At 56.6% G+C, this 95,683-nt stretch carries 84 protein-coding genes, 1 other RNA gene and 2 pseudogenes; 34 read left to right on the forward strand and 53 right to left on the reverse strand.

Annotated elements, in window-relative coordinates; genetic code table 11:
- Positions 1-162: 162 nt before the first annotated feature.
- Positions 163-1,326: a glycosyltransferase family 4 protein gene (locus ABD796_RS03105; protein WP_344902662.1), complete on the reverse strand. Its 1,164-nt coding sequence runs from the start codon at positions 1,324-1,326 to the stop codon at positions 163-165.
- Positions 1,327-1,461: 135 nt separating this feature from the next.
- On the opposite strand from ABD796_RS03105, the gene ABD796_RS03110 reads away from it, so the two are divergent.
- Together ABD796_RS03110 and ABD796_RS03115 are read left to right on the forward strand one after the other, a co-directional pair.
- Positions 1,462-2,652 (forward strand): GGDEF domain-containing protein, encoded by a 1,191-nt coding sequence (locus ABD796_RS03110; protein WP_344902665.1) that lies wholly within the window; start codon positions 1,462-1,464, stop codon positions 2,650-2,652.
- Positions 2,653-2,667: 15 nt separating this feature from the next.
- Complete coding sequence (locus tag ABD796_RS03115; RefSeq protein ID WP_344902668.1) at positions 2,668-4,107, forward strand: RsmB/NOP family class I SAM-dependent RNA methyltransferase; 1,440 nt, start codon at positions 2,668-2,670, stop codon at positions 4,105-4,107.
- A 141-nt stretch (positions 4,108-4,248) separates the two neighbouring features.
- Here ABD796_RS03115 and ABD796_RS03120 read toward each other — a convergent pair whose 3' ends face one another.
- Positions 4,249-5,325 (reverse strand): hypothetical protein, encoded by a 1,077-nt coding sequence (locus ABD796_RS03120; protein ID WP_344902671.1) that lies wholly within the window; start codon positions 5,323-5,325, stop codon positions 4,249-4,251.
- Positions 5,326-5,544: 219 nt separating this feature from the next.
- Between ABD796_RS03120 and ABD796_RS03125 the strand changes: the two genes are divergently transcribed.
- Together ABD796_RS03125 and ABD796_RS03130 are read left to right on the forward strand one after the other, a co-directional pair.
- Complete coding sequence (locus ABD796_RS03125) at positions 5,545-5,634, forward strand: YjcZ family sporulation protein (protein WP_344902674.1); 90 nt, start codon at positions 5,545-5,547, stop codon at positions 5,632-5,634.
- Positions 5,635-5,698: 64 nt separating this feature from the next.
- Complete coding sequence (locus ABD796_RS03130; RefSeq protein ID WP_344902676.1) at positions 5,699-5,791, forward strand: YjcZ family sporulation protein; 93 nt, start codon at positions 5,699-5,701, stop codon at positions 5,789-5,791.
- Positions 5,792-5,876: 85 nt separating this feature from the next.
- On the opposite strand, the gene ABD796_RS03135 is transcribed toward ABD796_RS03130, so the two are convergent.
- From ABD796_RS03135 to ABD796_RS03145, 3 genes are all read right to left on the reverse strand, one after another.
- A complete protein-coding gene (locus tag ABD796_RS03135) occupies positions 5,877-6,683 on the reverse strand; it encodes a Cof-type HAD-IIB family hydrolase (protein ID WP_344902679.1) in 807 nt (268 codons plus the stop codon).
- A 74-nt stretch (positions 6,684-6,757) separates the two neighbouring features.
- Entirely contained in the window at positions 6,758-7,504 is a 747-nt protein-coding gene (locus ABD796_RS03140; protein WP_344902682.1) for a pseudouridine synthase, read from the reverse strand.
- A 1-nt stretch (position 7,505) separates the two neighbouring features.
- Complete coding sequence (locus tag ABD796_RS03145; protein WP_425566840.1) at positions 7,506-9,098, reverse strand: RsmB/NOP family class I SAM-dependent RNA methyltransferase; 1,593 nt, start codon at positions 9,096-9,098, stop codon at positions 7,506-7,508.
- Positions 9,099-9,231: 133 nt separating this feature from the next.
- On the opposite strand from ABD796_RS03145, the gene ABD796_RS03150 reads away from it, so the two are divergent.
- The gene (locus ABD796_RS03150) at positions 9,232-9,774 is read left to right on the forward strand and encodes a thioredoxin family protein (RefSeq protein WP_344902688.1); all 543 of its coding nucleotides are present in this window, start codon (positions 9,232-9,234) and stop codon (positions 9,772-9,774) included.
- A gap of 122 nt (positions 9,775-9,896) precedes the next feature.
- On the opposite strand, the gene ABD796_RS03155 is transcribed toward ABD796_RS03150, so the two are convergent.
- The 3 genes from ABD796_RS03155 to ABD796_RS03165 all read right to left on the reverse strand — a co-directional run bounded on the left by ABD796_RS03155 (position 9,897) and on the right by ABD796_RS03165 (position 12,335).
- Positions 9,897-10,325 (reverse strand): DUF309 domain-containing protein, encoded by a 429-nt coding sequence (locus ABD796_RS03155; protein WP_344902691.1) that lies wholly within the window; start codon positions 10,323-10,325, stop codon positions 9,897-9,899.
- 82 nt (positions 10,326-10,407) lie between these two features.
- A complete protein-coding gene (gene yjbM, locus ABD796_RS03160; protein ID WP_344902694.1) occupies positions 10,408-11,211 on the reverse strand; it encodes a GTP diphosphokinase in 804 nt (267 codons plus the stop codon).
- A 23-nt stretch (positions 11,212-11,234) separates the two neighbouring features.
- A complete protein-coding gene (locus tag ABD796_RS03165) occupies positions 11,235-12,335 on the reverse strand; it encodes a quinone-dependent dihydroorotate dehydrogenase (RefSeq protein WP_344902697.1) in 1,101 nt (366 codons plus the stop codon).
- Between the two features lie 143 nt (positions 12,336-12,478).
- On the opposite strand from ABD796_RS03165, the gene ABD796_RS03170 reads away from it, so the two are divergent.
- Positions 12,479-12,613 carry a hypothetical protein gene (locus ABD796_RS03170; protein WP_344902700.1) on the forward strand — a complete coding sequence of 45 codons (135 nt, stop codon included), beginning with the start codon at positions 12,479-12,481 and terminating at the stop codon, positions 12,611-12,613.
- A 27-nt stretch (positions 12,614-12,640) separates the two neighbouring features.
- On the opposite strand, the gene ABD796_RS03175 is transcribed toward ABD796_RS03170, so the two are convergent.
- From ABD796_RS03175 to ABD796_RS03205, 7 genes are all read right to left on the reverse strand, one after another.
- On the reverse strand, positions 12,641-14,122 hold the full coding sequence (locus tag ABD796_RS03175; protein WP_344902703.1) for a L,D-transpeptidase: 1,482 nt from the start codon (positions 14,120-14,122) through the stop codon (positions 12,641-12,643).
- A gap of 218 nt (positions 14,123-14,340) precedes the next feature.
- Positions 14,341-15,954, reverse strand: coding sequence for an NHL domain-containing protein (locus ABD796_RS03180; RefSeq protein WP_344902706.1), 1,614 nt, complete (start codon positions 15,952-15,954; stop codon positions 14,341-14,343).
- A gap of 38 nt (positions 15,955-15,992) precedes the next feature.
- Complete coding sequence (locus ABD796_RS03185) at positions 15,993-17,450, reverse strand: hypothetical protein (protein WP_344902709.1); 1,458 nt, start codon at positions 17,448-17,450, stop codon at positions 15,993-15,995.
- The gene (locus tag ABD796_RS03190) at positions 17,447-20,785 is read right to left on the reverse strand and encodes a FecR domain-containing protein (RefSeq protein ID WP_344902712.1); all 3,339 of its coding nucleotides are present in this window, start codon (positions 20,783-20,785) and stop codon (positions 17,447-17,449) included. Before ABD796_RS03190 ends, ABD796_RS03185 begins: the two co-directional genes overlap by 4 nt.
- A gap of 47 nt (positions 20,786-20,832) precedes the next feature.
- Positions 20,833-22,680 carry a CHASE2 domain-containing protein gene (locus ABD796_RS03195; protein WP_344904190.1) on the reverse strand — a complete coding sequence of 616 codons (1,848 nt, stop codon included), beginning with the start codon at positions 22,678-22,680 and terminating at the stop codon, positions 20,833-20,835.
- 172 nt (positions 22,681-22,852) lie between these two features.
- On the reverse strand, positions 22,853-23,086 hold the full coding sequence (locus tag ABD796_RS03200; RefSeq protein WP_344902714.1) for a ferredoxin: 234 nt from the start codon (positions 23,084-23,086) through the stop codon (positions 22,853-22,855).
- Positions 23,087-23,266: 180 nt separating this feature from the next.
- Positions 23,267-24,565, reverse strand: coding sequence for a DNA polymerase IV (locus tag ABD796_RS03205; protein ID WP_344902716.1), 1,299 nt, complete (start codon positions 24,563-24,565; stop codon positions 23,267-23,269).
- 139 nt (positions 24,566-24,704) lie between these two features.
- Here ABD796_RS03205 and cimA point away from each other — a divergent pair, with 139 nt between their 5' ends.
- On the forward strand, positions 24,705-26,321 hold the full coding sequence (gene cimA, locus ABD796_RS03210; RefSeq protein WP_344902719.1) for a citramalate synthase: 1,617 nt from the start codon (positions 24,705-24,707) through the stop codon (positions 26,319-26,321).
- A 98-nt stretch (positions 26,322-26,419) separates the two neighbouring features.
- On the opposite strand, the gene ABD796_RS03215 is transcribed toward cimA, so the two are convergent.
- Positions 26,420-26,956: a TlpA disulfide reductase family protein gene (locus tag ABD796_RS03215; RefSeq protein ID WP_344902722.1), complete on the reverse strand. Its 537-nt coding sequence runs from the start codon at positions 26,954-26,956 to the stop codon at positions 26,420-26,422.
- A 202-nt stretch (positions 26,957-27,158) separates the two neighbouring features.
- On the opposite strand from ABD796_RS03215, the gene ABD796_RS03220 reads away from it, so the two are divergent.
- Complete coding sequence (locus ABD796_RS03220) at positions 27,159-28,466, forward strand: MFS transporter (RefSeq protein WP_344902725.1); 1,308 nt, start codon at positions 27,159-27,161, stop codon at positions 28,464-28,466.
- Between the two features lie 81 nt (positions 28,467-28,547).
- Here ABD796_RS03220 and ABD796_RS03225 read toward each other — a convergent pair whose 3' ends face one another.
- The 3 genes from ABD796_RS03225 to ABD796_RS03235 are packed head-to-tail and all read right to left on the reverse strand — an operon-like array spanning position 28,548 to position 31,790.
- On the reverse strand, positions 28,548-29,267 hold the full coding sequence (locus tag ABD796_RS03225) for an exonuclease domain-containing protein (RefSeq protein WP_344902728.1): 720 nt from the start codon (positions 29,265-29,267) through the stop codon (positions 28,548-28,550).
- Positions 29,264-30,361 (reverse strand): DUF294 nucleotidyltransferase-like domain-containing protein, encoded by a 1,098-nt coding sequence (locus tag ABD796_RS03230; RefSeq protein WP_344902731.1) that lies wholly within the window; start codon positions 30,359-30,361, stop codon positions 29,264-29,266. Before ABD796_RS03230 ends, ABD796_RS03225 begins: the two co-directional genes overlap by 4 nt.
- Positions 30,362-30,398: 37 nt before the next feature.
- The gene (locus ABD796_RS03235; RefSeq protein ID WP_344902734.1) at positions 30,399-31,790 is read right to left on the reverse strand and encodes an ammonium transporter; all 1,392 of its coding nucleotides are present in this window, start codon (positions 31,788-31,790) and stop codon (positions 30,399-30,401) included.
- Positions 31,791-32,465: 675 nt separating this feature from the next.
- Between ABD796_RS03235 and ABD796_RS03240 the strand changes: the two genes are divergently transcribed.
- Both ABD796_RS03240 and ABD796_RS03245 read left to right on the forward strand, forming a co-directional pair.
- Positions 32,466-32,897: a MerR family transcriptional regulator gene (locus tag ABD796_RS03240; RefSeq protein WP_344902737.1), complete on the forward strand. Its 432-nt coding sequence runs from the start codon at positions 32,466-32,468 to the stop codon at positions 32,895-32,897.
- Between the two features lie 18 nt (positions 32,898-32,915).
- A complete protein-coding gene (locus ABD796_RS03245) occupies positions 32,916-33,599 on the forward strand; it encodes a zinc metallopeptidase (protein ID WP_344902741.1) in 684 nt (227 codons plus the stop codon).
- Positions 33,600-33,697: 98 nt separating this feature from the next.
- Here ABD796_RS03245 and gltC read toward each other — a convergent pair whose 3' ends face one another.
- Both gltC and ABD796_RS03255 read right to left on the reverse strand, forming a co-directional pair.
- Positions 33,698-34,588, reverse strand: a complete 891-nt coding sequence (gene gltC / locus ABD796_RS03250; protein WP_344902744.1) for a glutamate biosynthesis transcriptional regulator GltC — start codon at positions 34,586-34,588, stop codon at positions 33,698-33,700.
- 26 nt (positions 34,589-34,614) lie between these two features.
- Entirely contained in the window at positions 34,615-35,223 is a 609-nt protein-coding gene (locus ABD796_RS03255) for a rhomboid family intramembrane serine protease (protein WP_344902747.1), read from the reverse strand.
- 154 nt (positions 35,224-35,377) lie between these two features.
- Between ABD796_RS03255 and ABD796_RS03260 the strand changes: the two genes are divergently transcribed.
- The 3 genes from ABD796_RS03260 to tpx all read left to right on the forward strand — a co-directional run bounded on the left by ABD796_RS03260 (position 35,378) and on the right by tpx (position 36,742).
- Positions 35,378-35,596: a YozQ family protein gene (locus ABD796_RS03260; protein ID WP_344902750.1), complete on the forward strand. Its 219-nt coding sequence runs from the start codon at positions 35,378-35,380 to the stop codon at positions 35,594-35,596.
- An 88-nt stretch (positions 35,597-35,684) separates the two neighbouring features.
- Positions 35,685-36,098, forward strand: a complete 414-nt coding sequence (locus ABD796_RS03265) for a WGxxGxxG family protein (protein WP_344902753.1) — start codon at positions 35,685-35,687, stop codon at positions 36,096-36,098.
- A 146-nt stretch (positions 36,099-36,244) separates the two neighbouring features.
- Complete coding sequence (tpx, locus tag ABD796_RS03270; RefSeq protein ID WP_344902756.1) at positions 36,245-36,742, forward strand: thiol peroxidase; 498 nt, start codon at positions 36,245-36,247, stop codon at positions 36,740-36,742.
- 77 nt (positions 36,743-36,819) lie between these two features.
- Here tpx and ABD796_RS03275 read toward each other — a convergent pair whose 3' ends face one another.
- The 5 genes from ABD796_RS03275 to ABD796_RS03295 form a co-directional block, all read right to left on the reverse strand.
- The gene (locus ABD796_RS03275; protein WP_344902759.1) at positions 36,820-37,212 is read right to left on the reverse strand and encodes a DUF1499 domain-containing protein; all 393 of its coding nucleotides are present in this window, start codon (positions 37,210-37,212) and stop codon (positions 36,820-36,822) included.
- A 161-nt stretch (positions 37,213-37,373) separates the two neighbouring features.
- Positions 37,374-38,312: a 1-phosphofructokinase gene (gene pfkB, locus ABD796_RS03280; protein WP_344902762.1), complete on the reverse strand. Its 939-nt coding sequence runs from the start codon at positions 38,310-38,312 to the stop codon at positions 37,374-37,376.
- 79 nt (positions 38,313-38,391) lie between these two features.
- Positions 38,392-39,258, reverse strand: coding sequence for a class II fructose-1,6-bisphosphate aldolase (gene fba, locus ABD796_RS03285; RefSeq protein ID WP_344902765.1), 867 nt, complete (start codon positions 39,256-39,258; stop codon positions 38,392-38,394).
- A 121-nt stretch (positions 39,259-39,379) separates the two neighbouring features.
- The gene (locus tag ABD796_RS03290; protein WP_344902768.1) at positions 39,380-40,153 is read right to left on the reverse strand and encodes a DeoR/GlpR family DNA-binding transcription regulator; all 774 of its coding nucleotides are present in this window, start codon (positions 40,151-40,153) and stop codon (positions 39,380-39,382) included.
- Between the two features lie 156 nt (positions 40,154-40,309).
- Positions 40,310-40,870 (reverse strand): GbsR/MarR family transcriptional regulator, encoded by a 561-nt coding sequence (locus ABD796_RS03295; RefSeq protein ID WP_344904193.1) that lies wholly within the window; start codon positions 40,868-40,870, stop codon positions 40,310-40,312.
- Positions 40,871-41,162: 292 nt separating this feature from the next.
- Here ABD796_RS03295 and ABD796_RS03300 point away from each other — a divergent pair, with 292 nt between their 5' ends.
- The 3 genes from ABD796_RS03300 to ABD796_RS03310 are packed head-to-tail and all read left to right on the forward strand — an operon-like array spanning position 41,163 to position 44,102.
- Positions 41,163-42,380 carry a quaternary amine ABC transporter ATP-binding protein gene (locus ABD796_RS03300; protein WP_344902771.1) on the forward strand — a complete coding sequence of 406 codons (1,218 nt, stop codon included), beginning with the start codon at positions 41,163-41,165 and terminating at the stop codon, positions 42,378-42,380.
- Positions 42,358-43,185, forward strand: coding sequence for an ABC transporter permease (locus tag ABD796_RS03305; RefSeq protein ID WP_344902774.1), 828 nt, complete (start codon positions 42,358-42,360; stop codon positions 43,183-43,185). Before ABD796_RS03300 ends, ABD796_RS03305 begins: the two co-directional genes overlap by 23 nt.
- Positions 43,186-43,199: 14 nt before the next feature.
- On the forward strand, positions 43,200-44,102 hold the full coding sequence (locus ABD796_RS03310; RefSeq protein WP_344902777.1) for a glycine betaine ABC transporter substrate-binding protein: 903 nt from the start codon (positions 43,200-43,202) through the stop codon (positions 44,100-44,102).
- An 80-nt stretch (positions 44,103-44,182) separates the two neighbouring features.
- Here ABD796_RS03310 and glpX read toward each other — a convergent pair whose 3' ends face one another.
- From glpX to ABD796_RS03340, 6 genes are all read right to left on the reverse strand, one after another.
- A complete protein-coding gene (gene glpX, locus ABD796_RS03315; protein ID WP_344902780.1) occupies positions 44,183-45,163 on the reverse strand; it encodes a class II fructose-bisphosphatase in 981 nt (326 codons plus the stop codon).
- 119 nt (positions 45,164-45,282) lie between these two features.
- Entirely contained in the window at positions 45,283-45,990 is a 708-nt protein-coding gene (sleB, locus tag ABD796_RS03320) for a spore cortex-lytic enzyme (protein ID WP_344904196.1), read from the reverse strand.
- 95 nt (positions 45,991-46,085) lie between these two features.
- On the reverse strand, positions 46,086-47,036 hold the full coding sequence (locus ABD796_RS03325; protein ID WP_344902787.1) for a sugar phosphate isomerase family: 951 nt from the start codon (positions 47,034-47,036) through the stop codon (positions 46,086-46,088).
- Positions 47,037-47,166: 130 nt separating this feature from the next.
- The gene (locus ABD796_RS03330) at positions 47,167-47,877 is read right to left on the reverse strand and encodes a PIG-L deacetylase family protein (protein ID WP_344902790.1); all 711 of its coding nucleotides are present in this window, start codon (positions 47,875-47,877) and stop codon (positions 47,167-47,169) included.
- A gap of 29 nt (positions 47,878-47,906) precedes the next feature.
- On the reverse strand, positions 47,907-48,908 hold the full coding sequence (locus ABD796_RS03335) for a Gfo/Idh/MocA family protein (protein WP_344902793.1): 1,002 nt from the start codon (positions 48,906-48,908) through the stop codon (positions 47,907-47,909).
- Entirely contained in the window at positions 48,905-49,762 is an 858-nt protein-coding gene (locus ABD796_RS03340) for a sugar phosphate isomerase/epimerase family protein (RefSeq protein WP_344902796.1), read from the reverse strand. Before ABD796_RS03340 ends, ABD796_RS03335 begins: the two co-directional genes overlap by 4 nt.
- Before the next feature lie 193 nt (positions 49,763-49,955).
- On the opposite strand from ABD796_RS03340, the gene ABD796_RS03345 reads away from it, so the two are divergent.
- Entirely contained in the window at positions 49,956-50,843 is an 888-nt protein-coding gene (locus tag ABD796_RS03345; protein WP_344902799.1) for a helix-turn-helix domain-containing protein, read from the forward strand.
- 101 nt (positions 50,844-50,944) lie between these two features.
- Here the strand turns inward: ABD796_RS03345 and ssrS are convergent.
- From ssrS to cshA, 3 genes are all read right to left on the reverse strand, one after another.
- Positions 50,945-51,127, reverse strand: a non-coding RNA gene (ssrS, locus tag ABD796_RS03350) — 6S RNA.
- A 106-nt stretch (positions 51,128-51,233) separates the two neighbouring features.
- Positions 51,234-52,091 (reverse strand): YesL family protein, encoded by an 858-nt coding sequence (locus tag ABD796_RS03355; protein WP_344902802.1) that lies wholly within the window; start codon positions 52,089-52,091, stop codon positions 51,234-51,236.
- 242 nt (positions 52,092-52,333) lie between these two features.
- Positions 52,334-53,914, reverse strand: a complete 1,581-nt coding sequence (gene cshA, locus ABD796_RS03360; protein ID WP_344902805.1) for a degradosome RNA helicase CshA — start codon at positions 53,912-53,914, stop codon at positions 52,334-52,336.
- A gap of 582 nt (positions 53,915-54,496) precedes the next feature.
- On the opposite strand from cshA, the gene ABD796_RS03365 reads away from it, so the two are divergent.
- The 5 genes from ABD796_RS03365 to ABD796_RS03385 all read left to right on the forward strand — a co-directional run bounded on the left by ABD796_RS03365 (position 54,497) and on the right by ABD796_RS03385 (position 57,944).
- Positions 54,497-55,039, forward strand: coding sequence for a DUF4178 domain-containing protein (locus ABD796_RS03365; RefSeq protein WP_344902808.1), 543 nt, complete (start codon positions 54,497-54,499; stop codon positions 55,037-55,039).
- A gap of 34 nt (positions 55,040-55,073) precedes the next feature.
- The gene (locus ABD796_RS03370; protein ID WP_344902811.1) at positions 55,074-55,919 is read left to right on the forward strand and encodes a DUF4247 domain-containing protein; all 846 of its coding nucleotides are present in this window, start codon (positions 55,074-55,076) and stop codon (positions 55,917-55,919) included.
- A gap of 104 nt (positions 55,920-56,023) precedes the next feature.
- The gene (locus ABD796_RS03375; RefSeq protein WP_344902813.1) at positions 56,024-56,857 is read left to right on the forward strand and encodes a YitT family protein; all 834 of its coding nucleotides are present in this window, start codon (positions 56,024-56,026) and stop codon (positions 56,855-56,857) included.
- 178 nt (positions 56,858-57,035) lie between these two features.
- Positions 57,036-57,224, forward strand: a complete 189-nt coding sequence (locus tag ABD796_RS03380) for a hypothetical protein (RefSeq protein ID WP_379118053.1) — start codon at positions 57,036-57,038, stop codon at positions 57,222-57,224.
- Between the two features lie 132 nt (positions 57,225-57,356).
- Positions 57,357-57,944, forward strand: coding sequence for a hypothetical protein (locus tag ABD796_RS03385; protein ID WP_344902819.1), 588 nt, complete (start codon positions 57,357-57,359; stop codon positions 57,942-57,944).
- Positions 57,945-58,012: 68 nt separating this feature from the next.
- Here ABD796_RS03385 and ABD796_RS03390 read toward each other — a convergent pair whose 3' ends face one another.
- On the reverse strand, positions 58,013-58,549 hold the full coding sequence (locus ABD796_RS03390) for an NADPH-dependent FMN reductase (protein ID WP_344902822.1): 537 nt from the start codon (positions 58,547-58,549) through the stop codon (positions 58,013-58,015).
- Positions 58,550-58,752: 203 nt separating this feature from the next.
- On the opposite strand from ABD796_RS03390, the gene ABD796_RS03395 reads away from it, so the two are divergent.
- From ABD796_RS03395 to ABD796_RS03405, 3 genes are all read left to right on the forward strand, one after another.
- Positions 58,753-59,277, forward strand: coding sequence for a hypothetical protein (locus ABD796_RS03395; protein WP_344902825.1), 525 nt, complete (start codon positions 58,753-58,755; stop codon positions 59,275-59,277).
- Complete coding sequence (locus ABD796_RS03400; protein WP_344902828.1) at positions 59,181-60,830, forward strand: hypothetical protein; 1,650 nt, start codon at positions 59,181-59,183, stop codon at positions 60,828-60,830. The genes ABD796_RS03395 and ABD796_RS03400 overlap by 97 nt, the downstream gene beginning before the upstream one ends.
- Before the next feature lie 118 nt (positions 60,831-60,948).
- A complete protein-coding gene (locus ABD796_RS03405; RefSeq protein WP_344902831.1) occupies positions 60,949-61,380 on the forward strand; it encodes a peroxiredoxin in 432 nt (143 codons plus the stop codon).
- A 68-nt stretch (positions 61,381-61,448) separates the two neighbouring features.
- Here ABD796_RS03405 and ABD796_RS03410 read toward each other — a convergent pair whose 3' ends face one another.
- From ABD796_RS03410 to ABD796_RS03425, 4 genes are all read right to left on the reverse strand, one after another.
- Positions 61,449-62,438 (reverse strand): aldose 1-epimerase, encoded by a 990-nt coding sequence (locus tag ABD796_RS03410; RefSeq protein WP_344902834.1) that lies wholly within the window; start codon positions 62,436-62,438, stop codon positions 61,449-61,451.
- A 166-nt stretch (positions 62,439-62,604) separates the two neighbouring features.
- The gene (gene pfkA / locus ABD796_RS03415) at positions 62,605-63,570 is read right to left on the reverse strand and encodes a 6-phosphofructokinase (RefSeq protein WP_344902837.1); all 966 of its coding nucleotides are present in this window, start codon (positions 63,568-63,570) and stop codon (positions 62,605-62,607) included.
- 50 nt (positions 63,571-63,620) lie between these two features.
- On the reverse strand, positions 63,621-64,676 hold the full coding sequence (locus ABD796_RS03420; protein ID WP_344904199.1) for a tetraprenyl-beta-curcumene synthase family protein: 1,056 nt from the start codon (positions 64,674-64,676) through the stop codon (positions 63,621-63,623).
- A 146-nt stretch (positions 64,677-64,822) separates the two neighbouring features.
- The gene (locus ABD796_RS03425) at positions 64,823-65,137 is read right to left on the reverse strand and encodes a hypothetical protein (RefSeq protein ID WP_344902840.1); all 315 of its coding nucleotides are present in this window, start codon (positions 65,135-65,137) and stop codon (positions 64,823-64,825) included.
- A gap of 234 nt (positions 65,138-65,371) precedes the next feature.
- Between ABD796_RS03425 and ABD796_RS03430 the strand changes: the two genes are divergently transcribed.
- Both ABD796_RS03430 and ABD796_RS03435 read left to right on the forward strand, forming a co-directional pair.
- On the forward strand, positions 65,372-66,697 hold the full coding sequence (locus ABD796_RS03430) for an MATE family efflux transporter (RefSeq protein ID WP_344902843.1): 1,326 nt from the start codon (positions 65,372-65,374) through the stop codon (positions 66,695-66,697).
- 16 nt (positions 66,698-66,713) lie between these two features.
- Entirely contained in the window at positions 66,714-68,021 is a 1,308-nt protein-coding gene (locus ABD796_RS03435; protein ID WP_344902846.1) for an MFS transporter, read from the forward strand.
- 31 nt (positions 68,022-68,052) lie between these two features.
- Here the strand turns inward: ABD796_RS03435 and ABD796_RS03440 are convergent, their stop codons facing one another.
- Entirely contained in the window at positions 68,053-69,405 is a 1,353-nt protein-coding gene (locus ABD796_RS03440) for an aminotransferase-like domain-containing protein (protein ID WP_344902849.1), read from the reverse strand.
- Between the two features lie 128 nt (positions 69,406-69,533).
- On the opposite strand from ABD796_RS03440, the gene ABD796_RS03445 reads away from it, so the two are divergent.
- Together ABD796_RS03445 and ABD796_RS03450 are read left to right on the forward strand one after the other, a co-directional pair.
- A complete protein-coding gene (locus ABD796_RS03445) occupies positions 69,534-70,490 on the forward strand; it encodes a DMT family transporter (protein WP_344902852.1) in 957 nt (318 codons plus the stop codon).
- 162 nt (positions 70,491-70,652) lie between these two features.
- Positions 70,653-71,504: a helix-turn-helix domain-containing protein gene (locus ABD796_RS03450; protein ID WP_344902856.1), complete on the forward strand. Its 852-nt coding sequence runs from the start codon at positions 70,653-70,655 to the stop codon at positions 71,502-71,504.
- A gap of 131 nt (positions 71,505-71,635) precedes the next feature.
- On the opposite strand, the gene ABD796_RS03455 is transcribed toward ABD796_RS03450, so the two are convergent.
- From ABD796_RS03455 to ABD796_RS03500, 11 genes and pseudogenes are all read right to left on the reverse strand, one after another.
- A complete protein-coding gene (locus ABD796_RS03455) occupies positions 71,636-73,120 on the reverse strand; it encodes a CehA/McbA family metallohydrolase (protein WP_344902859.1) in 1,485 nt (494 codons plus the stop codon).
- A 270-nt stretch (positions 73,121-73,390) separates the two neighbouring features.
- The gene (locus tag ABD796_RS03460; RefSeq protein ID WP_344902862.1) at positions 73,391-74,152 is read right to left on the reverse strand and encodes a DeoR/GlpR family DNA-binding transcription regulator; all 762 of its coding nucleotides are present in this window, start codon (positions 74,150-74,152) and stop codon (positions 73,391-73,393) included.
- A gap of 162 nt (positions 74,153-74,314) precedes the next feature.
- Positions 74,315-75,250, reverse strand: coding sequence for an HPr(Ser) kinase/phosphatase (gene hprK, locus ABD796_RS03465; RefSeq protein ID WP_344902865.1), 936 nt, complete (start codon positions 75,248-75,250; stop codon positions 74,315-74,317).
- Between the two features lie 333 nt (positions 75,251-75,583).
- Positions 75,584-76,318 carry a 2,3-diphosphoglycerate-dependent phosphoglycerate mutase gene (gpmA, locus tag ABD796_RS03470; protein WP_344902868.1) on the reverse strand — a complete coding sequence of 245 codons (735 nt, stop codon included), beginning with the start codon at positions 76,316-76,318 and terminating at the stop codon, positions 75,584-75,586.
- Positions 76,319-76,421: 103 nt separating this feature from the next.
- Positions 76,422-77,027 carry a YdcF family protein gene (locus ABD796_RS03475; RefSeq protein ID WP_344902871.1) on the reverse strand — a complete coding sequence of 202 codons (606 nt, stop codon included), beginning with the start codon at positions 77,025-77,027 and terminating at the stop codon, positions 76,422-76,424.
- Between the two features lie 238 nt (positions 77,028-77,265).
- Positions 77,266-77,844 (reverse strand): annotated as a pseudogene (locus ABD796_RS35595) (chitinase N-terminal domain-containing protein); the annotation flags it as partial.
- Between the two features lie 240 nt (positions 77,845-78,084).
- Positions 78,085-83,001, reverse strand: a pseudogene (locus ABD796_RS03480) (CBM96 family carbohydrate-binding protein); the annotation flags it as partial.
- 141 nt (positions 83,002-83,142) lie between these two features.
- Entirely contained in the window at positions 83,143-84,729 is a 1,587-nt protein-coding gene (locus tag ABD796_RS03485; RefSeq protein ID WP_344902878.1) for an extracellular solute-binding protein, read from the reverse strand.
- A 59-nt stretch (positions 84,730-84,788) separates the two neighbouring features.
- A complete protein-coding gene (locus tag ABD796_RS03490; protein WP_344902881.1) occupies positions 84,789-85,721 on the reverse strand; it encodes a carbohydrate ABC transporter permease in 933 nt (310 codons plus the stop codon).
- A gap of 3 nt (positions 85,722-85,724) precedes the next feature.
- Positions 85,725-86,693 (reverse strand): ABC transporter permease, encoded by a 969-nt coding sequence (locus ABD796_RS03495; protein ID WP_344902884.1) that lies wholly within the window; start codon positions 86,691-86,693, stop codon positions 85,725-85,727.
- A 179-nt stretch (positions 86,694-86,872) separates the two neighbouring features.
- Positions 86,873-89,179: a helix-turn-helix domain-containing protein gene (locus ABD796_RS03500; RefSeq protein ID WP_344902887.1), complete on the reverse strand. Its 2,307-nt coding sequence runs from the start codon at positions 89,177-89,179 to the stop codon at positions 86,873-86,875.
- A 391-nt stretch (positions 89,180-89,570) separates the two neighbouring features.
- Between ABD796_RS03500 and serS the strand changes: the two genes are divergently transcribed.
- Entirely contained in the window at positions 89,571-90,854 is a 1,284-nt protein-coding gene (serS, locus tag ABD796_RS03505; RefSeq protein ID WP_344902890.1) for a serine--tRNA ligase, read from the forward strand.
- Positions 90,855-90,927: 73 nt separating this feature from the next.
- On the opposite strand, the gene ABD796_RS03510 is transcribed toward serS, so the two are convergent.
- Complete coding sequence (locus ABD796_RS03510; RefSeq protein ID WP_344902893.1) at positions 90,928-91,083, reverse strand: hypothetical protein; 156 nt, start codon at positions 91,081-91,083, stop codon at positions 90,928-90,930.
- Positions 91,084-91,253: 170 nt separating this feature from the next.
- On the opposite strand from ABD796_RS03510, the gene ABD796_RS03515 reads away from it, so the two are divergent.
- From ABD796_RS03515 to ABD796_RS03530, 4 genes are read left to right on the forward strand one after another with little or no spacing between them, the layout of a single operon-like run.
- Positions 91,254-92,033 (forward strand): amidohydrolase family protein, encoded by a 780-nt coding sequence (locus tag ABD796_RS03515; RefSeq protein WP_344902896.1) that lies wholly within the window; start codon positions 91,254-91,256, stop codon positions 92,031-92,033.
- On the forward strand, positions 92,030-93,361 hold the full coding sequence (locus ABD796_RS03520; RefSeq protein ID WP_344902898.1) for an ABC transporter substrate-binding protein: 1,332 nt from the start codon (positions 92,030-92,032) through the stop codon (positions 93,359-93,361). Before ABD796_RS03515 ends, ABD796_RS03520 begins: the two co-directional genes overlap by 4 nt.
- Before the next feature lie 57 nt (positions 93,362-93,418).
- Positions 93,419-94,648, forward strand: a complete 1,230-nt coding sequence (locus ABD796_RS03525) for an aspartate aminotransferase family protein (protein WP_344902901.1) — start codon at positions 93,419-93,421, stop codon at positions 94,646-94,648.
- A gap of 20 nt (positions 94,649-94,668) precedes the next feature.
- Positions 94,669-95,568 (forward strand): amidohydrolase family protein, encoded by a 900-nt coding sequence (locus ABD796_RS03530; protein WP_344902904.1) that lies wholly within the window; start codon positions 94,669-94,671, stop codon positions 95,566-95,568.
- Positions 95,569-95,683 lie beyond the last annotated feature (115 nt).

Consider the following 95,683-nt stretch of genomic DNA (forward strand, 5'->3'; position numbering starts at 1 on the left):
GCGCGGATGTACCGTGCACGGGACTTCTTTGTCCTAAGCCTCTTTTCCTTGCGGCAAAGCAGTTCGCGATTCCGCTCCGAACCGATGCGCGGTTTGCGCGGAAAGCCTTCGCTTGCGCCGAAACAAAAGGCAACGACTAGCGGGAGCCGTTTTGGCGGATGCTTATCCGAACGGGGATTCGTCTTCCTCACGGGACAGCTTGGGAACGATCAGGGTGCTGTACAGCTGCTGAAGCTGTCCGATAACGCGCTGGAGCGAATAAGTGCTTTTGGCCTTCAACCAAGCGGAACGGGCCATCTGGTACCGGTAGGACGGGTCGGACATCATCTTTTCCAGCGCTTCGGCAAGCGCCTCCGCATCATCCACCGGCACGAGCAGGCCGTTCGAGCCGTCGTCGATCTGCTCGGCGATCCCTCCCACATTCGTGCCGACGAGCGCCAGACAGCATAGCGCCGCCTCGGCGAAGACCGAGCCGAACGCTTCGGCCCGCGACGGAAGGACGAACACGTCGAAGAACGGCATAAACTCCTCCGGATGAAGCATGTACCCGTAGAAAATCGTTTCCTCGTAAATGTTCAACTCCACCGCCAGCCGCTCTAGCTCCTCGCGGATCGGCCCGTCGCCGATCAGATGAAGCACGAACGGCTGGCCGCGCTTCTTCAGCTCCGAGCAGGCGCGCAGCAGCACGTCGATGCCCTTCGCCGGAACGAGGCGGCATACCGAGATCAGCTGAGGCACTGCGCTGTCGTGGGATACCGGCTTGAATCTCCGCTCGTCGAAGCCGTTCGGAATGACCTTGATCGCCTGACCGTTGCGCATAAACCCGGCCAAATATTGCTTGAACGATTCCGAGGCGGTGGCGATGCCGTCCAGCTTATGCTCCAGTTCGCCGTATAGCGAAGTCAGGAACGTCTCCTCCGGTCCGCCCGGGGCGATTTTGCCGTTGAGCGTCAATTCCTTTTCATAGCTGGAGTGCAGGGTAATCAGCACCGGCGTGTCCGGAAACAGCTGCTTCATGACGAGTCCCGCTATCGGGTGATGGGCGTGAATCAGATCGTACGATTTGCGCATGCGCATGCGCGTCCACCAGACGTAGTCCTTGTACGTCTGGATATATTTGTCGACTATCGGATTTCCGCCGTACTGCCGCCAATCGAAGGTGTCGAACTCGACGTCCTCCGTCCCTTTGGAGCGGACCCGCTTGGGCAGCGAGAATAGATCCATCCCCCAGCCTTTATCCAGAAACGATTCCTGAATGTACGGGACCATAGACGAGACCCCCCCGGGCTGCTCGGGCGGAAAAAACAAAGCTTGTAAAATATTCATGGTGTTGTCTCCCATTTTGCAGAGTATGGTAAGATGCTATAATAAAGTCGGATCGGCTCTGGCGCATCGCCGCAAGCCAAACGAATGGCTAAGGGCCGTCGCATTCGTACAATCGCCCTCTAAGGCAGCAAGCCGGTGCGGACGACAACCGTGGAGGACAATTTGAACGTATCGGAGCTTTTCATCGGCGCTTACGCCCGATTGTATGCTTATACCGGCATTCTTGTCGTGCTGGCGATGATTCTGGTCATGTCGGTCCGCCTGTTTGCGAGCCGAAAGCGCAAAGCGTATTTATCGCTGACCGTGTCCATCGTCGTCTTCATCGCGCATTACGCCGCGATGATCGGCTTATCCCTTTCCGGCGCGACGAGCGGCTGGGGCGATTTGGCGGCGCAGACGCTGCTGATCGTCGCCTTCATTACGATCAATCGCGCGATCTATCAACTGTATAATTCCACAAAAAAACGCCATCACCTTTATTTTTATTTGTCGCTGCTGACTGCCGCGGCGCTCGCCGCGTTCCGGCTTAATGTGCGCTTCTTGTTCGACGGGCCTCCGGAACTGCTGGACACGCTTGGCCGGATCGGCGGAGATTTGTATTTGCTGCTGCTGGTGTTCGTGTTCTTCATCGCCATCCCGAACCAGATCGGCTCGAGGCACGCTTACATGTCCGGACTGGCTATCTTCTTCATGTCCCATCTGGCCCATCTGATCAACCACTATATGCTGGAGGAGCCTGCCGTCGCTCTGACGCTGACCGAGTTGTACGCGCCCTTGTTCTATTACTTTATTCTGTTCGTGCTGTTATTTGAACGGATCGTAGAATTAATGCAGGCCAGCTACCGGACGGCGATTACGGACGGGCTGACCGGGCTGTACAACCGGCGCTTCCTGCTGAGCAAGACCGAGCAGTACATACGCTACGGCTACACCGTATCCGTCCTGTTCAGCGATATCGACAACTTCAAGAAGCTGAACGATACGAAAGGACATCAGGCGGGAGACGAAGCTTTGAAGGACGTAGCCCGCATCATGATGGAAGAAGCCGAGGAGATCGGCCTGGCCGGCCGCTTCGGCGGCGAAGAGATGGTCGTGCTCGTCACGGACTCGTCGCTCAATATGGCCAAGTTCTGCGAAAAGGTGCGCGCCCGGATCGAGGCGGAGGCCGGCGTCACCGTCAGCATCGGCTTCAGCAAGTCCGGCGCCAACGTCACCGCGGAGCAGTTGATCGCCCAGGCGGATCAGGCGATGTACAAAGCGAAAACGACCGGCAAGAACAAGGTCGTCAAATATACCGCCGGCAAAGGCGCCGCAGTCAAAACGTAAAGAAGGAGTACGACAATGAATTCGCTACCGCCACTCTTTATCGAGCATATTCGCAGCCAATTGGGGGAGGAACAGGCGACGCCGTTTTTGGCCAGCTATCATGAACCGCGGACGACCGGACTGCGGCTGAATCCGCTTAAGCTCGGCGAGAGCGATGCTGCGGGGGGCTTCAGCGGAACCGTTGCGGACATGCTGCGCCGCCTGTTCCGACTCGAGCCGATCCCGTGGTGCCCGGAAGGCTATTATTACGACGAAGCAAGCCGGCCTGGCAAGCATCCGTTCCATCAGGCCGGACTGTATTACATCCAGGAGCCTTCGGCGATGTCGGCCGTCCAACTGCTCGATCCCCGTCCGGGGGATATCGTGCTGGATCTGGCTGCGGCGCCGGGCGGCAAGTCGACCCAGATCGCTGGACGGCTTAACGGACAAGGGCTCCTCGTAGCCAACGAGATTCACCCCGCGCGCGCCAAAATATTGGCCGAAAACGTGGAGCGGCTGGGCATCGCCAACGCCATCGTCGTCAGCTCCGACCCGGACTCGCTGTCCCGCAGACTGCCCTCCGCCTTCGATAAAATCATGCTGGACGCGCCATGCTCCGGCGAAGGCATGTTCCGCAAAGATCCCGACGCAAGGGAGGAATGGTCCCCGGACCATGTCCGTATGTGCGCAGCGCGCCAGCTGGACATTCTCGAGGCGGCCGCCCCGATGTTAAAGCCCGGCGGTACGCTCGTCTATTCCACTTGCACGTTCAACCGGTCGGAGAACGAGGATGTGCTGGAAGCTTTTACGGCGGCGCATCCCGAATTTACGGTGCTCCGCACGGAGCGGCTGTGGCCTCATCTTGTACGGGGAGAAGGCCATTTCGTGGCCTTGCTCGGCAAAAGCGGAGAGCCGGGCGACGTCCTGGCCTCCGAAGCAGGCCATACGCGCAAAAAAGAGCGCAGAGCCAGAGGGGGCCAGCCCGCCGATAAAGCGGCACGCGAGGCGATGGCGACGGTCAACGCGATGCTGGCGGAGACGGTGCCCGGCTTTACGCCCGAAGCAGGAGAACCGCTATTGTTCGGCGACCGGTTGTACTGGCTCCCCTCGCCCCCCGGGAGCCCGCTCCCGGCCGGCCTGCTCGACGGGTTGAAGACGCTGCGGCCCGGCTTGCACGTAGCCGAGCTGAAGAAAGGCCGGGCCGAGCCGGCACATTCGCTCGCTATGGCCTTACGTCCGGAGCAATGCCGGAACGCCGTATCGTTTGCCGCCGATGCGCCGGAAGTGAGCGCCTTTCTGCGAGGCGAGACGGTCCCGGCAAGCCGCGAGCTGAGCGGCTGGACGCTTGTGGCCGTCGAAGGCTTCCCCTTGGGCTGGGGCAAAGCCAGCGAAGGACAGATCAAAAACCATTACCCGAAAGGACTCCGCACGTCCGGCCCCTCCGTCTCCGTGGTAATAAGCCGTACGGTTGGATAGTACAAAGTCAGACCTTAGTTAGCTCTGACTTTGTACTTGATGGCAGGATTGCGCAAAAAGACGGGACTCCCCGCTGAATCGCGGCAGGAGCGTCCGTCTTATTTTCGTCCAAACGTTATTTCGTATTAACGATATTTCATATTAATGGAAATACTCGGTTTCATACCAGATTTCATCGATCAGCTCGTTGTTCACGAGCATCGTCAAATTCAGCGACTCGCAATCCTCGTCCTTGTCCAGCTCCCGCATCAGCAGCGAGCCGATATATTCGCGATCGGCTGAGCTTTCCGGGTCGCGGAAGTCGATGAATCCGGTCAGCTCGCGCTGGCTCACAACGACGGTCGCCTGCGCAATCGGCAGCCCGCCATGCGACTGTTCGTACAGGTCGTACGTCAGCGTATCCCCGTCGTTGCGAACCAGCACCACCGAATAATCGCGCTCGCGGCTGAATAGCGGCACTACGTCAGCTTCGTCAGCTTCCTCATCCTCGTCCTCGTCCAGCAAATCCTCATGCGCCAGTTGGATCGTCTCCAGCAGTTCCCCGTCAAGCTTCATCTCGATGCGGAACAGGTCCACCTCATCCGGGTCAAAATCGGCGACGAGCAGCTCTGCCGCATATTCGCTTTCCTCCTCGTCCGGCTCGTAGCGCCAGTCGATTTCGGCATAAACGCTGGCCCCGCTAATCCGCACATACGCTTCTCCCAACCAATTTTGCTCGCCGTCGTACAAATGATATTCGATCCGGTTGCGGCTCTCTCCGACCACGACAAGATCGATGTCCGGCTCCTCGTCCGGGTCCGCGTACATCTCGATCGTATCGCTCTGCTCCGGGTCTATATCTTCCAGATGTCCGTCGTCGTCGCCGTCGCCGTCGGCTTGCAGGTCGTAAAGCTCCGTTTCATCGGCGAACGAATCGGTATCCCCTCGATGATATCCGGCTGCCAGGATGCGCTCATAGCTGCTGCAGGTCACGATAACTTCGCAGTCGTCCGCCCCAAGCGCATCCGTCAGATGCTCCACGTAAGCGCGGGCCGCTCGAACGACCTCGTTCTTCGAGCGCGCTTCCAGCGACTTGCTTTCCAATTGAATGGACCCGGAGAGTCGTCCGCCCTCCCGGTACACGAGCGTCATGACACCAACGAAACGCCCGTCGAATAGCAGCTCCGTCACTTCTCCGCCGGCCGTCTTCAGATCGGGCCTAACCGTTAACCCTGACATGGACATCCTCTCCTTTCTGGACTTCCCAGCGCATTCTCCACTATTATCCGGCCAGAGCCCATTTTCTATGCGTCCGGGCAAATGTCCAAACGGATTTGCGATCATCACAATATGATGGAGTATGCCGAATGCAGAAAAACCAACTTTCTCGTTAGAGAAACAACGACGGCACTAGAACTGCCGCATTCGGGAAATACCTTCAAATGGGGAGGAATCGCAATGTCCGGTATTGGAGGCTTCACGTCGACTGGCGTCATTCTCGTGCTGTTCATCCTGTTGGTCATCATATCCCGCGGATTCCTGTATTAATGGCGGGAACGAGACGGATCCCTTTTTGAAAAAGACCATATTGTACGAATAAGGAGGAGTTCGCATGTCTGGTGTTGTTGGGGGCTTTACTTCTACGGCTGTTATCTTGGTACTGTTCATCCTGCTCGTTATCGTATCCCGCTCGTTCCTGTACTAATACGAGACGTTGCGGCTGAACGAAAGGGGATCGGCGCATGGAGCGCCGATCCCCTTTTTTGTTGAAGTCTTTCAATTGCGGCTTGTTACCGAGCAAGTCCGTTCAAACAATAGCGGACAAGCGCCTGACGGACGCCTTCCTCGTTGTTGGAAGCCGTAACCGCGTCCGCCTCGGCTTTGACCCCTTCCGGCGAATTGTCCATCGCAATGCCGAGACCGGCGAACCGGATCATCTCCACATCGTTGAAATAGTTGCCGATCGCCATCACCTCGCTGCGCTCGATCCCGAGCGATTCTGCCAGACTGCGCAGCGCGCTCCCTTTCGTCGCCTGCGGATGCATCACATCGATAAACAAATCGCCGCTGCGCAGCACGGACAGCGGCAGCGACATGCCCAGCCAATCCGCCTCCACGCGGTCCATAACGTCCTTGTCGCCGAACACCGTGAATTTGACCGGCGCCCGGCCGAGCTCGAGAATATTGCCGATACGCTGCGGAGTGAGCATAAATTTGCCGTACATCGCCGCCTCCCGTTCGCCCAGCTCGGTTTCCACATACAATTCAAACGGCGTACACATATCCAGATGCACCCGACGTTCACGGCAATAAGCCACAAGCGGTCGGAGCTGCTCCGTTTCGAACGGATATTCGTGCACGACCTGCCGGTCCGTGGAGCGGATCGTGGCGGCCCCGTTATGCGTAATCAGCGTTCCTTCCAGGCCAAGCTGCTCCATCAGCGGCAGCGAATTGACGGGAGAGCGCCCGGTACACAGCACGATCGTCGCGCCTGCCTCATGCACCGCCCTGACGGTTTCGACCGTATCAGCGGTCAGCTCGTATCGGTCATTCAACAGCGTGCCGTCTACATCCAGCGCGATCAGCCGGTAAGTCATTTCGTTTCTCCTCCGTTTCCTTCTGCAAAAAGCCAAGTGTGAGTCTTTTTTTTATAGCTATAGCCGGATTTGCTCTATTGGTCCGTATGCCCGCGAAGCTGCTCCAGCTCCTCTACCGTCAGCTCGCGGTATTGACCTGCGGCCAAATGCTCGTCCAGCAGGAGCGAGCCCATCGCGATGCGCTTCAAATAGACGACCTTTTTGCCCACCGCCTGAAACATCCGCTTCACTTGATGGAATTTGCCTTCCATGATCGTCAGCTCGATTTTCGACACGACGCCGGCCTCCGGGCTGCCTTCCCTCAGCACGAGCAGCTCCGCCGGCATCGTCACGTAACCGTCGTCCAGCGTAACGCCCCGGCGGAACGCGTCCTTGTCCTCTTCCCCGACACGGCCCTCTACTTCGGCGTAGTACGTCTTCGGGACATGCTTGCGCGGCGATAGCAAGTTATGCGCGAGCTTTCCGTCGTTCGTCAGCAGCAGCAAACCCTCCGTATCCTTGTCGAGCCGGCCGACCGGAAAAGCGTCAAAATGGCGGTACTCGTCAGAAAGCAGGTCCACCACCGTACGATCGCGGGAGTCCTCTGTCGCGGAGATGACGCCTTGCGGCTTATTCAGCATCACATAAACAAATTCGCGAAACACGACCCGCTCTTCGCCGACTTCGATGACGTCCAGCTCCGGGTCGACCTGCAAACCAAAATCCTTGATCGTCGCTCCGCCTACTTTAACCGCGCCCTGCTTGACCAGTCGGCGGATTTCGCTGCGGGAACCGAAGCCCATATTGGACAATATTTTATCGACTCGCTGTTTTTTGCCCATGTTAAGACCATCTCCATCCCGGCGGATATTCGTTTTTGAGCATACCGTCCTGCCACTTGCCCCAGCCGAGCGGATAGCCCTCCAGACAGACGAGGCAGTAGCCTTTGGCAGCTGCCTCTTCCCGGCTCCGGTTCAACTTCTCCTCGGCAAGCTGAAGCGTCTCGCCCTTTACATACCGGACGGCCTCCGCGTCGTCCCGTCCGAACGAGATCGAGCGGACGGCGTCCGCATGGCGTTTCAATCCCATCGCCAAGGCGTGCGAGGGCTCGAACCGGTCCTTGTGTACCGTGCCGACGAACCAGCCCGGGCGGGCTGCCTTCAGTCCGTCCAAAGCCGGCGCCCCTTCGGCGGTCAAGTAGACGTAATCCCGCTGCTGCCGGACGACTCCGCTCAGAGCGACGTTCAGGTGATCCCGCACGAACGTCCGGAACAGCGTCTCGCCGTCCGCTGCCTGTTGCCCTCTTCCGCCCTCGTCCGGGCGCTTGCCGTCCCGTTTGCCGCTTGCGGCAAGCCGCTCCGGACGGCCGGATTTGTCCGAGCCCTTGCGGGAACGCATCGCACCGGACTGTCCGCCCGGCCCGACGCCCGTCCATGCGGACGAGTCCGGCCGCTTGGCACTCTCGTCAGCTTCGTCCGGCATGCCGTTCTCCGGCTCTTGAGCGCTGCCCGCCCGTTCCAGCACGGCAACATAATGACCTTCGCCTTGCAGCCGATGCGGCCACAGCCGCACCGTACCGGCCACAGCGGCGCAGACGCTGTCGGGATCGGCACAGCCGATCCAATCCGGCCGGCCCGACGCGAAGCCGTGCCGCAGCGGAACCGAAACGACGCGGAAATCCGGTCTATCCTGCAAAAAAGCGGCGATTGTCCGCTCGTTCTCCTCCGGGGAAAACGTGCAGGTGGAGTATACGATTCGGCCGCCGGGCTTCAGCATATCGGCAGCACGGGCCAAGATGTCGCGCTGCATCGCGGCATAGCGCAGCGGCGCTTGCTCGTCCCAGCTTTTGACCATGCTCTCGTCCTTGCGGAACATCCCTTCCCCGGAGCAAGGAGCGTCCACGAGAATTTTATCGAAAAACTGCGGCAAGGCTGGCGCGAGCCGTTCCGGCGTCTCGTTCAGGACAATGGCGTTGGTCACCCCGTACAGCTCGATATTTTTGACGAGCGCCTTGACCCGGTCCGGCTGGTTGTCGTTGGCAACGAGAAGCCCCTGTCCTTGCAGCGCGGAAGCGATCTGCGTCGATTTGCCCCCGGGGGCGGCGCACAGGTCGAGCACCTTGTCGCCGGGACGCACGTCGAGCAGCTCCACCGGCGCCATGGCGCTCGGCTCCTGCACATAATAAAGGCCGGCATGGTACAGCGGATGCTTGCCGGGACGCTCGGCCTCGGGAATGTAGAAGCCTTGCGGCGCCCAAGCGACGGGGGATAGCGGGAAGGGCGAGAGCTCGCGGAACCGTGATGCGGATAGTTTCAAACCGTTTACGCGGATAGCCTGCTGGCGGGGATGCTCGTACGATCGGAGAAACGGCGAAAATTCGTCCTGAAGCAGCGATTCCATGTGTTGCACAAAAGGGGCAGGCAATTTGGCCATTATACGTCGTACTCCGCTCTGTCTGGTCTCGTTCAAAAAATGATCACGTTTTGCCCCCGGTCCTTGGAGGAAACCGTGGCGGCAAGTCGAATACATACTATTGGCTTTGCATTCTTATACGTACCGAGGTGAAAACATGAAGAAGCTGCTGCTTTATTTAGGCATTATCGTGGGGCTATTCGTCCTTCTTTTCATTGTAAATCATCAAAGCGAAAAGGCCAAGGAAGAAACCCGCGTCAGCAAAATCGATCCGACGGCGAACGATAAAGCGAAGCAGCTTTACGGAGTCGAAGCGTCGAAACTTCGCCCGGAAACGCTGGCCCAGCTGAACGACGCGAATTACCAAAACATTATTAAAACCGCGGATCTGAAAAACGATCTGAAGGACAAAAAGGATATGTTCGTCTACTATTTCCAGACGACATGCCCTCACTGCATCGCCACGACCCCGGTCCTGAACCCGATTGCCAAAACGGCGGGAATCGACTTGAAGCAATTCAATCTGTGGGAATACGAGGCTGGCTGGAACGAATTCAATATTAAAGCGACGCCTACGATCATTTATTATAAGGGCGGCAAGGAAGTCCTTCGAATGGAGGGCGGCCTCAGCCACGACGGGCAGAACGGCTATTCGCCCGACGACTTCAAGAAATTTTTCGAAGAGGCGAAGAGCAAGTAACACCTTGAAGGCATGAAAAGCACCGCAAAGCGGCGCTGACCGGGTTCGGTTGGCGCCGCTTTTTGGCGTTCGTGCCTATAGGGACAGGGAAAAGCCGCTGCCGGCCTCCCGAAGACGACAATTCAGGAAAGCTCCCCCTCTTCCCGCCGAATCGGCGGAAAATGCTTGAGTTCCTCGACCATGGCCGAAAGCTCCGAATGCATGATGACGATATCGAGATCGTAAAACTCGAACGGCTGCTCCTCGATTCGCAGCAGCTTATCCATATACGTCTGCGAGTCGGCCAGCAGCTTGCCGAGGTCGATGCCTATCGTCTGCGGCGGATAAAACTGCAGCTTTTCGATCGCCTGATCGAAAAGCTTGATCGCCCCGCCCACGTTGCCGTTGCGATGATGGTACAAGGCGACCGCGACCTGGAGCAGCCCTTGATGAAGCGGATTGCGGCCTTCCTCCATCCACAGCTCCTCCATCACCTCATGGCATTCGAAGTAGTCTCGCTCCACGTTGAAATAATACAAAAACTCGACGTACAGCATATCGTAACCGAACATAACCGTTCCTCCACTGCCGCAATGCACCGCGGCCGTCGCGACTCCATCCTGCCGGTGCCGTCAGCGGCCCCGGGTCCTCAAATCAGGTAGGGTCCGATTTCTTCGCCCGGATGACCGCTTCCTCGACCTGCACCGACAAGGCACGCATGCCCATAATGTCTTCGGCCTCCCATACTTCGTTGAATTTCAACTGGAAGCCTGCCGCTTCGCGCACGCGGTGGTAATAATACAAATCCTGAATATGATTGAGCAGCTTCGAGACGAGATTGGAATTGTCCTCGAACAGCTTCTGGGCGTCCATAATCTCGTCGCGAATGCTGGACATTTCCTGATCGAGCGCGTGGGCCGCCTCGGCGGCTCTTTGCAGACGCTGCTTGACGTCCTCGGGCAGCCTTTCCCGATGCTTGTAGCTGAGCGAATGCTCGATCGTGGCCCAGAAATTCATCGCCATCGTGCGAATTTGGATTTCCGCCAGCACCGTCTTCAGTCCCAGCGACGTCTGGACCGGAAACTCGATAATAATATGGTAGCTGCGGTAGCCGCTTTCCTTGTAATTCGTAATGTAATCCTTCTCGTAGACGACCGACATGTCCTTGCGCTGCCGGATCAGGTCCGACAAGCTCTGAATGTCCTGAATGAATTGGCACATGATGCGGATGCCTGCAATATCTTCGATCCCTTGCTCAAGCCGGTCCATCGGAACTTGAAGCCGCTTCGCCTTTTCGATAATGCTCGAAATGCGCTTCACCCGTCCCGTCACGAATTCGATCTGGGAATATTCTTCGCGGGCTTTCATCTCTGCCCGAAGCGTCTTGAATTTCACCTTCAGCTCCTCGACCGCCTGCTCGTATGGAATCAAAAACTTTTTCCAATCTCTGCTATCCATACGCCCGCCTCCCGAACCTGTCGTCATGCTTTGGCGTCGACACCCACCGCTTCGGATACGTGCCGGAATCCGTCGCGCGCAAGCAAGCCGAGCAACCCTTTGTTCAATTCGCGCAGCAAGTCCGGCCCTTTGTAGATCAGAGCCGTATACACTTCCACAAGGCTTGCGCCGGCGCGTATTTTTTCATATGCGTCCTCCGCGGTGAAAATACCCCCGGAGCCGACGATCGGCAGCTTCCCGCCGGTGAGCCGGTACACGGTGCGGATCGTCTCCGTCGAACGCGACGTCAGCGGCTTGCCGCTCAAGCCCCCTGTTTCCTTGGCGTTCGGATGGCTCAGCCCTTCCCGGCCAATCGTCGTATTGGTCGCAATGACGCCGGATACCCCGCTTGCCACCAGCGTCTCGATCATATATTCCAGCTCGTTCCCCGTTACGTCCGGAGCGATCTTCACGAACACCGGCTTCATCGGAAGGCGGCGCGCCGCGCTCTGCTGCTCCATCTCGTCCTTGACGGCGGCCACGAGACTTTTCAGCTCGGCCCCGTGCTGCAAGTTGCGCAAGCCGGGGGTGTTCGGCGAGCTGATGTTGACGACGAAGAAGTCGCCGTACGGATAGAGCACGCGGATGCATTTGCGATAATCCTCCTCGGCTTCCTCGTTCGGCGTATCTTTATTTTTACCGATATTGACCGCGATCGGGATGCGTTGAGAGCCGGCCTGCTCCAAATGATGAGCCATCGCCTCGGTTCCGACGTTGTTAAAGCCCATTCGATTGATCAGAGCCTCGTCGGAAGGAAGGCGGAACAGCCTCGGTTTGTCGTTGCCCTTCTGCGGCCGCGGCGTTACCGTGCCGACTTCCATAAAGCCGAAACCCATCGCGGAAAATCCGCGTACCGCCTTGGCGTTCTTGTCGAGGCCGGCGGCCAGTCCGACCGGATTCGGAAACGTCAGCCCGCACAGCGACACTGTCGTCTCGGGACGGCTCGGCACGCCCCATATGGAATGGAGCAGCGCAGTGGCGCCCGGCACCCGGGATGCGGCTCCAAGCCCGTCCACGGTCAGGTGATGCGCCTGCTCGGCATCCATCTGAAATAATACAGGTTTTGCGATATTGCGGTAAATCATGGAAGTAACACTCCGATCTGTCGTAGACTCTATCGATCAGTTTATCCGTTTCTGAAGGAAAAAGAAAGAGCGGAGTTTACGGCCGATTATCGGATTTGTTATAATATTCTGAAAAGGCACTTTCGAAAGAAAGGTTGATATCGATGGCTAACCGGAAACCGAGCTACGTTCAGCGCAAACAGAAGGAAACGGTAAACAAAAAGGCAATCATCTGGGTCGGCTCGATCATCGGCGCAATCGTACTGCTTATGATTGTGCTTCTGATCTGGAACCCCTGATTGCCCTAGCTTGAACGCTTTCCCGCTTTAATCCAGCCATTTGTACGTTTTGTGCGGATTCGTTTCGTCCGCCTCCGACGGAACCCGGAGCGGGATCTCGGAACGATACGTATCGCCCGGTATCGGCAAACCGTCTCCGATCACGACCTTTGTCCCTTTGGGCACCAGATCGAACAGCTCTTCGACATCCTGCTTCAGCATGCGGATACAGCCCAGCGATTTGTCACCCCCGATGCTTGAGGGCTGATTGGTGCCGTGAATGGCGTAAAGCGTATCGGACAGCGTCATTCCCCTGCTGCCGAATGTGCCGTTGTCCCGCCCGTTCGGATTGCGCACTTTCTCGGTAATGACGAATTCGCCCTTCGGCGTCTTCTCCCCGCCCAGCCCCACCGGGTAACTTCGCAGCAGCGTGCTGCCGCTAACGAGAGCAAGCGTATGCGTCTTCCTGTCCACCATAATGCTCAGAGGCTCACTCAACGCCTCGCCGGGCATAAGGAGCGCCCGTCCGGCCGCGTCCCCGTTCGCGGATTGCCCGCCGGACGAGCCGTCGCGGCCCGGGACGCTTCCCCCCTCCGCCCTCTCTCCGGCATTCCGTCCTCCTACCCACTGACTGAAATACGTCTTCATGGCCGGCGTGTAGCCCGAAATCCAATTATCCGGATAGTTGCGAGCCAATTGTTCGATACCATCCGGCGCTTTTCCGTTCTCCTTCTCATAAGCCGCCACCGCGGAACGGACGATCAGCTGCTGTACCTGGACGCTTTGCCAGCGCGCATACTGCTCCTTCGGTACGGACGAATCGGCAGGCTCGCATTGGCACGTTTTCGCCTCATAGTACGTCAGGCGGGCGCCGGCTGCGTTTTCCGAGCGTTCCGCGGTTACGACCGGCACCGCCGGTACAGGCCATAACAGCCAGTTACGTCCGTCGCTCCATTTCGGATCGGCCAGCAGCAGCGTTTGCGGACGGGGTTTGGACGGGTCCTGAAGCAAACCGAGCAGCTGCCCGATCTCATTGGTGCGGCGGGCGCTTCCCGACCCTTCCCGACCTGCCCCGGCGAAGACGACGTCAAAGCCGCCCGGTCCGCCCTGCCCCGGCCCCGTATCGGCCGTCACCGCCGCTTCGACCGCTTTGGCCGTATGCGCATCGGTAGCCGATAGCCCGGGAACGTACCGCTCCGATTGGAGCGGAAGCTGGCTGCCGATCAGCAGCAGCAATACGAGCACCGCCGCCTTGAGGGAAGAGCACTCTCGCGAGGCCGCTTTCTGCGCGGATACGTCCGCCTCCGTAACCTCCGCTTCTCCGCCCCCGCTTTCGTCGGACTCGCCGAATACAGTGCCGTCCTCGAACGCTTTGTACACTTCGCCCGCCTGGGCAAAGCAATAATTGGCCTTGCCGATCTCTCCTTTGGCCGCATACTGGCGGCCAAGCAAATACCAGGCCATTTTATTGGTAGGATGTTCCTTGATGTAGTCTTTTAAATATTGCCGATCCTCCGGGGGCTTCTCCACTCGTATCCCTCCCGACCCGCCTGCCGTACGCTTCCGTTGCGGGCGCGTCCCCTCGTATTTCTATATGTTTATCGGCCGGACGTATGCCGTTTTGAAGGGTTGCCTGGAAAATGAGCCTTTGGGCGGAAAAGCGACAAAAAGCGCCGTTACGGATAACTCCGAACGGCGCCTTTGTTGTTTGACCATGCTGCCAAAAAGCTTTGTTACGACCGATTCGCCTATTGGACGGCGATTCGGTCCCGCAAAATAACGGTGCGCGTCGCTTCGTTCCATTGAACGTCAAGCCCGAGCTCTTCGGCGAAGAAGCGGACCGGCACATAGGTGAGATCGGCTTTGATGTAAGGGGCGACATCGATCGGCCGGACAGCCTCGGCTTTGCCGTTAACGGTCTTTTGCAGCTCCGATTTCCCGATGGTCAGCCGGATCGTCGTTACGTTCCTGCCCAAATCTACCGTGCGTTCGCCCGTATTCGCATCCTCGCTGAATTTGACTTCGAAGCCAAGCGCTTCGGTGACGCTGCGAACCGGAACCATCGTGCGGCCGTCGGCGATCTCCGGAGCGTTATCGAATGCGAGCTTCCGATTGCCGTACACGACATGAATGGCGCCGTCGGCGGCAATACCGGCAGGCAGCTCGTAGAAGGCGATTTGGCGCAGCTTGTTATTGTATGCATCCGCCACGAGCAAGCTTCCGTCGCCCAAAACGGCCACATCCGAAGGATGATGCAGCTCCGCGCTGCGCTCGGTTCCGTCCACGCTGCCCTCTTCCGTGCTCTTCTCGCCCGCGATCGTCCGCACGACCCCGTCCTTCAAGTAACGGACGGAGTGATTGAGGCTGTCGGCAATGAACAATCCGCCCTCGGCCGACACGGCAAGTCCGCGCGGAAAATTGAATTTCGCCTGCGCGGCGGCCCCGTCTTGGAAATCCCCGGTGACGTACAGATTGGATTTGGCGTATTGCACCTGGGCGCTTCCGGCTACTGTAGAGACCGTTTTGGCCGTCAGGTCGATATAACGAATCAGCTGATTGCCGGAATCGCTGACATACAAGTTCCCTTTCGCATCCAGTGCAAGACCGGTCGGCTCGTTGAACTTGGCGGCGGCCAGTGCTCCGTCGGCATAATCGCCAGCCGGGACGGCTTGTCCGGGCACGACCTCGACCACTCGCTGCGACAAAGCGTTGAGCGTCGTAACCGCGCCGTCGGGGGAAATCTGCCGAATCGCATGATTCAGCGTGTCCGCTACATAGACGGTACCGTCGGGGGCAACGACGACATCCTGCGGAGAATGGAAGGCGGCGTCCTTGCCTTTACCGTCCTTGCTGCCCAGCACGCCATTGCCGGCAATCGTCGTCACATTGCCGCCCGCATCGATTTTGCGAATGGCATGATTCTCGGCATCGGCTACATAAATATTACCCTTCGCATCCGCCGCAAGCCCTTTCGGCTGCTGGAATACCGCTGTGGACGCCTTGCCGTCCAACAAGCCGCCGATCGGATACATATAGGCGTCCTTCGTAATCGTAATGCCGGCGAAGGTAGATACGGCGCCTCCGGACAGCTTGCGGATCAGGTGGCTGCGAGCGTCCGCGACGAGCACCGAGCCGTCGGCCAGCGGCAGCAGGCTCCAGGGGGCGCGGAATGTAGCTTCCGCAGCCACTCCGTTCGCTTCGCCGAGATCGCCCTTGCCGGCAATGGTCGTTACTTGCGCGAGCGTCTGTCCTTCGCTGCCGGTGGCGGCCTTCTCGATTCCAGCGCCCCAAGCGCTTGTGCCCCCCATAAGCAAGGACGCGGCAAGCAGTGGAGCGGCTATCAATCTGAATGTTTTTTTCATCGGCTTCTCCTTGAGTTCAGAATAAAGTGCGTGTGTGCTTAGGGTATCTGCGGAGGGACGGGCAGCAGCAAATTCATCAGCTCGCGCAGATCGCGGGAATCCACAATGCCGTCCTGATTCGTATCGTACCGGTAAGCTGACATATTCTTCGCGAACCAGACCAGATCCTGCAGGTGGAACGGAAGTCCGTCGTTCTGCTGCTTGAGTTGTGAGACGCTCAGATGAAGCATGTTCGAACCCTCCGGGTAATAAGCCCGGCCGGTCTGAATGAAAGGGGGCGGGCCGCCTTCCCGCGGGCCGCTGACAACCGTACGGTACTTTAACGATGCTTCATAGCTGTTGTACTGATAAAAGGACGCGATTCCGTTATTGTCGGTATACGTATAATTGCTGCACCAGCCGCATTCATCCTCGATTTCATAAACCTTAGCTCCAATCAATGAAGCACTCATGCCGATGGAGCTCGGGGCATATTCGAGCCGAACGGTACGGAGCCGGTCTACATCAATCTCAAACTCGCTATCATAGGATGGAAAAAGCGTCAGTCTGTTCGTCTTGCCCGTACTGGTGCGGGTCACGTCCACGACCAGCTCCGGGACCATGCTTTCATCGTTGGTTCTTTGTTGAAGAACAAACAACGTGCTCCCGTTATTGTAGAGGATCGTTTGGCTCGGATCGTACCGCTGCACGACCGTTGTAAATGTTTCGTCTGGCGCCGTTTCGGCATACAGATCGGCCTTGAAGACGGTCGCGTTCTCCGGCAAATAGCCGATCATGACGGCATTCGATTTCGTATTGCTTTCGTTCGTGGATATTTCCGCGAACACGTAGCCGCCGGCCGGAAGCCCGATGCCTGTAATCAATCCGCGTCCCTCGTCATCGAGCACCGTCGAGGACAGCTCGGATCCATAGTAAAGCAGTCTTACCCGTTGGCCGCGGTTTCGGTAAGAATCGATCAAAATATCGTGAGCCCCGCCGGTAGGAGCATCCAGCTCGACGACGGAAGACCAGTCGGACTGGTATTGAAAATCCGACGACGGCTTGACGTATACGGCGGACCCTTCCGACATGTACCGGTAGCCGACGTGCAGCTTCCTACCTTCTGCCTGAATGGTGAAAGGATCGATCAAGTATGTTGCGTACCCCGACGGTCCCCCCTGCTGCCTATTGGCAAAGCCGACCGTGCCGTCCGGAAGCTTATACACCACTTCTTCGTCATCCATTCCCTTGACATATACCGTTACGGTCACCGTATCGGCCGTATTGCCTTGTACTTCTATGCTACCGGATAAATAGCAGCTTGTCGTCTGGGAATTGCTGTTGTATACCGCGATGAACACATTCGTTTCGATTTCCGGGCAGGAAGGGTGCGGCGACGACGGTACGGCGTAAGCTCTGCCGCCCTGCAGCAGAATGCCCATGAAGACGAGCCCCAGAGCAAGCAGCCCTAACAAAACGACAGCCAGCTTGTTTTGTAGTTTCAGCGTAATATTCATACGCCCCCCGATCTGATCTCGTACCGGATCGGTTCCAAGTTCGGAAACACTTCGATGCGGTTACCGGCTTTATTGACGAGCGTGATACTCTTGAGCCGAATCGTTCCTTCCGTCACAAACACCTCAAAATTTTTCTGGGCCATGAGCGGAATGAGGACCAACGTTTTGCTTCCCGGGAACGGGGCAATATTGCCCGGGTCCGAAACCGGATCGGATGTAGCATATTGAGTGATGACATAGGTCAGCTCGCTCCCGATCCCAGCCTCGCTTTGGATAAGCTGCGAGCCCAGCACGCTTTCGCTGACGCTCCGGTCAAAAATAAACGTGCCCGGCTGAACGCCGACATTGTCTTCATAGCCTTCATACCAGCGAATGCCGTTGCCAAGCTCGAGATGAGCCTCCGCCGCGTAGAAACGATCGGCCTCATTGGCAAAGTCGGTCAGGACAAGCCCCAGCTTGAACATCTCGTTGCCTTGGAGCTGCAACGTTTCGGTCGTATTCACCGGCTGTCCGTCCTGGATAAGCGACAATGCGGCCTTCTTCTGTGACGGGCTGACCGAAGCCAGCTTGTAAATAACCGTAACGGTCGTCACATTCCCGGCTTTATCGGTGGCGGTAACCAAATACGTGTTCGTTCCTTCCGCCAGATCGTTCACCGGAAACTCGAGCGTCGCCGTCGCGCTTGGACTCGTTTGCTTCTGAAGCAGCGCCGACAAAGAGTCTTTATACAGCCGGACGACAGCCCCTTCTTCGGCTTGAACTTTTATCGTCTGTGCAGGCGTAGATACCGGATACGGACTTCCGATCGGCTCCATGACGCGAAGCTCCGGAGCGGCCGTGTCCAATACGTATACGACCGTTCTCTCCGATACGTTGCCGATAACGTCGGTAGCCGTCACCCGGAACGGATTCAAGCCTTCGACCAGACCGAGACTGGTAAATTCAACTGGCCCATTGGCCGTCCCGGTCAACGTATCGATCGGGCTGAAGTCGGAGCCTTTGTACAACCGGACCTGCACGCCCGCACTCGTCTGCGCCCGGATGGACTGTTGCGGCGAATTGACGTAGAAGGTCTTGTTCGGCTCGTCGGCGTCGAACGGATGAACGATCGTCAGCAACGGACCGCTCGTCACGAGCACGAGCCAGAGCGTCTTCGCAGACGTATTGCCCGCGGCATCGGTCGCGCTTACGATGAAGGTATTCATTCCTTCCGCCAGTTGATTCACCGTCAGCGTTATCGGGGTTGCCCCTTTACCGACAGCCGTTTGCAGCGGCGTACCGTTCATCGTGCCGGCGTATAGTTTGACAGTAGCGCCTTCCTCCGCTTGCAGCTCGATCGTCTGCTGGCTGGAGGAAACGTAAGTCGTGTCGTTCACCGGGCTGTTAATTTGCAGCGACGGCGGCACGGTATCAAGTATGAACGTAACGGATTGCGAGGCCGTATTGCCAAGCGCATCCCGTGCCGTGACTTTGAAAGCGTTCGTGCCTTCCGACAAGTAGTCGTAAAGCGCAAAAACGATGTTTTCCGTCCCGGTTCCCTGCTTGCTGGCAAGAGGCTCCGCCGAATCTCCTTTATACAGACTGACTGTGATTCCTTGCGCAATCTCAGCTTCGATCTTCTGTTCCTTCGAACGGACATAGTTCGTCTCGTTCGCCGGCTGCTTGATAACGAGCGAAGGCGCCGACGTATTCAATACGAACTTGACAGATTTCGCGGTTACATTGCCCGCTGCGTCCGTTGCGGTGAGCTTGAACGTATTCAAGCCTTCCGTCAGGCTCACTACGAACGTAACCAGCGTAGTCGCGCCTAGCCCATTTTTCGTTGCAAGAGGTGTTGCCGCTTCTCCCTGGAACAGCTTCACCGCTGCGCCTTGTTCCGCATAAACGGTTATTTCCTGGGTAATCGTATTCACCGTATACAGGTCGGTCGACGGATAGACGACAGTCAGTTCCGGAGGCGTCGTATCCGGAGGCGTAACGCCGCCGCCACTGTTGCCGTCATCATCGCTGCCTCCGCCTCCGCCCGGCGCGCCGCCGGAATTGCCGCCGCTCGTCGGGGAAGAACCGCCGCCGGACGTACCTGGGCTATTGGGCTGCTGCAGACGCTGCTGATCCTGCAAATACCGTTCGCGCTCGGAAGCGCTCAACGAATTCAGATAAGTCTCGCTTGCTTTTTTCTGCTCCTGTTCCTTGGCGGCCTTGTTGGCTTCCTCCTGCTTCTTCCGTTCGGCCGACAGCCTGTCCAACAGCTCGCTCAACTGCTTGGCCTTATCCTGCTGGCTCTGAATCTCTTGCTTCCGCTGCTGCTCGCGCTGCTCCAGCAGCTTCTTCATCTGCTCCTGTTTGGCTTGCTTTACGCTTGGGTCCAAGCCTATCGAAGTGTCGAACGGCTTCACGTTATTCAGATCGATCCGCTCGCCGGTTATAGTGGCGTTCGCCTTCTCGATCAGCGACTGGACCTCAGCCTGCGAAAGCTTATTGGACTGTATGGCTTCCTTGGCCACATTGGCCAGCAAGTTCGTCAAATTGTCGCCGAATTGCTGCTGCACGTCCGGCGAATCGAGCTTCAAGCCGGTTTGCGGGTCGATCTCCTTCTTGCCATCGGCCACGTCCCGGATAAATTGTTCGTTTTCTTCGCGAATTTGCTGAATCGTTTCGAGCAACGCTTTAATAATCTCTGGCGATGCGCCGCTCACGAATGTTCCGATATCCATCGGCGTGATGTTATCCGACGAATTTCCTTGCGGCTGACCCGGCAGTACGTTAATCTGCTGCCCGGGATATACGTTTGCCGACCCAGAGCCGCTGCCGTTGGTGGCGTTCGTTTCCAATATGCCGGAAGCCATCAGCGCAAACAATTGGCCGTATTTCGTTTCGATGTAGCCATTGGAGCCCCGGACACTCATTACGGCCGTTGGGGTCTCCACGGCAAATTCGTCGTCGGCGTTGACCAGCTTTTTCACCTTGAACCAGAGCGAGCCGGCCCACACTTTCAGCTTCGATTTTTTGCCGCCTTCCCCGGACTCGAACAGCGACGAGATGTACAGCTCGGTGTTCGGTCCGATCGTCACTTCATCGTCCTGATCGACAACCTTCAAAACGATGCTGGAACCGTCTTCGGTGCGAATATGGTCGCCTTGGTTCAAGCTCATGTCTTCAAACGCGCGATATTCGGCCGAGCCTCCCGACTTCATAATCATGACGGTTCCTTCGACGCTCGCCACGATCGCCGCCCGGCTTTCCTTGGCGGACGCCTCTCCGGCCAACAGATTGGACAGCAGGCCGAAAAGCAGCGTCAAACATAACACCGCCGGCAATAAGGATCTCTTCTTCATTCTCCCATTTCTCCCTTGTACCTTTGGACTAATTTATTTATCCTTTGTCAGACCGATTTCTCGGCGTGCACCTGGTAAATCGTAACCGGCAATTCCTTCCCTTTTACTTTTATGTCGCCCATCCCTTCGATGTCGAACAGATGGCTTACCCGTTCGTACACGTTGTCGCTGATTAAAATTTGCCCGGGCTTTGCATTCGACTCCAGACGGGCCGTCAGGTTGACCGTATCCCCGATCGCCGTGTAATCGAGCCGCAGCTCCTCCGACCCTATATTGCCTACGATCGCTGGACCGCAGTTAATGCCGATGCCGAAGCGGACGGTGAAGCCGAGCTTTTCCATCAGCCTTTCCTCCAGCATCGCGGTCTGCTTTTTCATCTCGAGCGCGGCGCGTACCGCCATCTCGGCATGATTGTCGTAGCGTACCGGCGCGCCGAAGATCGCCATGACGCCGTCGCCCATAAATTTGTCCAGCGTACCGTTGAACTTGAAAATCGCTTTCGTGCATACGTCCAAATATTCGTTCAGAAACTGGATGACCTGCTCGGGCTCAAGCTTCTCCGACAGCGTCGTAAAGCCGCGGATATCGACGAATATTAAGGAAATGTCCATCCGTTCGCCGCCCAGCTTCACTTCTTTGCCAGAGGCAAGCATCTGGTCGACGACCGCTTTGGGCACGAACCTGCCGAAGATACCGGTCACCCGGCTGCGTTCGCGACGTTCCGCCAAGTAATGACTGATGATCGAGCTTATGTATAACAAAATAAGGGCCAGCAGCGGATAAAAAATCGGCAGATATAGATGAAGCGCTTCGTTCGCCGCAATAAAAACGACGATATAGAGAACCATCAGACCGATAAACCAGAACAGGGACGTCCGACCTTTGAACCGTTCGAACAAAAAACCGCCCAGCAAGACGATCAGAGCCAAAATAGCGATGCCTGCCGGCTTGCCAACCTCCGACCAGAACTTGTTCTCCAGTATCGATTGGACCATGTTGGCGTGAATTTCGACCCCGAACATTTTGATCGATTTGCTCATCGGCGTCATATATTCGTCCTGCAGTCCTGTCGTGAACGGTCCAATCAGCACGATGTCGTTCTCGAACATCCGGGCGTCGACCTTGTCGTTCAGCACGTCGCTGAAGGAAAACGAATCGTAGCCTGTTTTCAAATCCTTCTCTTGCCGAGGGGATGTGAAATATTGCGTAATGACCTGGTTTCGCCCGTTCACCGGGATGATCTCCGAGCCGCGGTACCACTTGCCCTCTTCGGCAGCCCAGCGAACCTTCTCCCGGTCGCCTAACGCAAAATTGGCCAGCTTGACGCTGAACGCCTCCACGACCGATCCGTTTTTCTCGGGCAAACCTACGATCAGCCTTCTTACCTTGTCGTCATTATCAGGAAAAACGTTAACGTGGGCGAGCTGCTTCTGAGGCGCGTTGACGGCTGAGGTCGGAACCTCAATCCGATCGTACTCAAGACTATCGTTCGCCTTCTGCTTGGCGGGGAAGTTGAAATTGACGGGGAGAACGACGTTGTCGTATTTGGCCATCACTTGCGCCAAAGCCCGATCCTGCTCGGGGTCCTTGCTCGGCTCGGGAAGCATGACGTCAAGCCCGATCGCTTTTGCCTTGCCCTGCTCCAGCTTCTCGATCAGCTTGGCATAGACGGTGCGATCCCACGGAAACTGGCCGATCGCCTCCAAGGACTTGGAATCGATCTTGATGATCTTGATCTTCGTGTCCGGCTCGCGTTGCATGACGCTTTTGGAACCGAGCGCATCGCGGAGCGGATTCTCGATGTAATGAAACGTCCCGCCCGTTCCGGTCGTATACGTGAACACGGCAACCAGGAATACGGCCAGCATGGCGATGACCGTCGTTTTCCAGTTCATTTTACTCAATCTTGATCCTCCTCTAGGAAATACGGTTGCCTCTACCTGAGTCTATTGTATGATGGGTGTCGGTTTATGGCAATGAAAGTTTAAGCACTTATGGCACATTTAACAATTCCGGGACCGCAAAAAAACCTTTTCCCGAGAGAAAAGGTTGGGTTTGGCATTTTTATTAGTTAAACGGAGCATCGGCGATCTTGATCGAATCGGTCGGACAACCGTCGGAGGCGTCTTGCAGATCGTCGTACAAATCTTCCGGAATTTCCGTTACGCCGGTATTGCCGTCGCCGTCGAAAATCACTTCCGCAAGACCTTCGTCGTCGTAGTCGTAAATATCAGGGGCAGTCGCGCCGCAAGCTCCGCAGGCGATGCATGTATCTTTATCTACCCATGTGTACTTTGCCATGAATAATTCCTCCTCGATTAATAACTCTATTGTCCACTATAATACAAAAACTTATAAAGTTCAAACCTTTTGCCGCCTGCCAGCGCGGGTTTTTCGCCTTTCGCAAGTGGGTAAACGCTATCCCTCCGACGAGGATCGGACTGGCTTTTTTTGACGCAAGCGGCCGGGTGCTGCCCCCGTTCACTCGTCAAGTCCCTTCTCCCGCAGATGGTCCATCTGCAAAGACGTCCCCCGCCGCTTATGGTCGCGAATCCAGGCCGAAGGGTCCGTCCCCAGCATACCTGCGGTCAGAATGGCGCTTTCCCCGTACTTGTCGCGAATACGGTCCATCGTGACGTTAAGCTGCTCCTTCTTCGGCTGCTGCTCGTATTCGAACAGATCGAGCTGAATGGCCGCCGTGTCCTTCGGCTGGAGGCTTTGCAGCGTAACGCCGAGCAGCCGCACCGGCCTGCTGTAGCCCCACTGTTCCGAGAACAGCTTGACGGCGATCCGGTGAATGTCGGCCGCATTATCCGTCGGAACGGGCAAGGTGAACGATCGCGTGATCGTCTTCATATCGGGGTCGCGGATCGTGATCTGTATGGTCCCGGAGACGAGCTTCTGCCTCCGCATCCGTCTCGCCACCTGATCGGACAAGTTGAGGAACACGCGGGAAATATCCGCCGCCTCGCTCAAATTGCGGGGCAGCGTCGTCGTATGGCCGATCGACTTGCTCTGCTCCCGCTCCGGATTGACCGGCGAATCGTCGATGCCGTTCGCGGCTCGCTTGAGCCAGGAGCCGTACACGCCGAAATGTTTGGTTAAGAACGCTTCGCCCGAGCCGGCCAGCTCGCCGATCGTAGCTATATTCAGCTTACGCAGACGGTCCGCCATCCGTGAGCCGATTCCGTACATATACGAACAAGGCTTGTCCCAGAGCAGCGCCTGCACGTCCCGCTTACGCAGCACCGATATGCCGTTCGGCTTCTTCATGTCCGAGGCCATCTTCGCCAACAGCTTGTTGGGCGCGACCCCGATCGAGCACGGCAAATGCAGCTCCTCGCGAATGCGGGTCTGAATCAATTCGGCGATTTCCAGCGGGTGGCCGAACTGCCGGGAGCCGGTTATATCGATGAAGCATTCGTCGATCGACATCGCTTCCACGAGCGGAGAGTAGTTGTAGGCGATCTGCATAAACCGCCGGGAAAATTGCCGGTACAGGTCGAAGTCGGGCTGCAGCACGATCAGCTCGGGACACAACTTGAGCGCCTCGCGAATATGCATGCCCGTCTTCACGCCCTTGGCTCTCGCCGCGTAGGAGGAGGTGACGATGATGCCTTTGCGCAGCTCGATGTTGCCTCCTACGGCAATCGCCTTGCCCTTGTAGGTCTCCGGCTCCACGGCCTCGTGTACGGAGCAGTAGAAGGCATTCATATCAATATGCAGAATGACCCTGCCGTTTTTGGGGTATAAATCGCCCCGTCCCGCTTGCTCCGACACCGCCCGCACCCCTGTCCCTCATTTGTATTCCAAGCATACGACTTTTAGGAAAACACTTCAACAACGGTTGGGAAAAATGCTATAATGAAAAGAATGCAGAGCGGCTTTATGCTTTATGACTGTGAAGGAGGACGTAGGAATGGCAACCCCGGTAATCATTTTCGATACGACTTTGCGGGACGGTACGCAAGGAGAAGGCATCAGTCTATCCGTCGAGGACAAATTGAAAATCGCCCAGAAGCTCGACCAGTTGGGCGTTCATTATATTGAAGGCGGATGGCCGGGCAGCAACGGCAAGGACATCGAATTTTTCCACCGGTCCAAGGAATTGAATTTGACCCATGCCAAAGTGACCGCTTTCGGAAGCACCCGGCGCAAAAACTCCAACGCGGAAACGGATCCGAACCTGAACCGGCTCGTCGAGTCCGGCGTTACGGTAGCGACCATCTTCGGCAAATCATGGGACTTCCATGTCCATACCGCAATCCAAACGACGCTTGAAGAAAATTTGAGCATGATTTACGATTCCGTAAAGTATTTGAAAAGCCGGGGCCTGGAAGTCATCTATGACGCCGAGCACTTCTTCGACGGCTACAAAAACAATAGAGAGTACGCGCTTTCGACGATTTTGAAGGCCGAGGAAGCCGGAGCCGACTGGGTCGTCCTATGCGATACGAACGGCGGCTCGCTGCCCGGGGAAGTATCCGAGATCGTCGCGGACGTATGCAGCAAGCTGCACACCCCCGTCGGCATTCACGCCCATAACGATTGCGAGCTCGGCGTTGCCAACAGTTTGGCGGCCGTACAGGCCGGAGCCCGTCAGGTGCAGGGTACGTTCAACGGGTTCGGCGAGCGGTGCGGCAACGCCAATCTTTGCTCGGTTATCCCAAACTTGCAGCTGAAGCTCGACTACAACTGCATTTCCGACGAGCAGCTGCAAAGCTTGACCAGCGTAGCCCGCTACGTAAGCGAGATCGCCAACGTCAGCATGCCGGTCAATCAGCCGTATGTCGGAGCCGCGGCGTTCGCGCACAAGGGCGGCATTCACGTCTCGGCCATTATGCGCCACGCGAAGACGTACGAGCATATCGTGCCGGAGCTGGTCGGCAACAAGCAGCGCGTTCTCGTCTCGGAGCTTGCGGGGCAAAGCAACCTGCTGGCAAAAGCGCAGGAGCTGAACCTCGATATGAGCATCGAAACGAACCAAACGAAGCATATTATCGAGAAGATCAAGGAACTGGAGCATCAGGGCTATTCGTTCGAGGGTGCCGACGCCTCCCTGGAGCTGCTGCTGCGCCGGGCGTTCGGCGATATCACCGATATGTTCTCCGTGGAATCGTTCAAGCTGATCGTCGGCAAAAACAGCGGCTCCTCCATATCCTCCGAAGCGATCGTCAAGCTGAAGGTGAATGGCGAGTCCGTCTACACGGCTGCGGAAGGCAACGGCCCGGTCAACGCTTTGGACAATGCGCTGCGCAAGGCGCTGCTGCCTTACTACCCGGACATTCAGGAAATGCATTTGTCCGACTACAAAGTGCGTGTCATCAACGAAAAGGACGCAACGGCGGCCAAAGTCCGCGTGTTGATCGAGTCCACCAACTACGACAACACATGGAGCACGGTCGGCGTCTCGGAAAACGTTATCGAAGCGAGCTGGGAAGCGCTGGTGGACAGTATCCGTTACGCGCTGATCGGCAAGACGCGCGTCGAGCTGCCGGACAGCCAGACGGAACGGATCGGCTTGGTCAACCACTGAATTAACTTGTTCGAAACGGCAATCATGGTAGACGATAAAGAGGACGTTCCAGCTTTCTTGCCGGATCGTCCTCTTCTCTTTTATTCATTTCGTTCCCATTACGACTCGATCAGCTGCTTGATCCGCTTCTCCAGCTCATCGGGATGGAGAATGCTGAAGCCTTCCTTGATCACTCCGTTTTTGTCCACCAGATACGTCATCGGAATGCCGCTGACGCGGTAAAGCTCGCCGACCCGTCCTTCGGAATCGAGCAATATCGGGAATTTGAAATCGAAATGCTTGACGAACGACTTGATGTTGTCCATTCGGTCGCTCGACGTCATATTGACGGCATAAAAATCGATCCGGTCTTGGTAGACGTCGTACAGCTTCTTCAGATCAGGGGCTTCCAATTCGCAAGGTCCGCACCAAGACGCCCAGAAATTAACGAGCAGGGGCTTCTCGCGAGTCCCTCCGACTTCGTATACATTGCCGTCCAGCGCCGTCAGCTTAAACCCAGGGGCCATATAATTCGGCTTTGGGGCCGCTTCCTTATGGCTCGATGCCTGGCGGTCCTTTGCGGTAAAGTTTTGATAAATGGCAAAACCGGCCAGTACGACGATGGCCAGTACAACGAGCAAATTCCGTTTCTTCATCGCAGGTCCCTCACTTTAATGTCGCAGTCATGGCTGTTCGCTTCCTTTCTATATTATCGCCTTTTTGCCCCGATTTCCATTCTTTCCGCGAAAACATTTCCTGACGGTAAACCGAGAAGCATATTTGGAAATTCTCCGATCGTATGGCCCGGCCCGCCGACGGTCATATTAACGGTACGACACCTGTCCAGGGAGACCCGTAATGGAAAACACAAAATCGCGCAAACTGCCGATATCGTTTCAAAGCGATATGGAAGACGCCGAACCTCAAGTCGGGGCCGACGGCGGCAAAGAAAGCAATCGGCCGGAATCCGGCTCGAAAGGCCGCACTCTCGAATTTCTCGCTATCGCTACCGTTCCGATGGTGCTCGTGCTCGGCAATTCGATGCTTGTGCCGATTTTGCCTGACATGCAGCAGCAGCTTGGCATCACCCAATTTCAAAGCAGCCTCGTCATCACGTTGTTTTCGCTCGCGGCCGGCTTGTTCATTCCGGTAATCGGCTATTTGTCCGACCGGTTCGGGCGCAAAAAAATTATGATTCCTTCTCTAATCGTATACGGAGCTGCCGGTATATTAGCCGGCTTCGGCGCGGTATGGAAATCGTATTCCCTCATTATCGCCGCCCGCGCTATTCAAGGGTTGGCCGCTGCAGGCACGGCCCCGATTGCGATGGCCCTAGTCGGAGATATGTACAAGGGCGGTACGGAAAGCAAAGCGCTGGGTCTGACCGAAGCATCCAATGGGGCGGGCAAGGTGGTCAGCCCGATTCTCGGCTCTCTACTAGCGTTAATCGTCTGGTACGCCGCTTTCTTCGCGTTCCCGCTTTTCTGCGCCTTGTCGCTCGTCGCCGTCATTTGGCTGATCAAGGAGCCCAAGCAGGAGAAGCAGCCGCCGAAGCTGAAGCCGTATATACACGGTGTCCTCGATACGCTGAAAAAGAAAGGGCGGTGGCTCATTACGTCCTTTTTCGCAGGATCGCTTGGCTTGTTTATTTTGTTCGGCGTGCTGTTTTACTTGTCGAATGTGCTGGAGAAGGAGCCTTACCTGATCGACGGGGTGATGAAAGGGTTCGTGCTGGCGATCCCGCTGCTCGGCATGGTGACGACGTCCTACGTGACGGGCAGCGTCATCAAGAAAAACGGCATTCTGATGCGCTGGCTGATGAATATCGGTCTTATCCTGATGACCGTCTCACTCGCCGCAGCCATCTTTTTCTTCCGCAATCTATATGTCTTCATCAGCCTGCTGACGATCAGCAGTATCGGAACCGGCCTGCTGCTGCCGTGTCTGAACACGATGATCACCGGTTCGGTAACCAAGGAGGAGCGCGGGATGATCACCTCGCTCTACAGCAGCCTGCGGTTTCTCGGCGTAGCCGCCGGTCCGCCTCTGTTCGGCTGGCTGATGGACATCTCCGACCAAACCGTATTTATTACCGTATCCTCGCTATCGCTGATTGCGCTCGGCCTGGTCTTCTTCATGATCAAGCCGGACCGGCAGGTGAATTGACGGCATACAACGAAACGAAACCTCCATCCCGCCTGGCGATGGAGGTTTCTTTCTATTCGGATCTGCTCTGTTCAAAGGATTTTATCGGCTCAAAAAATCGTATAGATCGCCCAGCGTGTTCACCTCTCGGGACATGGCCTCGGCAAGCAAGCATTTCCACAGCTGAGCCGTCATTCCGGCATCGCCCAAGGCGTGATGGCGGCCGTTGACCTCGATGCCGTAATCGTTCAGCAGCGTATCCAGATCGTAGCTGCCTCGCTTCGGCTCCAGACGCTGAGCCAAAATCAGGCAGTCGATGAACCGGTGGGACAAGTTGACCTTCGAGGTTTTCCATAATGCAGAGTTGAGAAAATGCTTGTCGTGGCCGCTGCCGTGCACGACGAGCACCCGATGATTGACGAACTCCAAAAACTCCTTCAGCACAACAATCAGCTCTGGCGCCCGCTCGGCTTCTTCATTATAGATGCCGGTAAGCCGTACGACGTCATCAGGGATTTTCTTCTCCGGCCGGACCAGACTGTAGTACGATTCGTGAGCGAGCATCGCATCGCCGGCCATGCCGACCGCCCCGATGGAAATAATCTCGTCACCGCTATAAGGCGAGAAGCCGGTCGTTTCTAAATCGAAGACGACCGTCTCCAGCTTTTGCAGCGGGATGTCGTACATGCTGTTCTTGCGCTGCTCCTTCATGACGGAACGGATGAACGCCATCTGCTGGGCGCTCTGTGGATCGAACATCGAAGCGACGGCCGGGGTGATGCCTCCCAGTTTATATAAGCGCCACAGATTGGACATTCTCATGCTGAACCGCCCCGCTTCCTCGGTACCCGTTCGACAATCCGTTCAACCGTTTTGCGAACTGTCTGCTGCAGCTCGATTCCCGTTCGCAAGCATTGCTTCAACCGCCGCTTGTTCGACTTCGACAAAGCTTCCGGGTCGAGCATGCCCCGGGTCGTATACAGATGGCCTTCTTTATCGTGTTGGGCAAGCGAGCGCAGCTCCAGCGCGACCGTGAACGCCTCCCGCCAGCGCCCGATCTCCGCCGACGGATAAGCGCCCTCCGCATCCAATCGGTTCAGACGCTCCAGCGTTGAAGTCTCCGTCAGCCCGGCGGCAAGCGTCAGAAGCCGGATGCCGTTGACGAGCGGAATATACGCCCCGTACTTGACATCGAACGCCCCAGCGTCCTCTCCGTATCGTTCCGTAATAATATTGCCTAGCACGCCGATCGTAATTTTATGGAACAACGTGTTTTGCAGCATATGTTCCAGCATCGCAGGCCGTTCGGCCAGCATGCTCCTAAAAGCGGATCGCAGCTCGCCGGCAAGCTCCGCACTGCCGTATAAGCAGCGCAAATCGGCAATCATGAGCAAATAGCGGACATTTTCCCACTCCGGATCGTCCAGCCACTGTTCCAACATGTTCGTCCAGCCGCTCAGCGGCTGTCGCCACAACGTATTCGTGCACAGCACATTGCCCGGACAGGGAGGATAGCCGGCCGACTGCAGCCAGCCATGCACCCGCTCGGACAGCATCCGAAAGTAAACGGACGCCTGCTCGGCGAGATGCTCGGGCGGTTGGGCATACACGAGCGCATTGTCCTGATCGCTCCATAACGTCTGCTCCATCCGTCCGGCGCTGCCGACGACAAGGAAGGCGTACGGAACCGGTGGAACGCCGAACCCTTCCAACCGCAGCGTCTGTTCGGCGAGCGCGATCGTACCCGCGATCAGCCGGTCGTGAGCCGCATTGACGCTCGTATTCCATACGATTACGTCGTCAAACAAGGAGGGCCGGAGCTCAAAATGCATCCGGTCCCTCAAACCGCGAAGCTGTTCCGTGCTCACGGCATTGTATATCGACACATCGAACCGTTCCATCCAAGAATGTTCCATGTCGCCCGATCCCTTTCCCGGGATTCGCCGCTCAGCGTTATACCACAATCGTTTCGTTGCCCGATTTTTTCATTTGCTCCGGATAACCGTACGTACCGTGTTCGCTGATGTCGAGTCCCATGATTTCTTCTTCCTCGGTGACACGCAGGCCCATCGTCTTTTTCATCACCCACAAGATTGCATAGGAGAGGGCGAAGACAAAGACGAACGATACCACAACGCCCATAGCCTGAACGCCCAATTGATGCAAGCCCCCACCGTAGAACAGCCCTTCTCTGCCTACGCCGACGATATCCACGAGGCGAGGCGAAGCGAAGAATCCGGTGGACAGCGAACCCCAAACGCCGGCAATACCGTGAACCGAGAAGGCGAATACCGGATCGTCGACACCGGCTTTTTCAAACCATTGGGCCGTGAAGAAGGTCAGCGTGCCCGCTACGAGTCCGATGACGACCGCCGCCCATGTCTCGACGAAAGCGCACGAAGCGGTGATGGCGACCAACGCGGCGAGGACGCCGTTCAGCATGCTCGGGATATCCGCCTTACCGAAGTAGAGCCACGATACGAGCAGCGCCGCTACTCCGCCTGCCGCAGCCGCCAGGTTCGTGTTCATCGCGATGAAGCCGAAAAATCCGTCGTTGACCGCAGTCAGCGTACTGCCGGGGTTGAAGCCGAACCAGCCGATCCACAATATGATAACGCCGAGTACGGAAAGCACCTGGTTGTGACCGGGAATGAGATTCGGCTTGCCATCTTTATTGTATTTACCGAGCCGCGGCTTCAGAAGCAGCGTTGCCGCCAGAGCGGCTGTAGCGCCTTGAAGGTGGACGACCGTAGAACCGGCAAAATCTTGTTTGCCGTGTTCGGCCAGCCAGCCTCCGCCCCAAATCCAGTGAGCTACGAACGGATAGATAACGATCGTAAACAGTACTCCGAATACAAAATATACGGAAAGTTTGGCCCGCTCGGCAAAACCGCCCCAAGCGATCGCCAGCGCTACGCCCACGAAGGCGAGCTGGAATAGGAATTTGATCGCACCCGGCACGATCGAGGCCGATAACGAGGCGAACGATTCCGCCGCCTGCTCCTCGGTACCGTTGAAGAAAAAGCCCCCGAAGCCGATCAGTTTGTTCAGGCTTCCGCCGTCACCGAATGCCAGGCCGAATCCGAACGCCCAGAACGCCAAACCGGCGATGCCGAACGTCAGAATCGTTTTTCCGGCTACGTGGCCGGCATTTTTCATCCGAGTCGAACCCGCTTCAAGCAGAGCGAAGCCCGCTTGCATGAAAATGACGAGAATCGCCGCCAGCATGACCCAGACGGAGTCGACCGCGAGATGCAGCTGTCCGGCGGACGGCTCATCGGCGGCAAACGCCATGGCCGGAAAAGCGAACAGCATCGTCAGACACAGAAACACGACCTTCTTCATTGCGAATACCACCTTTGTGTTAGTTTTTATTACATATTACGAATGCTTTAGTGCCATTATACGCGCGAGCTCAAAAAAAGACAACGGTTTTTTAAAAATAATGTGATATATCCAAACAATAGGTACAAATTCATAGGCGAATGTTCGCCTTTTTCGTAATAATGTTACATTACCTTTCTTCAATTCTAATGAAATATTTCGGGTTTCCGGATAAATATCTCAACCTGACACGAATATAGAGCGGTCTGACGTCAGAAGACGTCACATCACCTCAAGGACATTTCTTCATACAACCTTCACACTTCCCGCAAATTCCGGCGATGCTTTCCGAACGCTCGATATGCGCCGGAAACGGCCCGCAGCGTCAAAAGCGTGACGTTTGACTGTACGGTTTCCGATGGTTTATGATGAGGCTATAAGTTGAACAAATAACCGAGAAGCCCGTCTCATTCCGAAAAGGATTGCCTTGCCGCTCAGACATCTTGTTTTCAACTCCGGGATTGAAAAAGAGATTTAGCGGTATGGAGTTGAAAGCCAAAACTCGCTGCAAGACAAATCCCCTTCTCCATTTCACTCGGCATATCCCGGTAGTTATTTCGTTCAGCTTATATCGTACAAAGACGTATGAGGATTTCTCAAAACGGTCCATAATAGAGGTGAGCATCCATTGGGGTTATGAAACTATACCGGATCGGGGAATTGTCGCGGCTTTCCGAGGTCAGCTCGCGCACGATCGACTATTACACGAACCTGGGTCTTATCTTCCCGGAGAAACGGTCCAATACGAATTATCGGCTTTATTCCGATGAAACCTTGGCCCGGTTGAAACGTATAGAAACGATGAAGAAGGAAAAATACACATTAGATGAAATCAAGGCAAACCTGGATCAATGGAACAAAGTGAGCCAGGATGTAGAAGTGACGGAAAAATTGACATCCTTGCAGCTTCATTTGCGCCAGCTTGAACGCGAAGTGAAGGAACTTAGCCCACTGCTCGCCGAGATGAAGCCGAGACAAGCCAAGTATGCCTTCAATACGCTTGCCACCCAAAGCGCCGCCTGTATCGAAGCGTTGCTCCTTCTTCTTGGCAAAGGACCTTTTATGTAATCAGGGGAGGTATGCGCTATGTTTTTGTTTCACCCTATGGATTTTTTGATTCTCATCGCTTTCGCCGTATCCATTTGGGCGCAATTTCGGGTAAAAAGCACGTTCAACCACTGGACCCAAGTGGCCAACAGCAGCGGCATGACCGGCTACGATGCGGCTCGTCGGATGCTCGATAACAACGGATTGCACGATGTTCCGATCGAGGCTGTGCCGGGAACGCTATCCGACCATTACGACCCGGTTCATCGCGTCGTCCGCCTGTCGGAGCCGGTATACTTCGAACGGTCGATATCGGCCATTTCCGTCGCCTGTCACGAAGTCGGACATGCGATTCAACATCAGCAGCATTATCCGATGCTCGTGGCCCGCCACCGCATCTTCCCGCTGGTCAACTTCACGTCGGGCGTCGCCCCGCTGCTGCTGATCGCCGGATTTTTCTTCAACATGTCCGGCCTGCTGCTGCTCGGCATCCTATTTTTCTCGGCCGCAGTCGCCTTCCAGCTGATTACGCTGCCGGTGGAATTCAACGCCAGCAACCGTGCGCGCGAAGTGATGGTATCCGAAGGTTTCATAACGAACCAGGAGGAGCAGGGCGTGGCCAAGGTGCTGAATGCCGCCGCGCTGACCTATGTAGCCGCCGCCTTGATTTCGCTGCTCCAGCTGGTGAAGTACATTATGATCTTCAACAACCGCAGGGAATAAACGATAACGCTTCTAACGAGAAATAAAAAAGCTTCCGCCGCCCGGATGTCGATTCCGGTGCAGCGGAAGCTTTTTTTATGCGCGGGCTTGTCCTGCCGTTACCTCAGATGAAAATAGTCGAGCAAAAACTGCTGGAACATCTCCGCAACGATCGGCAGCTTCTGCCCGGACTTGCGGATAAAACCGATCGTCCGCGTGACGTGCGGCTCGGTTACTCTCACCTTGACCGGCATCAGCGGGCTAATCTCGACCAAGGCCATCTCCGGCAGCAGACTGACGCCCATGCCGGCGGCCACCAGACCGCGAATCGTATCCGTCTCTTCCCCCTCGAAGCCGATAATCGGCGAGAAGCCGGCCTTGCGGCAAGCCTCCCACACGATAGAGCGCAGCGAATAGTTTTCGCTGAACAACACGAACGATTCGTTCCGAAGCTGCTCCAGCCGGATTGACTGGTAGTCGGCCAGCACGTGATTGCTCGGTAAAATCGCGAACAGCTCCTCGGTCAGCACGATTTCGCCGACGACCTGATCGTTGTTTTCCGGAAACGGGGAAATAAATGCCATATCCACATCCCCCCGGACCACGTCGCGGATCAGGCTGGAGAACGTCCCCATCTTTAGCCTGAACTTGACGTTCGGGTGGTCTTTGCGGAATTCCGCGACCACCGACGGAATGAGACTGATTCCGAGACTGTGCGGGAAGCCGAGGCATATTTCGCCAAGCTCGGGGTCGAGAAACTCCTTGATCTCTCCGACAGCCTTCTCAAGACCCGTCAGCAGCTCCTCCACCCGATGCAGGAACAACTTGCCGACCGGCGTAAGCTGCAAATTGCGGCCCTTCTGCATAAACAGCTGCAGCCCGAGCTCCTCCTCAAGCTGATGAATTTGCCGGCTGACGGCGGATTGCGCCACATGCAGCTCCTCGGCGGCTTGCGTCACGTGCTGCTTACGGGCCACTTTAACGAAATATTGCAATTGTCTAAGCTCCAACGTTTTGTCCTCCAGGAAAGACTGCGTTACGTCCGCCTTCTGCGCAGCAGAGGCGCGAATAGCAGAAAGCCGCCGATAAAACCGCCGATATGCGCATAATAATTGACCTGCGGAATCAGGAACGAATAAATAAGCCCGACCACTACGACCGTAATGATCGTCGAGGAAGATTGCTTATCCAACGCTTTCTTGAAAAACAGGGCAATGAACAGATAAGCGGCAAAAATCCCGTAAATCGCTCCGGAAGCGCCGACAGAAACGACAGGTTCCGACTGTTTGTACAGCAGCACGGTCGCCAAATTGCCGATAAAGCCGCTGCCCAAATAAAACACGAGATACTTCCACTTGCCGAGCATTCTTTCCAGAGGCGGAGCGAATACGAATAAAGAAAAGCTGTTGAACAGCAGATGATCGAACCCGCTGTGCAAAAACATGGAGGCAAAATACCTCCAATATTCTCCGGACCACGGAAACTGGCTGACAAGCGCTCCGAACTTGACAAGCGTCTCCGTCCGCTCCGTACTTCCGTCGATTTCCATCCAGACGTACATGATCAGTTGAATGGCCAAAATCGCGGTCGTCACCGGGTACCACCGGATATATTGCTTGAAACTTTCATACCGCAAAAAAAGCATCGCTACCCTCCGCATCGATCTGTTCAGGAGTCGTTTCCGTTTCCACCATTATCATACAACAAGCCGCCTGTCTTAGCCAAATGCTTCTCCCGCTTTTTACCGGCATAGCGTCAAACGGAACGTGGGAACCTAGTCCCGAAAGGAGGGAAGCGCCTTGGCGGACGAAGCGAAACGAAGCCTGAACGAGCATGCCGCGGAAGTAGCAAGCCAGTCGTTCGACCCTTCCGATTATGGCAGCGAGTCCCCGGTATCCCAAGGACTTGCCGTCACGCATGAGCAAGCAAACGACGTTTATACGGCCGGAACATGCGGACATGCACCCAAGCTTGAGTCCGGAGAACTTTCCGAGCCCTCACAGACAAGCGATGTCTAGTCGTACAACATTAGGCAGACATACAAGCCGGCGGATTGCAGATCATAAGTTTGTACTTCATTACAAATCATGAACAGGAGTTGACGAGTTGAAAAAGACAGCAGCATCTCTCGCTTTGGCCGCAGCCTTGACGCTTACAGCCGTACCTGCCATGGCCATGGGCACAACGACGGACGGTACGGGCACCGGTACGAGTACGACGAACAGCACGACCGCTCCTTATTCGCAGACGACTCCTGGCGCTTATGGCGCGACGCATACGGATATGTCCAACAGCATGACCAACCCGATCGGCACGACGGATACGACGACAGCACCGACGGGCAACACCAGCGCAAAAAACTACAGCACGGACGGCAAGGCGCATAATTATTCGGTCAACAATTACCGCGCTTATGCAACAGACGCGACGAAGACAACGAACTGGAGCTGGCTTGGCCTTCTCGGCCTGATCGGTCTTGCCGGACTGTTCGGACGCGGACGCGAGCGTACAGACGGATAATTCGCCTCACACCGGCGCATCCTTTATTGATAAGGATGCGCCGCTCTTCGTCCGCCTGCCAAATCATTGGACAACCGTCGCACCGTTCCGATATAATGGGTAATGGTGATGGTAAAACTTTGCTCTGGCAGGAGGATGATGATTTCATGGCAACGTTTAAAGGCAATCCGATCAACCTGATCGGTACTGAAATCAAAGTAGGCGACAAAGCTCCAAATTTTACGGTCAATAAAAACTTGGTGACAGAAGCTACGCTTGCCGACTATGCCGGCAAAATCAAACTGATCAGCGTCGTTCCTTCGCTCGACACGGGCGTTTGCGACCAGCAAACCCGCCGGTTCAACGAAGAAGCCGCCAAGCTTGGCGACAACGTCGTCATCCTGACAATCAGCGTCGACCTTCCGTTCGCTCAAGCCCGCTGGTGCGGCGCAGCCGGCGTGGATAAAGTCGAGACCCTGTCCGACTACAAATCCAAATCGTTCGGCCAAGCATACGGCGTGCTGATCGAAGAGCTGCAATTGCTGATGCGCTCCATCTTCGTCATCGATGCCAACGACACCGTGCAATATGTGGAATATTTGGGCGAGATGACCGAGCATCCGAACTACGAAGCGGCTATCAACGCCGTCAAAGCACTCGCATAACTATATCCAGACATGCAAAAAACAGCGCCAGGAATTCCGGTTCCCGCCGCTGTTTTTTTCGTTTGCGGATTGCGCGTTTATTTGCCATCGGTTTTGTAGGAGCCGAGCTTGGCATCGATCATTTTAAACAATTCGAGAATCGTCCGGTAGTTGGCCCCCAAATCTCCCAGAGAGCCGCGAGAGGCGGAATAAATGTCGATAGCCGATTTCACCGGGTTGATGGAGAACAATGTTATCGTAATGTCTTGAGTCCGTCCCGTCATCGTTCGCTTCGTCACGACGATCTCGCCGACGTTTTTCACTTCGTGCAGAAGGGTGTATTTGGGCAGCTTTTTCAGAAGCGATATGACTTCTTCCCAAAGCTTATCCTTCGAAAGTTTGTAGTATCTCGTCTTCAGCGCCGGATCTCTGGCTTTGTCTCCCGTGACTTCGTGACTGCGGATCAGACCGACTAACATTCTCTTCAACAAAAGCGAATCCCCCCTGGTTTGGTACGTCGTTCTCGTTTCTCGCACTATACTCCATATTAACATGCTTTTCCCGCAAGAAAAAGAGATTTTCCATTCGGGTGCCCCGCCCCAGCGCGTTCTTCGCCGCCAAAAGAAAAAAACCGGTCGACGGGACCGGAATTTTATACAATCGTTTCCACCGCAACCTCGGCCAGCAAACGCTGCACGTCCTCTGTTCGCACGTCGCCCGCTTGGGGATTCAGTGCATTAGCCGTACCGCAAGCCGTCGCCAGGCACAGCGCCCGCAAGACCGGTTCTCCTGCCGCGAGCGCCGCAGCCATGCCGGCTACGAACGAATCGCCACTGCCGACGGGATTGACCGCTTCGATACGCGGAGCCCGTATGCGGTACAGCGTTCCCGCATAGCCAGCCAACGCCCCTTCCGCCCCCAGCGTGACCGCAACGCAGCCGACACCCTGCTCGAGCAACTGCAATACGCCGGCATACAGATCCGATTCCCGCTCCGGCTTACGCCCGATCAGCTTGCCCACTTCGTCTTCGTTTGGCTTGATCAGAAACGGCTTGGCTTTAACCCCTTCGACCAGTGCGTCTCCGCTCGTATCCAGCAGCACGGTTGCGCCGGCGGAACGCGCGATATGGATCAGCTCGGCGTACAGCGCAGCGGGAGCGCCCTTCGGCAGGCTGCCGGATAACGCCACAATGGACGAATCGGCCGCCAACTGGCGCACCTTTTCGCGGATCGCCTCGAGATGCTCTTCCCGCACGACAGGCCCCGGCTCCAGCAGCTCCGTCGACGTTCCCGCCGTCTTATCGATCATGTTCAAGCATAGCCGGGATTCCCCGTCGACCTTCACGAAATCGTTCGCCAATCCCGTCTTTGTCAGCTCTTTGACAATATAATCGCCGTTGCTGCCGCCGACAAAGCCGGTCGCCCGCACTTGGGAGCCCAATTGCCCGGCCACCCGCGCGACATTGATCCCTTTGCCTCCGGGGACGCTGATCATCTCGGCGACGCGCGATACTTTGCCGAGAGGAAACGCATCCATGACATACGTTTTATCGATCGCCGCATTTAATGTAACGGTAGTAATCCATGCCATATCGAAGCCGCTTCCTTTACGTTTCGTCTCTTGTGAAGCCCATTCCGGTACAACTGGTACTCCCCCCGGCCTCCCTCGCTTAGCGGAAATCGTCCGCCTTGCCGAAGCTGCCGCACAACCGCATTTTCTCGATAGCCGCTTCCTTGAGCGCCTGCTTGGCCGGCACCATATATTTGCGCGGGTCGTTCTCCTCGGGATTTTTGGCGAATACCGCTTTGATCGCGTCGGAGAACACGATGCGCAGCTCGGTCGCCACGTTCATCTTCGCCATGCCGAGCGAGACGGCGCGCCGCACTTGCTCCTCCGGAATGCCCGATCCTCCGTGCAGGACGAGCGGCACGTCAACGAGAGCGGCGATGCGTCCGATGCGGTCGAAATCGATCTTCGGCTCTCCTTTATAAATGCCGTGCGCCGTCCCGATCGCCGGGGCCAGCGTAGGCACGCCGGTCAGCTCTACGAACTTGGCGCATTCGTCCGGATCGGCCATCAGCGCTTCGTTCTCGGCTACTACGATCTCATCCTCGACTCCGCCGACCTTGCCAAGCTCCGCTTCGACGTTGACGCCGGCCGGCCGGGCCACTTCCACGACGCGCAGCGTCTGTCTGACATTGTCGTCGAACGGGGAATGCGAAGCGTCGATCATGACCGACGTATAGCCGGCGCGGATACAACGTACGATCAGGTCGAATTCGGTGCAATGATCGAGATGGAGCGCGATCGGGATGCGGCTGGAGTTGGCGGCGACGGTAGCGGCGGCGGCAATATATTCCGGGCCAAGATGCTTGACCGTACCGACCGTCGATTGAATAATAAGCGGAGAGTTGGTTTCCACGGCCGCTTCCACAACCGCTTGCAGCATTTCCAGCGTATGCACGTTGAAGGCGCCGATACAATAACCCCCGGCGCGGGCGGCTTGGAGCATCGGAGTCGATGAAACTAGTGGCATAATAGAGTTCCTCCCGATTGCGAGTTGTTTTTTTGAATGTTTCGTTTCGTTTTGTTTCTTTTTCTATTGTAGCCGATCCTTATTCCCCTGACAAATCTTTTTTGGCCGCCCTCGATCCCCGTCAGGTTACGATTAATTGAATGCCCAGATCCCTTATACGGTCGCATGTACGGGCATCGAGGCCGTGATCCGTCACCACCGTATGCACGACCGACAGCGGCGCGACATGGGAAAAGAACACCCGGCCGAACTTGCTGTGGTCGGCGACAACGATAACCTCCTTGGCGATCGAGATCATATTCCGGTCCATGTTCGCCTCGGACAAATTCGGCGTCGTCAGTCCTTCCCGCAAATCGAAGCCGTCCACGCCCAGGAACAGCTTATCCACACGGATGCTGGCCAAAGCGCTTTCGGCCAGCGGGCCGACGAGCGCGAACGATTTGCGGCGCAGCTTGCCGCCGATCAGAATCACCTCGAAATCCGCATAATGACCGATCTGTACGGCGATGTTAGCCGCATTCGTGACAACCTTCAGCCCTTTTTTGCCCGCCAGCTTCTTCGCCAGCATCATATTGGTCGTCCCGGCCGTCAGCAGTACGGCATCCTCGTCGTTCACCAGCTTGGCCGCCGCTTCGGCGATCCGCTCCTTCTCCGCGACAAGCGCTTCCTCCTTCTCCGAGAACGACTTCTCGTGAGCGACCTCGCTTACCCGGGCGTGCAGCGCCAACGCGCCGCCATGCGTACGGATAAGCAGCTCCTTCTCCTCCAGCTTCTCCAGATCGCGCCGCACCGTCACCGGGGACACCCCCAGCGCATCGCTCAGCTCGGCCACCGTCGCTTTCCCTTCGCGGTTGACCAGCTCCATAATGCGTAAATACCTTTCCTCTGCAAACATGAATGTCCTCCTGCCATTTTTCTTGATTGGATGGTTTATATCGCTATCGTTCCATTTCGTTTCTGATCGTTTCTATGTTCAGTTTACCAGTGCCGGCAGCTTTTTACCAGAAACGAAAGAAGAACGGCTTTCCCTGAGGAAAACCGCTCTTCCCGTTCATGGCTTGTCCTTCGGAACAAGCTTGTAAATATCGCCCGATTCCAACGTATCGATGAACCGGTTCAACCACTCGTAGTAACGGAGCGCACTGTCGATTTTGTCCAGATCGCTCTGAATAATCGCCAAGGTCGCTTCCTCCCCATCCGCGGCTTCCTGCAGCCGGCGGAGCTCGGCGGACGACCGGTTCAGGGCGATTACGTTAGCCTCCACCGCTTTGCGCCATTCGATCGCGAAATAGTCGGCAAACGTCTGGTACCAGTCCGGCTCGGCCTCGTACAGATCTTTCCTGGCGCCCTTCTCCCATACTTTATGAACCATCTTCAAGTCGAGCAGGTTGCGCACGCCGGTGCTCATGCTCGTCTTGCTCATCTCCATCTCTTTTCCCATTTCATCAAGCGTCATCGGCTTTTCCGAAAAAAACAGCATGCCGTACAAATGACCGACGGATTGAGTAATTCCATATAAATCCATATTTTTGCCGATGGCCTCGATGACTCGCTTGCGGGCCTTCAGAATTGTATGCATATGCGGTTCCGGTACTGCGTCAGACGGTAGCATCTTCGTCATCCCCTCCTAGTCGGCCAACGCCCGCAATGTCGCTGCAATCCAACGTTTTGACTACTTGTTATTGTATGAGAAGCGATTCGGAATGTAAAGAAACGGGACAAGTTGAAATAGAGAGCATCGGGCAGCATACGGAAGAAATACAACGTACAGTTTTTTCTGAACGTACTTTACGTATAGTTTATGCCGTTGTAATTGCGTGAGCTTTATGGTTACAATAGACCGGTAGCTGTGTCCGGTCTGTTTCGCGAATTTTATAGAGTTTATAGAGAAGGGGTGGTTTCCTATGGCTATGATCGAGCTGCGGGAAGTGAGCAAGCTGTTCGGTCCGGCCGCGCAGCAGGCGGCCCGCCTCGTACAGGAAGGCTGGACGAAGGAAAGGCTGGCTAAAGAGAAGCAGCTCGTGCTTGCCGTCAATCGGGTTAATCTGCACATCGAGGAAGGCGAGATTTTTGTCATAATGGGGCTGTCCGGCAGCGGAAAATCCACGCTCGTCCGCATGTTCAACCGATTGATCGAGCCAACGTCCGGCGATATCGTCGTACGCGGCCGAAGCGTAACCGGCATGAACGGCAAGGAGCTGCGGGAGCTGCGGCGCAAGACGGTCGGCATGGTGTTCCAAAAGTTTGCCCTGCTTCCGCACCGCACGGTGCTCTCCAATGTGGAATTCGGCCTGGAAATCCAGGGCGTTCCGAAAAAAGAAAGAGCGACGAAAGCCGAGCAGGCGCTGCAGCTCGTCGGCCTGGATGGCTGGTCCGACAAAATGCCCGACGAACTGAGCGGCGGCATGCAGCAGCGGGTCGGTCTGGCGCGAGCGCTCGCCAACGATCCCGACGTGCTCTTGATGGACGAGGCGTTCAGCGCCCTCGATCCGCTCATCCGCCGTAGCATGCAGGACGAACTGCTTGAGCTGCAGCTGAATATGAAAAAGACGATCGTATTCATTACGCACGATCTGGACGAGGCGCTGCGGCTCGGCGATAAAATCGCCTTAATGCGGGACGGGGCCGTCGTCCAGGTCGGCACGCCGGAAGAGATTATGATGCAGCCGGCCAACGAATACGTGGAACGGTTTGTAGAGGAGGCCGACTTGTCCAAGGTGCTGACGGCGGAGCATATTATGCGGCGGCCGGAAACGATCGGCCTCGACCGCGGACCGCGCGTCGCTTTGCAGCTTATGCGCGAGCGGGGTATCTCCAATCTGTTCGTCGTCGACCGCTCGCAGACGCTGCTCGGCGTCATCTCGGCCGACGACGCTTCCGAAGCGGTGCGCACGAACCGGTCGCTTGCGGATATCGTCAACCGCGAGGCGCCTTCCGTGTCTCCGCAGACGCTGCTGAACGATCTGTTCGAAATATGCAGCTCGTCGCGGTTTCCCGTGGCCGTCGTGAACGAGCGCAGCCGGCTGGTCGGCGTTATCGTACGCGGGGCCGTGCTGGGGGCGCTTGCGGGGCAAATTCCGCAGAAAGGGGCGATGGCGGATGTTTCCGAAAGTACCTCTTGACCGCTGGATCGAACGGCTAGTCGACTGGCTGACCGTACATTTATCCGATTTCTTCGATCTGCTGTCCTCGGCGATCGGCGGTCTGGTGTCAGCGATCTCCTACACGCTTCACTTGGCGCCGCCGCTGCTGCTAGCAGCCGTTCTCGCCTTGATCGCCTACTGGCTTGGCCGCTGGCCGCTCACGGCGTTTACCGTCGTCGGTCTGCTGCTCATTATGAACCTCGGCTTCTGGGAGGAGACGATGGACACGCTCGGTCTGGTGTTGTCTTCGGCAGTCATCTCTATTGTGATCGGCATTCCGCTTGGTATCGCCTGCTCCCGGAGCAAGTTGGCCGCACAAACGGTCACGCCGGTGCTCGACTTTATGCAGACGATGCCGGCCTTCGTCTATTTAATTCCGGCGGTCATGTTTTTCGGCCTCGGCGTCGTGCCCGGCGTCATCGCTTCGGTCATCTTCGCCGTGCCGCCGACGATCCGGCTGACCCATCTGGGCATCCGGCAAGTGCCTGCGGAGCTTGGCGAGGCTGCCGAAGCCTTCGGTACGACTTCCGGGCAGAAGCTGTTTAAAGTGGAGCTGCCGCTTGCCTGGCCGACCATCATGGCCGGCATTAACCAGACGATCATGCTGTCCTTGTCGATGGTCGTGATCGCTTCGATGATCGGGGCCCAGGGCGTAGGCGCCTCTGTCTACCGCGCGGTGACGCAGATCAAAATCGGCGAAGGCTTCGAAGCCGGCCTCGCCGTCGTCATCGTCGCCATCATCTTGGACCGCTTCACGCAGCGTTTGATGAAATCTAAACGATAAAGGGGATTGGACTTATGAACATGAAATCGTTATTCGTATCTGCCATCACGGTCGCCGTTCTGCTGGCGGGGTGCTCCGACGGAAATAAGACCGCCGGGGAAACCACGGGCGGGAACGCCAAATCCGTCGCCGAGCAGGTGAACCGGCAATTGATCGGCATCGACCCTGGTGCGGGTATCATGAAATCCGCCAACAAGGCGATCGCGGACTACGACTTGAAGGACTGGAAGCTGGTCGAAGGCTCGGGCGCGGCGATGACGGCTGCTCTGGACAAAGCGATTCGCGAGAAAAAGCCGATTATCGTAACCGGCTGGACGCCGCATTGGATGTTCGCCAAATACGATCTGAAATATTTGGAAGATCCGAAGCAGTCCTTCGGCGGGGAAGAACAGATTCATACCGTCGTCCGCAAAGGCCTGAAGGCGGACCACCCGGACGCCTACGCCGTGCTCGACCGGTTCGAATGGTCGACCGACGATATGGCCGCCGTCATGGGCGCCATCCAGGAAGGCAAGAAGCCGGAGCAAGCCGCTCAGGAATGGGTAGGCGCGCATGCTTCTCAGGTGGACCAATGGGTGGGCGATGCCGGGAAAGCGGACGGCAAAGCGCTGAAGCTCGGCTACGTCGCCTGGGATTCGGAGATTGCCAGTACGAACGTCGTAAAGGCCGTTCTGGAGAGCCGGCTCGGCTATAAAGTGACCGCCCTTCAGGTTGAAGCCGGACCGATGTGGGCCGGCATAGCCGGCGGGGATACCGATGCGATGGTCGCGGCATGGCTGCCGACGACGCATGAGGAATATTTCAATAAGTATAAAGACAAGGTCGAGGATCTCGGACCGAATCTGAAAGGCACCAAAACCGGACTCGTCGTCCCGGCCTACATGGATATCGGCTCCATCGAGGATTTGAACAAGTGAGAAAACGGGCCTCCGCTTCCGCCGCAACGGCGGAGACGGAGGCCCGTCTGTATCTATCTACGCGTGTGCCGGCGTAGGCGTCAATTCGCTTCCGCGGCCAGATGGACGATATGCTTGTTGGGCAAATAGTGCAGCGCCCGAATATGGCGGATCGTTCTCGTCTGGGCCCTCATAACGAGCGAATGCGTCTCCGCCCGCTCGCCCGGCATATAGCGGACGCCTTGCAGAAAGCTGCCGGACGTCACCCCGGTGGCGGCGAAAATCACGTCGTCGGTGCCGACCATATCGTTCATCGTCAGCACTTTGTACGGGTCCTGCAGCCCCATCTCCACGCAGCGCTGGTATTCCAGCGCATTGCCCGGCATCAGCCGCCCCTGCAGCTCTCCGCCGAGACATTTCAGCGCGGCGGCGGCCAGTACGCCTTCCGGCGCCCCGCCGGAGCCGATAAACAGGTCGATACCGCTTTCCGGCATGGCCGGAGCGATCGCTCCCGCCACGTCGCCGTCGGTAATGAACTTGATGCGGACTCCCGCTTTGCGCAGCGTCCGCACAATATTTTCATGACGCTCCCGGTCGAGCATCATCACGGTCAGCTCGTGCAAGTTTTTGCGCAGGGTCTCGCTGACGATGCGGAGCGTCTCCTCCAGCGGCGCGTCGATGTCCACTTTGCCGGCCAGGGCGGGTCCGACGGCCAGCTTCTCCATATACATATCGGGCGCGTGCAGCAGCCGGCCTTTGCCCGCAATCGCCAGCACCGATATCGCATTGTCCAAGCCGCGAGCGACGATGTTCGTCCCTTCGAGAGGGTCGACGGCTACATCTACCTCCGGGCCCTGAAGACTGCCGACCTGTTCGCCGATATACAGCATCGGCGCTTCGTCCATCTCGCCTTCCCCGATCACGACAGTGCCTTTGATTGATACCGAATCGAACATCATTCGCATCGCCGTCGTGGCTGCGCCGTCCGCCTCGTTCTTCTTCCCTCTGCCCATCCATTGCGCGGCGGCCAAAGCGGCCGTCTCGGTTACGCGTACGACTTCCAGCGCCAGTTCCCTCTCCACAGTTCCATTCCCCCTAAAACGAAGCTCACTCTCCTTTTATTGTATCATTAATCCATATTAATGTGTCAATATGAATAAAAAACAAGCAAATATAACGTTTTATTTAATTCAATAAAACATTATTTACAAAAAATATGTCGACCGATCTGCTTGATTTGCGGGCGCGACCATATCCAGGCGGACGTTGCCGTCTCCGGATTGAAGTAATACAGCGCCTGACCGGACGGGTCCCAGCCGTTGATCGCATCCTGTACCGCCTTGTAAGCCGAGTCGTTGGGGGTTAACCAAATTTGCCCGTCCGCCACGGCCGTGAATGCGCCTGATTGAAAAATGACACCCGACACCGTATTCGGGAAGGATGCGCTCCTGACCCGGTTAATAATGACGGCCGCGACCGCCACCTGGCCGATATAAGGCTCGCCTCTCGCTTCTCCATAAACCGCCTTGGCCATCAGATTGATATCCGCTTGGCCGAAGCCGCTGTTCCCGCTGGGCAAATTGCTGCCGCCACCGCCGCCGGTCCCGCCACCGCCGGATGCGCCGGGACTCCAGTTTTTGGTCGCGTTGTACAGCATCAGCTTCGTCTTCGGACCGACGACGCCGTCCACCTTCATCCCGAATTTGTACTGAAAATCACGGACGGCCCGGTCGGTCTGCCAGCCGAATACGCCGTCGATCGGACCTCTGTAATAGTCCAGATACGTCAGGCGCCCTTGCAGCTCGTACACGTCCGAGCCGCTGGAGCCGTTCTGCACCGCCGTATTGCTGAAGGAAGACACGATGCCCGGAACGGCCGCCCAAGTTGCGGTAAGGAGCGTGCCGAGCAGCGCCAGGACGAGAAACGCTTTTTTCCATTTGAATGCGAACAAATACCAACACCTCCATAGCGTTAGTATGAAGGTGTTCGTTTTTTTCTATTCGTCTAATTGACCTCGGCGACCAGCGGACCGGCAAGCTCCCGGAGAAAGAACAGCTTGCCTGGAAGAGTCGGCATGAACGTCGACGGCAGCCACATATCCGGTTCGTGCCGCAGCGTAATCCAGAGCGACATGCCCTGCCACTGCATGCCGCGGCCGAGCGCTCCGTCGCAGCCCCCGATAATCCGGTCGGACTGCAGGAACAAACCCGGTCCTATCGTATTGGCTCGGCAAGGGACGAGCGTTGTGCGGCTTTTGAAGCTTGTAATGGCGTTTTGCTCGATCGTAAGCGGGTGCAGCTGCGCGCCGATCCGGTGCGTTTCCGCCTTCCACTGCTCCGCATCGGCGAACTCGGCAGCGAAATGCGGTTCCCAGAACGCAATATGCAGCATACGCCCGATACCGAATACGGTGATCAGCTCGGCCCCTTCCGCCTTCAGATCGGCGATTTTGCCGGCGTAGGTCGGCAGGTTGTCGCGGGTGGCGAAATTCCGCTGTCCTTCCGGCACGCTGAGCGAACCGAGCGGTCCGTAGAAAGCTTGCTCCATGGCGAACTGGAACGAGCCCGGATTGGAGGGAGCAAGCGTCCGGCCTTCGGCGTCGCTCCATTCGTCCATATTGAAGCCGTACACGTGGGAGCAGTCGATATTCCATTCTTTCAGAAAATAAACGGCCCACTTGTACATGCCCATCGGTCCGGCCGGCAAAATCATCGCCAGCTTGGTCCCCGCTTCCCGGGTCCGACGAATGTTCAGAGCCATCTCATGGCCAAGCATCATATCGAAATCGTATACATTCTCGCACAATACCGGATGAAAGTCGGCATTCCAGAACGATTGCCGCTCCGTCGCCGTCTCCGGCGGATGACTGCAACAGCGGTCGATCCGTTCCATATCCCACCCGGCCGGGTAAAAGCCTTCCAGCAGCGAGCCCTTAACGGTTGACATAAAATCCATGGGTTGAGCACCTCCGAACAGGAATAGGGGGCGATTTGCCGCCCCGCTTGCAAGCTTGATTTCAAAATATAGCAATATCGTGCGAAGACCGGTCATGATTTCGGTACACGAATGGCCCGGGGCGATCGGCTTACGGCAGCAGCCTCACCGTAGTCAGACGAGGCCATGCTTTGCACTGGACGAAGCCTTCGGCATAGGCGGCGCCGCACTGCAGCCCGCGGAATTTGGATACGGTGCGCACGAAGTCGAGAAAATCGATTCCGTCATGCTCGTACAGCCATTTGATCTGGCTTTCGTGAGCCGCATTCATGGCGATTTTTGTCTCGATCGTCTCCGTAATATCGACGTATTCGGTCGGCAGGAAGCCGACGCCCGCAAGCGTATCCATGTAATAGATCGGAGCCGCCTTGATCGTGTCCGGGGCGGGGACGCCGCTCTCGTAATGCGGCACCGTAGCCGCGAAGCTGGCGTCGAACACCGCCTTCGACACTTCCATATGGTCTTTCATATAGTCTTCCGGCGGATGCGTAATAATGACGTCCGGCTGCGTCTGCCGGATGACGTCCACCAGCTTGCGAATCAGCTCGTCCTCGTCCGATTTGACGTTCAGATCGGGCACGTCCAGGCTAATTACCTTGGCCCCGATCAACGCCCCCGAATTTTGCGCTTCCTGCGCGCGTATGAGCCGCAGCTCGTCCGGCCGGATCACCTTGTGTCCCTTGTTGCCGTTAGCTACATGAACCATCGTCACCTGATGGCCGAGCTTGGCGTATTTGGCCAGCGTTCCGCCGCATCCGATCTCCAGATCGTCCGGATGGCAAGCGATAGCGAGTACGTTCATTCGTTTGTTCCTCCCATATGACCGATAAATTAGCGCGATGCCGCAATTTCCCGCAGCGTTAGCCGAAGCGAGTCGCAGCCATCCTGAAGCGTGGAATTGCCGATAGGCTGCCCCGACGTCAGACACGTCAGGAAATAGTTCAGCTCGTTGTAATAACCGCCCAGGCTCGCAATGTTGCCTCCGCCCTCGGCGGCCGAGTTGGCGAGCGTTTCCAGCTGCGGCTCAAGGATAGCTCCGCCATTTTCGTAAATGCGAAGCGAAGGCGTCGAGGCCGAACTGAACACGACGGTCGCCTTCTCGAAGCTGACGCGGTACGCCATTTCGAACGGGAACGTCTCGGGGTACTCCCAGCCGCCCTCCAGCGAGATAACCGCGTCCCCGTACCGGTACAGGCTGAATATATGTCCGTTCGTTCCATTCCGCGTTACCGTCTCGGCAGAGAGCCGTTCCGGCTCACCGAGCAGGGAACGGACGAAATCGACGTCATGCACATGCAGATCGAGCGCCGCCGAGCCGCTTTTCTCCGGCTCATGCAGCCATTGCTGCCATGCCCAGCCCGGCTTCGGGCTAATCCGTTTGAATACGCCGGACAGGATGCGCCCGTATACGTTCTCGTCGGCAAGCCGCTTCAGCTCGATATATTCCGGCCAGAACCGGATGCATTGGCCGACCATCACCTGTGTCTTCGTCTCGCGCTGCAGCGCAAGCAGCTGCTCGGCTTCACTCTCGTTCAAACATACCGGCTTCTCCACGAATACGTTATAGCCTTTTCTCATCGCGGCCGACGCAATGCCGAAATGCAAGAACGTCGGCAGGCAAATATCGATCGTGTTCACGTCCGCCTCTTGAAGCAGCGCTTCCGCCGACGGGTATACCTTTGCCCCGAACTTGGCGGCAAGCTTCGCCGCTTTGTCCGCATCGTCGTCGGCAACGGCCGCGACCCGGAATTCGCCTGTGCCGGCAAGCGCCTCGTAGCAGGAAGCGTGCATCGAGCCCATAAAGCCCGCGCCGATTAACCCGATTTTGATCATAATAAGCTCCCTCCCGTTCTGCCCAAAATGGCGTCCATCGAACCCGATGTATTGTAGACGATCTGCTCCGGATAATGAAGGTAAGGCGGAATCATCTCGGCAATAACGTACCCGTCGTAGCCGACATCCCGCAGCTTCTGCGTCACCAGCGGATAATCGACGTCTCCGGCCAGCAGGTCGACGAAGGCAGACAGACCGGCTCCGCTGCGGCGGTAATCTTTGAAATGCACCTTCTTGATGCGGCTGTTCAATATTTTGATCCAATGCTCGGGATAGCCGTTAAGCAGCGTATTCCCGATATCCAGATAAGCGCCTACATAAGGCGAGCCGATGCTGTCGAGAAAGTTCCTCGTCTCCAGCGGAGACAGCAAAAACTTGTTCCAGACGTTCTCCACGCCGATCGAGACGCCTGCGGCTTCCGCCTCTGGAGCCAGCCGCTGCAGCGCTTCCAATGCGTTGTCATAGGCGACGTCATATTCGGTCACCTCCGTACCGGGCATGAAGTCCACGCCGACATGCCCAGGTACGACCAGAATCGTATCCGCTTTCAACTCCGCCGCCACTTCGAGCTGCCGCTTGACGATATCGATCGCCTTCTGACGGTTTGTCTCGGAAGTGCTCGTCAAAGCGTAAGACCACCCCAAGCCGGAAGCAAGGCTTGCGATCTCGATTCCTTCACCGTCGGCGACACTGCGCAATTCCGCAAGCTGCTTCGTTCCGCTTTCCAGACTGAGCTCGCCCGTTTCGGCCAACGCCAGCTCGATGCCGTCGAAGCCGGCCCGCTTCGCCAGCCGGATGCAGGCTTGGGCGGGCATCTCATTGGGAAACGACCATTGATTGATTCCTTTTTTCATTGCCATCCATTCCCCTCGGTTTATTGCAGCCTGCTTCCATCGTAAAGTTTCGCGCAGCCGAAAGCTTTACCGTTTCCAACGGAATGTTTATCATTTTTTCCGCGGCGGGGGTTTCCTTGAAGCAATCGTTTCGTCTAAGATGGAAGTGCGGACATGCCGCAATCGATTCCGGAGGCGGAGGGCGTTTCAGCTTATGAGTTTTATCCGAAGCCCGTTAAGAAACACATTTGAGGTCACCGACCTGTTCTCCTTGCACTATTTCGAATTTGCCAAAGACTTTATTTTCGAAGGGGAAGCTCACGATTTTTGGGAAATTTTGTATGTCGATAAAGGGGAGATTGAGGTGACCGCCGATTCGGTCGGATACGTCCTCAAGCAGGGGGATATTCTGTTCCATAAGCCGAACGAATTTCATTCCGTATGGGCGAACCGCAAAATCGGCCCCAACGTCATCGTCGTCTGCTTCGAATGCCGTTCTCCGGCAATGAAGGTATTCGAGAACAAGCTGTTCTGCCTGAACGATCAGGAGCGCAACTGGATCGCCGCGATCCTCTCATACGGCTTCGCGGCTTACGAGCCGCCGTTCGACATGCCCCGCTATCACGATCTGATCCGGCGGGATGACGCTCCATTCGGCTGTGAGCAGCAGCTGCGCATTCATATGGAGCTGCTGCTGCTCAGTCTGGCCTCGCGAGGACAGTCGCTGCCAAGGTCTAATCGGCTCTCCTCGGCCGCCAAGGAACGCAGCGAGGACGAGCTGCTGAAGCGGGCAATCGCCTATATGGAAGAGCGCCTGGAAGCCAACCTGACACTGGAGGAACTGTGCGCACGGTTCCACGTCGGGCAGTCGAGGATGAGCGCGCTGTTTAAAGATCGGCTCGGCACCGGGGTCATGAAAACGTACAAAACGCTTAAAATCGAACGAATCAAGCTGCTGATCCGCGAGGAACGCTACAACTTCACGGAAATTGCCGAAATGCTCGGTTACAGCAGCATTCATACGTTCTCACGGCATTTCAAGACGTCTGTCGACATGACGCCTACCGAGTACGCCAAAACGGTAAAAGCACGCATTTTGTAGACGGGACGTCTCCTTTACATTTAAAAAAGACCGGCTCCCGTATTAGGGGGCCGGTCGTTTTGGATGAAGTGTGCAACGTGCAAAATTCCTGCTAAAACAACAAAGAACCCGCATATGCCGTTCGATTTTCATGTTTCAAACCCGCTCTCGCAGGTGGGTGTCCGCAGCCGTCTTTTTGAAGTCCCCTTTTGAGGGCATGTCAGCCGGACGAGCAATATGGGGCTCCCTAGAAACATCCATTGGTTCAAAACAGTAGAAAATCGTGACGCACATCGCAGGATGGGCTTTGTTGTATGTTGTTCTTGCAATATGATTATTATAGGCCCAATGCCGGCAAAAGTAAACCTTCGACCGCGATTTAAGCAAAGCGGCTTCTGCCGATCGCTCTGATCAATCCGTCGGCTTCTTGTTGCCGTCCCGTTCGGCTTCATTCGGCTTGTCTGCAGCTTCGATGGCCTTTGCGGCCCCCTCGCTCTCGTTGCGCTCGCCGTCCGGACTCTCTTCCTCTATGGCATTGGCCGCCGCCTCGGCTTCTTCCTGTTCCTTCTTCTCCGTTATCATCTTCATCCGGTCAAAGATGCGGAAAAACACCCAGAACGATACGAGCGCCATCAGGCTGCCCATGAAAAACGGAATCAGAAACGTGAAATGGTAAAAACTGACGTATAAGATAACTCCATTGCCGACAAGCAGGAAAATCGTCATAACCGGATTGCCGATCGTGATAAGCATGGAGTTTTTCATAATTTGCCAAAACTTCATGTGGAAATGGACCATGATCGAGAAAAAGTGAAGCATTGCCGCCAGGACGATAAACGACAGCACGATAAATAAGATGGACAGCAGGCTGAGCGTTCCCGATTGACGCAAATAAAACGTATAGTTGATGTACATGACCGTGCCGAGCAGCACGAACACCAAGCCGCCGAGCATGCTTTGCAAATAGTTTTCCTTATAGCTGCGGAAATACGTCTTGAACAGCGGGACGTCCACGTCCCCGGTCACCCACTTGCGCGCCACCGCGAACATCGCCGCCGTTGCCGGAAACAGCGTGAAGGGCGTTACGATCGCGATGAATACAATCGATTGCTTGAAGAAATCGATCGACTCGGTGCTGCCGATCAGACCGGCCAAAGCCAAGTAAAAAAAAGGGATGGAGCAGATGACCCAAAGCACGTTGATGACCGAAAAGCGCATAATCCATTCGGATATCCGGTACAGCCCACCCATTAGTCCGCGAAATTCCAACCTGAACGTCCTCCTCCGAAGCCTTGTCTCACTTTATGTTACCTCTAATATACTATTATATTCCACAAAAGAAAAGCAAAGCCCTTCCAGGCCGGGCGGTCTGACTGCCGCGCTCCGTCCTCCCGGGACACCAATCGCGGCAGCCCGGCAGTCCCGTCCAGACTCTCGCATTGGAAGCGCTGCCTTACGTTCAAGCGAAGAAGGGACCTGCCGCTAGCGACAGGCCCCCTTCTGTATGCCGGTTAAATATTCACGAACTCCGAGTTGCTCTTCGGCTTGCGGAAATCGTCCGATTTCCGTTGGCTGCGATCTCCGTCGCGGTAACGGTCGTCACGGCTGCCATATCCGCCGCGTCCGGCGCCGTCACGGCGTCCGCCGCCGCCGGAGTAAGAAGGACGATCGCCCCCGCGGTAGCCGCCACGACTTTGCCCTTGCCCGTCGCGAACGTAGGAGCCGGGCATTTTGCGGCCCGAGCTGCGTACGTCCGGACGACGCTTCTTGGCGCGCAACGGATCTTCCGGGGTCAGCTCGATGTCGACTTCCTTCTTGTCGCCAGTCAGAAGCTTGAGCGCCGCCGCAAGAAGCTGCACGGAATCGTACTGCTCCAGCAATTGAATGGCAATGCCCTTGAATTCGGTAGAATTTTCCTGATTAACGGTCTCGATGATGCGCTCCGCCGTAACGCGTTGCTTGCCTTCGATCGCTTCGGCCAGACTAGGCAGCGGCTTGCGCGGAATGCGGTGACGCGTGACCTTCTCGATAAAGTGCAGATGATCGATCTCGCGAGGCGTAACGAACGTCCAGGCAGCTCCTTCGCGTCCTGCGCGGCCGGTACGGCCGATCCGGTGCACGTAGCTTTCCGGGTCTTGCGGAAGGTCAAAGTTCACGACATGGGTTACGCCGGATACGTCGAGTCCGCGTGCAGCCACGTCGGTAGCAACGAGCACGTCGATGCTTCCGTCGCGGAATTTGCGCATGACGTTATCGCGTTGGTTTTGCGACAAGTCGCCATGAAGCCCTTCCGCGGAATATCCGCGCTTTTGCAGCGCTTCGGACAATTCGTCTACGCGGCGCTTCGTGCGGCCGAAGATGATCGCCAGCTCCGGCGATTCCATATCCAACAGACGGGACAGCGCCTCGAACTTTTGCTTCTCGTGCACTTCCACGTACGATTGGTCGATCAACGGCGCGCTTACTTGCTTCGGAATAACCGACACGTGCTCCGGATCGGTCAGGAATTGCTTGGCCAGACGCTTGATGTTTTCCGGCATCGTAGCCGAGAACAGCATCGTGTGGCGATCCGACGGAACGAGCTGGAGAATCGATTGGATATCTTCCATAAAGCCCATATCGAGCATTTCGTCGGCCTCGTCGAGCACGACGGTGTTGACGTTGTCGAGCTTGATCGTTTTGCGGTTGATATGGTCAAGCAGGCGTCCCGGCGTACCGATAATGATTTGCGGCTTTTTCTTCAGGGCGCGGATTTGCTTCACGATGTCCTGTCCGCCGTAAATCGGCAGCGAGCGGATTCCTTTGAACCGGCCCAGCTTGCTGATTTCTTCGGCTACCTGAATAGCCAGCTCGCGGGTCGGGCACATGATCAGCGCTACGATCTTCTCTTCCGAAGGCTCGATCCGGCTGACGAGCGGAATGCCGAAAGCGGCCGTCTTGCCCGTACCCGTCTGTGCTTGACCGATCAAGTCTTTGCCTTCGAGGGCAAGCGGAATCGTCTTCTCCTGAATGGGGGTGGATTCTTCAAACCCCATCTCCGTAATAGCCCGGACAACCTTGGCGTCCAAGCCGAAATCGCTAAATAATTTCAAATCGTTTCTACTCCTTTTTACTTAGGGTATCCGTGATCCCTCTAATTTGATTTACCCTTAAGCGCGACTTTTCTATCCGATGGTTTAGTATCTCTTTCCTTAAACCCGTTTCATACGGGGATCATTTGCGGATCCGATCTCGTGATAAGAAAAACGTCAAATTCTCCCGTTCCCGCCCAAAATAAGCATTGCAACCCGAAGCCGATGCCGGATGGTTGGGGGGATCCCGAACGGGATACGCGTTTTTCCTGGAAAAGTTCAAGAAAAGGTATGAGCGGGTACCATCGCCGCCTCATTCCGTTCGTCAGCCGAACTTAAGAATATCTTTTATATAATACCACAAATCAATCTGTCATTTCCAGCTTTTTTCACTGGATAGCTGCGGATTTCTCGCCGGTTCTCTCCCTGCGCCGGAAAGGCTCTGCAGCCGCGCATATTCCGCTTCCCTCCAAGCATCTCCATGCCGGGGATGTTTGATACGTCTGTCGAACATTGTTTATTCCCGAAACCATTTGCCGAGTGAGCCGTATAACCTCATAATAAAACATATGCGAACCATGTACGCGAAGGAGCGAACGCTTTATGTCCATTTTCAAACGAATCGGCAACATACTCCGAAGCCGCAAAGAGCCTGCAGCCCCGTCGCCGCAGTCCACGCTTCCGCCGCTGGAAGCCATCTCCGTCGGCGACATCGTCAATGTCGATCTGGAAGAATACGTCGTCTCCGGCAAAGTGATCTATGCCGATCCGGGGTACGCGCCTCACCGGTTCGCTTATTATTTGCAAAGCGGTCGCGAAGTCCACTGCCTGGTCGTGGAGAAGGGCCGCACCTACGATTGCTTCATGTGCCGTTTCCTGGAGGGCGGTCTGGACGATCCGAACGACGTGCCTACGCAGCTTCAGGTCGACGGAGACGTCACCTACGAGCTGGAGCATCACCGTACGGACCGCACCCAAGCGCAGGGCAACACCGACTTCCGCAGCGGCGATCAGGTGACGGTATGGAGATATTTCGCCAACGAAACCGATCATTTTTATTTGCAGTGGCAGGACGGCAAATTTGTCGCCATGGAAGGATCGCGCATCCCTTCCGGCGAAGTGAAAGTTATCAAATCCAAAGCCTAGGAAAACCCAAACTATAAAGGCGGGAGTGAATGTCATGAAACGTTGGAACCGCTGGACGACCTGGGTCAGCATGCTGCTTGTCGTCGCCCTGCTTGCAGGATGCTCCAATGCGGCCAACTACGTCAAAGATACGTACCCGCTCGTCAACATGGACGGCAAAGGCAAGTCTGCTGCGAAGGTGTACGAGGCGGAAGGCAAAACCGTTCCCGAAGTCGCCAAGGAAATGACCGGGCAGGAAAAGCCCAAGGAAACCAGCAAGGAAGATCTGGACCAGATGTTCCTCGTGTACGACAACCGGATCGTCAATCTGCAAAAAAATCCGGAAAAGCCCGAGAATACGCTGATCGAGATCGATACGATCGAATACGCCAAAAATCACTACGATTCTTCCTTCTTGGAAGGTTATATTACCGCTTCTATTGTCCAGTCGCTATTCGGCGGGGGCTGGTGGGGAAATTCCGGCTCAAACCGAACGTCGTCGACACCTTATAAAGGGTATTCGTCGGTTCCGAAAAGCCAGACTTCCTCCTCGTCGTCCAACGACGAGAAGAAGCCTACGACGAGCGACCGCACCGGCAGCTTTACTTCGAAAGGCTCCGTTTCCGGCGGCTCGACGAGCGGAAGCGCGGGCAGCACGGGGTCAAGTTCCGGCAGCACCGGGTCCAGCTCCAGTTCCGGCAAATCGAGCAGTTCCGGATCGGGCAGCAGCTCCAGCTCCAGCAAATCGACCGGCAATTGGTCCACCTCGTCGTCGTCAAGTTCGGGCAGCATCCGCAAAAACGACGGCTCCACATCGTCGACGAAGTCGACCAGCAAGCCGAGCACATCAAGCCGAAGCGGCAGCTTCTCCAGCAAGAGCAGCGGCGGGAAGAAAAGATAATCGATCGGCATTCGCTCAGGCCCCCCGGCAGACGGAAACGTCTTGCGGGGGGCTTCGTTATTCCTGCCGAAGATGGGCATAATAGGCAGCATGGAGGCGCCATTATGATCCGTCTGACTTGGAGCGACACGCTCGCCGCCGTCTACATAGCGCTCGGCGCGGCTTTGATCGCCGCCGGCATCAATTTGTTTCTTGTTCCCCACCGGCTGCTCAGCGGGGGGCTTTCGGGCATTTCGATGATGGTCGGCTATTTTACCGGCTGGAACATCGGTCTGCTCTATTTTCTGTTCAATTTGCCCGTGCTGATCTGGGGATGGATCGCGATCGGACATCGCTTCGTCGTACTCAGCATCGTCTCGGTCGTGTTGACGACGTGTTGGATGCAGCTCGTTCCCGACAACTTGCTCAACACCGATCCGATCATCGGAGCGGTGTTCGGCGGGGCGCTGCTGGGCGTCGGCTCGGGGCTGTCTCTGCGGGCCGGCGGATCGACCGGAGGACTGGACATCGTCGGTTCTATCGTGACCCGCAGACGCGATTTTCCGCTCGGCATGCTGCTGTTCGTCCTGAACGGTCTCGTCGTGCTCGCGCTCGGTCTCGTAATCGGCTGGGATGCGGCGCTTAGCTCGATGCTGTCGATTTTCATAGCCGGCAAAGTCGTGGACGCGATTCACATTCGCCATGTCAAGGTGACCGCCTTTATCGTGACGAGCTTCAAACAGGAGATGACCGACAAGCTGCTCGAGCTTCCGCGCGGCGTTACGCTTATTCATACGGAAGGAGCTTTCAGCCATCTGCCCCAGCATATGCTCATGACCGTCACGACCCGCTACGAGCTGGCCGAGCTGCGCCGCATTATTAAAGACACCGATCCGAAAGCGTTCGTGAACATCGTCGAAACGGTAGAGGTTATCGGAGAATTCCGCAAGCTCAAGTAAGCAAATGTTGGGCCTTGTAAAAGTTGGCGAAAACGATACAAACCGAATCGTTGTGTGATATAATGGACTTGTAATTTCATAGGTTCTGGTTTGAGCGCTTAACAACCGAAGATCTTTTCGTCTTTTTTACCGATCGTCGCAAGACAGATTCGAAAAAAAACGCGGAAAGGTGATGCTTATGGAAACGGTCAAATTATCCAGGATTGTCATGAAATTAACGCCCGACATGTATCCTTGCCTGAAATCCTCCGAGCTTGACCTTGACATCGTGCTGAAGTACGGTTTTGATCGCCTGGAAGCGGAGGACGCGATGGATATCGTCAAGTACAGCATTTCCGAATATCAAAAGGACGCCCTTCTTCATTGAAGAGGCGTCTTCTTTAATAGGGCCATGCCCGACCAAAGACCAGTAGCAATACCGCCCGCAGTCGGTTTTCGGCTGGCGTCGTTTGCGGTTAAGCTGGACGTATAACGATGCGACGGAAAGAAGGTATTCCATATGAAGGACCATTACTACCAGGCGGGCCCCAATACGAACGCCCACGCCTTTGGCCGCACGCCCCCCTACGGAGCAGAGGCCGGTCCGCTGAATTATAACGGGAATCTGCCGCTGAAAAGCAAGTTTCTCGCTACCGTATTCTCGATGTTCGTGCCCGGGACGGGACAAATGTACGTGGGAGCGGTTATGCGGGGCATGAGTATTATGCTGCTGCTTGTGATGAACATCGTAGCCATCGTCTATTTCGTCAACAGTCCCGCCGAGCTGAACGTCCTGCCCGTTACGCTGCTATCGCTGCTTATTCCCGTCCTGTACTTCTACAACGTATTCGATGCGCTGCATCAGACGGAAGCCATTAATCAGGCGATCCGCGAAGGCCACGCTTACTCCGGCCCGATCCGGTATCCGAATGCGGACGGGGGCAACCTGCTGCTCGGCTTGATCGGCGTTATCGTGTTCGTCTGCTCGCTGTCCGCCTTCGGCGGCTGGTGGGACGGCTTGTTCACTATTAACACGGCCATCGGCGGAGCCGTTTTGCTGGTCGGCGGAGCATTTCTGCTATTCAAGGAATTTCGCAAAAAGTCGTAGCATCCTACTCGCGACAAAAACCTCCGATCGCCCTCTCCGGCGGATTGGAGGTTTTTTTGCATCCTTCCTTAGCTGCGCAACGACCGGCACAGCTTGAGAAAATAATCGATCGCCCGGATCGTCCGCTCTTGCACATGCGTCGAGACCGGATCGCCTTCCGCGTCGAACTGCCGGTTCTCGCCACCGATCGATATCCACTCCGGGCAATTGACCCCGTGAACGGCCCGCACCATAACCTGGAGCTGCAGGAGCGGACTAACGCCTACAGCACCGCCGGTCGAGCAAACCGACAAGACGACCTTGCCGTCAAAATGGTCAAAGCCGAGATGATCGATCACATTTTTGAGCACACCCGATATCGACCCGTGATAGTCCGGCGTGCTTAGGACGATGCCGTCCGCTTTCAGCATCGTTTCCTTGAGAGCCGCCAGATTGACGTCGGCCGGATTACGGTTGTCGGGCGAGAACAGCGGCACCGGCCTGCTGTACAGATCGAACAGCGAGGCCTCGCACTCCCTCTCCTCCAACCGTCTTGCTATATATCGGCACAGCTTCGTGCTGGTGGAAGACTGCTTGTTGCTTCCCGCCAATATGGCTATGTTCATAAACCGTTCTCTCCTTCCTCTGTATAATTTTACATACATTTTAGTTAATAAAATTTTGGAAGTCAATGGGCTGAGAATCATTTTCGACGATTCCGGCACTATTCAGGATGAATCAACTATGTCATAATATAAATACCTGTATGTAATCTGTATTTGTTTTTTATCTCATGCAGGATACTCTATGAAAAAGGAGATGTTCATTTATGAAACCGCTTACCGATTCTCAGCAAAAGCTCCCTGCCTTCAGACGAACCGGATTGTGCACCCTGCTCGCTCTCGTCCTGCTGTGCGTCGCAGCGCCGGGTGCCTACGCCTCCGGCAACAACTGGTACGACGACTACGTCGCTTATGAAAGCGTGCAGGGCGGACTCTATTATACGTCGTCCGACTCCGCTCTGCTCGGCTGGCAGGAAAGCTACATGCTGCGCAGCTACCTCAATCTGTACGACATGACGCATCAGACCGCCTGGCTGGACAAGCTCACGACTCATGCCGACACGATGCTTGCCAATGCGGACGACTCCGACGGAGACGGCTATCTGGGCTGGAGCACGTACCGCTATTCGCCGAACAAGTCGGCTAACGGCACCTTCGCCAACGCGGCAGCCGGGGATGCCACGCTTCCGGCCGATTGGACCCGGTCCAATCGACCTCCGCCACCGCCAACCGCTCCAATGCGTCGGGAGCGTACAATCCCGATGCCGCGGATACGTGGGGGCTCGTGCTGAAGACGAACGGCTCCTCCTGGCAGAAGCTGTACCAGCAAGTGGCCTACGAGCCGAACACGAAGTACCGGGTCGCCTTCAACGGCAAGACGAACGGCTCGGCCGCCCAAGGTAGGGTTTACATACACGACCGCACCTCCAATACGATACTCGGCAGCGTCATTTTCAATAACACGGCCTGGCAATCGTATACGTTTGACTTCATGGCTCCGTCCGCCTCCGGCCATACGCTCGAACTCTGGCTTGCTCACGCCGATTATACGGTTGCCGGAGGCACCGCTTATTTCGACGACATCTCGCTGAACGGCTGGTACCCTTATATCGTGCACGACGGCATGATCGGGGTGCCTCTTGCCGAATTTATCCGTCTCGTGGACCGCAATCCGACCGCTCTGTCCGCTTATGCGTCCAAAGCCGCCGCGTACCGCGATTTTATCGAGCAGCAGCTTGTGCCGCGCTGGGAGAGCAGCAGCTACCTGGGCAATACGTGGGTCTCCGCCTCCTCCACGGCAGGCTATTACAAGGAGCCGCCCAATGTCGATTCGTTCGCCACGACGACCGTTCTCGATCCGCTTCCGTACAACCAGTACCTCGCCTTCGCCGAGCTTCTTGCCATCATGCATGACGTCAACGGCAATGCAAGCTATTTGGACAAAGCGAAAAAGATGGGCCAGACGTTCAAAAACAGCCTGACCACGACCGGCTCGGCCTATAAATGGGACTACGCCGGCTATGCGGCCCGCACCGAGGATACGTCCCATGCCAACGTCGATTTGACCGCCGTGACCGAGCTGTTCAACAAAGGCTACATTTACAGCGGCACGGATATGAACCGATTCGCCTCGACGCTGACGACGAAAGTGTGGAACCAATCCTCTACCGCTCCCAAGCTGCATAATTATGTCGACGGCACGCAGGGTACGCTCGCTTCCGACTACATGTATACGAAAGACTTGAGCGGCTGGCTGAAGCTGGCTCAGTTCGATCCGAACGTGTGGGCGATCGGCGCGGAGCAGTACCGCTCCAGTCCTCCTGTCCGCTTCATCGAAGCGTTGGTGCTCAGCCAGATTATGAAGTGGGACCCGGTGAAGCTGGTCAATCAAGGCCTCGAGCTGAAGTCGGCCCAGGACGCCACGCTCCCGGCCCGGTGGACCCGCTTCCAGTCCACGGCTGCCACGGCTTACCTGGACTCGGCCAACAAAGCGTCCGGCAGCTACGGGTTGACGATCGTCGCCAATGGCACCTCCTGGCAGAAGGTGTACCAGGAATGGGAGAAGTATAAAGCTTCAACCGGCTATACGGTCACCTTCGACGCCAAGACGGATGGCTCCGCCGCCGGAGGGAAAATATGGGTCGTCAACGAAACCGCAGGCACGACGATTGCGGCTTACAACTTCGTCAACACTGCTTGGCAATCGCATACGTTCACTTTCACCGCTCCGGCGAATGCGACCGACGCAGTCCGCATTTATTTGGGACATAACAGCTATACGACCAGCGGGGGCAAAGCCTATTTCGATAACGTAGTCGTCAAACAGACGGGAGATGCCTGGTAAATAGCGCGTCCGGCGGTCGTGTCCCTTCGGCGGTTCATTGGCTTGAGCAGCTTCGGACGAGTATAATGGTGCTTAAGTAAACAAGCCAAACCAAGCAACCGAAAGGAGGCTGCCCGTCATGCTGCAAATCGGCGACAAAGCCCCGCTGTTCGAGGCCGACAGCACGCAAGGTCCGGTTCGTCTGCAAGAGCTGATCGGACGCAAGCCGGTCGTGCTTATCTTTTACCCGAAGGACGAGACGCCCGGCTGCACGGCGCAATTGTGCGCGGTACGGGACAGCAAGCGCCAGTACGAAGACGCCGGAGCCGCCGTGTTCGGCGTCAATTCGGCGGACGTCAACGAGCACAAGCAGTTTTCCGAGCATCACGGGCTCGATTTTCCGATTATCGTGGATAAGGACGAACAGATTCGCAAGCTGTACGACGTCGGCAAAATTTTGGGCCTGTTTCTGCAGCAGCGCATCGTGTACGCCATCGACCTGAAAGGAAATATCGCCTTCGCCCAGAAAGGCAGCCCTTCCGCGGATAAAATACTGGCTTCGCTCCGCTGACGGCACGCTAACGAAAAGACGCTTCCATCTCCGCTTGCGCGGTGTGGAGGCGTCCTTTTGTTTGCTATTTATCCTTCGCAGTACATGCGGCTAGTTTCCTGCCATACTTCGCCCGGTGCCAGCGAGACGAGCCCCGTCTCTTCTGCCGGGAATGGAGCGGCTGGAGCGTTGACCATATTGGTCTGAGGCTCCGGACAGAAGAAGCCGCTTTCGGCGTCGGCGTTGTAGATCATCCAGAATTTGTAAGAATTTCCGACGTCGTAGACTAGCTTCGCGTTCAGGCGGGTGTCCGTCAGCTCCATCACATTGCGTCCGCCCTGCGGCTCGGCCGTGTAATGGTTGTCCAGTTTGGCGAAAAACGGCGACGTTCCTTCTTCCTTCAACCGCTGCTCGTCCGCATCGAGCGCCGCGTAGCGCCCAGTCGGCAGCATCCGTTCGTTCATCTCGATTCGCTGTCCGATCGTCATGCGCAGCACACAGTCGGCCGGTGCGCTCTCCGGAGAGAACGGCGCATTCAGTGAAGTATGAAAGCCGATCGTGCACGGCATCGGCTCGCTGCCGTCGTTGCGGACGCCTACTTCCTGCTGCAAGCCGGAAGCGCTTAACGAATACCGCAGCTTGAGCGTAAAGGAATGCGGGAAATGCGTGTAGGACGGGTGCGATTCGGTGACGCGCTGCGCTACGACTACATAGCTGGACGTCTCGTCCGCACCGAAGTCGTCAACCTCCCAAGGAATGTCGAAATAAAAGCCGTGCAAATGATTGCCGCGGTTCGGTTCGTTCACCGGCAGACGGTAAGTGGCGCCATTCCACGAAAACGCGCCGTCCTCGTACCGGTTCGGCGGAAACAGCACCGGAATGCCGTGGACCATCGGCCGTTTTTTGAATGCCTCGATCTCCTCGCCCTGCGGCTCTCGAATGAAAGCGAAGCCGCGCTCTTTATCGCGAAAAGCGATCAGGTTGCCTCCGATGTTCGGCAGCACCGCCGCCTCGTACGGCCCGAATTGAAGCCAGATTGCCCGTTCTCCATGATATGTGCCTTCGTACGCCTTAGACATTATGAGCGTCTCCTCCCGATATCCGCCTGTTCGTAACGGCCAAGCTCCCGACACGCGGTCTATGGTTGTCATTATATCACAAGCGGCGCGCCTTGCCATAGATAGAACGGACCTGGAAAAAGGCGCGCCTCCCGGGGAGACGCGCCTTTATGCGATGGACCGCGGATTATTGCGACAAGCGGGAAGCCAGCTCGTACAAGTCACGGTTGAACTCTTTCTTCGTATTCACGACGGTATCGATATCCGTAGCGACCAGTTGGCCCTTGATCACGCCACAAGCTTTGCCGGAATCGCCCTGCAGCAGGCTGCGCACCGCGAAGTCGCCAAGCCGGCTCGCCAGAATGCGGTCGTTGTGCGTCGGCGTGCCGCCGCGCTGAATATGGCCGAGCACGGTAACGCGGGCCTCGATGCCGTTCATTTCCTTGATATGATCCGCCACGCTCTGGGCGCTTCCCGCCCCTTCGGCTACGACGATAATACTGTGGCGCTTGCCGACCTGGAAGTTGGCCTCCATCCGTTGCGCCACTTCGTCCAGGTTAAACGGCACTTCGGGCACAAGAATCGTCTCCGCGCCGCTGGCCAGACCGGCGTACAGAGCGATATCCCCGCAATGGCGACCCATCACCTCGACGATCGAGGAGCGCTCGTGCGAGCTCATCGTATCACGCAGCTTATTGATCGCGTCTACGACGATGCTGACGGCCGTATCGAAGCCGATCGTGTAGTCCGTGAACGGAATGTCGTTGTCGATCGTGCCCGGGAGTCCCATCGTGCGGATGCCAAGCTTGCTCAGCTTGTTGGCGCCCTGATAGGAGCCGTCGCCCCCAATGACGACAAGCCCGCCGATGCCGCGCTTGCGCAAATTGTCGGCTCCGAGCTGCTGCCCTTCCGGGGTGGTGAATTCCTTGCAGCGGGCGGTTTGCAGAATCGTTCCGCCGCGTTGAATGATGTCGCCGACGCTGCGCAAATCCATCGGACGAATATCGTCGTTGATCAGACCGGCGTAGCCGCGCTGAACGCCGAATACCTCCAGCCCGTGGAAAATCGCGCTGCGCACGACCGCCCTCACCGCGGCATTCATTCCTTGCGAGTCGCCCCCGCTTGTCAAGACGGCTATCGATTGAACTGTCATTACCATAAATCCCCTTTCGCTTTGGTCGCATGTAGCATAAGCATATGATGTCAGACGGACGACTTGCGAATCCAGACGCTGAAAGCGAAGAAAAATACGCGCATAAGCGGGCTCCCCTTCATCAGCTGCCGGGAAATGTGCCGGACCTGCCGCTGCTGCCGAACCTTCGGGTCGGACAAGTACAGCGCCAACAGCCCTTCGATAATCATCCGATGAAACCGCGGGTGCTCCAGGCCGCCGATATCCCGTCGGGCCCGTTCGGCGATGGCGGCGATTTGCTTCGCCGTCGTCTCGCCGTCTTCGTAATAGCTGCAAAAATTCAAATCCCCGCCTGCCAAATCTTCTTCCTGATCGATCAAATAATCGAGCAAAATATGAAGTCCGCATACGTGCGGGAAGTAAGCCCGGCATATCGCATCGGCCTGCTCTTCGCTCAACCGCTCCTCGGACGCCGCCAGAAACAAATAAAAAACCGCCAGCGTCGAACCGGTAGCCGCGGCGAATTCATTCCAGCGCAGCCCCTCGTAACGCGAACGATGCTTTTCCCACCAGCCCAGCAGCTCGCCTTCGCGCAAATCTTTGCGAATATGCTTGTACACCTGCAGATCGGCGTACAGTCCTACGAGCCGGGCGACATGATCGCGCACAACGGTATAGGAGGCAAGACGGGCGATGCTCGACTGGCATTGCCGTACGAGCATATGCAGGTAGCCGCCGTCGTCCTTCTCCGCGCGCAAGGCGTAATAGTCGGCGAGCGGCGCATCCGGATCGACGGCGTCCAGCATCGCCTGGTGCAGCAGGCGGAAATCGTCCGGGTCAAGCGAGGTACTGCGGTCGCACAAGTTATCCAAATAATCGCTGATCGTCTGGAAGGCGACGATAAGCGGAATCAACACGTGGCGCATCGGCAAATTGGCGGCGGCGTAGACGGCCCCGCCCTTGCAGTGAAATTCCTTGCTCGTCATGCTGTCGACAGCCTGTTTGCGCAGCTCTGCGTCCGGCATCCGCTCGGCCGCTTGCCGCCACTTGCTCAGCTCGTTCCGGACATCGGGGAAGACGTACCGGTATACGCTGTTTACGAGCGCAACCGGGTTTCGGGGAACCATGCGGCCGTTTCGCAATGTCGTTTTCACTTGCGGCGATCCTCCAGAGCTTTGATTCCCTTATTATAGTACAAACTTCCCCAACTTCCTAATTATGCACCCGCCCTCCGATCCGTCGCCCGGACCGAAAAGCATGCTTCCCTAGGCCGTTAGTCGTGTCCTTTGTCCGAGACGCGGCTATCCGCTCTGAACCACAGATGAAGATCGGTAATGCAGCTGGCCAGCTCGGCGATCTGCGTATTGAGACGGCATGACGTCGGAAAGTCGTCCTCGACGTTCAACCGGTTCTGCTTGTCGACGATCTCGCGCTCGAGCTGCATGATGCGGTCCGGAATGCGTCCGCGAATCCGTTCCCAATCGTTCAGCAGAACGGCCTGCTCGGCAACGGTCAACGCTTCCCATTCCTCGTGAAGCATCGGAAGCTCGATGCCGAGACGCTCGTCATATACGAATTCGAATTTCATCGTGTGCCTCCCGACGCAGCTCTTGAACTCTAATTTACCACGCTGATGCGGGTTACGCCAAGACGCTTTCCCCCGCTTTTGACGAAAAAAAGGAGCCCTGCAACATTTTCTGCTATGCGGGGAGGGCAAACCGTTCTATACTATTCATAAAGTCTTTACAATTCATGAAGTCTTTACAATTCCGCGCAGATGCCGACACCGCCCGAAACACGGGAGACCTTGGAGAGAATCGATATGACGAATCCAGAGCATCAACGGCTGACCATGGGGCAGCTTTTTGCTTTTTTCATACCATTGGGCGTATCCGCCAGTCTTGTCACGATTTCTCACGTTATCATCAACAGCACGCTAGCGCGCTCGTCCGACCCCGAAGTCATTATCGCCAGCTACGCGATCGGTCTCAGTATGCTGGGCATTATCGAGAAACCCGCCATCTTGCTTCGCCAGACATGTTCCGCGCTCGTACGCGACCGGACCTCGTTCAGGGCGATGAGCAAAGTGGCGGTTTGTCTATTAATCGGCATGTTCGCCGCGGGGCTCCTGATTTCGTACACCGCCTTCGGCCGAATCTTGTTCCTGAAGCTGTTCGGCGTGGAAACTTCCATGATGGAGGCGATCGTCGACGTTTACCGCGTCCTGATGTTCGTCAGCATTTTCTCCGGCATCCGCTGCCTGTATCACGGCATCATTATCAGCCATATGCGCACGAAATGGCTGACGATCGGGATGGCGTTCCGCCTCGCCGCGATGTATGTCGTCTCGCTTATTTTCATTCATACGACCGGCGTCACCAGTGGCCGGGTCGGGGCGATCATCTTCCTCGTCGGCATGGCGATCGAAGCCGTACTGAGCTACTGGGAGGGCAGCAAGCTTGCCCGTTCGCTGCCGGTGAAGAAGGAAGGGCACGGAATCGAGAAAACGGGGCAAATTTTGCAGTTTTACCGCCCGCTCCTGTTCTCCTCGCTCATTGCCGTCATCATCGGTCCCGCAATCAACGCCATGCTCGGCAAGACGACCGATATCAAGCTCGCGATCGCCTCGTTCGCGATTGCAGCCAGCCTCACCCAGCTCGTACAAAGCTTCTTCTCGTATATTCACCAGATCGTGCTTAATTTTTACCGCAAAGACGCGGCGCTAGCTATCCGGTTCGTCATGACATGCGCGTTCATTCCAACGATTCTGCTCGGTGTGCTCGGATACACGCCGGTCGGGCCATGGTTCATGGAGCACGTCATGGGCGTAAGCGAGCGGCTGATGGCCGCAAGCCTGCACACACTTCGCGTATTCATGTTTATGACGCTGCTGTTTCCATGGCTGGACTTCTTCAACGGGATGATTATGCTTCGCGGCCAGACGAAGGTGATGATGTACTCGCAGGCGGCCAACGTAGTGGTTACACTCTCAGCGCTGATCGTCTGCATCGCGACCGCTCCGGGCTGGAACGGGGTCATCGGCGCTCTCGCGCAGTCGCTCGGCATCGCCGCCGAGCTGGCCGTGGTCGTCTATGCCATTCGTTCCTCTTCGTCCGGCGTCGGGCGTAGAGCCGAAACGGCACTTTAACCAAAGGAGGGGAACCATGACTACCGAACTCAAGGGACGTTCCGCTCCGGATACCGCCGACGGAGGCGCCGCTCTGCGCGGGCAAACCGGCGATGGAGCGCCCGGACCCGCTGCTGGCGAACCCTCCGCAGCCGCGCCGGCCGAAGGGGAGCGCGCCCCTGTCGAGACGACGGCGAAGGAAGCGGCGGTCATGCGATCGTTTTCGTTCGTCTTCTATATGACCATGGCGTTGACCGTCTCGTTTTTCCCGCTTTATTTCAGCGACAAAGGCTACTCGACCTTGCAGATCGGTGCGATCTACTCGATCGGCCCGCTGATCGGCATCGCCGCCAATCTGTTCTGGGGCTATGCCAGCGACAGACTGCGGACGATCCGCAAGGTGCTGCTCGTCATGCTCTTCGGACAGCTGCTGACGACGATCGTCCTGACGCAGATCGACGCGATCGCCTGGCTGTACGTGGCCATGACCGTTTACAACTTCTTTCACACGCCGATCAACGCCCTGAACGACAGCTTGACGCTTCTGTCCATCCGCCGCAGCAAGAGAAGCTTCGCCAGCTTCCGCGTATGGGGATCGCTCGGCTTCGCCTTCTCTTCCGTCGTATTCGGCACCGTACTGCATATCGTCGGGGTGAACCGCACGCTGCTGTTCGCGATCGGGACGATCTCGCTGTCGCTGCTGCTCGCTTTTTTCCTCAAGGATCGGGTCCGCGGCGGGTCGTCCGCCAAACAAGTGCGGGTGTCCGAGTTTTGGAGCGTTCTTAAGCAGCCCAGCCTGCTCTTGTTTCTGGCGCTTATCTTCACGATGTCGTTCGCCCACCGGACGAACGACGGCTTTCTTGCTTTGTCGATGCGCGAGCTGGGCGCCAGCGATACGATTGTCGGCTGGGCCTGGACGGCTTCCGCGCTGAGCGAGATTCCGATGTTCGTCTGGCTGAGCAAGAACGGGCACCGCTACAAGGAGCTGCCGCTGCTTATGATCGCGTCGTTTTTCTATGCGGTGCGCTTCTTCCTGGTCAGCATCGTGTCCGATCCGCTCTGGTTCATCCCGCTCCAGCTGATGCACAGCGTCACGTTCGGCATTTTCCTCGTCACCGCGCTGCGCTACATCCAGCAGCTGATTCCGGACGATTTCCGCGCCACCGGACAAGCTTTGTACAATATCGTCTGGTCGTGTCTGGCCGGCTTGGCGAGCGGGCTGATCGGAGGCTGGGTGTTCGAGACGTGGGGCTTCCCGGTCATGTACAAAGTCGCGGCAGCCTCCGGCTTGCTCGCCTGTCTCGGCTTCTTCCTCACTTACCGGTACCAGCGCAGCCGCGAATGAGGATGAAGCTGCGCTTCCCCCTTCCCCTTTTCTACAGCCGCAGCCCTCTCTCGATCTCCTCCATAATCGCGCCGACCCCCCGGTCGATATCGCTCTCCTTCACATTGGACGCGTTCAGCTTCAAGATCCGCTCGCGCGGAAAGCCGGTCATGTAATGCTTGTCGATCGGCTCTACAAGGATGCCGCGTTTTTTCAAACGCGACGCAAGCGGTCCGACCGCAATACGCGGATCGAGCACCAGATGCGTATGGATCGCCGGCGGCTCGGGTGCCGGAAAGCGGAAAGCCATTTCCCCTGTCGCGGCATACCGGGAAACGGCCGAAGCGAGCAGCCGCGCCCGCTTATCGCACAGCGCGCGGATTTTATCCCGGTGGCGCTCGAACATGCCGCTTTTCAAATAGATCTCCAGCGCCGCCTGCGACAGCATCGAGCTGTCGATGTCGACCAGCTTCTTGTGCCGCGCGAACGGCCCGGCCAGCGGCTCCGGAAGGACGGCGACGCCGATGCGCAGACCGGGGAAAATAATCTTCGAGTAGCTTTTCAAATAAATGACTTTGGCGTCTTCGTCGTACGCATAGATCGGGTCGGACTTGGCGTTCGTCTCCAGATCGGCCAAGTAATCGTCCTCGACGATATAGACGTCGTACCGGGCGGCCAGCCGGGCGATCTTCTTCTTCTGCGCCTCGCTGTACGAGCTGCCGAGCGGGCTGTGGAAACGCGACATCGTATAAAAAAACTTGATGTCGCCCGTGCGGAACAGCCTCTCCAACTCGTCCGTGTCGATCCCTGCGGCGGTGCGGCGGATGCCGACGGCGGGAAGGCCGAGCGTCTCCAACTGTTCGACGAACAGGTGGTAGCCCGGCTGCTCGATCAGAATCGTCCGCTTGCCGTTCGGAAACGGAATCGAAGCCAGCACCGACAGCGCCTGCTGAACCCCGGACGTAATAAAGATCCGGCTTTCCGGGACGAATACCTGATGGTCGGTCAAATGCTTGCGGACGGCCGGCATCAGCGAGGGCAAACCTTTAGCCGTTCCGTATACGAACAGCTCGTTCCGGTACGTGTCGATCGCCTTGTTGATGCAATGGCGAAAATCCAGGTACGGAAACATATCCGGATCGGGAGCGGACGCGATAAAATCGAGCTGTTCCGGCTTGGCTGTCTCTCCCCCGGCCTCCTGCTTTACCACATAATAGCCGCTCTTCGCTACGGCGTATACCTCGTGCTGCTTTTCCAGCTCGTTCAGCGCCCTCACGACTGTGCCGACATTGCACCCGTACCGGACCGCAAGCTCTCTCACGGACGGAAGCTTGTCCCCTTCCTTGTAGGTTCCTTCCCGGATTTGTCGTTCCAATTCGTTCAACAGCCGCATATATTTGTGCATCTTGTCACCCGCTCGCCCCGATTTCTGTATCGATACAGATACCTCTTTTTTGTATTGTAGCACAATGCTTTGCCGTGTACGATAGAACTGTAGCTTGTTAAAACTTATCCGACAAGGAGGCGATACCCATGGCGCCAACCAGCAATCGTACGGCCTACACGGCCTTGCTCGTATACGCCGGCATTATCGGTTTTTCGTTTTTGTTCATCAAATATGCGCTGACGGTCGCGGCTCCTATGGATATTTTGGCCCACCGCTTCACGATCTCGCTTGCCGCCGCGCTGCTGGCCGTCGCCTTCGGCTGGATGCGGCTGGCCATTCGGCTTCGGGATGTGCTGGCCGTACTGCCGCTTGCTTTGTTTTACCCTGCGCTGTTCTTCAGCTTTCAGATGTTCGGGCTTTCCTATACCACGTCCTCGGAAGCGGGCATCGTGCAGGCGACCGCTCCGGCGCTGACGACGATTATCGCTTACTTCGCGCTGGGGGAACGCCCGGGCTTGTGGCAGAAGCTGTCCGTCGTGTTGTCCATGGCCGGAGTCATCTTCATGTTCGTCATGTCGGGCGCACGCTTCGAAGGAAATTCTACGCTCGGCATGGCACTGATAGCCGTAAGCGCGCTGGCGCTCGCCGGATACGGCGTGCTGGCGCGCAAGATGAGCCAGCGCTTCCGGGTCGCGGACATGACGTTCATGATGTCGCTGATCGGCTTCGTGACGTTCAACGCCATCTCCGTCGTCCAGCACGCCTCGGCGCATACGCTGTCCGCGTACTTCCTGCCGTTTGCCAGCCCGTTGTTCATTATGTCGATTTTGTATCTCGGCATCGTCGCGTCTCTCGTGTCCTCGTTCCTGTCCAACTATTCGCTGTCCAGGCTGGAGGCGTACAAGGTGAGCGCATTCAACAACGTCTCCACGCTGATTACGATCGTAGCCGGAGTCGTTCTGTTGAAGGAACAACTGGAATACTACCATTTCATCGGGGCCGTGCTTATTATCGCCGGGGTTCTCGGCACGAATCTGCTCCGGACGCCCGACAAAGGCTTCAAGACCAAAAGGGCCGCGGCGGCATCCGGCAAAGCGGGATAAGGGATAAGAAGCAGGGCCATTCGCTCCCCCATCTGTACCTCAATGGGATTCTCTGATATGATCATAAGTAAAATTACGTATAATTTTTATACGTTCATCTACTAAATGATCCTATTCGTGAACATATTATGCCCATATACGAGAACAGGAGGCGGCTGGCCGATGAACGAAGCGTCCAGCGAGCGGTTGAATCCGGTGCCCAGCGGTTTTTCCATTCACCGTGCCCACCGGATCACTCCATTCACGATGCCGCTCCATCATTACCACGATGCGTACGAATTGTATTACATGCGCTCGGGCGAACGGTTTTACTTTATTAAGGACCGTACTTACCGCATCCGACCCGGCGATCTGGTGCTCATCGACAAGCATGTGCTGCACAAGACGCAGCATATTACGGATACCCACGAGCGGATACTGCTCCATTATCGCGACGGCTTTCTCGACGCGATGACCGTCGACTGCGACTGGAATCCGCGGTCCGTCTTCGCCCATCCGGTTATTCGACTAAACCTCAAGCAGCAGGCGGTCGTGGAAGGGCTGCTCGACAAGCTGCTGGCCGAAAGCAAGCTGCAGACGCCCGAATCGCCGGTGTACCTGAAGGTAGCGCTCACGGAGCTGCTGCTGTACGCCGGTCGCTGCGCCCGCGAGCAGGCGGACGGCGCGGTGCGCAGCGAGCCGGACAATCCGATGTTCGAGCGCATTTCCGCCGTGGCCGCCTATATTAACGACCATTACGCCGACGACCTATCGCTCACCCTGTTGTCCGGCTTGTTCCATATCAATCCGCACTATTTGAGCCGCATTTTCAATAAGGTGACGGGCTTCTCCTTCGTGGAATACGTCAATCTCGTCCGGCTGAAGGAAGCGCAAAGGCTGCTGCTGACGCGCGGACCGAACGTAACCGAGGTGGCGGAAAGCGTCGGCTTCGAAAGCTTGTCGCATTTCGGCCGCGTCTTCAAGGCGTCGATGGGCATGAGCCCAAAGGAGTACCGCAAGCGTTTCGGCAGTTGACGAACCGGCCTCAGCAGACGAACGGCGGGATGCGCCAGCCCCGACACTCATCACAAAAAACCTCCATGACCGCCGTTTATTATGGCGGCAATGGAGGTTTTGTCGACTGTATGGGCGTTACCGGCCGCTACTTATGGAAAAGGCAGCGCAAATCCGGCCTGCTCGAGCAGCTCTCCCCAGGTCGTTAGAGTCGGCTGCTTGGCTCCGCTGAACAGCGGATTGGTGACGGCGGACAAGGTGCCGTCGGCATGGCGCAGCTCGAACCGCCGCCAGCCGTAATGCCGCCGATGCCAGCGGAAGGCAAGCTCGAACCGCTGCTGCTCCTGCTCGACGGTCAAAACCGACACTTCCGCTCCGTTCTCGATGACATACAGGTTCTGGCCTGCCGCTCCCGACACCGTTAGCGTGCACGGGATAAGCGCACTTTCCGAACCTTCCGCCGGTTCGATCCGTTCGGTCAAATCCGCTCCGAACGTGAAGCCGTTCTCCCCGCCGGCAATGACGATATCCAGCTCGGGTCCGCGCGAGACATAGACGCTTCCGGAGCGGACGGCATCCAGAACGGCCCGGGCGGACAGCCTGTCGGCATATACCCACGTTCCCGGATCGCCGAGCAGGCGGGGCGGCAAGCTTTCGTCCAGACCGGCGCGGTCCGGCAAATCGTGCGTGTCCGACCCGCCGATGCCCGGAACGCGCCATCCGTCGTTCCACAGGGCGGACCATAGAGCGAGCGACGCTTTGTTTTCGTGCGGGCCGTTCCAGATCTCGATCGCATCAAGCTGCTCCAGCAGCGTCTCCGTGGTCTGCCACGCCCACTTGCCGTGCGTCGGATGGTTGATCGAGCGCAGCGCTCCCAACTCCCGGGCTTCCCGTTTCAGCCGCCGCTGCCCTTCTGCGGTGCGCATCCCGCCGTCGGCGCCGCCCCAACAATCGAGCCAAGCCGTCAAGCCGAGCGCGTTCCAATCCCCTTTCTCGAACGAGGTGAACTCCATGCCCGGTATAACGAGCGGCCCTCCAGCAGGCCAGGAGGAATGGAGCATATTGTGGTCGGTAGGCGAGTAGAAGTCCAGACCCCGGGCTATTGCCTGATCCCGCATCTGCTCCGGCGTCATCAGGCCGTCCGACCATAACGTGTGCGCATGCAGGTCGCCGCGGTACCACCGGCGGCGCTCGTCCGCGCAGCGTTCCCAGTCGTACAGGTGAAGCGCGGCAAGCCCTTGCGCGGAGCGTTCGCTCCCGTCCGTCCACGAGACGTTGAAGAGGGCCGGCTCGGGTGCGCCTTCCGGCAATTCCCCGTCTCCGAATTCCACTGCGAACGAGAACGTCTGTCCCGGCTGGAAGCGGATCAGCTCGAGCGTCCAGACGCCGGCGCCGATCCGACCTGGCACGCCCGCATAGCCGGTAGAAGCCGGCTGCTTATGCAGTACCGCCGCGCGTCGGGCATGCACGTCCATATAGGTATAGCGCAGCGTCCCTTCCGGGTCCTTCAGGCGCAGCTCCGCCCAGCTCATCCGAGTGCTGTAGTCGAATCGCAGCACCAGCCAATCGCAGTCGCGGTCGATACGAAACTCCACCGTCGAATCCGCCTGCTCCACTTGCATGTTTCTGCCTTTCATATCCGATTTCCCCTCTCCCGCCTACTCCTTTATTCTTTCAACGAACCGGGCCAAGTTCCCTTCGTGAAATACTTTGCTTAAAAGAAAGAAAGCAAAAAGAGCTTCCGTTTGAGAGGGAAGATTTTGATGTCGTGATGCCCCGATTGTAGAATACGCGCCGCATGTTTTCGCCGAGTAAGACGGATGTGAATATATTGTAAAAGTGCATTGCGGCCGGGGAGACTGCTCTTCGTCGTCGAACGTTTTTTCTCCCCTGGCCGGAACGCACGGTCAAGCGGTCATCACTTTCACGCCGGCCTCGCGGAACAGCTTGAGCTGCGCCGGGCTCGCTTCTTCGCCCGTTATGAACGTATGCACCGCCTGAATAGGAGCAACCGCATGCAGCGAAGCCTTGCCGATCTTCGTATCGTCAGCTACGACGATGATTTCCTGCGCGGCGCCGATCATCCCCTGCTTCGTCGGGACGAGCTGAGCCTCCGGATGCGTAAGCCCGTGCTTCGGGTGGATCGCCGGCGTGCCGATGAACGCCTTCTGCACATGCAGCGTGGACAGTACCCGGTCGGTAAACATGCCGTTGAGCATATAGCTGGAGTGATACAGCGCCCCTCCGGTCACGATGACGGAAATGCCCTTGGAATCCCGCAGCTCGGCCGCGATGTTCATATCGTTCGTGACGACCGTAATCCGCGACCGGTCAACGAGATGCCGGGCGATATGCAGCGTCGTCGTCCCCGAATCGAGAATGATATGGTCGCCATCCTCGACCATATCGGCTGCTTGCTTGCCGATTCGCCGCTTCTGTTCAAGCTGCTCGTGCGCCCGTTCCGAGAACGGCGGCTCGCTGTTGGCCCCTTGATCGACGATCACACCGCCATGGGTTCGCTTGAGCAGCCCTTCCTGCTCGATCTCGGCCAAATCCCGGCGAATCGTCGCCTCATGAACCTGAAATTCCCCGGCCAGCAACGAGACCGAGGCGACACGATTATGCTTGACATACTCGACAATACGCATTTTCCTTTCCGCCGCCAGCATGAGCCATCCTCCTTATTGCGCATATATGTACTAGTGTAAACTAAAAAACGCAAAAAGTTTAGCAAATATGCTTGAAATCGTGCAAAAATGTCCAAAAAACCTCAAAAAGCCCGCCTTCCTCCGATTCAACCGAAGAAAGACGGACTATTATTATGCCGTACCTTATGGCTTCTGTTTCTGCTGGGCGGAAGCCTCGATCCGCTGCATGAACTCCTCTGCCGCACTGTACCCCTGCAGCCGCAAATACCAGTTGTTCGCCGCTGCTTCGACCAGTCCGGCGACATCGCGCCCGGGCTGGAGCGAAATTTGAATGTGGGGAATTTTTACATCCATATAGGTCGTATATTTCGGCTCCACGTCCAATTCGTTGTACAGCTCATGCTCCTTCCACTGGGTCAGCTCAATATCGAGCACGATGCGCGTCTCGTCCTGAAACGCCCCCCGGCCGTAAATGCGGGCCACATTGATCAGCCCGACGCTCCGCAGGGCTAGGAACTCTTTCGTATTCCCGTCGTGCGTGCCGAGTATCGTTTCCGGACTTATTTTTTTGAGCACGACCGCGTCGTCGGCGACAAGGCGGTGGCCGCGGCGGATCAGCGTCAGCGCCGTCTCGCTTTTGCCGACGCCGGATTTGCCGCGCAGCAGGATGCCGATTCCGGCGACGTTGACGCATACGCCGTGCACCTGAATTTCCGGAGCGAGCGATTTGGTCAGAAAGGCGTCGGCCATTCCGATCCATTTCGTCGTCGAATCCGGCGTACGGAGCAGCGGTATGCCTTCTTTCTCGCAATGGGTGATCAAATAGCGGAGCCCTTCGATCTCCTGGTTCCACGTAACGACGAAGCACGGCGGATGATACTGGACGACATGGCCGATCCGGCTATCCCGCTCCTCTTCGGTTTGCTTATGCAAATACGTAATTTCTTTGCGGCCGAGCACCTGTACCCGCTGCTGCGGGAAAAAATCGAAATAGCCGACAAACTCGAGACCCGGACGATGGACGCGGGGTTTGCTGATCGTGCGGTCGAGCCCGTTCTGCCCCGCCAGTAATTCCAGATGGAAGCGATTGACCAAATCTTGAACCGTTATCGATTTCATGGCAGTCGCCAGCACCTCTCTCTATAAATTGACTTGAACTCATTATGCCGTGGTTTGCCCGCTTCCGCAAGCGATTTTGGTACGATCTCTTTGCCGAATTTATGACATTCCCCTTGACTTCTGCAGAAGGATTTGCTGATCCAGCACCTGCTGTAGAAGTCCGGATTGATCCGAAGAAAGAACGCCGGGTCGCCTCCTCTTGGAGCGGTCCGGCGTTTGGTTTTAAGGAGGCATTGTTGTTCGGGCGAGGGTCAACGAGACAAAGCCCGGATGTCCATGACCATCTGCGGCGTCTCCGGATAGCCGGGCTTTGCCGCCCGCCCAAATCGGCGCTCAGCCAGTATGCGCCGGAAACGTTCCGTCCGGTATTTCGCCATCCTCGCCCAAATAATAATGCCGGATCGGAACCAATTGGTCGTCCAGCTCGTAGACGAGCGGCACGCCGGTCGGGATGTTCAAGTCGGCGATGCCGTCCCCGGGAATTTGATCGAGGTGCTTGACCAGCGCGCGCAGCGTGTTGCCGTGTGCGGCAACAATGATCCGCTTGCCGGACGACAGAGCCTGCGCGATCTCCCCTTGCCAGTAGGTCAGCACCCGGCGCTCCGTATCCTCGAGATTTTCCGCCAGCGGGTATTCTCCCGGCTGCAAGGTGCGGTAGCGCGGATCCGACGCCTCGTAACGGTCGTCGGTCCTGTCGAGAGCCGGGGGGCGAATGTGCACCGATCTGCGCCACAAGCGGACCTGTTCCTCTCCGTACCGGACCGCCGTCTCCGCCTTGTTGAGCCCTTGCAGAGCCCCGTAATGCCGCTCGTTCAGCATCCAGCTCTTGTGCTCGGGAATCCACATCAGATCCATTTCGCGCAGCACGATCCACAGCGTCCCGATCGCCCGCTTCAGCACCGACGTATACGCCGCGTCGAACACGTAGCCGCGTTTCTTCAGCACGGCTCCGGCCCGCCGCGCTTCCTCCAGCCCGTCTGCGGACAAATCGACATCGGTCCAGCCTGTAAACCGGTTCTCTACATTCCATACGCTCTGGCCATGGCGAATCAATACGACTTTGATCAAACCCGCACTCTCCCTTCGTTTCCCTTATTTTACCGGAAGGCCGCCTCGGCTTCAAACCGTTATCGTCCGACTCCCCTCACCTCCATCCGCCACTATCCATCGATCATGGAACCACATCGTAATCGGTCAGTTGGCCTTTCTTTACGTAGTCGATCAGCTTCCCGCACTCTTCCGTGGCCCTGATCCGACCCGTTTCATTCAAAAACCAGTTATCCCGTCTCGTATCCTGGTCGTTCACCGCGCAAAACGAATATTCGATAGAGGCGGGCATATACGTTTTCAAGGTTAGAAAGCAGCGTCTCATATGGTAGGCGGTCGTTACAATTAATATACGCCGGATATGTTCCAAGCCGATGTGGTGATCCAGCACCGCCGTGGAAAAGACGACATTCTCCAGGGTATGCCTGGATGTGGCCTCGACCAAAATATCCGCTTCCGGGATGCCGAGCTTCACGGCCTCCGTCTTCATCATGCCCGCCTCGACATCGGGTTGGCCTTCCCATTGGACGCCACCGGAAAACAGGATGATGGGCGCCCGCTTCTCCCGGTAAAGCTCAATCGCTTTCGGGAACCGGTACCTCATGCTCCTTTTGCTGCCGAAAACGAATATGCAATCGCCGAAGGCGTGATCATCGTCCATATTTTGAAAGAGTATCAGGTCGACATCCCGCTTGCTCAAATTTTTGCTATCGAACTGGGATACAAGCAAGTTAATCCCTCCCTGGGCCATTTGGCCATTGATCCCTCTTTTCCCATATGATAGTATACTATTTTTACTATGAAATGTTGTGGAGGGATGCCATATGGATCGTTACGAATTTCGCGTGCGCGTGACGGGCGTACTTATCCCCAGAACGTTCATCCGTCCGGTAAGATGCGAACCGAGCCGAATAGCCAAAGAGGCTGCTCTCCCTGAGAAGAAGCAGCCTCGGACTTTTGACAACCGGTCAGCGCGCAACTCTAACGGCTATCGTTTCACTGGATGTTGCTCCGGAACCGTTTAGAAGCTCGCAGCGATACTCGTAGAGGCCGGCCGGCTTGCCGCGAATCGTCGTCACTGCCGACTGCGCCTGCGGCGTTCTCCCTATTAGCGCTTGCGTATCGATGAGCACCCCGTTTTCATAAAGCCGGTACTCCGTTCCGTTCGTGCCCCACCATAAATTCATGGCGACTTGATAATTGCCGTCCCCGTCCCAATTATCGTGGGAAAGGACCGGTTTGGCGGGAGTCGCCTGCGTAACGGACACGGTCCATGTATCGCTTCGCGTCGTGCCGAATGCGTTGGTGAGCTCCGCTACATACCGGTATGTTCCGTTCGGCTTATACGTAACGGATGTAACCGTAGACTGGGCTCCCGGCGAATGATCCGCCAGCGTCTGCGTGTCGATCAGCTTATCGTTCTCATACAAATGGTAGCTTGTGCCGTTGTTCCCCCACCACATGTTCATTGTTACCTTGTAGCTGCCGTCCAGTATCCCCGTATCGTGGCCGTTATCGTCGGAGAGTACGGGCTTGCCCGGTATTCCATTGCTATTGGACGCGATGTTGGTCACGACAGCCGTCGCCGTTCCCCGGTTTCCGGCGGCATCGACAAACTCGAACGTAAAGGTGCCGTTCGTCGTAAACGTATAGCTGCCGGACCCTCCGTTGTTCGTAATCGTAACCGGTTCGTTTGGCGTAAGAGTAGCGACGACCGGTTGACTGGTCGGCGTCGTCAAACTATAAGCAATCGTGGCCGCAGGCACCGTCGTATCGATACGGAACATAGCCGCTTGCGCCGTTTCCGTATTGCCCGCCCGGTCAAGCGAACGGTACATCAACCGGTGTTCCCCGTCTCGATCGAAGACGATCGGAGCCGAATAAGGCTGCCAGGAGCCCCCGTTATCGAGGCTGATTTCGGTTTTTTCCACGCCTGACCAAGCATCTTCCGCTGTCAGTGTTACCGTCACCGGGTGCACGTAATGGCCATTCCATCCGTCCGGCTCAGCGGGGGAAACGGCCGCCTTCGTAACCGGAGAGGTTTTATCGATGCGAATATCGATAAATTGCGGCGCTTCCACGTTACCGGCATCATCCGTCGAGCGGTAATCCACCCGGTACTTTCCATCCGCTTCGAAGGAGAGCGGCGACGTGTAGCCATGCCATGCCGTACCGCCGTCCATACTGTAGACAGTCTCGGTAACGGAGCCATCGTCCGTGGCGTTTAGTGTGACTTTTACCGGAGTGACGTACCAGCCGCTGCGCTCCGTTCCTTCCAAGAGGGCGACCGTTGTCGGAGGTGTGTCGGAGACGGCCATCCATTGAATGGTGCGGAATTTGGACGTTTGCTTGCCGTCTCCGATCCCTCCGCCCCACTCGATATACCCTTTCCGGCCGGCGCCGTCATTGTCGTTGACGAGCATCGAGAAGCTGAACACCTCGTTTTTGCTCGCCTTGACGGGAGTCAATTCCGACCAAGGGAGCGACAATTCATAAACGGTGTACTTCTGATCTTCGTCTCTCGACAGCTTCAGCCGCCCATTCGTCACCGCACCTTTTTCCGCGCCCGGAGGGGTGATCCAACGGTAAATTTGCGGCCCGTCCGGCGTTTGCGAAACGCCGTATTCGTACCAATATTGGCTTTCCCCCGGCAAGCCGCTTGCGATGGCGAACTGAATGCTGTCGTTCTTCCAAATATCCGCTCCCGTAAACGGCGCGTACATCGTGTCGTCTTTGATTTGTGCGGTGACGTACAGATGACTTGAATCGAAATGAAGCCAAATGCTGCCGCTTAAATCGTTCGCTCCCTGATAGCCGGTCATTTTGACCGTGCCTTTGGACACGTCGATCGTGGGCGGGGCGGCGGACGTTTCCGGATCGAGCGTTCCATCCACCTGTACCGTCCTTGACTTGACGGGATTAAATTCAGCCGTGCCTTCATACGTAAACGGATCGAACTCGTCAAAGTAAACCGTCACCTTGATCGCGCTGCTTGCGCCGAGGCCAAAGCCCGCAAGCGGAAAATCGACCGTTGCGCCCGAATCCGCCGGAATGGAAATCGGCTGTTCCTTTGTTCCCGTTTGCGTTCCGAATCGCCACTCCACTTTTTTTACATGTAACGGCTTCGATTTGGATTCGTTTTTAATCGTTACCAACAGCGATTTGTCGAGCGTACCCGGATCGGTAATGACGGGACGTACCCGGACGGCATAAGAGCGAAGGGCGGAAGCCGAGCTTCGGAGCAGACCGATCCGTTCGCCGCCTTTTGTCAAAACGCCCGTTACAAGGCGGATACCGGGCTCGTTTCCGCTCGGCACCCGGATCGATTGCACCGTCTGCTGCCCGCTTGGCGTTACGATCGGATACGACTGTCCTTCCACGCTCAAACTCAGATCGAATGCCGCGGACGTCGTATTGTCCGTTTTCAAAACGAACTCCGCCGTTCCGCCGACCTGCGTCGCCTCCCCATTCAGGGCAAACGTCGAATCTTTTTCGATAGCAGAGACTTCCCCTTCAACGAAATAAGGTTCATCGCTTAAAGTCACATACACGCTGCCGTTATACGGAGAGTACGTATGCGAATTGCCCATCATGTCGGTGATTCGGATCGGATTCGCGGCGCGAATGACAGCCGGAATCGTAACTCCTGGGGACCAAAGCACCCGGACCTGCGCTTCGCCTTTATCGAATATATAACTCCGGATGTCCGGCTCCGTCGATTCTCGGCCTGCAAACTGCGCGCCGGCAAGCGCCCTTGTCATCGCAGCCAAAGCCGTATAGGCCGGTTTGGGCGTATAAGCGCCCAGTTTATCGTTCGGGTGGCGGATGACGCCGAAATTGTCTTCATTGTAATCGATCTGAACACCGTCGTTCATAAAATCGTACCACATCACTTTTTCGACCCCGCTGGCGATCGAAACGACATACCCGCGAATAAGATAGTTGGCCTGCGTCTTCTCATCCACACCGCGATTGTCCAGCTCCGTCGGCCAGCCGAACTCGCTGATCCATAACGGCTTCAGCTGCCCGTTGTTGTATGTTCGCATCAAATCCTGCACGCTTCGGATTTTGCTTTCCAGTCCTTCCGGCGCTCCCGGGTATACGTAAGGATGGATCGAAACCGCATCCAAATAGTGCATGCCCCCGAGTTGAAACACTTTCTCCATCCAGGTCAGATCGACCCCGGACACCATCCCGACGACCGGCAGATCCGGGTGAGCGGCTTTGACCGTTTCATACGTCTTTTTCAGCAGCGGAAAGTAATATTCCGGCTTCGAATCGGCCGGACCGGTACCCCTGTCTCCAAAACCGCCTTCAAATTCATTGAACACTTCGGCGGCGTACAGTTGGTCTTCGAAGTAATCCGTATACGCTTTTACGTAATTCGCAAACCCTTCTCGGCCTTCGTCCGTATAGGGGGTGCTGTTGTTATCGTAAAACGGGTTGTTGAATCCGGTCATCAGCGTGAAATCGAAACGGCTATCCTTCAGCGTCGTCATGTATCTATCACGCCATGTCTCAAAGGTATAGACGCCCTTCTGCTTCTCGATACCGTTCCATTCGATGCCGTCCCGAACCATGGACACGCCGGCCGCTTTCATCATCCGGATGACATCGGCAGTCGCCGCAGTCGGAACCCGATGGAGATGCGTCGCCATGCCGAACGGCGAAGATTCGCTTCCCGCCGTACTTTCCGGTGGCAGTACCGCTAGCGGCGTTTTGAACAGAACGGGGTCGCTTCCGGTCATTTCGACTTTGGCTTGCAGCGTGAAATATCCGTAACCGGTAAAAGGAACCGTCCACACGGCTTCATTCTGAACTGACAGAGCGACGCCTTCCGATACGAGCGCCCCATCGTAATCGTAAACGGCCCACTTGACGTCCGGCCTAGTCGTAGCGACCTTGAACCGGATCGGCTCTCCATCCGCAAAGACATTGCCGGGACGAAGCTGGATTAATTGGGTCGTCGGCATTGTTATAGAGGCATACGGGCCGTCCGTGCTCCATTGATTCAGCGCATTCCCGGCCTCGATCTTGAACGTAACGTGCTGACCGGCCTTCAGCCCTGTCACCGCGTAGGACGTTGCCGATGCGCCAACCGTGGCAAGCGCGGTTCCGTTCTTATAAATCGTGTAGCCGGTCACTCCAGCAGGGTCCGCTGCAGGCGACCAATTCAATTGCAAGCCGGTTTCGGTTGCATTCGAAATATCGAGTCCCCCTCCCCCCTGCCAGCTCGGAGCAGCCGCATTCGTCCTGCCTGCGGACAGCTCCAGGAAAGGGCGATTAACCGCATTCTCCCTGCTATTGACAGTAACGGCGTGGCCTTTGGCCGCCTGCTCCACGAGAGCGAAGCTGGCTGTTCCATCCAGCGAAGCTTGCCGTTTCACGAAGGAGGTCACGTCGAATTCGTACCAGCCCGCGGTTTTGCCTACACTAACAGAGCCGAAGTAATGATCGATATCGGGTTTGTTGTTCCAGGTGAGCGCAAGCTCCTTCCAGGAATCGTCCTCCATGCCGTACGCCTGCACGCCGATCGTCGAGTTTTCGGTGTCGGCGGCGTATATGTTCAGCTTGGCCGTTCCGATTTCCCCGGAAACCGACCGCAAATCGTACTTCATGAACGTTTGACGGTTCAAGTTGGCGTCCGCATCGTAATTTTTGACAAGCAGAACAGTCGAAGCGCCGTAATTATTATTGGCATTGCTTCCGCCATTCACATACGTATCTTCGCCAGGCGGCAAGACAGTTTTGCCCAGGCCCGGCGTTGTCTCCGTCACATACGGCCCGTCGCCGCTCCATGCGTTCAGGGCGTTCCCTGCCTCGATCTTGAACGTATATTTTCGGTCAGGCGCAAGCCCCGGCACCGTGTACGCGGTCGTCGTTCCGTCCACAGCCGCGATTACGCTGCCGTTCCGATAAACCTTGTAGCCGGTTATGTTGGCAGCGTCCGTAGCGGCAGACCAGTTCAATTGCAAATGGGTATCGTTGACGCTAGAGACGCTAACGAAGCCAACGTCCGGCCAACTGGGAGCGCTTCCATTTACCCGCTCGCCGGACAGCTCCAAATACGGCCGGTTTTCCGTGTGTTCCTTGCTGTTGATCGACACCGCATGGCCTTTGGCCGCTTGCTCGATAAAGGCGAATCCGGCTTTCCCGTCCAGCGCCTTCTGCCGCTTCACGAATGCGGTCACATCGATTTCATACCAGCCCGGCGTTTTGCCGACATCGATCGTTGCGATATAATGATCAGCGGACGGTTTGGTGTTCCAAGTCGCCGTGGCTTCTTTCCAGGAATCGTCCTCCATGCCGTACACCTGTACGCCGATCGTCGAATTCTCGTTATCGACGGCGTACACTTTGAGTTTGGCCGAACCGATTTCTCCGGTAAACGAACTCAAGTCGTATTTCATATAGGCTTGCCGGTTCAAGTTGCTGTCCGCATCGTAATTTTTCACAAGGAGCACATTCGAGGAACCGTAATTGTTCCCTGCGGCATATCCGCCATTTACATATGTATCTTCGAGCGGATTCAACTGCACGGCCCCCGGAACGGAAGCCGGATTACCCGCGGCTTCCACGGCGAGAAACGGCGCATACTCCTTCCAGCCGGGTACAAAAGGCATAACAAAACTATGGAACAATAATACCGTCAAGGACAAACCCAAGATGCGAGCGGCTGCTTTCGAGCGCCTACTTTTGAACATCCTTCTCACCCCAAATGAACGAATTTTCTCCCGCGCTTGAACTCCATATCATCATCACGCCTCATTTGTCGAACCGTCCCGGGAACTTGTTCCGAATCAATCGCACGGACAAGTTCCCGTCGGTTACCGATTTTGTACGGTTTATTTCATGCCGCTTTTATTTTTCTCGTACCACTCCTGAGCCAGCTTCTCCACATTGTCGCCGCCGAGACGCTTCCATTCTTTGCGCAGCTCGGCCATCCCGTCTTCGGGCGTCATCGCCTTGCCGCCGGTTACGACTTTCGCTTCGATCTGCTGGGCGATCGGATTAAACGTCGCGATCAACTGGGTGAGCTCCGGAAAATCGGGATTAAACGGAATATCTCTGCGGTATTTGTTTTTCAGCGCCAGCTCCAGGGATTTTCCTTTCAGCTTGGCGTAATTTTGCGAAATCTCATCCTTTGCCGCCATGGCCGGGAACAGCTCCGGCTTCAGTACCGAATCCATCACGATCGGGTATTCGAACGCGTAAGCGAGCTCTTTTTTGTTTTTGTCCGCGTCGATTTTTTGTTGGACGCCGTCCACCATCTTGTAGTGAACATTTTCTTCCCCGTATTTGAGCGTTTCCCAACCGTCCTTCAGCATCCAATCGATAAACTGAATCGCCGCTTTGATCTGATCTTCCTTCATTTTGCTGTTGAACGCGGTAAAAATGCTCGGCGGCGCCTCCTGGTACAAACCGTTTTTGCCATACTTCGTGCTGACCGATTCCAGCGGCACCATTTTGGCATTCGACTCGTTTTTGACCAGATTGCCGTTGAGCGCCTCCATATCCCAGCCCCCGAAGTAGATGCCGGCCTTTCCGGTCGTGAGCAGCTGTGTGGAGCGTTGGAAATTCGTATCCGTAATATACTCCTTGTCGATCAGCCCTTCGTCGAACAGCTGCTTCTGGAAAGCAAGCGAATCTCCGTATCGGTCGAGAAGTCTGCCGTATTGAAGCTTGCCGCCCTCCACATACCACTGGCCTTCGTTGGTAAAATACAATGCGCGGTAAATGCTGCTTGCATTGGCGCTCAAGGCGATCGGCACCGTATCCGCCTTGCCGTTGCCGTCCGGGTCCCCGTCCTTGAACTTGCGGGCCACTTCGATCAATTCCTCCACCGTGGTCGGCGTTTTCAGTCCCAGCTTATCAAGCCAATCCTGACGAATCCACATGCCGTGGTTGGCGACCGTTTCCCGCGCAAACGACACGGCGTACACTTTCCCGCCGAAGTTCAAATAAGACTTGAGTTCGGGATGCTTATCCAAATAAGCCTTGTACGTCGTGCTGTATTTCTCGATATAATCGCCGATCGGTTGAATGGCGCCTTGGTTGGCAAGCTGGCTGATGTAGTTCCGGTCGTATTCCCAGATCAAGTCCGGCGCTTCCCCGGAAGCGATCAAGGCGTTCAGCTTCGGCTGCGCCTGATTTCGCGCAACCGGTACCCACTTCACATTTACCGGCGCGTGCTCGTTGATCCACTTCGTCCAGCGGTTGTTCTCGTAGGTTCCTTCCTCCGTCGGCACCGTTCCGCGATCGAACATCGAGACGCTGATCTCCTTCTTCGGTCCCCCGTTTCCTGCGGTGGAGGTTCCGGGCGTGCCGCTCGGCTGCTCCGAACCGGATTTGGCCGTGCCGCATGCGGCAAGCATCGTCATTGCAATCGTGGCGGCGATCGCCGCTGTCCCCGTCTGTCTTCTCTTGTTCATTGGTTCATCCCCTTATCTCATCCATAAATCTGTATTCGGTCGCCCTGCGATACGCGGCCTCAGCCTTTAACGGAACCGATCAGCACGCCTTTGACGAAATGCCGCTGAAGGAACGGATATACACATAGAATCGGCGCGACGGCAATGACGACGGCAGCCGCCTTGATCGCCTCCGGCGTGAGCATGATGTGCTCCGCCGCTTCGTTTCCGCTTATATTGTTCAGCAGATTGTCGTCCACCTTATTGACCATCTGATACAGCTTGACCATAATGGTCAACTTGGTCGACTTCGTAATGTAAAGAAGCACATTGAAGTAGCTGTTCCACCAGCCGACGGCGTAAAAGAGCGATAACGCCGCCAAAATCGGCTTGCACAACGGCATGAAAATTTGCAGCAAAATTCGCCAATCGCCCGCCCCGTCTATCGCGGCGGATTCCTCGATCTCCTCCGGCAGCCCTTCCATAAACGTCTTCATGACGAACATGTTGTACGTGCTGATCAGTCCGGGCAGCCAAACCGCCCAATACGAATTCATCAGCCCAAGCGATTTGATCAATATAAAGTTCGGGATGATTCCCGCGACGAACAGCATCGTAACCGTAATGAATACAAGCAGCGCGCTGCGGCCGAACAGTCTGCGTCTGGACAGCGGATACGCCGCGAGAATCGTCATCGCCATGTTCAGCACGGTCCCAACAATCGTTACGACCACGGTATTGCGCATCGCCACGAATAATTGCCCGTCTTCGATCAGACGCTTGTAGGCGACCACATTGAATTCGACCGGCCACAGGAACACTTCCCCGGACGTAATGGCCCGGCTGCTGCTGAGCGATGCCGCAATCTCGTACCAGAACGGAAATAGCGTGAGCAGCGAAACAAAACCAAGAAATAAGTAAGCGCTTACTGAAGCGATTCGATAACTTGCTGTCCGCCCCGTCCTCCTGCCGTGGTGCGCCGAAGTCCCGGATGTCGCATGGGTCTGGTTCATCTCTTACCACAACCCCCGTTCCCCGGTAACCCGGATTAGGCGATTGACGCCGATAACCAGAATGAGTCCGATTACCGACTGAAACAATCCGATCGCCGTCGTATAGCTGTAGCTCATATTTTGCAAGCCGACCCGGTACACGTACGTACTGATGACGTCGGCTACGTCGAGCACGGAATTATTTTGCAGGACGAGCGTTTGCTCAAGTCCGACATCCATCATTTGCCCCATTCTCAAAATAAGCAGAATGGCGATCGTGCCCCGGATGCCGGGCAGCGTGATGTGCCAAATTTGCCTCAGCTTGGCGGCGCCGTCGATTTTGGCCGCTTCGTAAAGCTGGGGATCGATCGAAGCCATGGCCGCCAGGTACAATATCGTCCCCCATCCCGCTTCCCGCCAAATGCCGGATATCGTATAAGCGATCGGCCACCAGAACGAATCGGCCATGAAATAAATCGTTTCCCCGGTTATTTTCTTCAAGATCAGATTGACGATCCCCGTACTCGGCGATAACGCCGCCACCACGATGCTTCCAAGCACCGCCCACGACATGAAGTGGGGGATGTAGAGCATATTTTGCACGACGCGCTTGTACCAGTTGAGACGAACTTCATTTAATAGAAGCGCGAGCACAATCGGTACGGGAAAGCCGAATACGAGGCTGTACAAGTTCAGCACAAGCGTGTTTCGTAAAATTCGCCAAAAGTCCGGACTTGCGAATATCATCTGAAAATGTTTGAATCCGACCCACTGGCTGCCGAACACCCCGTCCGCAAACCTGTAGTTTTTAAACGCAATAATTTCTCCGGCCATCGGGGCGTATTTGAACAACAAATAAAAACCGATGACCGGCAGGAGCATCAAATACAGGTGTTTGTCCTGCCTCATTCTTCTCCAAGCCGCCTGTCCGGACGTTCTTGCTGTCGTTCCCATCCCGGTCCGTTCTTCCGCCGCCGGGAGATTCCCCTTCATAGCGCTTCACCCTTTCCTTGCCGCCTTGTCATGTTTGCTCTGCGGTACGTTTTTCATTGTAGGCACGGGAGGCTTGCGGCGGAAAGAGACGCGTTATACGGAGGGTGCCTTTTTTTGCGAAAAGGCGCGTGACCTTTTTTGCAGCCGGTGCCTTTTTTTATGCTGCGGCGGCAACAATCCTACTCCGGCGAGGCTTGTGAGGCGATCGCCGAATCCCGGTATTCGCTCGGAGTCATGCCGGTATATTTTTTGAAAGCGCGCAGAAAGCTGCGCGTATTCGTATAGCCGACCGCTTCGGCCACGTCGTTGACTTTGCGGTTTTTGTCCAGCAGCAGCTCCTTCGAGGCATTGATCCGGATTTCGATCAGGTAGTCGATAAAGTTTCGTTCCATATGTTCCTTGAACAATTTGCTTATGTATGTCGGAGAGAGCTCGAACTTGTCGGCAAGCCGGTCGAGTGAAAATTCGCTTTGCCCGTAATGTTCCTGAATATAAGCGACCATTTTCTCGATCGCCTTGTGGCTGCCCCGCTGCATGCGCTTGTCCTCGATCTTCCTCGCCATTTGCTCAAGCGCGGCGAGCACGATGTCTTCCAGATCCTTCCAGCCGCTGCAGCGGCCAATCCGCTCATGAAGATTGCCGAGGCCGGCCAGCGTTTCTTCCGTGTCGATACCCGTCGCGGCGATCCCTTGCAGCGATTTCATGACAAGCTCGTAGGAAAGCTGCCGGAGCAGCTCCGGCGACAGACCGCCTCCAACGGCTTCGCGGAAAAGCTCCGCGACGAATTCGTTCAGCTTGCCGTACTCCGTCTGCCTGAGCGCTTCCACGATGCGGTCGGTCATCTTGATAATCCGGTAGTAGTCCTGGTTGTCCGAGCCGATCAAATCTAGGACGGAAATGACGGAATGGCTGCCGATGACCATGCGGTATTGCAGCGCTTTTTGCGACTCGTCGTACGACCTTGGGATATCGCTCATATCCCGGTAACACCGGCCGACACCCGCCGTTACGAGCAGGCCGAATTGGCGTCTCATGATGTCGAGAATTTGCTCGACTGCGGCGAATGCGCGAAGATGGTTCTGCTCCTCGTCCCCCTCGGCAAAGCTGAATATAATCGCCGCCGAGCTTGCGCCCAGATCGACCGCTATGCCCGCGTTTTCCATATTGATCACTTCTTCCGCGACGTTGCATAGCGCATAAGCGTACAGCGTCTCGTCCTTCGGGCCGATACCGCCGTCCTTGTCGAACTCGGCGGTACAGACGACGAACATTTCCGGCAGAAGCCTTATGCCGATAAACTCCAGCTGACGGCTGACGGACGCATAATCGGTCCGGTATCCGGTGAGCATATCCATCACCATTCGCCACTTCAGCGCCGGCTTGGAATCCCTCACTCTTTTTTCAAGCTGCTCGCGATCGGTGAACATTTGGTCGAACGCCGTCTCCAAATAGCCGAGGCTGCCCGTTTGTCCCGCCTTGACATGCCTCAGCGAACCGGACAGCTTGCCGGCGAGCCGGTCCAGCGGCTTGAACGTGCGGCGGTTCACGAAGAAAAGCGCCGTCAGCGCCATGACGACCATCAGCGAGGCGATGGCGATCATCAGCTTGCGCAGCGACTCCAGCGGTTGATACAACTGGCTCTGCGGAACGACGCTGACGATTTTCCATCCCGTGTAGGCCGACGTCCTGTAGAATACGGACTGCTCGGCTCCGCCGGATTTGACCGTGAATTGCCCGTTGCCGTTCCCGCCCAATATCCGTTTGATATAAGGCTCGTCGGTCATATCGGTATACAGCCGGGACTTGTCGTCGTGCGTCACGATACCGCCGCTTCCGTCAATGATGAACGTATGCCCGTCCTGCTGACCGCCGTCGTACACGTCTCCCATGATGCGGAACAGCTCGTCCTCCGTGATGTTGACGGCGACGAGACCTTTCCGGTACCCCGGACTGCTGATAAGCGGATACGGCCGGATATGCGTAACGGCGTTGTGCTCTTTGTCGCCGTCCCACACTTTGTGGGTGGAAATCCACTTGGAGTACCCTTCCATATCGATGTAGCCGGCCAGCCAATTGTCCGCCGAATCGCTGCGCTGGAGAAACGATTTATCGGTCATCATGTCTTTGCTTGCGTCGGAGTAGACGAATACGGACGAGAGCTGCTCATTGGTAGACACGATCGTTTTCAATTTGTTCGACAGCGCAAAAAAATTCGCATACTTCTGGGAAGGGTCGTCGTAGCTGTCGTACATGAAATAGACGTATTCGACTTGCTGCGACAAATTGAGCAAATCTTTCTCCGTCGTTCGGAACGTGATTTCGATTTTATCGTCGATCTGCTTGAGCAGCGCAAGATGCGTATTCTTCAGATCCTGCTCCAGCCGGCCTACCGTGCCGTAATAAGACAACCCGAAAGTTAAAAATATGATAGCGATGAAAATGGAGCCGTAAATGACCATAACTTTTCCGGAAATGCTGAACCGCATAAAATCCCCCTCTGCCGGCCAACGTGTTCAGATCCATATGTTGATAGATTTGATTTACTATATCATACTACCCCACCCACAAAATACTAGATCTGTGGGTGGGGTTTTGCCCGTTTGACATAAACAAACGGATTGGGGTATACTACTGCACAATTACATATGCGCATTATGCCGATGACGAGCATCCAACTCCGAGGCGTTTGCGATCGGGATTCGTCAGCTTTTCTGTCCGGCGGCGTCCTCTAAGCATGCCGGGAACCGCCCCGTTACCGCGGAACCAAGCGGGCCGGTTATCCGGTCAAATTGGGTGGCACCGCGGGTGATAAGCGCTCCTCGTCCCAAACGACGAAGGGCGCTTTTTTGCCATTTTGCGGAAAAGGACGTGGATTGCATGCTGGACATCCGATTTATTCGAGAAAACAAAGAACTGCTGCAGTTGACGGCGGAGCGGAAACGGCTGGCCGTCCCGCTGGACGATCTGCTGCGAACGGACGAGGAGAGAAAGCGGCTGCTCGCCGAAGCCGAGGCTTTGAGACACGAGCGGAACCGGCTTTCGGAGCAAATACCGCTCCTCATGCGAGCCGGATCGCGGGAAGAGGCGGACGCACTGAAAATGGAATCGAAACGGGTCGGGGAAATGCTGGCCGCCCTGGAGCCGCAGCTCGAGAAGCTCGAAAGCCGATGCAAGGAGCTGATGCTGCTCGTCCCGAACATCGTTTCGCCCGATACGCCGATCGGCGCGTCGGATGCGGACAATGTGGAAGTGAAACGAGTAGGGACCCCTCCCGGCTTCGATTTCGAGGCCCGCGACCATATCGCGCTGGGAGAGTCGCTCGGCCTGATCGATATCGCCCGCGGAGTGAAGGTCGCCGGGAGCCGCAACTATTACTTGCTTGGCGCCGGACTGCATCTGCACCGGGCCGTTCAACAGTTGGCCGTCGATCTGCTTGCAAAGAAAGGCTTCACGGTAATGGAGGTGCCGCTGCTCGTCCGGGAGGAAACGCTCGTTGGCGCCGGTTTCTTCCCCGGAGGAAGAGATCAGACATTCGAGCTTCCCGCGGACGACAAGTGGCTCGTCGGCACGTCGGAGGCGTCGCTCGCCTCCTATTACGCCGGCGAAATCGTCGACGTCTCGCAGCCTATCCGGCTCGCAGCCGTCTCGAATTGCTTTCGCCGCGAGATCGGCTCGGCGGGCCGGGACGTGCACGGCCTGTACCGCGTGCATCAGTTCGCCAAGGTGGAGCAGGTCATCCTGTGCCGGGGCGAAGCCGACGAGTCGGAGCAAATGCTGCAGGACATTACGCAAAACGCCGAGGAGCTGCTCGGACTGCTCGAGCTTCCATACCGGGTCGTCGCGGTCTGCACCGGCGATATGGGACAAAAAAACTACAAGCAGTTCGACATCGAAACGTGGATGCCAAGCAGAGGCAGCTACGGCGAGACGCATTCGTCGTCGAATGTGCACGATTTCCAGGCGCGGCGCCTGGGCATCCGCTACCGCGATGCGGACGGCAAGCTGCGCTTCTGCCACACGCTCAACAATACGGCCGTAGCGTCTCCGCGCATCCTTATCCCGCTGCTCGAAAACCATCAGCGGGAGGACGGCTCGATCCATATCCCGCCCGCTCTGCGGCCGTACATGTACGGAATGGATTCGATCCGGCCCGGTGGTTGAAGATAACGGTTTTCGGAAGCAGTTAGGTTGGAAAGAATACAGGCCGGGGAGCATGAGCTCTCCGGCCTGTCTGTTATTCGTTCGCATGATCTTCTTCCCGCTCCGCCTTGTCGCTCTCCGGCAGCGGTTCTTTTTCCTCTTCGCGCAAATATTGATCCTGATCGCTTCCCCATATAAAATCGTAATTCGTCAAATTCGGCTGGAAAGCGGCATCCTGCTTCTCTTCCATCCTCGGTCACATCCTTTTTTCGGTAAGTATGCGGCAATCCCCCCAAAACTATTCATCGCGCACACGGAAATAAGTATTGTCAGCACTTGGATAGGGATGTATACTGATGATGAATTAATGGTATAGGTAAGGTACATATACCATTATGATGATTTCAAGGGGGAGTCAACTTGAATTGGATCGATGCGCACGTGCATTTGCAAGGAGCGGATTTGCATCCGCTCACGCTGAGCGAGGGCGACCGGCTGGGAGTAGAGCGTTTCGTCTGCTCCACCGTGGTAGGCATGGGGTACTACCCGACCTTCGAGCAGGTGAGCCAGTCTAACGATCACCTGTCTGCCGTTATTCGTCGACATCCCGATAGGGTATCCGGTTATTGTTACGTCAATCCGCGCCATGGCGCAAAGGCGCTGGACGACTTCCGCCGGCGTATGGAAGACCAAGGCATGATCGGCCTCAAACTGTGGGTGGCGACGTTGTGCGACGATCCGCTGACGTATCCGTTCATCGAGCAGGCCATTCAATACCGCGCGCCGATTCTGATTCACGCCTGGCGCAAGACGGTCGGACAGCTTCCTTACGAGTCGACCGCATCCCATGTGGCGAACTTGGCACGCCTCTATCCGGAGGCGCGTATCATTATGGCGCACATGTCCGGCCAAGTGGAGAGTTCCGTCCAGTTGGTCGAGCCTTATCCGAATGTGTATACGGATACTTCGGGTTCTCCGATCGGCGGCGGTGAGGTGGCGATAGCGGTGAAGCGCCTTGGGGCGAAACGGGTATTGTTCGGTTCGGATTTGTACGGCGCCTGTCTGGCCAGCAATATCGGCAAAGTCCTTGGCGCAGGGCTAAGCGAAGAAGATTTTGAACGGGTGATGGGTCAAAATATGGTATCGTTGCTGAGCGAAGTCAAAACCAGCCATTCCTATGCCGGGGGAGAAGCGAAATGAACAAAAGCCGCGTTTGGAGAACGTTCTCCGTAGTTTTGGCTAGCGCATCGCTTTTCGCTGCCGGATGCTCCGGCAAACAAAGCGGGGGCAGCGAAGCGGCCGCGAACGACGGCCGGCCGCCCTCTCCCGCGCCGGCAGAGCCGGTGGAGCTGGCGGTTCACGCCACGATGAGCGGAATGACGGAAGATTTTATGAAGAAGCATTTCGGCGCGTATATCACCAAAAAATTCCCGCACGTAACACTGAAATATATGCCGACCGTTTCCGGCAGAACGACTAAAGACTATTTGGCCTCCGGCGAGAAGTTCGATATTTTGATCACCCCGAGCGGCTCGACCCCCGGTTCCCTTCTCGATAACCAGCTGCAGCTCGACCTGACGCCCTTTATTAAAAAATACAATTTCGATTTGAACAAGCTGGAGTCTTCCAGCGTGGATATTCAAAGAAAGTTCGCCGGAGGCGAAGGTATTTACGGCATCCCCTTTACGGCGAATACGCTCGTTTTGTTCTACAACAAAGATTTGTTCAATCAATTCGGCGTTCCGCTTCCGACGAACCATTCAACCTGGGACGACATTTACGAAAGCGTCAAAAAATTGTCGCGGACAGAAGGCGGCACCGCGTATCGCGGATTGACTGCGGCCTATTGGCACTTGTTCCTGCTGAACCAAACTTCGACTCCCGGCCAAGACGCCAAAACGTTCAAATCGCTTTACATGGGCGAACCGTACAAAAAAGAAATGGAATTTATGACGAGCTTTTTCCGGGTTCCCGGGAACAATTGGGAGAAAGGAACGTCCGTAGCCGAGATGGTAAACGCTTTCGTGCAAGGGACGTCGGCCATGTATGTAGGACTCGATAATACTTGGCAGCTCTACAAATTTCCGAAGGAGCTGAACTGGGATATGATCCGCCTTCCCCAGCGCAAGGAAATGCCCGACACCGGCCCGCAAACGTATCCGAACTATATGTATGTGACGAGCACCAGCAAGCATCCGGATACCGCGTTTCAAGTAGCGGCCGCTTTCGCTTCCGACGAATTTCAAAGTTATTACACGAAGCAAGGCTATTTGCCCGTCACGAAAAACAGCGCCGAGCTCATGAAGCAGTACAGCGCGGATTTGCCCGAGTTTGCCGGCAAAAACAAAGATATATTGTGGCCGAAATTGGCGCCGAGTACGGGCGTTACCAAATACCAGTCGATCGACACGAAGTATGAAGGACAGTTGTTCATCGATATTGTAACGGGCAAAAAAGATATCAACACGGCGCTTCGCGACGCGGCGGAAGCCCACGACAAAGATTTGGCGGCGGCACTCAGCAAGTGAGGTCCAGGCGCGGAGCGCAATGGATTACGCGAATAACGGCAGGAGGCGAAGGACGCGATGGAGCAAACGCAATCGCAGCTATGGACGGAAAGACTGAACGAATCGATACCGGGCGGGTCGAGCACGGGCTCGAAAGCTCCCTTGTACTTGCCGGAGGAGCCGGGAGCTATCGTGCGCGGCAAAGGGTGCCGGATCTGGGACGTCGACGGGCGCGAATTTATCGACTTCCGTAACGGACTCGGGCCGGTTACGCTCGGCTATGGGTTTCCCGATGTCGATGAGGCAATTCGGCGTCAGTTGGATAACGGGATCGTGTACGGCCACCCTCATGTACTGGAAGGAGAAGTCGCCGAGCTATGCCGCGAGCTGATTCCATGCGCCGAGCAAGTACGGTTTCTGAAAACCGGCGGAGAAGCGATTGCGGCCGCCATCAAGCTGGCCCGGGCCTATACGGGACGGGATCATGTCGTGCAAATCGGGTACAACGGCTGGCTGAACGGCAACGCCGTCGGCGGCGTCGCCTTGCCCGGACGCACGGCCCAAACATTGCCCGGCGTCCCTTCCGCCGTCAGCCAGCTTCACCACGCTTGCCGGTGGAACGATATCCCGGCGCTGGAGCAGCTGCTCGACCGGCATGCCGGTCAAATCGCGGCCATCGTCGTCGCCGCCGATTATGCCGGAATCGAAGACGGACGCACGTTCTACCCCGCTTTGCGTTCGATTGCCGACAAACACGGGGCACTGCTGCTGTTCGACGAAATCGTAACCGGGTTCCGCATCGCGATCGGCGGAGTCCAGCAATACTTCGGCGTTACCCCGGATTTAGCCGTATTCAGCAAAGGGATCGCCAACGGCATGCCGCTTTCCGTCTATGCCGGACGGAAGGACATCATGTCGTACTGCGCGCCGGGCAAAGCGGTCATCTCCTCGACATTCGGCGGCGAGACGTTGTCGCTCGCGGCGGCGAAAGCGTGTATGGACACGTATCGGAGCCGCGATGTCGTCGGCTTTTTGTGGAAGCAGGGCGAGACGCTGTGGGGCGGGTTAAGCCGGATGTTCGGCTCCAAGGGCGTGCCGATCGAGATTCGCGGCTTCTGGCCGTGCCCCGCTTTCAGAGCGACGGAAGGCGGTGACCTGCCGCGGTTTTTCCGACTAGCTTACAAGCACGGGATTTCGATGTACAACGTCTCCTATGTCAATTTCAGTCACAGGGACGAAGATATCGCGGAAGCTTTGGAACGGTTCGAGCGGGTTTGCGATGACTATATGACGATGCAGGAGCAATAAGTCTACTGGGAGGTAACGGAATGACTGCAAGCAAGGAAAGCAACGGAATGGGAAAACAAGCTGAAAATCGGGAACACGGCGCTTCCGGGCATACGTTGTCGGCGGCGACGCGCCTGCTCGAGCCTTTTGCAGCGGAGAAGGCAATCGATTTGACCGCATTTATGGGCCAATGGCCGGCAAGGCTGTCGGTACGCGCGTCGGCGGACGATTTGTCCGCTATGGCCGATCGGCTTGGACTCGGCGCTCTGTGCGTCAGTCATATCGCTTCTATTTTCGGATTCGACACGAGGGAAGGCAATGAGGAGCTGTTCCGGGAAACGGCGGGCGATAGTCGGTTATGGCCGTTCGCCATCGTCAATCCGGACGAAGCCGGCTGGGAGCAAGAACTGGAATGGGCCGCGGGCGCCGGCGCGCGCGGAATCCGCATCGTTCCGGGCTACCATCGGTACAGCTTGGCGTCGCCGCAGGCGCTGGATCTGGTCAAAAGGCTGGAGTCGTACCGGCTTCCTTTGCACATATGCCTTAGGCTGGAAGACGAACGGCTCGTCCATCCGCGACTTCCGGTCAGCCAAATTCCGCCTCACGAGGTGGCCGAGCTGCTGCGTCAAGCAGGGAGTTTGCCGATCGTGCTAAGCGGGCTCAGAGCCCACGAATGGGCGGGCATCGCCGAACATTTGAACGATGATGAAAGAGCGCAGCGGGAAAAGCTGGTCCTGCTCGATTTGTGGTTTGCGAACGGGCCAATCGGCGTCATCGCTTCGCTCTGCCTGAACGGATCGTCCAGCCGGCTCGGCTACGGCTCCTGCGCGCCGATTCAGGTGCCCGAGGCAACCGCGCTTCAGCTTGCCGCAGCTGACATCACACCGGAGCACCGCACCGCCTTGTGCCGCGGGAACGCCTCTACGCTGCTCGGGCTGTAGGATAGCGCATTCGTCTCCAGCACGGTTCCAGCCCGATCTCAGCCATTTCGTGATGTTTTGAGCACCGCTCAGAAGCGAATTTCTTTTAAAGAAAAGGACCCCAAATTCCACTTTG

Origin of the sequence: Paenibacillus hodogayensis (assembly GCF_039536325.1) — a bacterium.
GTDB classification, from domain to species: Bacteria; Bacillota; Bacilli; order Paenibacillales; family NBRC-103111; genus Paenibacillus_AB; species Paenibacillus_AB hodogayensis.

What these genes read in the sequence shown, in the direction of transcription:
- ABD796_RS03105 (WP_344902662.1), bottom strand. Translation starts at nt 1,326, where the DNA reads ATGAATATTTTACAAGCTTTGTTTTTTCCGCCCGAGCAGCCCGGGGGG.
- ABD796_RS03115 (WP_344902668.1), top strand. Translation starts at nt 2,668, where the DNA reads ATGAATTCGCTACCGCCACTCTTTATCGAGCATATTCGCAGCCAATTG.
- ABD796_RS03120 (WP_344902671.1), bottom strand. Translation starts at nt 5,325, where the DNA reads ATGTCAGGGTTAACGGTTAGGCCCGATCTGAAGACGGCCGGCGGAGAA.
- ABD796_RS03125 (WP_344902674.1), top strand. Translation starts at nt 5,545, where the DNA reads ATGTCCGGTATTGGAGGCTTCACGTCGACTGGCGTCATTCTCGTGCTG.
- ABD796_RS03130 (WP_344902676.1), top strand. Translation starts at nt 5,699, where the DNA reads ATGTCTGGTGTTGTTGGGGGCTTTACTTCTACGGCTGTTATCTTGGTA.
- ABD796_RS03135 (WP_344902679.1), bottom strand. Translation starts at nt 6,683, where the DNA reads ATGACTTACCGGCTGATCGCGCTGGATGTAGACGGCACGCTGTTGAAT.
- ABD796_RS03140 (WP_344902682.1), bottom strand. Translation starts at nt 7,504, where the DNA reads ATGGGCAAAAAACAGCGAGTCGATAAAATATTGTCCAATATGGGCTTC.
- ABD796_RS03150 (WP_344902688.1), top strand. Translation starts at nt 9,232, where the DNA reads ATGAAGAAGCTGCTGCTTTATTTAGGCATTATCGTGGGGCTATTCGTC.
- ABD796_RS03155 (WP_344902691.1), bottom strand. Translation starts at nt 10,325, where the DNA reads ATGTTCGGTTACGATATGCTGTACGTCGAGTTTTTGTATTATTTCAAC.
- yjbM (WP_344902694.1), bottom strand. Translation starts at nt 11,211, where the DNA reads ATGGATAGCAGAGATTGGAAAAAGTTTTTGATTCCATACGAGCAGGCG.
- ABD796_RS03165 (WP_344902697.1), bottom strand. Translation starts at nt 12,335, where the DNA reads ATGATTTACCGCAATATCGCAAAACCTGTATTATTTCAGATGGATGCC.
- ABD796_RS03170 (WP_344902700.1), top strand. Translation starts at nt 12,479, where the DNA reads ATGGCTAACCGGAAACCGAGCTACGTTCAGCGCAAACAGAAGGAAACG.
- ABD796_RS03180 (WP_344902706.1), bottom strand. Translation starts at nt 15,954, where the DNA reads ATGAAAAAAACATTCAGATTGATAGCCGCTCCACTGCTTGCCGCGTCC.
- ABD796_RS03185 (WP_344902709.1), bottom strand. Translation starts at nt 17,450, where the DNA reads ATGAATATTACGCTGAAACTACAAAACAAGCTGGCTGTCGTTTTGTTA.
- ABD796_RS03190 (WP_344902712.1), bottom strand. Translation starts at nt 20,785, where the DNA reads ATGAAGAAGAGATCCTTATTGCCGGCGGTGTTATGTTTGACGCTGCTT.
- ABD796_RS03195 (WP_344904190.1), bottom strand. Translation starts at nt 22,680, where the DNA reads ATGAACTGGAAAACGACGGTCATCGCCATGCTGGCCGTATTCCTGGTT.
- ABD796_RS03200 (WP_344902714.1), bottom strand. Translation starts at nt 23,086, where the DNA reads ATGGCAAAGTACACATGGGTAGATAAAGATACATGCATCGCCTGCGGA.
- cimA (WP_344902719.1), top strand. Translation starts at nt 24,705, where the DNA reads ATGGCAACCCCGGTAATCATTTTCGATACGACTTTGCGGGACGGTACG.
- ABD796_RS03215 (WP_344902722.1), bottom strand. Translation starts at nt 26,956, where the DNA reads ATGAAGAAACGGAATTTGCTCGTTGTACTGGCCATCGTCGTACTGGCC.
- ABD796_RS03220 (WP_344902725.1), top strand. Translation starts at nt 27,159, where the DNA reads ATGGAAAACACAAAATCGCGCAAACTGCCGATATCGTTTCAAAGCGAT.
- ABD796_RS03225 (WP_344902728.1), bottom strand. Translation starts at nt 29,267, where the DNA reads ATGAGAATGTCCAATCTGTGGCGCTTATATAAACTGGGAGGCATCACC.
- ABD796_RS03230 (WP_344902731.1), bottom strand. Translation starts at nt 30,361, where the DNA reads ATGGAACATTCTTGGATGGAACGGTTCGATGTGTCGATATACAATGCC.
- ABD796_RS03235 (WP_344902734.1), bottom strand. Translation starts at nt 31,790, where the DNA reads ATGAAGAAGGTCGTGTTTCTGTGTCTGACGATGCTGTTCGCTTTTCCG.
- ABD796_RS03240 (WP_344902737.1), top strand. Translation starts at nt 32,466, where the DNA reads ATGAAACTATACCGGATCGGGGAATTGTCGCGGCTTTCCGAGGTCAGC.
- ABD796_RS03245 (WP_344902741.1), top strand. Translation starts at nt 32,916, where the DNA reads ATGTTTTTGTTTCACCCTATGGATTTTTTGATTCTCATCGCTTTCGCC.
- ABD796_RS03255 (WP_344902747.1), bottom strand. Translation starts at nt 35,223, where the DNA reads ATGCTTTTTTTGCGGTATGAAAGTTTCAAGCAATATATCCGGTGGTAC.
- tpx (WP_344902756.1), top strand. Translation starts at nt 36,245, where the DNA reads ATGGCAACGTTTAAAGGCAATCCGATCAACCTGATCGGTACTGAAATC.
- pfkB (WP_344902762.1), bottom strand. Translation starts at nt 38,312, where the DNA reads ATGGCATGGATTACTACCGTTACATTAAATGCGGCGATCGATAAAACG.
- fba (WP_344902765.1), bottom strand. Translation starts at nt 39,258, where the DNA reads ATGCCACTAGTTTCATCGACTCCGATGCTCCAAGCCGCCCGCGCCGGG.
- ABD796_RS03290 (WP_344902768.1), bottom strand. Translation starts at nt 40,153, where the DNA reads ATGTTTGCAGAGGAAAGGTATTTACGCATTATGGAGCTGGTCAACCGC.
- ABD796_RS03295 (WP_344904193.1), bottom strand. Translation starts at nt 40,870, where the DNA reads ATGCTACCGTCTGACGCAGTACCGGAACCGCATATGCATACAATTCTG.
- ABD796_RS03300 (WP_344902771.1), top strand. Translation starts at nt 41,163, where the DNA reads ATGGCTATGATCGAGCTGCGGGAAGTGAGCAAGCTGTTCGGTCCGGCC.
- ABD796_RS03305 (WP_344902774.1), top strand. Translation starts at nt 42,358, where the DNA reads ATGTTTCCGAAAGTACCTCTTGACCGCTGGATCGAACGGCTAGTCGAC.
- ABD796_RS03310 (WP_344902777.1), top strand. Translation starts at nt 43,200, where the DNA reads ATGAACATGAAATCGTTATTCGTATCTGCCATCACGGTCGCCGTTCTG.
- ABD796_RS03325 (WP_344902787.1), bottom strand. Translation starts at nt 47,036, where the DNA reads ATGGATTTTATGTCAACCGTTAAGGGCTCGCTGCTGGAAGGCTTTTAC.
- ABD796_RS03330 (WP_344902790.1), bottom strand. Translation starts at nt 47,877, where the DNA reads ATGAACGTACTCGCTATCGCTTGCCATCCGGACGATCTGGAGATCGGA.
- ABD796_RS03335 (WP_344902793.1), bottom strand. Translation starts at nt 48,908, where the DNA reads ATGATCAAAATCGGGTTAATCGGCGCGGGCTTTATGGGCTCGATGCAC.
- ABD796_RS03340 (WP_344902796.1), bottom strand. Translation starts at nt 49,762, where the DNA reads ATGAAAAAAGGAATCAATCAATGGTCGTTTCCCAATGAGATGCCCGCC.
- ABD796_RS03345 (WP_344902799.1), top strand. Translation starts at nt 49,956, where the DNA reads ATGAGTTTTATCCGAAGCCCGTTAAGAAACACATTTGAGGTCACCGAC.
- ABD796_RS03365 (WP_344902808.1), top strand. Translation starts at nt 54,497, where the DNA reads ATGTCCATTTTCAAACGAATCGGCAACATACTCCGAAGCCGCAAAGAG.
- ABD796_RS03370 (WP_344902811.1), top strand. Translation starts at nt 55,074, where the DNA reads ATGAAACGTTGGAACCGCTGGACGACCTGGGTCAGCATGCTGCTTGTC.
- ABD796_RS03375 (WP_344902813.1), top strand. Translation starts at nt 56,024, where the DNA reads ATGATCCGTCTGACTTGGAGCGACACGCTCGCCGCCGTCTACATAGCG.
- ABD796_RS03380 (WP_379118053.1), top strand. Translation starts at nt 57,036, where the DNA reads ATGGAAACGGTCAAATTATCCAGGATTGTCATGAAATTAACGCCCGAC.
- ABD796_RS03385 (WP_344902819.1), top strand. Translation starts at nt 57,357, where the DNA reads ATGAAGGACCATTACTACCAGGCGGGCCCCAATACGAACGCCCACGCC.
- ABD796_RS03390 (WP_344902822.1), bottom strand. Translation starts at nt 58,549, where the DNA reads ATGAACATAGCCATATTGGCGGGAAGCAACAAGCAGTCTTCCACCAGC.
- ABD796_RS03395 (WP_344902825.1), top strand. Translation starts at nt 58,753, where the DNA reads ATGAAACCGCTTACCGATTCTCAGCAAAAGCTCCCTGCCTTCAGACGA.
- ABD796_RS03405 (WP_344902831.1), top strand. Translation starts at nt 60,949, where the DNA reads ATGCTGCAAATCGGCGACAAAGCCCCGCTGTTCGAGGCCGACAGCACG.
- ABD796_RS03410 (WP_344902834.1), bottom strand. Translation starts at nt 62,438, where the DNA reads ATGTCTAAGGCGTACGAAGGCACATATCATGGAGAACGGGCAATCTGG.
- pfkA (WP_344902837.1), bottom strand. Translation starts at nt 63,570, where the DNA reads ATGACAGTTCAATCGATAGCCGTCTTGACAAGCGGGGGCGACTCGCAA.
- ABD796_RS03420 (WP_344904199.1), bottom strand. Translation starts at nt 64,676, where the DNA reads ATGGTTCCCCGAAACCCGGTTGCGCTCGTAAACAGCGTATACCGGTAC.
- ABD796_RS03425 (WP_344902840.1), bottom strand. Translation starts at nt 65,137, where the DNA reads ATGAAATTCGAATTCGTATATGACGAGCGTCTCGGCATCGAGCTTCCG.
- ABD796_RS03430 (WP_344902843.1), top strand. Translation starts at nt 65,372, where the DNA reads ATGACGAATCCAGAGCATCAACGGCTGACCATGGGGCAGCTTTTTGCT.
- ABD796_RS03435 (WP_344902846.1), top strand. Translation starts at nt 66,714, where the DNA reads ATGACTACCGAACTCAAGGGACGTTCCGCTCCGGATACCGCCGACGGA.
- ABD796_RS03440 (WP_344902849.1), bottom strand. Translation starts at nt 69,405, where the DNA reads ATGCACAAATATATGCGGCTGTTGAACGAATTGGAACGACAAATCCGG.
- ABD796_RS03445 (WP_344902852.1), top strand. Translation starts at nt 69,534, where the DNA reads ATGGCGCCAACCAGCAATCGTACGGCCTACACGGCCTTGCTCGTATAC.
- ABD796_RS03450 (WP_344902856.1), top strand. Translation starts at nt 70,653, where the DNA reads ATGAACGAAGCGTCCAGCGAGCGGTTGAATCCGGTGCCCAGCGGTTTT.
- ABD796_RS03455 (WP_344902859.1), bottom strand. Translation starts at nt 73,120, where the DNA reads ATGAAAGGCAGAAACATGCAAGTGGAGCAGGCGGATTCGACGGTGGAG.
- ABD796_RS03460 (WP_344902862.1), bottom strand. Translation starts at nt 74,152, where the DNA reads ATGCTGGCGGCGGAAAGGAAAATGCGTATTGTCGAGTATGTCAAGCAT.
- hprK (WP_344902865.1), bottom strand. Translation starts at nt 75,250, where the DNA reads ATGAAATCGATAACGGTTCAAGATTTGGTCAATCGCTTCCATCTGGAA.
- ABD796_RS03485 (WP_344902878.1), bottom strand. Translation starts at nt 84,729, where the DNA reads ATGAACAAGAGAAGACAGACGGGGACAGCGGCGATCGCCGCCACGATT.
- ABD796_RS03490 (WP_344902881.1), bottom strand. Translation starts at nt 85,721, where the DNA reads ATGAACCAGACCCATGCGACATCCGGGACTTCGGCGCACCACGGCAGG.
- ABD796_RS03495 (WP_344902884.1), bottom strand. Translation starts at nt 86,693, where the DNA reads ATGAAGGGGAATCTCCCGGCGGCGGAAGAACGGACCGGGATGGGAACG.
- ABD796_RS03500 (WP_344902887.1), bottom strand. Translation starts at nt 89,179, where the DNA reads ATGCGGTTCAGCATTTCCGGAAAAGTTATGGTCATTTACGGCTCCATT.
- serS (WP_344902890.1), top strand. Translation starts at nt 89,571, where the DNA reads ATGCTGGACATCCGATTTATTCGAGAAAACAAAGAACTGCTGCAGTTG.
- ABD796_RS03510 (WP_344902893.1), bottom strand. Translation starts at nt 91,083, where the DNA reads ATGGAAGAGAAGCAGGATGCCGCTTTCCAGCCGAATTTGACGAATTAC.
- ABD796_RS03520 (WP_344902898.1), top strand. Translation starts at nt 92,030, where the DNA reads ATGAACAAAAGCCGCGTTTGGAGAACGTTCTCCGTAGTTTTGGCTAGC.
- ABD796_RS03525 (WP_344902901.1), top strand. Translation starts at nt 93,419, where the DNA reads ATGGAGCAAACGCAATCGCAGCTATGGACGGAAAGACTGAACGAATCG.
- ABD796_RS03530 (WP_344902904.1), top strand. Translation starts at nt 94,669, where the DNA reads ATGACTGCAAGCAAGGAAAGCAACGGAATGGGAAAACAAGCTGAAAAT.